This window comes from Nocardiopsis sp. NPDC055551 (assembly GCF_053619415.1).
In genome coordinates this window covers 115,343-230,014 of sequence record NZ_JBSHJJ010000002.1, presented here as the reverse complement: position 1 = coordinate 230,014, position 114,672 = coordinate 115,343, and the positions used below count along the sequence as shown (strand labels likewise).

Below are 114,672 nucleotides of genomic sequence, written 5' to 3'. Positions count from 1 at the left end.
CGGGGTCAGGCCTCGTGCCAGGACCAGGGCACCGGCGCCCACCGGGCCACCGAGCTTGTGGCCGCTCAGGGTCAGCGCGCTCACCCCGCTGCCGGCGAAGTCCACGTCCTCCACGCCCACGGCCTGGACCGCGTCGGTGTGGAAGGGGACACCGAACTCGGCGGCGACCGCGGCCAGTTCCCGAACCGGCTGCAGGGTGCCGATCTCGTTGTTGGCCCACATCACCGACACCACGGCCACCGATCCGGGGTCGCGTTCGATGGCGGCGCGCAGCGTGCTCGGGCTCACCCGGCCGACCGCGTCCACCGGAAGTTCCTCGTACACGGCGCCCTGGTGGTCGGCCATCCACCGGGCCGGATCGAGGGCGGCGTGGTGTTCCACGGCGCTGACCAGGAGCCGGGTGCGTGCGGGGTCCTCGGCGTTACGGGCCCAATACAGGCCCTTGATGGCGATGTTGTTCGACTCGGTACCGCCGGCGGTGAAGACGACCTCGTGCGGGGTCGCGCCGACCGCCGCCGCGATCGACTCGCGCGCCTCCTCCACCGTTCGGCGGGCGGCACGGCCGTGTCCGTGCAGGGAGGACGGGTTACCGAGGGCACCGAGCTGCGCCGAGATCTCGGCGATCACCTCGGGGCGGACGTCGGTCGTGGCTGCGTGATCCAGATACACCATGGCGCGATCAAGGATACGTGGGACGTTCCGGCCTCCCGTCCGTGGTCGGCCCGCCGCCCCGGTCGTCCACAGGCCGGACGAGTGATCCTCCAGGTCGGGCCCCGGACCGATAACCTTGGACCATGCCTGATTCCGCGTCCACGCCGTCCCACCGGAACGACACCCCCACCGGGGAGCACTGGCCCGCGCCCACCGCGGGCGCCCCGCTGCACGCCCGGATCCGCCTGCCCGGATCCAAGTCCATCACCAACCGGGCCCTGGTCATCGCGGCCCTGTCGGAGGAGCCGTGCCTGGTGCGCGCCCCCCTGGTGAGCCGGGACAGCGAACTCATGGTGGGCGCGCTGCGGGCGCTGGGCGTCACCGTGACCGAGGTGCCCTCGAACGATCCGGCCGCACCGGACCTGTCCATCACCCCCGCCCCGCTGCGCGGCCCGGCCACGGTGGACGTGGGCAACGCGGGCACGGTCATGCGCTTCGTGCCACCCCTGGCGGCCCTGGCCTCGGGGGACGTGCGTTTCGACGGCGATCCACGGGCCCGTGAACGGCCGGTGGGCGAACTCCTCGGCGCCCTGCGCGCGCTGGGGGCCGACATCGACGACGAGGGGCGCGGCGCGTTCCCGCTGACCATCCACGGCACCGGTTCCGTGCGTGGTGGCGAGGTCGTGCTGGACGCCTCGGGTTCCTCCCAGTTCGTGTCCGCGCTGCTGCTCGGCGGCGCCCGCTTCACCGAGGGGATCCACCTGCGCCATCAGGGCCCGCCGATGCCCTCCCAGCCACACGTGGACATGACGATCGAGATGCTGCGCGCCGCCGGGGCCGAGATCACCACCGGGAAGAACTCCTGGAAGGTGGCCCCCGGCCCGCTGCGCGCCACCGAGATCACCGTCGACCCGGACCTGTCCAACGCCGCTCCCTTCCTCGCCGCGGCCCTGGTCTCCAAGGGCGAGGTGACCGTCGACGGGTGGCCGGAGCACACCACCCAGGCCGGTGACGCCCTGCGCGGGTTGCTCACCAGGATGGGCGGCGAGGTCTCCCGTACCGCCGATGGCGGCTTGACCGTGCGCGGAACCGGGGCGATCCACGGCATCACCGCCGACCTGCACGACGTCGGTGAACTCAGCCCCACCATCGCCGTGCTGGCCGCCCTGGCCGACTCCCCGTCCCGACTGACCGGTATCGCCCACCTGCGCCGGCACGAGACCGACCGCATCGCGGCCCTGGCCACCGAGATCAACCGGCTCGGTGGGGACGCCGAGGAGCTGCCCGACGGGCTGGTGATCCGCCCACGTCCGTTGCACGGCGGGGTGTTCCACTCCTACGACGACCACCGGATGGCCACGTCCGGAGCGGTGATCGGGCTGGCGGTGCCCGGGGTGGAGGTGGAGAACATCGCCACCACCCGCAAGACCATCCCCGATTTCCCGGGACTGTGGTCCGAGGTCCTGTCTTGAGTCGCACACGAGGCGGAGGACGTCACCTCGACGAGGACGACATCCGGGTGCGCGCCCGGGGTGGGTCCATACCCCGCACCAGCAAGCGGCCCAAGCACGAGAACGCCCGGGAGGGACTGGTCACCGCCGTGGACCGGGGCCGGTACCGCTGTCTGGTGGACCGGGTGCCCGTGGTGGCGATGAAGGCCCGCGAGTTGGGCCGGGGCTCCATCGTGGTCGGCGACAGGGTGGACCTGGTCGGCGACCTGTCCGGCAGGCCCGACACCCTGGCCCGGGTGGTCCGGGTTCGCGAACGTGAGTCCGTGCTCAGGCGCACCGCCGACGACACCGATCCGGTGGAGCGGGTGATCGTGGCCAACGCCGACCAGCTCGCCATCGTGTGCGCGCTGGCCGACCCCGCGCCGCAACCGCGCTTCGTGGACCGGTGCCTGGTGGCCGCCTACGACGCCGGGCTGGAACCCCTGCTGTGCCTGACCAAGGCCGACCTGGCCTCCCCCGACGAGATGCTCGGCGTCTACGAACCCCTCGGGCTGCCCTACGAGGTACTGGGCCCGGACCAGGATCCGAGCGGGCTCCGCGCACGCCTGGCCGGGCGGACCACCGTGTTCGTGGGTTCGTCCGGGGTGGGCAAGTCCACCCTGGTCAACCGGCTGGTCCCGAGCGCCGAACGGGCCGTCGGGCACGTCAACGCGGTCACCGGACGCGGTCGTCACACGTCCACTTCGGCCTCGGCCCTGGAGTTCGAGGGCGGCTGGCTGATCGACACCCCGGGGGTGCGCAGCTTCGGGTTGGCGCACATCGACCCGGACGACATCGTCGCGGGCTTCCACGACCTCGACGAGTTCGCCGTGGACTGCCCACCGGAGTGCACCCACCAAGAGGACGCGCCCGGCTGCGCCATCTCCGCGGCCCTGGAGCGGGGCGAGATCGACACGGACCGGGTGGCCTCGTTGCGTCGGCTGTTGAGCAGCCGCGAGGGCGAGGACGACACCGAACCCGCCGCCCCGGCCGATCCGCGCTCCTGATCGTCCGGCCCGGCCACACCGGTCGGCGCGAAGCGGGTCCGGGTGCCCTGGCCACCCCTCCTCAGCGTTCCACCGAGAGCATGCCGTGGACGACCATCTCGACACGGCGCGCGGCGCGGTCGGGGTCGATGGGCTGCAGCGAGTAGGAGACGATCAGCCTCAGGGTGACGTCGGCCACCGCCTCGGTGACCGACGGCTCGGCGGTCGGGCAGCGCTCCCGCAGCGTCCGGAAGATCCGTTCCCCGAGGAGGTCCATGAGGGGCTCGGCCCGGGTGGTCAGCACGGGGAGCAGTTCGTCGTCGCCGGTGACCACGGACCGCAACAGCGGGTTGTCCCTGGCTGCCAGCAGGACCATGCGGGTGGTACGGCTGACGGCGTGCGCGGGGTCGTGCCCCTCGGCTTCCAGCACCCGGACGACCTCGTCCAGGAGTGTGTTCACCTCGCGCACCACCACCGTCTGGAGCAGTCCCTCCTTGCTGCCGAACACGTTGTAGAGGGTCTGTCTGGACACACCGGCGGCCGTGGCGATGTCGACCATCCGACGCTCACCCCAGTGGCCGGCGAGCACCTCGGCGTAGGCCGCGTCCAGCAGCCGTTCGCGCGCGCCGGTGCTCACCCCACCGCGTCTGTCTCCGCTCACGGTTTCCATGCCCCCATCCTCGCAGCCGCCCGGATACCGCTTCCGCGATAAGGGTGCTCTCTCCTCGACCCACGTCCCCTAACACTCTGATCACGTGCGGGTGCCGCTTTGGCCATGTTCGTGCCCGGGACGGTAGCGTTACCGGCCATGGTGTCCTTTGACGATGATCTGCGGCTGGCCCACGTGCTCGCCGACTCCGCCGACGACATCGCGATGAAGCATTTCCGCGCGCTGGATCTGGTCGTCGAGACCAAACCGGACCTCACTCCGGTCACCGAGGCCGACCGCACCGTCGAAGAGACCCTGCGCAGTGTGCTCTCTCGTGCGCGCCCCCGGGACGCGGTGGTCGGCGAGGAGTACGGCAAGAGCGGGAACAGCAACCGGGTGTGGGTCATCGACCCCATCGACGGCACCAAGAACTACGTTCGGGGCGTCCCGGTGTGGGCGACCCTCATCGCCCTGTTGGAGGGCGACCGGCCGGTGGTCGGCCTGATCTCCGCACCGGCCCTGCACCGCCGTTGGTGGGCCTCCAAGGGAGGTGGCACCTGGTCCGGCCGCAGTCTGTCCAAGGCCTCGCGCTGTCAGGTCTCCAAGGTGAGCGAGCTGTCGGACGCCTCGTTCAGCTACTCGTCGCTGACCGGCTGGGAGGAACAGGGCCGTCTGGAGTCGTTCCTCGGTCTGACCCGTTCGGTCTGGCGGACCCGCGCCTACGGTGACTTCTGGTCGCACGTGATGGTCGCGGAGGGCACCGTGGACATCGCCGCCGAACCCGAACTGTCGCTGTGGGACGCCGCTCCGCTGCCGATCATCCTGGAGGAGGCCGGTGGGCGCGCCACCGACCTGCGCGGTGAGGGCTTCGTCGACGGCGGCCCCCTGGTGTGCAGCAACGGTGTGCTCCACGACCAGGCGCTGACCTGGCTCAACGGCGGACCCACCCCACTGCGCCACCACTGAGGACACGTTCCGCACACAAATGAACACGTTACGTAGTAGCGTGCGCTGTGTGCTGACCACGACAACCCATCCACGGCGCGCGATCGTGCTCTGCGGGGCGGTCCTCCTCCTGGCCACCGCCTGCGGCACCGACGGCCACGGTCACAGCCCCCGGCAGCTCAGCGAGATGATCGCCGAGAGCGTGCGCGACTCCGCCGACACCGGCCTGCCGGGGCTCGGTACGTCCGGTTCCCTCTACGACCCGGACGACTTCGCGTGCGCCCCCGCGGTGGACCCCCGGGTCGCCGGGGACTGGCGCAGCCAGGCCCCTCGCGTCGCCCTCGAAGCCGGAGAGCCCGCCGAGATCGGCCTGTCCGACGCCGCCGGCGGCCCCGCCCGGAGCGTCGTCGCGACCGTGACCACCCCCGACGGCGAGACCGCCTCCGCCGAGATCGACCTCGGTCGGGACGAGTGGGCCTCCCTGGTCTTCCCCGACGACTTCGACGCCGGCCCCACCACGAGCGGTGCGCACACCGTGCTGTGGACCGACGACGCCGGCGACCCCATTACATGCGACGGTTTCGAGGTCGACTGAGACCCGCCCTCACTCTCGGTGGCCGGATCCGGCCGGCCGAAAAAGCTCTCGATGTGAACCGAGAACCCCCTTCCCCGCGATGAGTCTGTTGACGGCCCGCCCTCTCGGGCCGCCCCGGCGCCACCGATACCACCGCGCCGGGTCCTACATACACACGGGAAGGGGCTCCATGCTGCGTTCCCTCACCGCCGGGATCGTGCTGGCCTTCGCCGGTTCTCGGGCCAACGTCGCCCGAACCATCCTTTCCTGCGCGGGGATCGTCGTCGGTGTCGGCGCGTTGATCATGGTCGTCACCGCCGGCGACCTCGGTCAGCGTTACGCCACCGCCTTCAGCGAGGCCAACGCCGGACGCGCGGCCACCCTCGAAGCCATGGCCTACAACCCCATCAGCGACATGGCCGCCTACGAGGAGGACCTGGCCCGCGCCGGCGCCCAGGACGTCTCGCTGTACCAGGCTCCCCAGAACGAGACCCTCTTTCGTTCGGGCGACGGGGTCATCGAATCCGTGAGCGTCACCGGGGTGGACGCCACCCTCTCCGACATCAGACGGATCAACATCGCCCAGGGCCGCTGGTTCACCGAGGCCGACCAGGAGTCACGCGCCCCGGTCCTGGTGGTCAACCAGTCCCTCGCCGACACCCTCGGCGACGGGACCGAACTCCAGATGGGCACCGATCACTGGATCGACGTGCGGGTGGTCGGCGTCTCCGAGGGTTCCGCCCTGGACGGCGACTGGTACTCCGCTTACCTGTTGCGCTCCCCCGTTTCCGAGGAGATCATCTTCGGCCCCGCCTGGGACCCCGATATCGGGGGTTTCCAGGAGGGAGGTGAGGACCTGGGGATCACACACCTGGCCCGGCTGGATCCCTCCGACAGCGCGGCCGACCAGATGACCGGCGGTACCGAGTTCACCGAACGCATGGAGTCGGCGCGGTGGCGGTGGAGTACCGACGAACATTTCGAGTACTTCGCCTATCGCAGCGACTTCGCCGCGGAGACGGACATCGTCATCACCGCCATGTCGGTGGGGCTGCTCGTCGTCGCCGGCATCACCCTCACCACGGGGCTGCTCGGAGTGCTCAACGTCGGACTGGTCACCGTCCGAGAACGCCGCCGTGAACTGGCCACCTACCGTGCCCTGGGCGCGAGCCGGTTCACGTTGTTCGTGGCGGTGGTCATGGAGTCCGTCGTGGTCTCGGTGGTCGCCGGGATCATCGCCCTGCTGCTGTCGTTCGCCCTGGTCGCGGCGGCGGGGGCGATCATCGGGAACTTCGTCGCGCTGCCGCCGGACATCACCATGGCCGTACCCCCATCGGCTGTGCTGGTCGGTCTGACCAGCGCCGCCTTCGTCGGTCTCTTGGCCGGGATCATCCCCGCGATGCGGGCGCTGCGCGCGTCCGTCGTCGCCGGGCTGCGGGAATAGGAGAAACAGTGAAGAAGTGGATCATCGTCGGCGCGGTCGCGGCCCTGCTGCTGGGACTGGTCGGCTCGGGTTACCTCCTGCTGTCGCGCATGGGCTCGGCGCCCACGGACGAGGACGTCGTCGGCGCCGCCGCGGACGTGAGCGGGGAACCGGTGGAGGTCGCGCTGGGCACGGTCAGTTCGCAGCTGGTCCTGGACGCCACCGTCCAGCAGGAACCGGGTGAACCCGTCGAGGCGCGCCAGGGCGGTACCGTCACCCGCCTGTGGCTGGACGACGGAGCCACCGTGGAGGAGGGCGCCCCGGTCGTCAACGTCTCGCTGCCCGCCGAACCCGCCCCCGACGCCGAGGAAGGCGATTCTTCCTCCGGAACCCGCGAGGTCACCCTGTACGCGCCCGTGAGCGGCACCGTGTCGGGCCTGGAGGACGTCCGGGTGGACGACGTACTGGAGCCCGGCGCCAAGATCGCCTCGGTCACCACCGGGGAGTTCCACGCGGTCGCCCAGGTGCCCGCCAACGACCTGTACCGGTTCTACGAGGACCCCGGCGAGATCATGCTCCAGGTCGACAAGGGACCGCCCGCCGCCGAATGCGAGTTCATCGGGCTGGGAACCGCCGAACAGGAGGACTCCGGTGAGGAAGGCCCCGAGGGCGACGGGGGTGGCGGCGGCTCACAGCTGACCTGCCGGGTCCCCTCCGACCTGACGGTCTTCGACGGGGTCCAGGGCAAGCTCTCGGTGAGCACCGGGGAGGTCGAGAACGTGGTGGTCGTCCCGGTGACCGCGGTGCGCGGCAACGTCGAATCGGGCGAGGTCGTCGTGGTCGACGACGGTGGCTCCGAGGAGGTCCGCGAGGTCTCCCTGGGCATGTCCGATGGACGGTCGATCGAGGTCACCGAGGGGTTGAGCGTGGGCGAGCAGGTCCTCGACCCGGTTCCGCTGGATTCGCGGTTCGACGTGCCCGAGGCCCCGTTGGACGAAGAGCTCGACGACGAGTTCTACGACGAGGGCCTTGAGGAGGAGGGCTAGATGTCGCTCGACACTCCCCTGCCCGTGGCGGTCCGCGCCCCTGGGGCCACGACCCCGCTCCTGCGGATCGAGGGGCTGACCCGACACTTCGTGGTGTCGGGCACTCGCATCGACGTGCTGCGCGACTGCGCCTTCGATGTGGCCCGCGGCGAGGTCGTGGCGATCATCGGTCAGTCGGGCTCGGGCAAGTCCACGTTGCTGAACGTACTGGGGTTGCTCGACACGCCCAGTTCGGGTTCCTACACCTTCGACGGGATCGACACCACGTCCCTGCGCGAGGGTCGCAGATCACGGCTGCGCGGCGACGGGATCGGCTTCGTCTTCCAGCAGTTCCACCTGTTGGAGCGGAGATCGGCCCTGGCCAACGTGGGCGTGCCGTTGGTGCTGGCGGGTGTGCCGGCGCTGCGCCGTCGCGCCCGGGCCAAGGAGTTGTTGGAGTCGGTGGGACTGGGCCACCGACTGAACTCCCAGCCGCACCAGCTGTCCGGCGGTGAGCAGCAGCGTGTGGCCCTGGCTCGCGCGCTCAGCCGCGAACCCGCGTTGCTCCTCGCCGACGAGCCCACGGGCGCCCTGGACGCCGCCAGCAGCACCATGATCATGGACCAGCTCATCGAACAGGCCCGGGGACACGATTCCGCCGTGGTGGTCGTCACGCACGACCCGAAGGTCGCCGAACGGGCCGACCGCGTGGTGGAACTGGTGGAGGGCCGGACCCGCTGAGCCGGTCGACGGTCTCGGGCCCAAGGCCCGTCCCGTTCCGATCGCCCGCCTTCTCACCCGGGCGGTCGGAACGGCGTCGCTTCGCCGTCGAATAAGCCGTATACGAAAAAACACCGGGTGGATTTCTCCACCCGGTGTTTCCTTGGTAGCGGGGACAGGATTTGAACCTGCGACCTCTGGGTTATGAGCCCAGCGAGCTACCGAACTGCTCCACCCCGCGTTGTTGTGTCTCCTACTTTAGGGCCTTGACCCCCGGGTGGCAAATCCGTTCCGACTTCCGCCGAACCGGTGGAGAACCCACCCGACCAGGCCTACCAGCGACCCGGTTCTCATTCACTCTAGCAGGGCGCTGAAGTGGATGAACCCGATTATCAATCCATGGGATCGAAAATCGAGAAAAGTACCGGGCCCGGAATTTCTTCCGGGCCCGAACCTGGTAGCGGGGACAGGATTTGAACCTGCGACCTCTGGGTTATGAGCCCAGCGAGCTACCGAACTGCTCCACCCCGCGTTGTTGTGTCTTCAGATTAGCGTGCTTGTGGGGACAACACCAAATCGGCGCACGGAGACCCGGGACACCCTCCCCCGGAGAAGCCGACGGGGCGGGCCCCGAAGGTACCCGCCCCGCTCGTCAACGCCTCGTCGAGGCCTTACCGCCCTCGACTTCGCGGCTAATCACCCGCGGCGTCCTCAAGGGCCTCAAGGGCCTCACGCAGACGCTCGTTGGCCTCGTCGTTGTTCTCCTGGGCCTCTTCCCACGCGTCGACGGCCTCGTTGAGGGCCTCGGTGAGATCGGAGTCGCCCTCGGAACCGGTGTCGGAGTCGCCCTCGGCCGGATCCTCGTCCTCGGCGCCCTCCTCGTCCGGGTCCGGCAGCGGCCCCTCGCCGCCCTCGAACAGGTTGTTCAGGGCGTCCTGGAGGTTGCTGCCGATCGCGACCTCTTCACCGAAGCCGACCATGACCTGCTGGAGCAACGGGAAGGACGCCGCACCGCCACCACCGGCCTGCACGTAGAGGGGCTCCACGTAGAGCAGACCGCCGGCGAACGGCAGGGTCAACAGGTTGCCTCGCGTCACCTCGGCGTTGGACTGCTCCAGCGGAAGCAGGACCTCACGCACGTCGGCGTCGGAGTCGAACGCGTTCTGCACCTGACCGGGGCCGAAGATCACGGTGCTGCGGGGCAGCTCCAACAGCTTCAGTTGGCCGTAGTCATCGGACTCGGGGTTGCTGTCCACCGCCATGAACGCGGCCAGGTTCTCACGACCACGCGGCACGAACGTGCTGGTCAGCGAGAAGCTCGCCTCTTCCGAGCCGGGGAAGTTGATGGTCTGGCGGTAGGGCGGCTCGGAGACCTCCCCCTCCTGGGTCGGGTCGTTGGGGACCGACCAGAAGTCCTGACCACCGTAGTAGGACGCGGCGTCGGTGACGTGGTACTCGCGCATGATCTCGCGCTGCACCTTGAACAGGTCGTCCGGGTAGCGCAGGTGCTGGACGAGCTCGTCGCTCATCTCGTCCTTGTCGACGATCGTGCCCGGGAAGGCGCCCTCCCAGGTCTTCAGGACGGGGTCCTCCTCGTCCCAGCCGTACAGGGTGACGGTGCCGTCGTAGGCGTCGACGGTGGCCTTCACCGAGTTGCGGATGTAGTTGACCTCGTTACCGGGGAGCGCGCCGACCTGCTGCGCGGAACCATCGGTGAAGGTGTCGGTCACCGCCTGGGTGAAGTCGATCCGATTGGCGTAGGGGTAACCGTCGGAGGTGGTGTACCCGTCGACGATCCACTGGACCCTGCCGTCGACCACGGCCGGGTAGGGGCGGCTGTCCACGGTCAGGAACGGCGCGACCTTCTCGACTCGGTCCAGCGGGTCACGCTCGAACAGGATCCGAGAGTCGCCGGTGATCGCGCTGTTGAGCAGGATGCTCGTTTCCTGGTACTTGATCGCGAACAGGATGCGGTCGAAGAAGTTGTTCAGCGGCACGCCGCCGTCACCTTCGTAGCGGTTGTACTGCTGCGAATCGCCCTCCGACCCCTCCCCGGAGCCTTCCTCGGCGCCTTCCGCGTCCTCGGCCGGGGCCTCTTCCTCGCCACCCTCGTTCTCGGCGGGCGCACGCGCCTCGTCGGCACTCGGGCTCGGGCTGGACTCCACGGCGTCTTCGAGGGTGGGAACGTCCGGTTCCTCGTTCTCGGCATCGAGGGGGTGGTCGTACTCCTCCTCCGCCTGGACGATGACGTATTCGGCGCCCTCGCGTCCGTAGTAGATCCGCGGCTCGTACTCGCCCGTGACCTCGCTCAACTCACCGCGCGGCGGGATGTTGTACTCGGTGAAGACCGGGCGGCCCTCGTCGTCGATCAGGTTGCCGGCGGCGGCGACCATACCGAAGCCGTGCGTGTAGATCAGGTGCCGGTTCAGCCAGTTGTCCTGGTCGTCGGGCGGACCGTCCAGTTCACGGACGGCGACGATCGTGTCGATCAGGTTGCCCTCGGAGTCCGGGTAGCGGTCGACCTCCAACACGTCCGGGAACTGGTAGAAGCCACGGACCTGCTGCATCTGCTGGAAGGTCTGCGAGACCACGGCCGGGTCGGCCAGACGAACGCTGGGGATGGTGTCGGCCTCGGCCGCCAGCTCCTGCGGGGTGAGCTCCGTGGTGGCGTCGTAGTCGATCACCTCGGTGTCGGCGACACCGTACGCCTCACGCGTGCTCTCGATGTTGCGTTCGATGTAGGGGCTCTCCAGGCGCTGCTCGTTGGGGTCGACCTGGAAGCGCTGGACGATCTCCGGGTAGGCCGTGCCGACGACCACCGCCGAGAGGACCAGCAGGCCGAGGGAGGCCACCGGGATCATCGTGTTCTTGAAGGCGATGTTGGCGAAGAACAGGACCGCGCAGATCACCGAGATGACGGTGAGGATGGTGAGGGCCGTCTTGACGGCGTTGACGTCGGTGTAGGAGGCACCGAACGTGTAGCCGCGGTCGGAGAAGACCAGTCCGTAACGGTCCAGCCAGTAGGAACCGGCGCGCAGCAGCACGAAGATGCCGAGCAGCACCGAAAGGTGCACCCGGGCCGCGGGGGTGGCGCGCTGACCGGAGTCGTTCTGCAGACGGACGCCGCCGTACAGGTAGTGCACGATCACCGCGGCGATGAACGCCAGGATGACCGCCGCGTACATGTAGCCCAGCAGGATCCGCAGGAACGGGTAGGTGAACGCGAAGAACGCGATGTCGATGCCGAACTCGGGGTCGGCGACACCGAAGTCCACGCCGTTCACGAACTGCAGGTAGGAACGCCAGTCACCGCTCGCGGCGGCGCCGGACAACAGCGCCAGGGCGCCGATGGCGATCCAGAAGAAGAGCTTGCGGTGCGGGTCGATGGACTGCCGGTAGCGGTCCAGCCCCTGCTGTTCCAGGCTCATCGGCCGGATGCCCGGCCGGGCCCTGTAGGCGAAGAAGATGCTGAGGCCGACGATGACGGCCATCACGAGTGCCGCCACCGCGAACAGTAGGACCCGGGTCCACAGCTCGGTCAGGAAGACATTGGTGTAGCCGACTGAGCTGAACCACTTGAAGTCGGTCCAGAAGTTCGCGGCGAGCATCAGCCCCGCGATGATAACGACCACGGTCGCCGCGACTGGCGCGAGCAACCTTGATCGGCGAGGCATACGCGCAGGTGGTGCGCCGGGCGATCGGAAGCTCACGCCTCCCCCTCGTTCTGGCTTGGTAGGTGCGGTCGGTGCGCGTGTGGCGCTCTATGTTGAGAACTTATTCGGTGGCCGCCAGGTTCCCGAAATCGCCCCTCGGCGGGTGACAAGCCTGCATCGTTGGTGTATCGGAGTCGCAAACGGACGGCACCCCTGCGACCCTACTGGCCGTGAACGGGCGCGGCGAGGCTCCCACATCGGCCACCATGGAAACGTGTCGAACATTCGCGAAGCCGTCATGGACCTGGAACGCCACGCAGCCGAACAGGGTTGGGATCGCCCTCTGGGGCTGTACGCCCTGGTCCCGACCAGTGAGCTGCTGGCAGCGGAACCCGCTCTGGCGAGTCTGTTGGGGATCGACTCCCCCACCGACCCGAACGAGCTGACCCCGGTCGAGCAGGAGGAACTGCCTCCTGACGTCCCATTGGAGGAGGCTCTGGGCAGCATCCTGTGGCCCGAAGGAGTGGCCGGCTGTGCCCTGGTCATGGAACGGCTGGTGGTGAAGGGGTCGGACGAGACCCTGGCCGCCGATGAGGACCCCACCACCTCCGACAAGGAGACCGAGGAGATCCGCATGGTGGCGGGGGTGCTGCGCGACGGTTCCCGGCACTGCGCCATGCGCATGCGCGGGCACGACAGCGAGGACGAGGTGCTCAACGGCCCCGACCTGATCCCGGCGCTGACCTCGGCCCTCGCCCTCACCCTGGACCTCGACGAGAACTGAGGCCCGCGCCCTTTCCGGTCCTTCCCCTCGGTCCTCCTTCGGGACCGGCCGGGCGAATACGCGGGCCCCCGACACCATCCGGTGCCGGGGGCCCTTTCGCATCGTGCGGCCTCGCGCTAGTCGCAGCGGGGGAAATCGTCACCGCCCTCGCGGATGGTCTCCAGGGCGTCCATGGCGTCGGTGAGCGTCTCGACGCGCACCACGTCCAGTTCGCCGTAGGCCGCGGACTGGGCCACCTGGGAACAACTATCGGCGGCCACGAAGAAGTACTCGGCGCCGTCGCGCTGGGCGCTGACCATCTTCTGCGGGATACCGCTGATCCCACCGACCTGGCCGTCGGAGGTGATGGTGCCGGAGCCGGCCACCTGGGCGCCGCCGGTGATGCTCTCCTCGCTGAGGCGGTCGATGATCCCGAGCGAGAACATCATGCCCGCGCTGGGTCCGCCGATCTCTCCGACGCTGATGTCGATGTCGACGGGGAAGTCCATGTCGTCGGCGATGAGGATGCCGACGGCGGCGGAACCGCTCTCGCCCTCGACGGTCTCCAGCTCGACCTCGGTCTCCTCGCCGTCGCGCTCCAGGAGCAGTTCGACCGGCTCGCCCGGCTCACGGTCACCGACGTGTTCGACCACGAAGGCGCTGCCGACGAGCTGTTCCTTGTCGTCACCGGAGGTACTGGTGGGGACGGGCTCGCCGTCCACCGCCAGGACGCGGTCACCGGACTCCACGACGCCCTCCGCCGGCATGTCCTCGACGGCCTCGGCCACCAGCGGGATCGCCTCGTAGTCGATGTTGAGCTGGTTGAGGGCGGCGGCGGTCGCGTCGGTCTGGGAGTCGTTCATCTGAACGGTCTGCCGCTCGGTGACCTCCTCCTGGGAGCGTCCCGCGGGGAACAGCAGTTCCTCGGGCAGGACCGCCTGGCTGGGCGAGAGCCACGCCGTCACGAGGGTGAAGAGGTTGAGCCGGTGGTCGGGCCCGCCGGCGTACTGCACGGTCACCATGGACAGCGAGCCGTCGTGCTCGTAGTCGTCGGCGCCCTCGATGCCGATGATCGGCTCCCCGCCCTCCTGTTCCCCGAGCGTGTTCAGGGTGACGCCCGGCGCCGCGACCAGATAGGGCATGGGCAGCAGGAGACTCCCGTACCCGAGCCCGGCAAGCAGGACGAGTGCGGCGACAAGGGTCATGGCACGACGAAGCATGTGCATACCTTAGAGCCCCTCGGATACCTCCGGTGTTGGTGCCCTGGCGATTCGAGGGCGCCCGGGCACGAGCGTCCCGGAGACCCGAAAAGGGGCTCCGGAGGGGGTCAGGGGCCAGGGTTCAGGGTGAGCCGACCCATTCGGTCTCGCCGTCTTCGAAGGCCTGGTTCTTCCAGATGGGCACCTGTGCCTTGAGGTCGTCGATGAGTCGCCGGCAGGCCGCGAAGGCCTCTTCCCGGTGCTCGGCGGCGGCCGCGACGACGACGGCGAGGTCGCCGATCTCCAGGTCTCCGACCCGGTGGGTGGCGGCCATCCGTACGACGGGACGCCCGGGGACGCTGGTGTCGCTCAGCACCTTCTCCATCACCTCGCGCAGGCGGGCCTCGACGGTGGGGTGCGCGGAGTAGGAGAGGGCGGACACGTCACGACCGTGGTCGTGGTCGCGCACGGTCCCGATGAAGACGGCGGTGCCGCCCGCCCGGGGATGGGTCACCGCCGCGAGGACCTCGTCGACGGACAGGGGTGTTTCGCGAACTGCCGCGAGAGTGATCTCTTCCACAGGTGAACCGTATCAATCGGTGGGGCGCACGCGAGGTTCGCGCGTGCCGTGATCGGTGGAACCGTGGGTCAGCCCTTCCCGCGCTTGCGCAGGTGACGGATGGCGGCGACGGTTCCGATGGTCGCGGCGGCCGCGCCCGCCGCACCGGCGGCGGCGGTGATGGTGGCCTCCTTGCGACCGAGGGTGCGACCGGCGATGGCGTGCTTGCCGCTGTTGGACTCCAGTAGTACCCGCAGGGTCGACTCGCTGTCATGCGTCGGCTTCCAGCCGGCCTCGCGCAACGAGGCGCAGTCCACCACGCACGGGTAGACGAGGAACTTGATCTCACCGGCGGCGGCCGGGGTGATGCGGGCCTGGTGCAGGCGACGCACCGCACCGAAGGCGAGGTTGGCGGCGACCTCGAAGTGCTTCATCTCGGCGATCGCCTCGACCTCCCCCTGTGTCAGGGATCCCTCGGAGGCCACGGCGACCACGCCGTCGCGTCCCGTCACGCCGTTCAGGGCGCAAAAGGCCAGCGCGGAGACCAGGTCGTCCTCGTGGCAGAACTGCCAGTGCTGTTCGTGGCCCTTGACGGTGAGCAGCCGGGGCGCGGCGAAGTGTCTGCTCAGGAGCGTGTCGAGTTCCGGACCGACCAGTGGCGCGGGGCGCACGACGGTCACCGTCAGGCCCGGGTGCGCGCGGCGGGCGCGTTCGGCCAGTTCCTCGACCGCGGCGAAGTCGCCCATCAGGCCCTCGCTGTTGTCCGACACGCGACCGGAGTCCTCGGGCAGGGGGACGGGGTTGTCCGGCGCGGCTCCATAGACCATGCTGCTGGTGACGAGGACGACCCTGGGGACGCCTGAGGCGGCCGCGGCGGTCAATACGGTCTGAGCCGCCAGGATGTTGTGTTCGCGCCGGCGCGCCGGTCTGGTGTCCAGGGAACGGTCGTCGGCGGTGTGCACGAGGACGTCGATGCCCTCCAACCGGGACACCAACCCCGGATCGCAGACATCGGCGATCCGCCAGGTGACATCGCGCAGGTCGGCGAACTCCTGGTCGATCGCGATGATCTCGCGGGCCCGGATGGAACCTTCTGGCGCGGCCAGGCGTTGCACGAGAAGCCGGCCGACCCCGGTGGCGGCACCGGTGACGGCGACTACCGTCCCCGACCGTCCTGGGGAGCTGTGCTCTGGGCGAACCTGGCTGCTTTCGGTATTCACTCCGGGCGACTCCCAGCTAACGTGACAGTGGAGACCAAACCTAATCCTGCCTGAGGTCTGATTGTGAGCGACCTGCCTTTCGGTTTCAGCATGCCGAACGATCCCGATGACGAGTCCGGACGCCGTTCAGGCGACTCCGGCTCGGGTGCCGGCAGCGGCCGCCCGGGCGGGGGGGACTCCGGAACACCGGACGGGTTCCCGTTCGGGAATCCGCAACAGATGGCCGACATGCTCCGCCAATTCGCGGACATGATGTCGTCCCAGCCCTCCCCCGGCCCCGCCGGGGAGTCCGCGACGTCCTCGACGTCCGGAATCAACTGGGACATGGCCAAGAACATCGCGCGGCACAGCGTGTCCCAGATCGGGGACCCGAGTGTGCCGCCCGCCGACTACGCACGGATCGAGGAGGCCCTGCGCCTCGCCGACCTGTGGCTCGACCAGGCTACCGACCTCCCCTCGGGGATCCAGACCGCTCAGGCCTGGAGTCGGTCGGAGTGGATCGAGAAGACGATGGCCACGTGGGCGCAGCTGTGCGACCCGCTGACCGCCAAGACGGTTCAGGCCATGGGCCAGAACCTGCCCGAGGAGATGGCCTCCATGGCCGGTCCTCTGCTCGGCATGATCCAGCAGATGGGCGGCATGATGGTCGGCCAACAGGCCGGTCAGGCCATCGGTGGGCTGGCCCAGGAGGTGATCGGAACCTCCGACATCGGCCTGCCGCTCGCCGGTGAGGGCAACGCCGCACTGCTGCCCTCCGGGGTGGAGAAGTTCAGCGAGGGTCTGGAGATCCCCGCCGACGAGGTCCGCCTGTACCTGGCCGCCCGCGAGGCCGCCGTGCACCGCTTGTACTCGCACGTGCCGTGGCTGCGCTCGCACCTGTCGCGCCTGGTCGAGGAGTACGCCGCGGGGATGTCGTACGACGTCAGCGGCCTGGAGGACAAGCTCGGGGAGATCGATCTCACCAACCCCGAGGCGATCCAGGAGATGATGTCCGGCGGGATGGGCGCCGAGGGGCTGCTCCAGCCCGAGGACACCCCGCAGCAGAAGGCCGCCTTGGGTCGACTGGAGACCACCCTGGCGCTGATCGAGGGCTGGGTGGCGACCGTGGTCGCCAAGGCCGTGGACGAGCGCCTTCCACAGGCCGGTGCGCTCGCCGAGACCACCCGGCGCCGTCGTGCCACCGGTGGCCCCGCCGAGCACACGTTCGCGGCACTGGTCGGCTTGGAACTGCGACCACGTCGGCTGCGCGAGGCCGGGGCGCTCTGGAACGCCTTGGAGGAGGCCCGAGGGATCGAGGGGCGCGACGCCGTGTGGCAGCACCCCGACCTCATGCCTTCCGGCGACGACCTGGACGACCCGAACGGTTTCGTGAACGGTCGCTCCGACGAGGGCGTCGACTTCGACATCTCGTCGCTGACCGACCCGGACGGGGCCGAACGGCCCAAGCCGGGCGACGAGGACCAGGGCGAGAAGGGCGGCGAGTGAGCCTTCACGAGGACGCCCGGGCGGTACTGACCGCCTGGGCCGCCCCCGACGCCGGGCAGGAGGAGCTGCGCACCTCCTACCTGGCGCACCTGGAGTCCCACGACGACGCCATGTGGCGCACGTGCCTGCCCGGGCACCTGACGGCGAGCGCGGCGATCCTCTCCGCCGACGGCTCCCGGGTCGCGTTGGTCCTGCACCGGATCCACCGGATGTGGTTGCAGACCGGCGGTCACTGTGAGGACGCCGACGCCACCCTGGTCGGGGCCGCGCTGCGGGAGGCAACGGAGGAGTCCGGCATCACCGGGATCACCATGTTGCCCGAACCGGTCCGCCTGGACCGGCACTCGGTCCCCTGCGGTGGCGGAAGCCTCCACCTCGACGTGCAGTTCGCCGCGGTGGCCCCCGACGACGCCGTGCTGGTGCGCGACCCCGACGAGTCCGCGGACCTGGGCTGGTTCCCGGTCACGGACCCACCCGAACCCACCGACGACTCGGTGCGCGACCTGGTCGCCGCCGCGGTCGCCGCCGTGACGACACACGGCCCCGTCCACCCCTGAGGCCGGCCTGACCCCCGAGGTCGTGACATGTCCCTGTTCACCATCATCGCCCTGGTCGGCGGGCTCGTGGCCCACCTGTTCTACCGGCGGCTGCGCAAGGCGGCCCGGGAACTGCTCTTCGACGAGCGGAGCGGCCGGGTCGACTCCCGTGAGGCGGCCCGGATCAGGTACGGGCACACGCGTCGTTCGTTCCGTGCCGCGCAGCTCGTCTGCGCGTTCTTGTCACTGCTCCTGTTCGCGGTGGCCGGCCGTGCGACGGTCTCCGGTTCCTGGGGCGGCACGACGGCCTACGTCGTCCTGGTGTTCGGCGCGTTGCTGCTGGCCGGCGGGTACCTACTGGCGCGGGCGTACCGCGAGATGCGGGTGGCCGGCAAGGCTCTCGAAGGCTGAGGACTCGGTGGCGCTAGTCCTCGAAGGCGACCTCGTCGTCTTCGAGGTCGTCGTCCTCGGCGGCGTGGGCGCACCCCTCGGAACGGCTGCCGGCACTGTAGCCCTCCAGGTAACCCCGGGCCCGTTCGGCCTTGGGGTAGCGGCGGACCAGTTCCCAGAAGTCCCGGCCGTGGTGCGGGATGTGCAGGTGGGCGAGTTCGTGCACGAGCACGTAGTCGACCACCCATGAGGGCATACCGGCGACACGGCGGGAGATGCGGATGGCACGGGTGTCCGGGGTGCACGAGCCCCAGCGGGTGTTCTGGTTGTCGACCCAGCGAACGGTGTCGGGGAGCCGGCTCCCGCCGAGGTAGCGTTCGGCGAGTTCGACGGCGCGTTCGTGGAGTTCGCGGTCGCCGCGGCGGCGCCGCCCCTCCTTCGCGTCGAGTTTCCGCAGCATCTGGTCCACCCAGCGCTTTTCCTCTGCGCGGGAGAACGTCGCGGGCACGAGGACGACAGTGGTGTCCCCGTCCCGGTAGGCCGACACGGTACGTCGGCGACGAGGACTGCGTCGTACCTCGACTTTGGTGTTCGAGGGCACGAAGTTTACGGTAGCCCAGAGGAGCGTTTCCGAACAGGTGTGCCGTGGTCCGATATGTCATTGGGTCGACCTGATGTCCGGGTCGCCGATCCGGATCGAAATGCACCACGGTGTAGCGCGTTCTGCCCTGACCAGGCCCCTTCCGAGGTGGTGAGACAGGCCACACGACCCCGCCACGAGTCGCACCGATCGGCATTTTGGTTATCGAAACGAGACCGGGCGGCCTCCCTGGTTCAGGAGACCGCCCGATCGTGTTCACCGATTCACCGCGTGCGCCGGCGTCAACATAGCCGCGACCACGCGATTTCCATGATCGCTTCCTCCACCCGGCGCTCCTCCCGCTGGCGGGCGCGCAGCTGTCGGGCGCCGATCCTTCTGAGCTGGTGCTCGTGCGGCTCCTGCTCGGTCCGCTCCACCATTCGCATGAGTTCCTGCATCATCGCTCTTCGAGTCCTTCTCGGTCGTACGTTCTTCGTGGGACGAGGTCGTCGTGGCCTCAGGCCGCGACGGGGGCCGGGTTCTTGCGGGGGCGACCACGCGGGCGCTTGCGCGCCACGACCTGGCCGGAGACGAGCAGCTGCCCACCCCAGACGCCCCACGGCTCACCCCGTTCCAGGGCGTCCGTCAGGCACTGCTCCTTGATGGGACAGTCCCCACAGATGGTCTTCGCCGCCTCTACATCGGCGGGAGCCTCCGCGAAGAACAGGTCCGGCTCTCGACGGCAAGGAATGTCGACCTCACCCAGCTGGGGCGTTACCAGGACCGACGCAAGCATCGGTGCCCTCCAAGATCTTTGATCGTTCGTACAACGCGGTCGGTGTTCGGTCACCGGAACCGGTCCGGTGAGGGACCTGGACTCTGCGATGTCGCCGTCTACTCCCCGCCCCTTGGGGACGGAGGGCCTGACGGAGATACAAAGAAAGCCGCGGGCCCCTTTACTGGGGTCCGCGGCCACGGAGTGGAAGGCCGGCTAGGCCGGTGTCCTCCGTGGACACTCCCCCAGTGCGCCATAACGGCGCCGGGTTTCATTCAGGGCGTGGATGCCACCGGTGAACTTGCCGCGATCAAGGGCAAGTCCGGACTCGTCGCGCAGGGCGCCGATGACACCGGGTTCGGACACACTGGTCCCCTCGGACACGGGAATGCCCGCGATGAGCAGGCCCGTGCCAGAGACGGCCACGCCGCCCGGGGTGTTCATACGGTCGCCACCGAAGGTGCGCTCGAAGGCGTCACCGCTCAGGTCGGCACCCAAGCGGAAGGACGGCATGAACGGCTGCCATGTGGCTGCGAGACCGGTGGTCTCCTGGTTCTTCGTCATCATCAGATCGGGCACCTCCTTCAAAGTCGGGTACAGGGTCTTGCACCTGCACCGAGAGCGGTCATTGCGACGTTGTACACACTACGGTCGCCGAGTAGAAGACGGCAACCCATTTTTGACCTGCGAAAACGTCCGGATCCGGCCAGAACTTCCACGGAATACCGAAGGGCCGGAGGTTGCCGACTTGCCCCGCCGACCCTTCACCATGTCGTTCTGCCTGATCAGGTCAGGTTCCGTCTGTGGAGATCAGCTCCAACCCTCCGCGTCGACGACGCGGATCATCCCCTCCTGTACGACCGAGCAGACGAGCTGTCCATCGCGGGTGTACACCAGGCCTCGGGCCAGACCCCTCGCACCCTGGGCGGTCGGGGACTCCTGCGCGTACAAGAGCCACTCGTCGGCGCGGAAGGGGCGGTGGAACCACATGGCGTGGTCCAGGCTGGCCATGGCGATGCCCGCGAACGAACGCCCGTGCCGGAGCAGGACGGTGTCCAGCAGCGTCATGTCGGAGGCGTAGGTCATCAGGCACACCTGGGTGAGCCGGTCGTCGGGCAACCTCCCGTCGACCTTGAACCACACCGGGTTGGTGGCGGTCCGCAGCTCCGGGTCGCGTTCGGCCTCGAAGGACATCGCGCCCACCGGCCGCATCTCGATGGGATGCCACTGGACGAAGTTCGGCACCTTGCCGAAGGCCTCGCGCAGTCGTTCCCGGGTGCTCGACAGCTCCTCGGGCGGCGGCACGTCCGGCATCGGGATCTGGTGGTCCAGCCCGGGTTCCTCCTTGTGGAAGGAGGCCGACAGAGTGAATATCGCCTTGCCGTGCTGGATGGCCACCACCCTGCGAGTGGTGAAGGAACGACCGTCGCGGACCCGATCGACCTCGTAGACGATGGGCACCGACGGATCACCCGGTCGGATGAAGTAGGCGTGCAGGGAGTGCACGTACCGCTCGGCGGGTACCGTCCGGCCCGCCGCCACCAAGGCCTGACCCGCGACCAGACCACCGAAGACCCGTTGGGGCCCCTCCTCCGGGCTGATCCCCCGGAAGATGTTGTCCTCGATCCGCTCCAGGTCCAGGACCCTCAGCAGCTGGGCCAGGGACTGCCCGCCGTCGCCGACGTCGAAGCCTTCACTCATCCTCTTCCTCCCCGTCACCGGAACCCGGCCCCTCCGGTTCGTCACCCGCCACGAGCGCGAGCACCGCCTCACCGTAGCGATCCAGCTTCACCGCGCCGACCCCGGAGACCGAGGAGAGTTGGGACACGCTGCCCGGTTCCTGTTCCGCGATGGCCTGCAAGGTGGCGTCGGTGAAGATCACGTAGGCGGGAACCTTCTGCTCCTGCGCGGTTCGGCGCCGCCAGTCGCGCATCCGTTCCAGCAACGCCTCGTCGTAGGTGGAGGGACAGTCCACACAACGTCCGAGTTTGCGCTCGGTGACGTCGGTGAGCGTGTTGGAACACACCCGGCAGCGCGTCACCCCGCCCTTGCGCCGGTCCCGGCGCCCGCTCGTGGAGGGCGAGGCGGGTCGCAACCCGTCGAGGAACCGCGAGGGCTTACGGGTCTTGCGGCCTCCGGGCGAGCGCGCCAGGGACCAGGACATCGCCAGGTGTTCACGGGCACGGGTGACGCCCACGTAGAACAGCCGGCGTTCCTCCTCGACCTCGTCGTCACTCTCGGCGTAGATGATGGGCATCATGCCCTCGGTCAGTCCGGCCAGGAACACCGCGTCCCACTCCAGGCCCTTCGCGGCGTGCAGGGAGGCGATGGTGACCCCCTCGAAGCCGGGCGCGTGCTCGGTGGCCATGCGCGTCTCAAGCTCGTCGACGAAGTCGGCCATGGTCGCGGACCGCCCACCGGGTCCGGACTTGGCCGCCATGTCCTCGGCCAGCTGGACCAGTGCCGAGAGCGACTCCCAGCGTTCCCGGGCCTGACGGCCCTCGGGCGCGGTGTCGGTGAGCCCCATCTGGGACAGCAGGTGGCGCACCGTTCGCACCAAGGGTTCGTCCTGCTCGTCGGCCACGCCCTGCCTGGCCCCGCGCAGGGTGTGGACGGCCTGCCGGATCTCGGGACGCTCGAAGAAGCGGGTGCTGCCGCGCACCGTGAAGGGCACGTTCTGGTCGCTCAGCGCCTGTTCGTAGGCGGCGGACTGGGAGTTGATGCGCACCAGGACCGCGATCTCACTCGCGGGCGTCCCCTCCTCCAGCAGGACGCTGATCTTGCGGGCGACGCCGGTGGCCTCGGCGAGCTCGTCGTCGTACTCCTGATAGATCGGGTCCGGCCCGTCGGGACGCTGTGCCCGCAGGGTGAGGTGCTCGGCCGCGGCCGAGCCCTTGGCCTGGCCGATCACGTGGTTGGCCACGCGGACGACCTGGGGGGTGGACCGGTAGTCGCGGACCAGTCGCACCACGGTGGCGTGCGGGAAGCGGTCACCGAACCCGGTGAGATAGCCGGGGGTGGCGCCGGCGAAGGAGTAGATGGTCTGGCTGGGGTCGCCGACCACGCACAGGTCGTCGCGGTCACCGAGCCAGGCGTCCAGGAGGAGTTTCTGCAGCGGGTTGACGTCCTGGAACTCGTCGACGACGAAGTACCGATACTGGTCACGGACCCGTTGGGCGATGGCGGGGTACTCGTTGATCATCCCCGCGGTGAGTTCGAGCATGGACTCGAAGTCGAGCAGGTTGCGCTCGCGGCACAGCTCCTCGTACGCCTCGAAGACCCGCGCGACCTCGACCGCCGGCATGGGCGCCTGACGACCGGCCTTGACGATGGCCTTGTCGTAGTCGCCGGGGCGCACCTGCGTGACCTTGGCCCACTCGATCTCACTGGCGAGGTCGCGCAGCCCGGTCCGGTCCGGTTGCAGTCCCACGGCGTTGGCGGCGCGCGCCACGACCTTGATCTTGCTGTCGATCAGGGTGGGCTTCTCGCCACCGACCACCTGTGGCCAGAAAAAGGAGAGCTGGCGCAGGGCGGCCGCGTGGAAGGTACGGGCCTGGACCTTGGGCGCGCCCAGGGCACGGAGCCGGCCGCGCATCTCACCGGCGGCGCGCGCGGTGAAGGTGACCGCGAGGACCTGCTGTTCGGCGACGACCCCACCGGCCACCGCGTACGCGATCCGGTGCGTGATGGCCCGGGTCTTGCCCGTGCCGGCACCCGCCAGGATGCACACGGGGCCGCGCAGCGCGCGTGCCGCCTCGGTCTGTTCCGGGTCCAGTCCCTCCAGGACGCGGTCGGGGTCCATGGTGCTCCTGAATCTGGTCGGACGGGTGGGTCTGGGCGGACAGTCTCTCAAGTATCGGCGCCCGCCGGAGCCGATCGTCCACGGCCCCGACCTGAACAGGCCGAACGAACCGAGTGACACATTCCAGAACCAGTCGCGCCTGTGAGGCGTCCCACGTTGTGTCGAACCACCATGGGAAGCGGCTCGGGTCGCCCGGTGTTGGAACCATCGGGATCCTCCCGAACCATGGCAGTCGACGCGGAAAAGACGTGAGCGAGATGACGAGTACCGGTACCGAGCGATTCACGATGTACACCACCCCCTGGTGCGGCTACTGCAAGCGGCTCAAGAGCCAGCTCTCCCGAGAGGGCATCACCGGCCGAGAGGTGAACATCGAGGAGCACCCGGAGGCCGCGGAACTCGTCTCGAAGGTCAACGGTGGGAACCAGACAGTCCCCACCCTGGTCTTCAGTGACGACTCGGCGATGACCAACCCGTCGCTCGCTCAGGTGAAGAAGAAGTTGGCCGAGCTGTCCTAGGACCGACGGCGCGGGCCGCCCCACGCGGCCCGCGCGACGGGAAGCCCTCCCTCAGGGCGAACGCACCCCGGTCCAGGGTGGCCCGGTCGACACCGGCAAACCTGTACATGACGGGGAGTGTGGAGTTGGGGGACGACGTGAGGCCTCATGACATCGCGACCACCGACACGGTGGACGCCGAAGTGGTGCGACGCACCCCGCACGGGTGGCGCGTGGGCGGTGGGCATAACCGCCATGACGCCCCGGACCTGATCAGCGCGATGGTGCTGGCGGACCTGATCACCTCCGAGGCCGGGGGGCCACGCCCCCGCGCCCAGGCGCCGGGTCGGGCGCCGGAGGGGGCCTCGGAGGTGGACCGCCTGAAGCACACCATCGCGCAGTTGGAGCACGCGCTGCACTCTCGTGTGGTGGTGGAGCAGGCGATCGGCGTCCTGGCGGAGCGGCACACGATGCCGCCGCGCGAGGCGTTCGAGCGGCTGCGTTCCTCGGCGCGTTCGCGTGGACGCAAGGTGGCGGACCTGGCCCGAGACGTGGTGGAGAGCAGCACCAGCCCACTGACCGTCCTTCCGGACGAGCTCGGCCAGATCTGATCGGGCGCCGGTCCGATCGGACCGGCCCACCGGGGTGGCGTGCCGCGGACCGTCCGATGCGGGGGATGGACGGTCCGCGGCGCTCTATCCCTGAGCGCCTCCGCCGGCGCTTCGTCCCACCCGTCGCCCACCACCACCCTCAACGGACGCCTACGGCGCAGCCTCATCGGGTGTTCGGGGCTACCAGCCGCCGGACAGACGTCCCCCGTACCAGTGCTCGATGAGGGTGCGGGCTATGGAGACGTGTCCGGGCAGGATCACCTCGCCGGCCTCCGCGGCCGCGGCGAGTTCGGGGCGGGTGAACCAGCGGACCTCGGAGATCTCGTCGTCGGTGGCCGTGGCCTCCCCCACCGCGCGCGCGGTGTAGCCCACCATGAGACTGCGCGGGAACGGCCAGGGCTGTGAGGACAGGTAGCGCGGGTCCCGCACGATCACGCCGGTCTCCTCGGCGACCTCGCGGACGACCGCCTGTTCCAGGGACTCCCCGGCGTCGACGAACCCGGCCAGGACCGAGAAGCGCCGGGCGTCCCAGTTCGGGTTGTGGCCCAGCAGCGCCTCCTCCCGGCCGTCGCGTTCACGGTGCACCAGCATGATCACCGCCGGGTCCATCCGGGGGAACTGCTCGGTGCCCTCCTCCTCGCAGACCCGGACGTGCCCGGCCTTCTCGATCCGGGTGCGGGATCCGCAACGGGGGCAGAAGCCGTGGGTGGCGTTCCAGTTGGCCAGGGCGATGGCCCGGGTGAAGAGGCCGGTGTCGTGGTCGTCGAGGGCCGCGCCGACCTCGCGCAACGAGGCGGGTTCGGCGACGGGGTTCACCGCCAACTCCTGTTCGGAGCGCACCGCGAAGTACGCGCGTTCGCCGTCGCTGCCCAGGAGGTAGCGCTCGCCCTTGGGCGCCTGCTCGGGCGTGATGAGGACGAGTTCGCGGGTCCGGCCGGTGGTGACCAGGGCGCGGGACTGCTTGACCATCAGCGCTTGCCAACCGTGGCTTCCGGGCTCGCCGCCCTCCAGGACCAGCACTCGGGTGTTCGTGTCGGCCCAGGCCTTGGCCAGCCACTCGTCGTCACCTCGACGGTGTCCGGCGGAGTCGACCGAGGCGCGGGAGAGTGCGGGTACGGCGTCGAAGTCCATGGGACCTTCCTGTAATCGTGCGCGACACACCAGGTGTAACGCGTTCGGGGGCGCCGTGCACTCCCGACGGATGAACCCGCGCACTTCCGGGTGAGAAGTGCGCGGGTGCGACCGTTGAGCGGGTCAGGCTCCCTTGCCCAGTTCCTCCCACAGATGGGCGGCGCTCTCGGCGCCCTTGAGCAACAGCGGCATCTCGACCTTCTCGTTGGGGGCGTGGATGCGGTCCTCGTTGAGGCCCACGGCCACGAACACCAGAGGGGTCTGGAGGATGTCGGCGATGTCGGCCTCGGGCCCGCTGCCGCCCTCGCGGGTGAACAGGACCTCCTTGCCGAAGGCGCGGCTCATGGCGGCGCGGGCGGCCTTCAGGGCGGTGGAGTCCAGGTCGGAGGCGCAGGCGCGCACACCGGGGCCACCGAACTCCAGTTCGGCGTGGACGCCGTCGGGGGTGTTGGCCTCCACGTACTCGCGGACGCGGTCCTGGATCGTCAGGGGCTCCTGCCCGGGGACCAGCCGGAAGCTGATCTTGGCGTGCGCGGAGCGCGGGACGATCGTCTTGCCGCCGGCGCCGGTGTGGCCGCCCCACATGCCGTTGATCTCGGCGGTGGGCCGCAACCAGACACGTTCCAGGGTGCTGTAGCCCTTCTCGCCACGGGCCGCGGTGGACGCGGCGGTGGCCAGCCACTCCTTCTCGTCGAAGGGGAGCCGGGCGATGAGCTCGCGTTCCTGCTCACTGGCCTCGACGACACCGTCGTAGAAGCCGGGGATCGCGACGCGGTCGTCGCCGTCGTGCAGCCCGGAGAGCAGGTCGCTCATGATCTTGAGCGGGTTGGGGACGGCACCACCGAAGGAGCCGCTGTGCAGGTCGCGTTCGGGCCCGTACAGGTTGATGTCGACATCGGTGACGCCGCGCATGCCCACGCACATGGAGGGGGTGTCGGGCGCCCACATGGTGGTGTCGGAGATGACGGCGACGTCGCAGGCCAAACGTTCGCGGTTGGTCCTCATCAGCTCGGCGAAGTGCACCGAGCCGGACTCCTCCTCACCTTCGACCAGCAGCTTGACCGTGACCGGTGGGGCGTCCGCGCCGGAGACGGCCAGGGCCGCGCGCACGCCCAGGGCGTGGAAGAGCACCTGGCCCTTGTCGTCGGAGGAGCCGCGCGCGTACAGGGAGGTGCCACGCTCGGTGGGGACGAACGGTTCGGTCTCCCACTCTTGGAGCGGGTCGACCGGCTGGACGTCGTGGTGACCGTAGACCAGCACGGTGGGCGCGTCGGGGTCGGCGGCGGGCCATTCGGCGAACACGGCGGGCAGGCCGGGGGTCTCCCAGACCTCGACCGTGGGGAAGCCGGTCTCGGTGAGGTGGTCGGCGAGCCATCGGGCCGAACGTCGCACGTCGTCGTGGTGCGCGGGGTCGGCGGAGATCGAGGGGATCGCCAGCCACTCCTTGAGCGCTCTGAAGAACTCGTCCTTGTGGTCGTCGATGTAGGCGCGTGCGTCCATATCCCGTCCTTGTCCTGGACATCCTTGTCGAATTCGACCTTAGGACCTGGACGTACACGACATGACACACTAACCTACAACCAAATGGTTGTATTTGTTGTGACCGGTGAGAACGAACACGTGGACCGGCTGTTCCACGCGCTGTCCGACGCCACCCGCCGTGACATCCTTCACCGTTCCGTGGAGGGTCGCCTGTCGGTGTCCAGGTTGGCCGAGGACTACCCGATGAGCTTCGCCGCGGTACAGAAACACGTCGCGGTGCTGGAGCGGGCAGGCCTGGTCGTCAAGGAACGTCGCGGCCGGGAACAGCTCGTTCGCACCGAACCCGAGGCCCTGCACCACGCCCGCGCCGCCCTCGACCGGATCGAGGACCTTTGGCGCGGACGCGTGGATCGCATGGCCCTGCTGATCACCGAGGATCCCCGGGACCCCGACGAGAACGAAGATGGGGACGAGACCGAGGCATCCGGCACCTGAACGCGACCGCGAGAGGAACCGAGCCGATGAGCGTCACCAGCGTCGACAAGGACTTCGAGAACCGTACGATCACCCTGGTCTGCGACTTCCCCGTCGGTGTGGAACGGGTGTGGGAGTTGTGGGCGGACCCGCGCCGGTTGGAGAGGTGGTGGGGACCGCCGACCTACCCCGCGACCATGGAAAGGCACGAGCTCACCCCCGGGGGTGACGTCACCTATTACATGACGGGCCCGACCGGTGATCGGCACTCCGGCTGGTGGCGCGTTCGGTCGGTGGAACCACCGACCACGTTGGAGTTCCTGGACGGGTTCGGCGAGGTGCCGGGCGACGCCGGGGGCATGCCGACGATCACCATGCGCCTGGAGATCGCCGAACACGGCGACGGTACCCGCATGGTCCTGCGCTCGACCTTCGAGTCCATCGAGGCCATGGAACGGATGGTCGAGATGGGCATGGACGAGGGCATGAGCGCGGCGATGGGGCAGATCGACGACCTGCTCGTCACCTGAGTACGGGGAACCACTCGGAGCCCGTGGCACTCTGACGACAGGGGGCGGGAAGGCCCGCCCTCGATCTCGAAGGAGGACCACGTGAGCACCAACCCCCGTATCGCCGCCAGGTTCAGCGACCTGTTCGACGTTCTGGACACCGACGACGACAAGGCCGTGACCTGGGACGACTATCAACGACTCGTGGACCGTTACGTTACCGGTTACGGGTTGGCGGCCGACGAGGAGCGGGCCCGGGCGATCCAGGTCACCTACGAGTCCCTGTGGCGCAAGTTGGTCGATCTCTCCGGGGATCAGACCGGTGGACTGGACCGGGACTCGTTCGTGGGCGCCATGCACGCCGCTTCGGAGGACCGCAGCCGCTCCAACGCGGCCGAGGCCGTGGCGGAAGCCGTCTTCGACCTGCTGGACGCCGACGGGGACGGCCGGATCAGTGAGGCCGAGTTCCTGGTCTACGCGAAGACCCTGGGCGCCGAGGAGGCGGGCGCCCGCACCCGGTTCGCGCACGTGGACACCGACGGGGACGGCGACATCAGCCGCGAGGAGTTCGTGCTCTCCGCCCGTCTGTACCTGTTCGGCGACGACATCGACTCACCCGGCGGATTCGTCTTCGGCGTGGTCTGAACAGACGACGAGAGCGGCGGTGGCCTCTTCCCGGCACCGCCGCTCCGCGTGCTCGCGCACCGCTCGCGCGGCCGACCTTCCACGGGCAGGAGTGATCGGTCGGACACGGAACGCAAGAACACGAACTCGCATCGAAACGCCCAGGTCAGGAACCAGGGCCCTGGTTCTCGGGTCGATTCACATGGCCCATCTCGAAAGAACCAAGGAGGACACGATGCGGCAGTTCAGCAGTGATCGGATCATCGCCGGAGCGGCTCTGGGCGCCTTGCCCCTGCTCTTGGCCGGGTGCTCGTTCAGCTTCGGTGGACCGGGCGCCGTTCCCGCCGACGACGTCGCCGAACAGTCGGCCCGGATGCTCGCCGAGGAGGTCGGCCAGATCCCCGACGAGGTCACGTGCGCCGACGACCTTCCCGCGGAGGTGGGCTCCGAGATCCGCTGTGAGCTCGTGGACGACGGCGTCACCTACGGCGTGACCGTCACCGTCACCTCCGTCGAGGGCAACGACGTCGAGTGGGACATCGTGGTCGACGACGAAACCACCGACGGGTCCGCCCCCGACCCCGGGAACACCGCGGACGAGACGACGGGGGAAGAGGGCGGCACCACCGGGGGCGAGGGCGGTCAGGCGAGCGGTGAAACCGTCCCCGCCGCCGAGGTCGCCGAGCAGTCCTCCGCCGAGCTGGCGGAGGTCGTCGGCCAGACCCCCGACTCCTTCACCTGCTCCGAGGACCTTCCCGCGCAGGTCGGCGCCGAGATCCGCTGTGAACTCGTGGACGGCACCGACACCTACGGCGTGACCATCACGACCTCCTCGGTCGACGGCTCCAACGTCGACTGGGACATCCAGGTCGACCAGGCGCCTCAGTAGGACGGCGACGTCTCGGGCGGACGGCGGTCGCCGCCCGAACCCGACTGACGGGCCGCGCGCGGCCCGTCAGTCGGGTTCGGGCAGGCGGGTGAACAACGCGGCCAGGCCCTCGGCGTCGAGCAGGTCCACGGGGCGCACGGTCTCGTTCGCGCGCACGTAGTGGAAGGCGGCCCGCACCTGGTCGGATCCGGCCCCGACCAGGTCGGCCCAGGCCAGCCGGTAGGCGGCCAACTGCACCCCCGCGGCCCGTCGTTCCTCCGAGTTGCCGGGTGGGCGGCCGGTCTTCCAGTCGACCACGTCGTAGGTACCGGTCTCGGAGTCGTGGAAGACCGCGTCCATACGGCCTCGAATGAGCCGGTCGCCGATGACCGTCTCGAACGGCACCTCCACCTCCAGCGGAACCCGCCGGCCCCACTCGCTCTCCTCGAACATCCGCTGGAGTTCGGCGAGGTCCTCGTCCTCCCCCGCGGTCTCGTCGGCGGCCCCGGGCAGTTCGTCGAGCAGGGTGGCGTTCTGCCCGAAGCGCTGTTCCAGCCAGGAGTGGAAGGCGGTACCGCGCCGGGTGTGCGGGGCCGGCGGCCGGGGCAGCGGCCGGCGGATCTGCCGGGCCAGCGCGGAGGGGTCCCTGGCCAGCCACACCATGGAGGACACCGACAGGTGATCGGGCAGTTCCACCTCGACCGGCCCCTCCCCCGACCCGATGACGGCGCGCTCCCGGTGGGCGAGCAGCAGTTCGGTGTCGCGTTCCCAACCGTGGAGCCGTTTGCGCAGCGCGTCGGGGGTCTTCTTCGGTAGCGCGGACTCCCCGACCCGCAGCCTGGCCCTGGCCTGTTCCACCAGGTCGGCTCCGGCCAGGATCTGTTCACGGCGGCCGTCCGCCCGAGGCTCGGACACGGGTTCGGGCACGGGCGCGGAACCCGGGTCGTGGTCGGCCACGAAAGCGTCGTCGTATTCGGGGTCGTACTCCGGCTCGTACTCGAACTCCGGTTCGGGACCGACGAGGTCGGGTGCGATCCCCTGCGCCACGGTGGGCACCGGGAAGGGTTCGGACTCGATGACCGGCTCCGTCACGGACGGTTCCCGCGGCGGCCACACCGCCGAGGACTCCTCCTCGTCGTGCGGGTTGGTGTCCTCCGGGTCGGGTGGCGGCGCCCAGGCCACCACGGACCCGGCGCCCCCCTCGCAGGCCTCGCGGATCTCCTCCAGGAACATCGACGGCCCGCGCGGGGTGCTTCCGGTCCGCCCCCACCAGTGGCCGGTGCAGACCAACGCGTAGGAGGCACGAGTGACCGCGACGTAGGCCAGCCGCCGTTCCTCCATCAGGTGGCGGGCCTCCTCCGCCGCCTTGAACTCGGCGATGTCCTCCTTCTCCACCCCACGCAGGGCGGGCAGGCTCGCCCTGTCGCCGCGCAGCGGATACGGCAGCAAGTGGTCGGCCTTGACCCAGGCCAGGGAGTCGCGGGCCTTGGCGGGGAACAACGGCGCGCGCTTGCCGGCGCTGACCCCGGGCACGAACACCACCGGCCACTCCAGACCCTTGGCGCCGTGCATGGTCATCAGCTTGACGCTGTCGGAACCACCCACCCGCTCTCCGGGGCTGAGCGCGCTCTCGTTCTCCTCGGCGGCGTTGAGGTAGCCGAGGAAGCCGCCCAGGGTGGGGTCCTCGGTGTTGCCGACGAAGCGCACGGCGTGGTCGACGAAGGCGTCGAGGTCGGCGCGGGCCGACAGGGGGTCGCGGTGGATGCGCGCCCCCACCTCGATGTCCAGCCCGAGCATGCGTTCGATCTCGGTGATGAGGTCGGGCAGGGGCTGGCCGAGGAGCTTGCGCAGTCCGCGCAGTTCCTCGGCCAGTCGGCCCAGGCGTTCGTAGGCGGTCTCGGAGTAGTTCTCGGCCGGTCCGGGATCGTCGACGGCGTCCACGAGGCTGCCGCTCTCGGCGGTCAGGTCCAGGACGGTGCGGCGCAGTAGGTCCTCGTCGGGCTCGTCCTCTTGGTCGGGGCCGGAGGTGGTCAGGTCACGCCTGGTGTGCCGGGCGAGTTCGGCGGCGCGGGAACCCAGGGCGGCCAGGTCACGCGGGCCCAACCGCCAGCGGGGACCGGTGAGCAGGCGTGCGAGTTCGTTACCGGCGGAGGCGTCGTGGACGACCCTCAGGGTGGCGATGATGTCGCGGACCTCGGGCACCATCATGAGTCCGCCCAGGCCGACGACCTCCACCGGGATGTCGTGGGCCTCCAGCGCCTCCCGCAGCGGCGGGAACTGCGAACGTTTGCGGCACAGGATCGCGATGTCACCGGGGCCGACGGCGCCATCGGAGGCCCCACCGGACTCCCCCTCCGGCCAAGCCCGACCGTCCGGGGCGAACACCGGGCCCCCCGAGTCGTCGGCGGTGGCGTGGACCAGGCGGCGCACCTGGTCGGCGATCCACGCCGCCTCCTCGGTCTCCGTGGCGAACAGCGCGGCCATGGCGGTGCCGCGGCCACGTCGGGCGGGTCCCGGATACAGGACGGGCACGTCGGCGGCCTCGGCGCGCAGTTCGTCGGAGACGCGCTCGGCCACGTCCAGTACGCGTTGGCCGTTGCGGAAGCTCACCGACAGGCGTCGCACCGGGGCCGGTCGCCCCGGAGCGACGGGGAAGTCGGTGGGAAAGCCGGTGAGGTTGGCGGCGATCGCGCCCCGCCATCCGTAGATGGACTGGCAGGGGTCGCCGACCGCGGTCACCGGATGGCCCTCGCCGAACAGGGCGCGCAGCAACGCCAACTGGGCGTGGCTGGTGTCCTGGTACTCGTCGAGCAGCACCACGCGGTAGCGGCCGCGTTCGATCAGCCCCACCTCGGGGTGGTTGAGGGCGATGCGCGCGGCCAGGGCCATCTGGTCGCCGAAGTCCATCGCCTCCCGACCACGTTTGGCGTCGTTGTAGCGGTCGATCAGCGGAAGCAGCTCCTCGCGGCGCCGCTGGGCGTCCACCAGGTCCTTGGTGGGTTGGGTGGGCTTGCGCCGCATGGCGTCCACGCCCGCCTGGATCCACCGGCCCACCCCGCGCACCTGGTCGGTGCTGGTGAGGTGGTCGGCGATCTGCCCGGACAGGTCCAGGACCCGGCGGGTGACGGTGTCCGCTCCGACGTTGATGTGCCCCATGGGACCGTCGTACTCGCCCACGATCCGGGCCGCCAGTTGCCAGGACTGACCTTCGCTGAGCAGTCGGGAGGTGGGCTCGACCGCCTCGCGCAGGGCGTGGTCGGCCACGATCCGGCCCGCGTAGGAGTTGTAGGTGGAGACCGTGGGTTCGCCGTCCAACGGTTCCTCGGGGAAGAGTTCGGTGGCGCGCAACTGTTCCAGACGCTTGCGCACGCGTTCGGCGAGCTCGGCGGTGGCCTTGCGGGTGAAGGTCAGACCGAGCACCTGTTCGGGTCGCACGTGTCCGTTGGCGACCAGCCAGACCACCCGGGCCGCCATGGTCTCGCTCTTGCCGGATCCGGCGCCGGCGATCACCACCCCCGGTTCCAGGGGCGCGGAGATGACCCGTGCCTGTTCGACGGTGGGTTCGGGACGCTTGAGGAGCCGGGCGAGTTCGGCGGGGTCGAATCTCGGGGTCGGGGGCGGGGTATCGGGGGCGGGGGTCTCGGGGGCGGGTGTGGGTTCAGACATGTCTGCCCTCGTCCTGGACCGGGCAACAGGCGCGCACGGCGCACGAGTTGCATCCGGTGTTTCGGGTGGCGGTGAACCGGGACCCGCCCATGCCGGTGGCGACCTCGCGCACGAGGGTCTGCGCCCACCCGGGGTCGGGGTCCTCGCCCAGGGGAGACTGGGCCTGTTCGCGCGCCTTCTTGCTGAGCGCGGCCTTGCCGACCTGCACGAGCGTGGCGCCCCCCGGCTCGGCCAGGCCGAGCTTGGCGAAGGCTCCCTTGAGCACGGCCATCTGGTACACGCCCAACTGGGGGTGGCGGGCCAGGTCATCGGCCTTGGTACCGCCGGTCTTGATGTCGACGACCACGGCGCGGCCCTGGTCGTCGCGTTCGAGTCGGTCGACACGACCGGTGATCTCGATGCCGCCCACGTCCACCTTGAAGCCCTCCTCGGTGACGACCAGTTCGCGATCGTTGCCGGTGTCCCAGTCGATGAGCTTGCGGACCATCTCGTCGGCGCGCTCACGCTGTTTGTCGGACTGCCATGGTCCGCCGAAGTCCAGGTCGGACCAGATCTCGTCCATGCGTTCGCCGACCTCCTCCGCGCTGCCGCCCTGGGCGACCAGGACGGCCACGGCGTGCACGACGGTGCCGAGCGCGGAGGCGGAATCGCCGGAGGAGGCGCCGGCGGCGCGTTCCAGCAGCCAGCGCAGTTGACAGTTGGTGAAGCTCTCCACCTGAGAGGGCGACACCCGGATGGTGTCCTCCGGCTCGGAGAGGGGTCGGTCGTCGCTGAAGGGGGTGAGGGCGTACCACTCGGCGGGGTCGGCGCCGCGCACACCCTCCTCGGCCAGGCGGGCCAGGTGGGCGGCGGAGGCCTGCCGAAGCGGCCCCGGAGCCTCGGGGTCGGTGACCACCGAACGCAGGTCCGCGACCAGGGCGGGCAGGGACAGCCATCGCCGCCCGGTGCTGATCGGTTCGGGGTCGCCCAGTCCGATCTCGGTCAGGAAGCGCGAGGGACGTTCCTCGGCGTCGTCACCGCCCACACAGGTGACGTAGAGGGTGCGGCGGGCGCGGGTGAGCGCCACGTAGAAGAGTCGGCGTTCCTCGTCCAGGAGTTTGGAGGCCAGGGCGGCCCCGTAGGAGTCCGCCGAGTGGCTCTGGGCGTCGACCAGCTCCTCCACACCGAGGAGGGAACCGCGAAGCCGCAGGTCGGGCCACTCCCCCTCCTGGGCTCCGGCCACCACGACCAGACCCCATTCCAGCCCCTTGGACCGGTGCGCGGTGAGGATGCGCACCGCCTCGCCCTCGGGGGCACGCTCGGCGAGGCTGTCGCCGGGGATCTCCTGGGCGGCCAGGTCCTCCAGGAACCCGTCGGGGGTTCCCGGCGGGAGGCGGTCACAGTAGCGGGCCACGCTCTCGAACAGGGCGACCACGGCGTCCAGGTCGCGGTCGGCGGCGGCGCCGCGGCGGCCTCCGGCCTGGCTGGCTCGCAGCAGTCGGTCGGCGAGCCCGCTGTCGCGCCACAGTTCCCACAGGACCTGTTCGGCGTCGGCGCCCTTGGCGTTCAGGTCACGCACGGTGCGCAGCGCCTTGGCGACCCGGGTGGCGGGCGCGGCGATCTCGGGGTCGACCAGGGTGAGTTCCCGTGGATCGCGCAGGGCTTCGACCAGCAGCCGGGCGGAGGAGCGGTACCCGATGTCCTGGTCGTCCCTCCCCTCGCCCTCACCGGCGGCGTCCTCGGTGACGCCGTCTGTGGTCGCGTTCTCCCGGGCGGACCGGACCCGGTCCAGGTCGAGTCGGCGCAGGGCCCGCACCAGCCGGCGCAACCGGACGGAGTCGGCCTCACCGAAGGCGCTCATCAGGAGTTCGCGGGCGGCCTCGTCATCCAGTTCCTCCGGGCGCAGCCCGTACCGGATGAGGCCGAGCAGGGGACGGACCAGGGGTTCGGCCGCCACCGGAAGTTCGTCCGAGCCCACCACGACCGGCACCGAGGCGGCGGTGAGGGCACGGCGGAGCACCGGCAGTTGTCGACTGGAGGAGCGCACCAGCACCGCCATGTCCGACCACGGGACCCCGTCGATCAGGTGGGCCCGGCGCAGGGTGTCGGCGATGACCGCGGCCTCCTGGGTGGCGCTGTCCGCCATCAGCAGGTGCACCTCGCCGTCGGGGATCCCCTCCGCGGGGGTGAGGTCGCGGTGGGCGTTGACCTGCCCGCGCGCGGAGGCCACGGCGGGCAGCCTCCGGGTCAACCCGCGGGAGGCCGCCAGCAGGGCGGCCCCGCTGCGGCGACAGGTCCGCAGCGCCACGACCGGGGCGTCCTCACGTTGCAACGTGGGGAAGCGGCTCGGGAACTCCAGGATGTTGTGCACCTCGGCGCCGCGGAACCCGTAGATGGACTGGTCGGGGTCGCCGACCGCGATCAGGTCTCGCCCGTCCCCGGCCAGGGCGCGCAACAGCTCCTCCTGGGCCGGGTCGGTGTCCTGGTACTCGTCGACGAAGACCACCTCGTGAGCGGAACGTTCCCGCTCCTGCACCTCGGGGTCGGAGAGCATGTTCGCGGCGACGCGCACCAGCTCGGCGTAGTTGAGCGTGGGCACGGGGGCGATGTCGAAGCGGCCGTTCATACGGGACAGGAACCCTGCGGCCGAGGCCCAGTCGTCGCGGTCGCGGTCGGTGGCCATCGCCGTCAGCGACTCGGGGCCCAGCCCACGTTCCTGCGCGCGCATCAGGAAGTCGCGCAGCTCCTCGGCGAAACCGCGCGTCTCCAGGGCGGGCCGGAGCCGTTCCGGCCAGGCCTCCCCACCGTCGGCGAGTTCCCACCGCAGGAGTTCACGGACCTCCATGAGCTGTTCGGGCCCGGACAGGAGCCGGGGCGCGAGGTCGCCCATGCGCTGGAACTCGCGGCGGATCAGCGAGTAGGCGTAGCTGTGGAAGGTGAGTGCCAGGGGCTCGCGAGTGGTGCGGCGCAGCCGACCGGTGATGCGTTCGCGTAGTTCCTGGGCGGCCTTACGGCTGAAGGTGAGCACCAAGATCCGGGAGGGATCCACGCCACGGTGGTCGATGCGGTCGACGACGGCCTCGACGATGGTGGTGGTCTTTCCGGTCCCCGGGCCCGCGAGCACGAGGAGGGGACCACCGGGGTGGTCGACCACGCTCTGCTGGTTCTCGTCCAGCACCGGCGGCGGCGTCGCCTGATGGGCGCGCCGCACGAGACGGTACGGGGATGTGTTCACCTCACCAGTTCACCAGAGGGAAACGACCATCCCGGACGCCCCGGGAAGAGTCGGGTACGTCCTCAGCCCCTGGTCCGCCCGTCCCAACGGGCTTGAACCATGTCCACCCGGTCGCTTCCGGGGCGCATCGGGGTGCCCTCCCCGGCGTAGTGGGACAGGGCACGCACCTCGTGCCCCGAGGCGGGCCGTCCGTCCGAGCGCACCACCCGCCACCAGGGCACTCCCCCTCCCCATCGGGACATGACCGCCCCCACCTGCCGGGGTCCGCCCCGGCCCACGTACTCGGCGATGTCGCCGTAGCTCATCACCTGTCCCGTGGGAATCCGTTCCACCACCGACAGGACGTCCTCGGTGTACTCGTCGGGTCCATCCTCTTCGGGCAACGCTTCGGTCATGGACGTGAGCCTAACCACCCCCACCGACAGGCTCACCGGTACCCGCACCCCTCCACTTCGGCGTGCGCCGAAACGTCGTCGGGGCATCCTGAAGACATGCTCGAAACCGACGGCCCCCATCTGGCGGCGCTGGCCGCCCTGCTCGCCGATCCCACCCGGGCGACGATGTGCCTGGCGCTCCTGGACGATCGGGCGTGGACATCCGGCGAACTCGCCCGGCACGCCGGGGTGTCCGCCTCCACCGCGAGCGAACACCTGAACCGGCTGGTCGAGGGCGGCCTGCTCACGGAGGTCCGGCAGGGTCGGCACAGGTACGTACGGCTGTCCGGTCCGGAGACCGCCCACCTGGTGGAGACCATGGCGGGCCACATCGCCCCGGAACGTCGGCCGGTGCGTTCGTTGGCGCAGAGCGCCCGACGACGGGCGCTGTCCCGTGCCCGCACCTGTTACGACCACCTCGCCGGGGCCCTCGGTGTGGACGTCACCCGAGCGATGTCCGAGCGCGGCCTCCTCGACCAGGAGACCGGGTTCGCGCTCACCGACGCCGGATCGGCCTGGTTCTCCGACCTCGGAATCGACCTGCGAAACGGGGGACGCCGCCCCTTGGCCCGTCCCTGCCTGGACTGGACGGAACGCCGACCACACCTGGCCGGGGTGGCGGGCGCGGCCCTGCTCTCACACGTCTTGGCCGCCGGTTGGTGCGTGCGGATCGGGGGCGGCCGAGCGTTGCGGGTGACCGACCAGGGCGTACGCGACCTGGCCGACCTGTTGGGGTTGGATGTTTCAGCCGGCGCCGAAGCGTCCGCGTCCTAGGGTTCGGCGCATGACCGTTGACTTCCTCCCCACACCTAAAGCCGGGGGATTCCAACCAGCGATAACGCCGGTCGGTGCGCCTGCCCTCGCGGGGGCGCTGGTTCCTGCTTCACGGACCGGGTAACCCCGAGGTCTCCGCAGGCTGACACCGCATGCCCTGCGGCGCTGAGGATGTTCTTGGCCGCGTTCACATCGGCGTGATCGGTGTGGCCACAAGAGGTGCACACGAACTCGGCTTGGCTCTTGCGCGAGTGGGCGTCCACCACCTTGCACCGATAACACGTCTGCGAGGTGTAAGCGGGGTCGACCAGCACGATCCGCGTGCCGGTCTTGCGGGCGGCGTTGCGCAGCGCGAGTTCGAGCCGGTGCCACCCCTTGTCCAGGATGGCCCGGTTCAGTCCGGACTTTTGACGCACCTGCTTTCCGGGTACCTCGACGGTTCCCTTGGCGGAGGCGGTCATGTCGGTGGTGCGCAACCCCTCCAACACCACCACGTTGTGCCGGATGGTCAGTGTGCGGGCGAGCTGTGCGCAGAAGTCGGTGCGCCGGTCCACCGCACGGGTGGTGATCCGCCCCATGGCCTTCAACATCTTGGCCCGGTTGATCGACCCCTTCTTCTTCCGAGCGAGCTTGCGCTGAAGACGTAGGTACCGGGTCTTCTCCCCAGGTGTGACGTAGGGGCGGTCATGGAACGCGCCGGTGGACAACGTGGCCGCCACGGCCACACCGCGGTCCACCCCCACCGGGGTGCCCGGATGGTGCTCGGGGGTGAACAGCCCGTCTTCGACGAGGAACGATATGAACCAGTGCCCGCCCTTGCGAGATACGGTCGCCGAGCGGATCGTGCCGCCGAGGGGGCGGGAGGAGCGCAGCCGCACCCACCCGAGTTTGGGCAACTTGGCCCGCGACCACTTGCGGTTCAGCTTCTCCACCACGATGAGGTTCCCGGCGGGGAAACGGAACGAGGGCCTCCACTGGTGCTTGGCCCGCCACCGCACGTTGAAGGTGCCCTTCTCACGGCAGGCCCGGTCCAGGTCCTTCAAGGTCTGCTGGAGCACATGCGAGGGGGCCGCCTTGAGCCAGGTCTCTTCGGCCTTGGCCTCGGCCAACTGGGCGGCCTGAAGGTGGTACCCACAGAACGGCCCTTGTCGGCCCCGGGTGTAGCGGTCGACGTACTGGCGGCGCTGGTCCAGGGCGGTGTTCCACACCGCCCGGCAGATGTCACCGAACTCGGTGCACATCGCCTCCTGCGCATCGGTCAGAGCAAGCCGGTAACGACGACCCGACAACACCGTGGAACACCCCCTCTCAGCGGCTCTTCTGGTTGTGCACGTACCGCTCGATCGATTCCAGCGGGGCGCCTCCGACGGTGGCCACGAAGTAGCCGTTGGTCCACAGGGCCGGCAGGCGGGACTTGCAGGTGCCGAAATTCCTCGCGCGAGATCTCCTTCAGCCGTTCCTCGGCACAGCCCCCAGGACGCGGCCACGGTGCGTGGGGTGCCAGAGCGCGTGCCGGGCTCGTTGGAAGGTGATGCCGCAGATCGAGCGCGGAGTGACGGTCGCGTAACCCATCGTATGGCAAAGGGCTGTTCAATGATCCCGTTCGCGGAAAGACAGCTATCCCCAGGGCTGAAGCCCGGGGTCTGCCCCACCCGAAAAACTCTGATCAGTCCCGTTCCCGGGCCGCGCTCGTCGCGGCCGGCACCACCGTCGTCCTGTGGGCCTCGGCGTTCGTCGCCATCCGCGCGGCGGGCGAACACTTCTCCCCCGGTTCCCTCGCCCTGGGCCGGTTGGCCGTCGCCTGCCTCGCCCTGCTGCCGATCGTGCTCCTCACCCGCCGGGGGCGGCCACCGCGCGCGGCCTGGCCGGGCATCCTGTGGTCGGGCGTGCTCTGGTTCGGGGTGTACATGGTGGCCCTCAACCAGGGCGAACAGGAGGTGGACGCGGGCACGGCGGCGTTGGTGGTCAACCTCGGACCGGTGTTGATCGCCCTGCTCAGCGCCCGACTGCTCGGGGAGGGGCTGCCGCGGCCCCTGGTGGCGGGCACCCTCGTGGCGTTCTGTGGCGCGGCCGTGATCGGCCTGTCCACCGCCGAACACGAGGGTTCCTCCGCACTGGGCGTACTGCTGTGCCTGGTGGCCGCGGTCGGCTACGCGATCGGCGTGGTCGCGCAGAAACCGGCCCTTCGACACACCGACGCCCTTCAGGTGACCGCCTACGCCTGCCTGGTCGGCACCCTGTGCTGCCTGCCGTTCATCGGGACCCTGGCGTCCGAAGTCGCGGTCGCGCCTTGGCGGGCCACGGCGACCGTCGTCTACCTCGGGTTGTTCCCGACCGCGCTGGCGTTCACCACCTGGGCCTTCGCCCTGTCACGCATGCCCGCGGGCCGGTTGGGCGCCACCACGTACCTGGTGCCCACCCTCGTCGTGGCCATGTCCTGGGCGCTGCTGGGCGAGACACCCGTCCCCGGCGCGCTGGTCGGCGGGGCGCTCTGCCTGGTCGGTGTGGCCGTCTCGCGCCGTGGGCAGGGCACGGTCGCCGCCCCTGGGACGGCGCGGAGCCGCCCCCGCTGAGGGGAGCGGCTCCCGGACCCGGAGGGTCGGCCTATTCGGCTACTCCGGAACCACGTTGTCGTGGGTGCCCCAAGCCAGTTCGGGGTCGCGTCTGCGCGCGGCCCTGGCCTTGGTCAGACCGTAGACACCCAGGATCAGGATGGCTCCGCCACCGATCCACGCGGTCAGCGCGGCCCCGAGGATGTGGGTGAACCCGAGCAACCACGGCAGTGAGAACAGCACCGCCCCGCCTGCGATCACGCCGATCTCGGTGGTCAACGCGCCGGGGCGGGTCAACGACATCGTCGCGGCGAGGATGACACCCAGCCCCAGGATGAAGAACAGTCCTCCGGAGAACCCGTACATCCCGTGGGCGACCCAGCTCAGCCCCACCATCAAACCGAGGGCGATCGCCGCCCAGTCGGCCCAACGTCCCTTCACACGCATAACGCCACCTCCAGGCAACGGGGTGCGCGCCGGTGGTCGACGCGCGACCCGTGTGGGACCTGTACCCGTTCCGCGGCCGTCACTCCCCGGGGAACGAGTACGGGCGGTGCGGGGGAAGTCCCCCGCACCGCCCGTGAGCGAACCCTCGAACCCCGACCTAGTAGGCGGGCAGGCTCGGGTCGACCTGGTTGATCCAGGCCAGGACCCCGCCGCCGACGTGCACGGCGTCACCGAAGCCGGCGGCCTTGACCGCGGCCAGCGCCTCGGCCGAACGCACACCGGACTTGCAGTGCAGCACGACGCGCTTGTCCTGGGGCAGTTGCTCGAAGGCCTTGCCGTTGAGGAACTCGCCCTTGGGGATGAGTGTCGCGCCCGGGATGCTGACGATCTCGTACTCGTTCTTCTCGCGCACGTCCACGAGGAAGATCTCGTCGGGCTTGTTGTCGAGGAGCTCCTTGAGCTCCGGCGCGGTGATGGTGGAGTCCACGGCGGCCTCGGTGGCCTCCTCGGACACCGCGCCGCAGAACGCCTCGTAGTCGATGAGCTCGGTGACCGGCTCGGTCTCGGGGTCCTTGCGGACCTTGACCTCGCGCCAGGACATCTCCAGGGCGTCGAAGATGAGCAGACGGCCCACGAGCGGCTCACCGATGCCGGTGATCAGCTTGATGGCCTCGTTGACCATGACCGAGCCGATGGAGGCGCACAGCACACCCAGGACGCCGCCCTCCGCGCAGGAGGGGACCATTCCGGGCGGCGGCGGCTCGGGGTAGAGGTCGCGGTAGTGCGGCCCGTACTCGTTCCAGAAGACGCTGACCTGACCGTCGAAGCGGTAGATCGAACCCCACACGTAGGGCTTGTTCAGGATGACGGCGGCGTCGTTGACCAGGTACCGGGTGGCGAAGTTGTCGGTGCCGTCCAGGATCAGGTCGTAACCGGCGAGGATGTCCAGCGCGTTGTCCGACTCCAGACGCTCCTGGTGCAGGATGACCTCGACCCCGGGGTTCACCTCCTTGACGCTGTCCCGGGCGGACTCGGCCTTGGGTCGGCCGATGTCACTCTGCCCATGGATGACCTGGCGCTGGAGGTTGGACTCGTCGACGACGTCGAAGTCGATGATGCCGAGCGTTCCCACCCCCGCGGCGGCGAGGTACAGCAGGGCGGGGGAGCCCAGGCCGCCCGCGCCGACGACGAGGACCTTGGCGTTCTTCAGGCGCTTCTGACCGTCCATCCCCACGTCCGGGATGATCAGGTGACGCGAGTAACGGCGCACCTCGTCCACGGTCAGCTCGGCAGCCGGTTCGACCAGCGGCGGCAGCGACACGGTGACTCCTCATGTCTGTTCGGGTTGCCTCGCACCCATACCCGCACCGAGGGGTCCACGGCGGGAGGGGTGGTGCGCGAAGCGGCTTTCACTTATACCCAACCTAACGGGTGGGGTTTTCCATTCCCACCCCGGGGACGAGTGGCGCTCATCGCCCCACGGGACGTCCTGACCACCCCCAACCAACCGGACCCATCGGTTCATTCCGCGCGGTACCCCCGTGATCACGGTGGCGGCGGGTAGTGTCGCCGGTACCGTCGACGACGTTGGGGAGGACCCTGTGGCATCTTCCGAGCAGCGAGACACCGGACGGACGCCCGAGGCCGAGGACCCGAGTGTGGGCGTTCCCGAGGCCGACGCGGCCGAGCAGCGCACCTCCGCGGGTCCGGACGAGGAGGGCCGTCCTTTCGAGGACACCTCCCAGGACGCCTTCATCGAGGCGAACGAGGCGGATGTGATCGACCAGTCGATCGACGCCGGGGAGGACGAGGACGAGCGCCGTTGAGGTCTCTTTCGGTGATCGCGGTGGCCACCACCGCATGAACTCCAGGCCCTTCGTCTCACGTATTGGGGACTCGCTCGACGCCCTTCTCACCTGCGATGTCGGTTTTCCGGGTCGCCGGGCATCGGTGAAAGTTCGCCGCACGCCGCCCACACTCAACTTACGCGGGAGTAAGATGAGCGAAAAGCCGCGGGGCGCGACACGGGGCCGAGGCCGCGCCCGTAGGTATCAGCCACGCAGATGCCGAGTGAATGGCGCGCATCTGCCATGCCGAGTTCGGAGGGTGTGGGTGTGACAGCTCCTTCAGACGCACGCGCCCGGGGCACCCGCTTGCCCCGGGTCAGGCGCCGACGTCAACTCCTGTCCGCAGCGCAGGAGATCTTCGTCGCCCGTGGATACCACGCGGCGGCGATGGACGAGATCGCGGACCGCGCGGGTGTCAGCAAACCCGTCCTGTACCAGCACTTCCCGGGGAAGCTGGAACTCTACCTGGCCCTTTTGGAGGAACACTCCGAGGTACTGGTCGAGAAACAGCGTGAGGCGCTGGAGAGCACCCACGACAACCGGCAACGGGTCACGGCCAGCTTCCAGGCCTACTTCGACTTCGTCGCGGGGGACGGCGAGGCCTTCCGACTGGTCTTCGAGTCCGACCTGCGCAACCTCCCCGCGGTACGGGAGAAGAGCGAGCACACGTTCCAGCGCTGCGCCGAGCTGATCGGTGAGGTGATCCGGCAGGACACGAGCATCTCCGACGAGGAGGCGCACCTGTTGAGCATCGCCCTGGTCGGCATGGCCGAGACCAGCGCCAGGTACTGGCTGAACAACCACGGTTCGGTACCGAAGGACGCCGCCGAGCAGCTGGTGGCCAGGTTGGCCTGGCGCGGGATCAGCGGCTGGGACCTGAACCGTTCCGATGAGGACGACTGACGGCGACGGCCCGACCGCGGCCCACGACCACGAGGTCGGCCCCCGGACACTTCGAGTGTCCGGGGGCTTTTTCCGTCCGCACCTTCGCGGACCATCCCTTCCATCCCTCTCTCATTCTTCGGATTCACCTCGAAATCCCGCCAGAATGGTGTGCGGTCGGCACCGCAAACGGGTGTCGTCTCGTCTCACGAAACCGATTTCTTCAGGGTTTTACAAATTCCTTGCAAAGCCCGGGCAATCACCACGGGGAATCTTCGACAAAAGATTCGATCTCCCGTCGCCGGGTATCGCGGAACTGAGAAGTACCGCGCTTCTCTTCGCCGTATCCGCTCGGCCCCGGCCACCGGTCGATCGAGCGGTACCAGCGATTCGGGGGTGAAGACGTATGGACATCGGTCAGGGTCTGATGGACGCCTTGGCGGCCGTAGTGAGTTTCGTACCGCTGCTGCTGGGATTCCTGGTGATCCTCGTTCTGGGCTGGATCATCGCCTGGTTCGTGGGCAGGGGGGTCGCCAAGGGCCTCCACAGCGTCGGGCTGGACCGGGCCTTGCACCGTGGCGGTGTGGGTCAGTACTTCGAGCGCAGCCGTTGGACCGGAAGCGAGCTGTGCGGAAAGATCATCTACTACGTCGGACTGCTGTTCGTGCTGACGCTCGCGTTCAACGTCTTCGGTTCGAACCCGGTCAGCACGCTCCTCAACGATGTGATCGCGTGGATTCCGCACGGCATCGTCGCGCTGGTCATCGTCGTGGTGGCCGGCATGATCGCCAAGGCCGTCAAGGATGTCATCAGTAACGCCCTGAGCGGCCTGTCCTACGGCCGCGTACTCGCCAACATCGCCGCCGTGGCCATCCTGGCCCTCGGTGTGATCGCCGCGCTGAACCAGATGGGCGTGGCCGTGGCCGTCACCATGCCGGTACTGATCGCGGTGCTGGCGACCGTCGGCGGCATCCTCATCGTCGGTGTCGGTGGTGGCCTCATCCAGCCGATGCAGGCGCGCTGGGCGCGCTGGCTGGACGTCGCCGAGCGCGAGACCGGCAGGCTGAACGAGGAGAGCAGCTACAAGGCCGGCAGGGACGCGGCGATGAGCCGTCCCGGTTCCACCACGGCGACCGAGACCAAGGAGGAGACCACGAGCCTGTCCGGGCGGCGCGGCAAGAGCGGCGAGTCCACCCCGTAACCGCGAGGCCGCGCACGATCCGTCGGACGTGGGCCCGAGGAGGGCTCGGGAGGACATGAAAGAGGGCGGGGCCGGGTGGCCTCGCCCTCGTCGTGTGTCGCGGTGCTGCTCCCCGCGGGGGGTGATCGTCGCCGTCCAGATCATTCGACGGCTCGGCTCACATGAATTCGGAGTCGTCCAGCTCCATCCGGGAGAGGTGCTCGATGCGTCGAAAACCCAGAACGACGGTGGCGATCATCGGGAGGAAAGCCAGCCAGAAGACGATGCTCCCCGGCCCCGTGAATACCATCGACACGAGCGAGACGACGAAGATCAGTACGAAAAGCGCGAAGTCGACGCGATCCTGCTGGATCAGGACGCCGACGGGTGGGCGCGCCGCCCCATGTCGACCGCTCCTCATTCGCATTCCTTTCTCGCGACCGCTCAGGCCGCTCCGCCAGTTACGGTGTTCGGGCCCGCGACCGGGCCCTTGACACCACAGATCCCACGTTGCGTTCCGCAGGGCTCTGGTTCCTGTTGGACGCGCCGTCCATGAACGGTCTCTTGGGGCCACCGTCACATTTCAGCCTACGCCCGGTCTCGGCATTTCGCCGGGAAACCGGCAAGGGTGCCTGCCGCGAGAAGCCCGCGTCGAAGATCACACCGCCTGCGATAGGACCAACCTAGCGGACGAAACCACGCTCCTTGGCCAAGCGGCAGATCGCGAGAATTCGGAGAGTCTCCCAGTCATAGCCGGCGTCGTCGGAGTCCCAGCCGCGTTCGAGGCAACCATCGAGGAAGCCGTGCAGGTACGTTCCGAGTGTGCCGGCGTTGAGTTCGGCACCTCCGGAGACAATGCCTTCGCACACCTGTGCGGCATGCTGATCCAGCTCAGCGCACATCCAGGGTTCGAGTGGGCCCTGGAGCGGGCCGAGGCGGTGAAAGTCAAGGGTGAGTCCGGCCAGCGGGTGGCGCACGGAGGTCCCACGGGGCATGGAAGTACCTACTCGCGGTGGTCAGGAGACGGGAAACCTCCTCGACTATATGTGCTTCCCGCCAATGGATCGTAATGAATGTGTTGGAAATTACCCGCCCTTGACCAAGTGGGCCCAAGTACCACCAAGGCAGGGTCAAGTCCCGATTGAACGACAAAACCGGCATCCATCGACGCGGTCGGTCGACGGATGCCGGTTCTGCGAGGGATTACCGGCCCAGCCCCATCGCGGACAAGCGCTTGGAGTGCCCTTCGGTGAGCGTGGCGAACATCCGACTCACCGCGGCGAGGTCGCTCAGCCCGGAACCGTCCTCCGCGACCTCGACGTCGCGGGTCACCAGGGCGGCGAGATCGGGCCGCTCCACCGCCACGGTCTGCGCCTGGCTCAGTGCCTCCCCCACGAGCCTGCGGGCCCACAGGGACAACCGACCGGCCAACTTGGGGTCCAGCTCCAGCGCCGCGCGGACCTGCTCGGCGATGAACTCGGCCCGACCGGTCTCGGCGAGCACGTCCTCGACCAGCTCCCGCGTCGCGGGGTCGGCGAGCTCGGCGACCTTGAGATAGAAGTCGCCGGCGATCCCGTCGCCGACGTACGCCTTGACCAGGCTCTCCAACCAGCTCTGCGGTTCGGTTCGCTCGTGCCAGGCGTCCAGCGGCTTCACGAACGGGGCCATGGCCTCCTCGGGGTCGACCCCGAGCTCCTCCAGGCGGTCTCGCAGCAACCGGTAGTGCCGCTGTTCATCGGCGGCCAGACCGGCGAGGTCCCCCTTGGTCCGCAGCGACGGGGCCAGGCCCGCGTCTGCCGCGAGACGAAAGAAGGAGCCGAGCTCGGCGTAGGCGAGAAGTCCGAGGAGATCGATCACGCCGGGGTCGGCGGAAGGGCCTTTGGTCATGGTCGTCAGGGTATCGGCACACGCTCGGGGTGCCGACCGGGGACTAAACGCCGCCGGAACACGGTTGCACTCGCCAGGAGCGGGTACGGTCTCGGCCGTCCACGGCCACGGTGAACTGCTATGTCCACCGGGCGAGCCAACAGCTAGACTCTGTGTGATGACCAGCGCGCGTGATCTTCGCGCCGCCTGCCGCGCCCCCGACCGCGGGCCTTCCCGCGGGTACCTCTCCGGCGCCGCGGAGGCGAGCGCCCCGAGCGCGGGCGCCGGACACACACGACGTGTCCTCACGACCAGTGCGGCGTGAGGGAGCGATGGCCAAGCGCCCAGCGACGCACCGCACACGACAAACCAGCGGATGGATATCGCGGCCGGGGCACGTCCCGGGCCGCGCGGGTCCAGTCGGCAGCGCCACCGCGGCTCCCCCAGAGATGCGGGAACCCGATGAGCCGCGCCCTCCGCGGCGGTAGAAAGCCGTCCGCGACCGCACCCCGCCGCGGCCACGAACGACGCTGCGGCCCGCCTAGATGGAGGCCAGAGCCCTGAGCAGCACAGACGAGACAACGACACCCGCTACACCCGCGACGACATTCCGCGATCTCGGTGTGAGTACCGAGCTCGCCGACGCCCTCGAAGCCGAGGGCATCGTCGAACCCTTTCCGATCCAGGAACTGGCCCTGCCCATCGCGCTGAACGGCAGCGACATCATCGGGCAGGCGCGTACCGGTACCGGCAAGACGCTGGCCTTCGGCCTTCCCCTTCTGCAGAGGGCCCAGGAGAACCCGGGCACCAGCAAGCGGCCACGCGCCCTGGTGGTGGTCCCCACCCGCGAGCTGGCCATCCAGGTCGCCGCGGACCTGACCACCGCGAGCAAGCGCAGTGGCGGCCGCATCCTCACCGTCTACGGTGGCCGTTCCTACGAGCCGCAGATCAACGGCCTCAAGGAGGGCGTCGACGTGGTCGTCGGCACCCCCGGTCGACTGCTGGACCTGGAGAACCAGAAGCACCTGCGGCTGGACGCCGTCGCCGCGGTGGTCCTGGACGAGGCCGACAAGATGCTCGACCTGGGCTTCCTCCCCGACATCGAGCGCATCCTCACCAAGATCCCGGACGAGCGTCAGATCATGCTCTTCTCGGCCACCATGCCGAGCGAGATCGTCACCCTCTCCCGCAACTACCTGCGGCAGCCCACGCACGTGCGTGCCGGGGACGACAACGAGATCGACGGTTCCGCCATCACCAAGCGGATCGCCCAGCACGCGTTCCGCACCCACCAGATGGACAAGCCGGAGATGCTCGCGCGTCTTCTGCAGGCCGAGGACCACGGGCAGAGCATGGTCTTCTGCCAGACCAAGAGGGCCTGTGACCGGGTCGCGAGCGACCTCAAGTCGCGCGGTTTCGCGGCCGCGGCCGTCCACGGTGACCTCGGTCAGAGTCAGCGCGAACGCGCCCTGCGCGCCTTCCGCAACGGCAAGATCAACATCCTGGTCGCCACCGACGTGGCCGCCCGTGGTCTGGACGTCGACGACGTGACCCACGTGGTCAACTACGAGACGCCCGACGACGAGAAGACCTACACGCACCGCATCGGCCGCACCGGCCGCGCCGGGCGCACGGGTACCGCCGTCACGTTCGTGGACTGGCAGGAGATGCCGCGTTGGAAGCTCATCAACGGCGCGCTCGACCTGGACTTCCACGAGCCGGAGGAGACCTACTCCACCTCCGCCCACTTCTTCGAGGCCATGAGGATCCCCAAGGGGACCAAGGGCAAGCTGGCCGTCGACAAGCGCGGTGAACACGCCGGGCTGGAGGCCGAAGAGGTCGAGGACATCGGCGACACCGGTCAGCCGCGCGGTGGCGACCGCGGTGGTCGCCAGGCTCGTGGCCGTGGCCGTGGTCGTAGCGACGCCGGTCGTACCGAGACCGGTGGCGGTGAGCAGGGCGGACGCCGTGGCGGACGCAACCGCGGCCGCAAGCGCACCCGCAACGGGGAGACCGTCGCCGGTGCGGCTCCGGAGCAGAAGCCGACCGTCTCGGCGGCCGCCGAACGCCCCTCCGGCGCCTCCGAGCGTTCCGGTGAGGGAGACGGTGCCCGTCGGATCCGTCGCCGTCGCCGTACCCGCGGTGGAGCCGCCGCTCGGGACCCCGAGAACACCTGATGTGTGTCGGGGCCGCCCGTGACGCCGTCGGCATCGTCTAGGGTGACCCGACGTGAGTACACCTGAGTTCCTTGATCTGCCGCCGGGTGTGCGGCGCACGGACCTACGACTGACGTATGGTCCGCTGTCCGCGCTCCGGGCTCTGCCCACCTCCGGCGGCACAGAACTGGCCCCCGCTGTCCTGGTGCACGGTTTCACCGGCAGCAAGGAGGATTTCATCGCCCTCCTCCAAAGCCTGGCGCAGGCCGGGCGGGAGGTGGTCGCGATCGATCTGCCCGGCACCTACCGGTCGCCGGGCCCCGAGACCCTCACCCCTCCGCCCGGGGTGAGGCTTCCCGACTACCGTCTCTCCTCTCTGGGAGAGGTGGTCGCCGAGGTCATGGACCAGGTCGGCGATGGCGGCCCCGTACATCTGGTGGGGCACTCCTTCGGCGGCCTGGTGTCCCGTGAGACGGCTTTGTTCGAGGGTTCCCCCTTGGCCTCCCTCACCCTGTTGTGCTCCGGTCCCGGCGCCCTGAGCGGCGCCGCCGCCGTCCGAGCCCGCAACCTCATCGCCGCGGTGTCGATGGACCCCACCAGCGCTCGCCTGCGCGAACTGTGGGACGAGGTGTTCGAGGCCGAGGCACGTGCGCGTTCCCCCAAGCCCGAAGTGGTCGACTTCCTCCGTGATCGCCTGCTGTACAGCAGCGCCCTGGGGCTCATACGCATGGCCGAGGACCTGTTGAGCGCCCCCGACCGCGTGGCCGAGCTCGCCGAGGTGGACGTGCCCAAACTCGTCGTCTACGGCGAGAACGACGACGCCTGGCCCACCTCCGAGCAGAACGACATGGCCGAACGACTCCACGCCCGACGCATCGTGGTCCCTGGTGCGGGCCACTCCCCCAACGTGGAGGCCCCAGAGACCACGGCGAGCGCGCTGACCGCCTTCTGGAACGAGACCGAGTCGGTCGGCCGACGCTGACCCCCGTCCGCCCGGGTGCCCCTCCTGTCGGGGACCGGGCCCACGAACACGACGTGCCGTCGCCCGAGCGGGCGACGGCACGTGTCGTTTCGACGGTCGGGATCAGACCCAGGAGTCGAAGTTCTTGTTCTCCCGCTCCACGGTGGTGGCGGGACCGCGGTCCGGGAGGATCCGGGTTTCCGGCGGCAGCGTCAGCAGGTTCTCACCGATGGTGGCGAGCTGTGTGGTGTAGTCCAGGTGGGTGTCGCCGACCATGCCGGGACCGCCCTCACGAAGCGTGTCACCACCGAACACGACGCCGAGCCCGCTGATGTAGAAGCCGATGGAACCGGGTGAGGTCCCGGGCAGGGGCAGGACGTCGATGTGCAGGTCCGCGACGTCCAGGGCGCCGCCGCCCTCCACCTCGATCTCCGGGCGGTGCTCCGCGCCGTGGACGCGGCGCCAGGCACGCATCTCGCGGGGGTGCAGGGCGATGTCCGCCTCGGTCTCCTCGGCGATGGCCAGGGCCGCGCCGATGTGCGGGCTGTAGCCGTTGGTGCAGGCCACGAGGTAGACCTCGCGGTCACCGATGGCCTTCAGGATCGCCTCCGCGTCGTGGGCGGGGTCGATGACGATGACGCCGTCCTTGTCGGCCTCGACGATCCAGGTGTTGCTGACGACGTCGAACTTCTCGTCGCCGAACTCGAAGACGCCGGCCGTGCGCACGCGGGTGATGCCCTCACCGTCGGGGCCGGTGACCCCGACCTGCTGTTCCTCGTCATCCGGGCCCGCGAAGACGTCGCTCTCCTCGGCCTCGTCGGCCGTGTCGGAGTCCTTGTCGGAGTCCTTGGCAGAATCGGACTCATCCGTCTCGGAGTCGTCCTTCTCCGCATCGTCCACGTCGGACTCGGTGTCGGACTCGGTCTCCTCCGCACCCTCCTCCTCGGCCGCCTCGGTCTCCTCCGTCTTCTCGGAGGCGGACTCCTCGGCCGCGGTCTCGCTCTCCGCGCCCTTGCCCTCGGACTCGACCGCGTCGTCGGTCTCCTCCTTGGTGTCCTCCGCGACCTCCGCAGCGGAATCGGTGGCCTCCTGGCCTTCCTGCTTCTTCGACTTCCGCTTCCAGAACACGGTGTCAGACCCTTCGTCCAGATATGTGCTGATTCAACGCTGTGACCATTGTCGCGCTCTCACGCAGTGGTCCGTACCGTACCGAACTCGACGCGCGCGGTGACCGTTCCGCCCGGTGGTTCCTCAGCCCTTCAGGAGCCGCGCCCCGGTCGCCGGCGCGATGAGCTCCTCGAACGCCTCCGGCGCCGTGGTCCTGGCGCCGAGCCGATGTCCGGTCAGAGCGCCGTGGTCGTCGCTGGACCCGGTCACCACGATGCCCAGATCCGCGGCGATCCCCCGCCACTCCTTGGTCTGCGGTCGGTTGTGCGCGGGGTGATCGGCCTCGACTCCACCGAGTCCGACGGCCACCATGCGTTCGGCCAACTCGACCGGGACCGACCCGTTCATGGCGCCCTCCGCCCGGGCCGGGTGGGCCAGGGAACACACCCCGCCCGCCTCACGGACCAGTCGCACCGCGCGGACCGGATCGATCGCGTACCGGGAGACGTAGGCGGGACCGCCGGAGCCGATCCACCGATCGAAGGCGTCCTGCACGTTCTTGGCCGCGCCCGCCTCCACCACCGCGCGGGCCAGGTGCGGGCGGCCGATCGTGTTGGCGTCGGCGTGTTCGGGGTGCCCGGCGCCGGCGATCTCCAACACCCGCTCCCAGGTCACGTCCACGCCGTTCCGCTGAAGTTTCTCCACCATCTCCTCGGCCCGGGTGGCCCGGTCGTGGCGTACCCGGCGGAGTTCCTCCGCCAGCCCCGGGGATCGCGGGTCGAAGAGGTAGCAGACCAAGTGGACGCTGGACCCCTGGTAGGCGCAGGACAGTTCCATCCCGGGGACCAGGGTGAACCCGGGGGGCAGATGCCGTGCGGCTTCCTCAAGGCCACCGACCGTGTCGTGGTCGGTCAGGGCGAGGACGTCCAGGCCGGCGTCGACCGCGTACGCGATGACCTCGGCGGGGGTATCGGTGCCGTCGGACACCGAGCTGTGTGAATGCAGGTCGATACGTGTCACCGGGCGATTGTACGTAAATCGCGCGGTCACCGCGCCGGTCGCGCGCTCGGGCCGGGTCGATGTGCCTTCCCGGTCAGGCCGACGCGTCCCGGTGGGCGAGCATGTGCTCCAGGAACGGGCTCGGCGCCCCGAACGGGGGTTCGAAGGCGATGCCACCGTCCCACAGGTCCCGGAGGTCGCGCAGGGCGCTGATCTCCCCCATGAGCATCCCGGTGTCGGCGGAGGCGAACACCACCCACAGCCAGTGGGCGAGCGCCTCACCGGCGTAGGCCGCGCGATCGCGCCCCACGTCCAGGTTCCACAGCGCCATCTCGTGGCCGTCGTAACGCACCTTGGCGTCGGGCGGACCCTTGTCGAAGCCGACGCCCGGGTCGGCGCCCTCCAGCCCGGCCAGGCGGGCGCCCAGGCCGATACCCGGATCCTCCGCGACGACGACGAGTTCGCCGATCCCGCCGAGCGGGTTCGGTCCGGACATGGCCACGGCGGTGGCGAGCGCACCGGTGCGTTCGTCGCCGACGTCGGCGAAACCGGTGACCACCCAGCCTCCGGGCAACGGCCATGGGATCCACACGGGAACCTGGGCCTGCGGGAGGACGGCCTCAAGCGTGGCGGGGCCCGGGGGGCGTACCGCTTGGAGCGGCGCCACCGGACCGTGGGCGTCACATTGCCAGGCGCTGGTCCACAACCCCGGGGGTTGCACACCGCGCCCGCATCGTGGACACGAGGGCTCGGGTTTCATGTTCTGGTCATCTACCCGGGTGGGACTCGTGGAAAACGCGAGGCGGGCGGGGCACAGGAGCCCCGCCCGCCCGATAAAGCCTCCAGGTCACGGAACCATGTCCGGGACCGGGGTCCTCAGCCGTCGCGACGCTTCTTGTTGGCGGTGATGCGACCGCGCTCCTTCTGGTCCAGGATCACCTTGCGGATGCGCACGTGCTCGGGGGTCACCTCGACGCACTCGTCCTCGCGGCAGAACTCCAGCGCCTGCTCCAGGGAGAGCTTGCGCGGCGGCACCAGCTTGACCAGCTCGTCACCGGTGGCCGAGCGCATGTTGGTGAGCTTCTTCTCCTTGGTGATGTTGACGTCCATGTCGTCGGCGCGTGAGTTCTCGCCGACGATCATGCCCTCGTACACCTCGGTGGTCGGCTCGACGAACAGGACACCGCGCTCCTGCAGGTTGAACATCGCGAAGGCGACGGCCGCGCCGGCCCGGTCGGCGACCAGGGAACCGTTGGGGCGGGTGCGCAGGTCGCCGAACCACGGCTCGAACTTGTCGAACACGTGGTGGGCGATACCGGTGCCGCGGGTCTCGGTGAGGAACTCGGTGCGGAAGCCGATGAGGCCGCGGGAGGGCACCAGCCAGTCCATGCGCACCCAGCCGGTGCCGTGGTTGACCATGTTCTCCATACGGCCCTTACGGACGCTGAGCAGCTGGGTGATCGCGCCCATGTAGTCCTCGGGCGCGTCCACGGTCAGACGCTCGACGGGCTCGTGCAGCTTGCCGTCGATGCTCTTGGTGACCACCTGCGGCTTGCCGACGGTGAGCTCGTAGCCCTCACGACGCATCTGCTCGACCAGGATGGCCAGCGCGAGCTCACCACGACCCTGCACCTCCCAGGCGTCGGGACGCTCGGTGGGCAGGACCCGAAGGGAGACGTTGCCGACGAGCTCCTTGTCCAGACGGTCCTTGACCAGGCGGGCGGTGACCTTGGCGCCCTTGACCCTGCCGACCAGCGGCGAGGTGTTGGTGCCGATGGTCATGGAGATGGCGGGCTCGTCCACCTGGATCAGCGGCAGCGCGACCGGGTTCTCCGGGTCGGCGAGGGTCTCACCGATCATGATCTCGTCGATACCGGCGATGGCGGCGATGTCACCGGGGCCCGCCATCTCCGCGGGCTTGCGCTCCAGCCCCTCGGTCATGAGCAGCTCGGTGATCTTCACCTGCTTGACGCTGCCGTCGGTGCGGATCCACGCGACCTGCTGGCCCTTGCGGAGTTCTCCCTGCTGGACACGGACCAGGGCGAGACGGCCCAGGAACGGGGAGGCGTCGAGGTTGGTGACGTGGGCCTGCAGCGGTGCGCCCGGGACGTACTCGGGGGCCGGGATGGTCTCCAGGATGGTGCTGAACAGCGGCACCATGCTGTCGTTGTCGGGCATCCCGCCGTTGGCCGGGCGCTCCAGGGAGGCCTTGCCATCACGCGCGCAGGTGTAGACGATCGGGAACTCGATCTGCGACTCGTCGGCGTCCAGGTCCATGAACAGCTCGTAGGTGTCGTCCACGACCTCGGCGATCCGGCTGTCGGGCCGGTCCACCTTGTTGATCACGAGGATGACGGGGAGCTTGGCCTGGAGGGCCTTGCGGAGCACGAAGCGGGTCTGCGGGAGGGGGCCCTCGCTGGCGTCGACGAGCAGGACGACACCGTCGACCATCGACAGACCACGCTCGACCTCGCCGCCGAAGTCGGCGTGACCGGGGGTGTCGATGATGTTGATGACCACGTCCTCGCCCTCGGGCGTGGTGTAGTGCACCGCGGTGTTCTTCGCGAGAATGGTGATGCCCTTCTCGCGCTCCAGGTCGTCGGAGTCCATGACCCGCGCGTCGACGTCCTGGTTCTCACGGAAGACTCCCGCTTGCCAGAGCATCGAGTCGACGAGGGTCGTCTTCCCGTGGTCGACGTGGGCCACGATGGCCACGTTGCGCAGGTCGGTACGGCGGGCGGAGCCCTCCAAGGGCGTGGCACTGGACATGCTTGAGACTCTTTTTCCTGTACTGGGTAGAGACCGCAGGGTGCCACGGCCCGTCGCCAGTTTATGCGGTCATAGTGGGCTGAGCGGGAAACGTACAGGTCGCACCGGTTACCTTCGTCACCGGGGAAGGCCCCTTCAAGGGGGTCGAAAAGTCCCTTTCGGGCGACGTTCCGGGCCTTGTCGGGGACGATTCGCATGCGCCGTGCACGGAGGTCAGGCGGGTTGTGAGTCCGCTTCCAGGATCCTCCCGAGGGGATCCAGGAAGGGGCGGTCGGCGGGCAACCAGTCGAGTTCGTGTAGCCGCGACGGATCGACCCATTTCAGTGCGAGGTGCTCCAGGGGACGGGGTTCGCCCACCAGGAGTTCGGCCCTGAACAGCCGCAGTGTCGTGGGACGGCCCAGGCGTTCGGAGATCGCTTGGAGGGGGACGTCGGGGCCGATCCGGTCGCCGGCCCGGATCGTGACGTCGAGTTCCTCCCGGCACTCGCGAACGACCGCCTCGGCGGGGTCCTCCCCCGGTTCGGTCTTGCCACCGGGGAACTCCCAACGGCCACGGGTGGCGGCGGGTGCGGCCCGCTGGGCCGCCAGGACCCGTCCGTCACGGATGACGGCGGCGCCCACCACGATCAGTTCGTCTCGCACATCGACCCAGCCTAGGGGACGGTGATGCGACCGGAGACCGTCCATCGCGGGCGCCACCGGCCGTCGGGCCGGGTGCCGGCCCACCCAAGGGCCGGCACCCGGTTCGGCGACGCTCTCCGGGGGGAGTGAACAGAGCGTCCGCCTGGGCGATGGTCCGGCGGCCCACCTACGGGAACGGGTTCCCTTCGACGGGGTCGGCCGTGCGAGAGCCTATGCAGCCGAAGCACCCCGTGGGGCGATTTCGGCGAATGTTCTGGTCCTTTTCACGTCCCGAACCGGACTTTCGACACGGAATGGGTTGTTCAGAACACCGATTCGGTGCCGTTACCGCTACGCAGTCGATGGGCCAGCCCGGTGTGCCGACGGCCGGAGGAGGCGTTGCGGACCGCTTGGGCCAGGGCCCGGCGGGAGCCCACCAGCACCACCAGCCTCTTGGCGCGGGTGATGCCGGTGTAGAGCAGGTTGCGCTGCAACATCATCCACGCGCTGGTGGTGACGGGGACGACCACCGCCGGGTACTCGCTGCCCTGGGAGCGGTGCACGGTGATGGCGTAGGCGTGCGCGAGCTCATCGAGTTCGGCGAAGTCGTAGGTGATCTCCTCGTCCTCGTCGGTGCGCACCGTCATCTCCTGGGCGACGGAGTCCAGGCCGGCGACCACTCCGAGGGTTCCGTTGAAGACGCCGTTGCGCCCCTTCTCATAGTTGTTGCGGATCTGGGTGACCTTGTCGCCGACCCGGAAGATCCGGCCGCCGAAGCGACGTTCCGGCACACGGTCCCCGGAAGGGGTCAGCGCCTGTTGCAGGGCGGTGTTGAGGTTGGTGGCGCCGGCCGGTCCGCCCTTCATGGGGGCCAGGACCTGCACGTCGCGGAGCGGGTCGAGCCCGAACCGGCGCGGGATGCGGCGCGCCACCACGTCGACGGTCATCTCGGCGGCGGAGTCGGCGTCCTCACAGGGGAAGAGGAAGAAGTCGTCCATCCCCTGGAAGTGCGGTGGTTCGCCCTGGTTGACGCGGTGCGCATTGGTGACCACGCCGGACTGCTGTGCCTGGCGGAACACGTGGGTCAGGCGCACGTTGGGGATCGGCGACCCCTCATCCAACAGGTCCCGCAGGACCTGGCCGGCACCGACCGAGGGCAGCTGATCGACGTCGCCGACGAACAACAGGTGTGCCCCGGGCGGGACCGCTTTGACCAGCTTGTTCGCCAGGATGAGGTCCAGCATCGAGGCCTCGTCCACCACGAGCATGTCGCAGTCGAGGGGGTTGTCGCGGTCGTGCGCCGCCTCTCCACCGGGGCGCAATTCCAACAGACGGTGCACGGTGGCGGCCTCGTGTCCGGTGAGTTCGGTGAGGCGCTTGGCCGCGCGCCCGGTGGGTGCGGCCAGGATGATCTTGGCGTTCTTGGCCATCGCCATGGTGACGATGGAGGAGACGGTGAAGGACTTGCCGCAGCCGGGGCCACCGGTGAGCACGCACACCTTCCGCGAAAGCGCCTCCTTGACCGCTTCGCGCTGGGCCTCCGCGAGGGAGGCGCCGGTACGCCGATCGAGCCAGTCCAACGCCACCGGCCAGTCCACGTCGGTGAAGGCCGGCATGCGCTCCTCGGGGCCCGCCAACAGCGTGCGCAGCCCGGCGGCCAGACCCATCTCGGCGCGGTGGAAGGGCAGCAGGTAGACGGCGCGGACGGGTTCGCCCTCGGGGCCGGGCACGGTCTCGCGGGCCACCCCCTCATCGGCCACCAACCGGGCCACGCACTCGATGACCAGTCCGGTCTCCACCTGGAGGATCTTCACCGCGGCGGAGATGAGTCGTTCCTCCGGCAGGAAGCAGTGCCCGTCGTTGCTCGATTCCGACAGGGTGAACTGGATGCCGGCCATGACCCGTTCCGGGCTGTCGTGCGGGATGCCCACGGCCTGGGCGATGGTGTCGGCGGTCTTGAAGCCGATCCCCCACACGTCGGAGGCCAATCGGTAGGGCTCCTTCTGCACCACCTCGATGGAGGCGTCCCCGTACTTCTTGTAGATGCGCACCGCGAGCGAGGTGGTGACGTTCACGCCCTGCAGGAAGACCATGACCTCCTTGATGGCCTTCTGTTCCTCCCAAGCGTCGGCGATGAGCCTGGTGCGCTTGGGGCCCAGGCCCGGCACCTCGATGAGCCGTTTCGGTTCCTCCTCGATGACGTCGAGGGCGTCGGTACCGAAGTGCTCGACGATGCGTTCGGCCATCTTCGGGCCGATGCCCTTGATCAACCCCGAACCCAGGTAGCGGCGGATGCCCTGAACGGTGGCGGGCAGCACGGTGGTGTAGTCGTCGACGTGGAACTGGCGGCCGTACTGGGGATGGGAACCCCAACGGCCGCGCAGCCGCAGCGCCTCACCCGGCTGGACCCCGAGCAGGGAACCGACCACGGTGAGCAGATCGTTACCGCCCCGACCGGTGTCGATCTTGGCGACGGTGTAGCCGTTCTCCTCGTTGGCGTAGGTGACGCGTTCCAGGACCCCCTGGACCACCGCCTGTCCGCCGGAGGTGGACCGGGATGGTTCGGACACCGGGCGCTCCTCCTTCCTCAGTTGCGGGTGTCGATGGTCGGCGACTCATCGCCCAGGACGGCGAGCACCCGATCACGGTCGGGCCGGCGCAGACCGCGGGCGACCAGCCGGTAGGAGTGTTCGAGCATCTCCAGGAACTCGTCGTCGGGAACACCGCCGTCCAGCCGCACCGAGTTCCAGTGTCGCTTGCTCATGTGCCAACCGGGGGTGACCGCCGAGAACTCGGCACGCAACTCCAGGGCGAGTTCCGGATCGCACTTGAGGTTGACCACCGCCGGCTCCGATGGGTTGAGCAGAGCGAACATCTTCTGCCCGGAGATCTTGTAGACGAGGGGGCCGGGGCCGAAGGGTTCACTCTCGTCGGTCTCCGGGAACCACAGGGCCGCGTCGATGAATTGTTCCGGTGTCATACGCGCCTTCCCTCTCGCCGTCGCATCCTCTTAGAGCCTGCCAGAAGCCGATGACAGCCGGGAGCGCCGTTCCGGGATCTGTGGATGGCCGATGCCACTCCGAAGTCCGTGGGCCCCCGGGTTCAGTCGCGGTCGAGGTCGGGGAGCTCGGCCACGCGCATGGCCATCTCCTGGGCACGCACCAGGGCTTCGAGTTCGGGATCGCCCGCCTGCGCGCCGACCGCCTCCACCGCGATGCCGTCCAGTTCCCTGGCCGCGCGAAGGTCGCGTTCCTCGGCCTCGGCCGCGCGGATCAGGTCGGCGTAGCGTTCCAGCAGCCGGATCCGCTCCTCGACCCGGGCGACGTCCCGGGTGAGCGCGTCCGCGGCGCGTTCGGCGGCCTCCTGTCCTCGTCCACCGGCTGTGGGGGCCACGTCCATGCGTCCTCGCAGCTCGGACTGGCGGCGCAGGGCGGTGGCCAGGGCCCACTCGGTCTCACCGAGCACCACCCGGTCCCGGATCGGGTCGCGCAACACCTCGTCGCTCAGGCGGGAACCGAGCACGGTGTCCACCGCCCGTTGGGCACGCGCCAAGAGCGCGACCGCCGGTTCGTCGAGCATCCCGGGGACCACGTAACCGCCTTGGGCCGCGGCGACGATCCGTCGCGGATCCTCCGCCGACGTCTCCTGGTTCCGTCGTTGCGTGTACAGGGCGGAGCCGCCCACGGAGAGGACCGCGAAGACACAGACCAGGACGGAGAGCAGAGTGGACATGCCGGGCAGCGCGATCCGCAGGAGCACGCACCAGCCCAGCGCGTACAGCACCAGCAGCAGCGGGCGGTAGGGGCTCTGGTTCGAGGGATCGGAGCCCGCGTCACCATCGGGAGGCACACCGTTCAGGGCCGATGCCAGACGGCGCACACCCTCCACGCCCAGTTCGGGGTCGATCGAGGCCCGGCCCCCACCGGAACCCTCCGTTCCGGGCGACCCGTCCACCACCCGCTCCCGAACGTCCATGGCGCGCGCGGTGAGGACGGGCGTGCCCCGGGAGTCGTTGACGAGGAGACCCCATCGGATGAGGTCGGCCTCGGTGCTGGGGGCGGCCGGTCCGGGGAGCCAGGAGTCCGCGGTGCCCGGGACGAGCGTGGCCTCACGTAGCGAACGGACCATCGCGGGGGTCACTTCGATGGTGGAGTGATCGGAGAGCACGAGCTTCAAGGTGGGGGATCCTCACGGCCTGGTAGTCAACGTATTCCTACCACCAGGCCGCACGAGCCTCCGTGCGGTGGCCGACCTCAGAGCAGACCGAAGTAGGCGCGCCCCTCCTTGGAGAGCATGTTGCTCAGCATCCAGACGGTGAAGCCCAGCGGAACCAGCATGAGGAACTCCCCGTGGAACAGGCCCCAGCCCAGGGTGAGCCCGGCCAGCCCCTGGAAGAGCACGGTGCCCCAGTAGACCCCGACGGTGCGGCGGCGCATACGCGCGCCCAACAGCACCGAGAGCGCGCCGTAGAGTCCGGTGATCAGCGCCATCACGACCATCATCGAACGCATCATGGCCGCGTCGATGTTCATCTCGACGCCCTCGGCCGCGAAGTACGCGGACTGCTGGTCGAGGGCCTCGTTCATCGCCTCCTCCGGCGCTCCCAGACCCATGAGGAAGAGCAGGGCCAGCAGCAGGCCGGACACACCACCGATGAACATCAAAGTTCGGGTGGTGGTCACCTTCCTCGGCATGGGGGCGTCGGGACTCAGCGCCGCGAAGTGGGCGTTGAAGTCCGGCATCCCGTGCTGCGGCGGGACCCCGCCCTGCCTCGGGTCGTACGGGTCCTGGCCAGAGGAAAACACGGACGCCCTCCGAGGGAAGTGATCGGGATCGACTTTCCCCTCCATGGTAGAGGGGCCTCACCCCGAGGGCCACGAGCAAGGTCGCGGTAGCCGACCAACGAAATCGGAACGCGTCACCCAGGGCGGCCGAAGGCCGCCCATGGTGACCCAGGGCGATCCCTCGATGTCGAGAACCTCCGGAAACTCAGGAGGTTCTGCAAATCGTAACCCCGGCGTCCATGCCCGCACACCCTCGTCCCCTTTATGGTGAACGAACTCCGCCCCCGCCGATTCCCCCTAAGGAGTCACACAAGCCATGTCCAGACTCGTGCGCGCATCCGGCGCACTGCTCCTGACCGGCGCGCTGGTGGCACCCTTCGCGCCCGCCGCCAGTGCCTCCGCGCCCATGGACACCACCGATGACGCGGCCTTCACCCTCACCCTCCTGCACGGCAACGACCCCGAGTCGGCTCTGCTGAACGCCCCCGCCGACCCCGATTACGGCGGGGCCGCGCGCTTCACCACGCTCCTGCGAGAACTACGGACGAGCGAGGGCGCCGGCGAGGAGGCCGAGGACGGCGAGGCCGACAACCGCGGCGTGGTCACCGTCAACTCCGGTGACATGTACCTTCCCGGCCCGGAGTTCGCGGCCTCCCAGGAAGACGGTGCTCCCTTCTACGACGCGATCGCCGCCTCCCACGCCGAGTACGACGCGGTCTCCATGGGCAACCACGAGTTCGACTTCGGCCCGGACCTGTACGCGGACTTCATCGATGGGCTGCCCGAGTCGACCCCCGTGGTGGCCGCGAACGTGGACGTGTCCGCCGAGCCCGCGCTCGCCGCGCACGAGGCCGCCGGCCGGATCACGCCGAGCACCGTGGTCGACGTCGAGGGCGAGCGGGTGGGCATCGTCGGGGCGCTCTACCCGGACCTGGCCACCATCACCAGTTCGCGCGACGTGGTGGTCGACGAGGTCGTCGACCCGGTCCAGAGCGAGGTCGACCGGCTCTCCGGCGAGGGCGTCGACAAGATCATCATGATCTCCCACCTGCAGAACATCACCTTCGAGGAGCGGGTCGCGCAGGAGCTGACCGGCGTCGACGCCATCGTCGCCGGTGGCGGTCACGAGGTGATGGCCAACGAGGGCGACGCGCTGGTCCCGGACGACGAGGTCACCGTCCACCCCGGTACCGGTGAGCCCCTCTCCTACCCGCTGGTCGCGCGGAACCCCGAGGGCGCCGAGGTCCCGATCGTCACCGCGGGTTCCAACCACAAGTACGTGGGCCGCTTGGTCATCAACTTCGACGCCGACGGCGACATCGTCTCCCTCGGCGACCGTTCCGGTCCGGTCGTGGTCGACGGTTCCGTGGAGCCGGACGCCGAGGTCGACGCCCAGGTCACCAAGCCCGTCTCCGAGTACGTCGACGAGCTCGCCGAGACCGACGTCGCCCAGAGCGAGGTCGCTCTCGAAGGCCGCCAGGACCCGGGTGTTCGCACCCGGGAGACCAACCTCGGCAACCTGCTGGCGGACTCCCTCATGGACACCGGAGCCCGTAACGCCGAGGAGTACGGGGTCCCCGAACCGCAGATCGGTATCCAGAACGGCGGCGGAATTCGCAACGCGTCGCTGATCCCGGCCGGGACGATCAGCGCGTTGGACACCTACTCCATCGCCCCGTTCGCCAACCAGGTCGCGGTGGTGCCGGACGTGCCTCGCGCCCAGGTCAAGGAGTTGCTGGAGCACGGGGTGTCCGCGGCCCCGGCTTCCAACGGCGGATTCATGCAGGTCGGCGGGGTCAACTTCGCCTACGACCCCGAGCAGCCCGCGCAGGAGGTGAACGAGGACGGTGAGGTGCTGGGCGAGGGCGAACGGGTGCGCGACGCGGTCCTGCACGACGGAACCGTGCTCGTCGAGGACGGCGAGGTCGTCGACGGCGACCCCATCACCATCGCCACCAACGACTTCTCCGCCCGCGGTGGCGACATGTACCCGTTCCGCGGCGCCGACTTCACCGTGGTGGGCTCCACCTACCAGGGCGCCCTGGAGCTGTTCGTGTCCGACACCCTGGCCGGTGAGATCACCGAGGCGGACTACCCCGAGGGCGGCTCCGGCCGGATCGTGGTCGGCGACGAGGCCACCACCCCGCCCGGAAACGGCGGTGGTGACGACGGCGATGACGAGGACGGTGACGACGCCGGACCGTCCCCCTCCCCCAGCCCGTCCGACGACCCGAGCGAGGGTCCTGACGGCGGCGGTGGCGGTGGCGGTGCCGACGGCGACCGTAAGGACGACAAGGGATCCCTGCCGCTCACCGGCGGCGCCCTGACCGGTCTGATCATCGCCGCGTTGGTGGCGGTGGGCGCCGGCGGCGGTGCGCTCTACCTCAGCCGTAAGCGCGCCACGACCCCCGACGCCGGGGAGATCGACGCCTGACCCTCCCCGCCATGACGAGGTGCGGCCCCGCTCGGAACGCGTTCCGGGCGGGGCCGCACCTCGTCATCAGCAGCGGGGCAGGCCCTCGATGGGCCGCCACGGCTCGGCGACCCGGAACGCGGTGGCGCTGACGTAGACGTCCCGGTTGCCGGTCTGGTCGTCGGTCAGCGCCCACCAGGTCGAGTAGCCGCCCTCGCCGTCGGAGTGGGCCTGTCCCTCGGTCTGGCAGAAGAAGGCGTGTCGGCCGGTCCACAGCAGCCCGCCCGACGGGTAGCGGTTCTCCGGTGACCGATAGCTGTGCGCGTCCCGCCAGGTGGAGTAGTGGTGGCGGTGCGAGTGGTCGTTCACGAGCTCCGAGGGCCCGGGGGCCGCGGAGACGGGGGCCGCCGCCAGGGTGAGCGCCGTGGTCAGCCCCAACGCCACCGCTCCGGACCGCCCCGGCCACCAGGTGGTTCGCCGTGCCATCGATCGCTCCTCGTGTCCCGGCCCCGGAACCGCCGGGGCCGCGCGGATATACCCGATGGGGCCCGATCCGCGGGGACCCGAGACCACCACCTCCGGCTCATTATCACCGAAAGTGACGAGTGCGTGACACATGGACACGAATGCGGCGTCGTCAGCAGCCGACGATGCCCTCGACGTCATCGGTCATCGCACCACGATCGGATTCCTCCATGCCACCGCGCTCGAACCAGATGAGCACGATGTGGCAGGCGCTTCGGAAGTCCACCGCCATGTCGGCGCCCTCCGCGTCCTCTACCTCCTCCTGGTTCCGCAGGCCCAGGACGACGGTCGTGGCGACGAGGGAGTTCTCGTAGGAGATGACCCGGACGAGGTTGGTCTCCACCGCCATGGTGCAGACGAAGAGGTCGTCCTCCTCCTCGGAGACGCATAGCTCGTCACTGACGTCCAGCCCGTCGGTGAGGTCGTCGTGCCGTTCCCGTAGTTCCGTCACCACCTCCTCGGCCGTCATGTCCCAGAGCGCGGCGTCCGCGCCCTCGGAAGGCTCTTCCGTCGACGCCTCGGTGGGTTCGGGGGTGGGGCTCGGTTCGTGGGTGGGTGCGACCGAGGGCTCCGGGTCGCTCTCCACCGCGGTCGGGGTGGGGTCGGGCGCACCGGCGGCGGCGACCCGGTCGGTGAACGCGCCCGCGATCGCGAGCGTGCCGCCCAGGGTCGAGGCCCCGGCCAGGATCGCGATGACGGTGAGCACCGCGAGCAGCCCGCCTCCGTAGCGCCCCTGCGGAGACGGCGCCCCCTGCCACGACCCTTGGGGGCGGAATTGCCCCGGGTAGGGAAAATCCTCCCCTCCTTGGGGGGAATCGGGGTGGGGGTTCACTACCGGACTCCTCTGCGTTCGCGAAAACAAGAAGGTGACACTTCGTACCCTCCGGGACAACCTTCCCAGTTCCATCAAGAACGTGCAAAGAAAAGGCCAGTGGTGGCCACTTGCCCCCATTTGACCGTTATGTGATTAGCGTATTTTCAACCAACCTTGGGGCATCCGGCGCGCATAATAGGGAAATGCGCCACCCGGGTCCTACCATCGGCACCATGACCTGCGTTTTGCTGGCCGAAGACGATGTCTCGATCTCCGAGCCTCTCGCCCGCGCACTTCGTCGCGAGGGCTATACGGTGGACGTGACCGTCAACGGCGTCGAGACACTCGACCGCGCCCGTGCCGGAGACATCGACCTCATGGTCCTGGATCTCGGTCTGCCCGAAATGGACGGCCTAGAGGTGGCACGTCGGCTCCGCGCCGAAGGCCACGGAACGCCCATCCTGATCCTGACCGCCCGAGCCGACGAGGTCGACACCGTCGTCGGTCTCGACGCCGGGGCCGACGACTACGTCACCAAACCCTTCCGACTCGCCGAACTCCTCGCACGCGTGCGTGCCCTACTGCGCCGTGGTGGCGCCGAGGTGCCCGTCGTACACGGAGTCCGCATCGACAACGACTCCCGCCGCGCCTGGCTCGGCGACCGCGAGCTCCAACTCACCACCAAGGAATTCGACCTGCTTCGCGTCCTGGTCCGTGATGCCGGCAAGGTGGTGACCAGGGAACAGATAATGCGTGAGGTGTGGGACACGAACTGGTGGGGGTCGACCAAGACCCTCGACATGCACATATCGTGGCTGCGCCGCAAACTCGGCGACGACGCCAACCAACCGTCCTACATCACGACCGTCAGGGGCGTCGGCTTCCGATTCGAACGAGACTAACGGGGTCTTGGCTTCGACACGCTCCTCGGTCGCCCTCTCCAGGGTCGGACGGACGTGAGGTGACATGCGCAGACGGATGGTCTTCTCCACCCTGGTGGTGACCGTCATCGCGGTCATGCTGCTCGGACTGCCCCTGGGCGCTCTCACCTTCAAACTGGTGCACGACGAGAGCGCCCGACAGCTCGAAGGCGAGGCGGAGCTGATCGGTTTCGAGAGCGACGCCATGATCGAACGCGACGGCGAGATCGATCTCGCCGAGTTCGACCAGGAGCATCCGGGCCGCTTCATCCGGATCACCGACGACAGCGGTGAGACCGTCCTGACCGCGGGCAACCCGGAACTCGACCCGACGTCCGTCGACTCGCCGGGGCTGATCCGAGCGGCGGCGACCACCGAACTCGGCACCACCGTCGAGGTGTGGTCCGGTTCGGAGGCCCTACAGGAGAGCGTGATCCGGGCCTGGCTCGGGATCGCCTCACTATCCCTGCTGGCCATCGGGGTCGCGGTCGGGCTCTCCATGTTCCAGGCGCGCAGACTCACGCTGCCGCTGGTCGACCTGGCGGCCACCGCCGAACGACTCGGCTCGGGGGTCACCACCCCGTGGGGGCACCGCTATGGCATCCCCGAGGCGGACCGTGTCGCCGAGGTGTTGGACCGCAGCGCCGAACGCATCGCGGGTCTGATCGCCACCGAACGCCACTTCGCGACCGACGCCTCCCACCAGCTGCGCACGCCGTTGACGGCGCTCACCATGCGGTTGGAGGAGATCATCGCCGAGGCGAACGACCCGGGCGTGGTCCGGGAGGAGGGCGAGGCGGCCCTGGCCCAGGCCGAACGGCTCACCGAGACCGTCGAGAGCCTGCTCGGCCGGGCTCGAAAGAGCCAGAACTCGGAGGTCGAGGCGGTCGCGCTCGACCCGGTCCTCAATCGCCTCCAAGCCGAGTGGTCACCGGTGTTCCAACAGGAGAATCGCAAGCTCCTGGTGACCGGTGTCTCCGGACTGACGGGCATGACCGTCCCCACCGACTTCGCACAGATCCTCGCGACCCTGGTGGAGAACGCCTACAAACACGGCGCGGGAACGGTGACCATCCGCCGCCTCGACACCGGGCAGTCCGTCCGGGTGGAGGTCAGCGACGAGGGCGAGGGCGTCCCCGAGCACCTGTCCGGACGCATCTTCGAACGCGAGATCAGCGGAGGCGGCGGCACCGGGCTGGGGCTGGCCCTGGCCCGGCACATAGCCGAGTCCGAGGGCGCCCGCATCGAACTGGTGCAGACCAAGCCGACCACCTTCGCGCTGTTCCTGCCCTCCGGCGCCGGGGGCCTGTCGAAGATGACCGGCCCCGTCTAGGTGGTTCGGTGGTTCACCGACCCGCCACGGCGACGTCGGAGGGTGTGGGTTCGGGGACCCGGCCGCTGACGACCAGATCGCTCCACAGGGAACGCACGCGCTCCAGGCCGTACACCGAGGTGATCTCGGACCGGGCCCGTTCGCTCTCCTCGGTGAACCCGCCTCGGGAGACGGTGGCGTGGATGGCCTCGGCCATCGTGACCGCGTCGTCGTGGATCCAGTGCGGATCGTAGATGGTGTCCGAGCCCGGCCACGGCAGCAGGGCGGGGATCCCCCCGGAGGCCGCGCACTCGGCGGGCGCGAGGTGGAACGACTCATCGTCGCTGGTGGAGAGCACGAACCCGATCCGGCGCAGCCAGGTGGCCACGTCCGGGCCGAACCCGTCGAAGATCACGCCACCGGCGAGCCGTTCGTCACGCTGGATCCGCCGATACACCTTCTCGAAGTAGGCGCGTTCCTCCGGCCGGTTCCAGATCCACCAGTAGTCCCACGGCTGCTTGGTCTTGACCGACAACGTGTAGCGGGGGTCCATGCGGCGCAGCTCCGACAGCACGTCCAGGCCACGGTCCAGGCGCTTACGGGAGGGCGCGATGCCGATCATCCCCAGCGAGTACTCGGCGCCGGCCAGCTTGGGTCGGTCGAGCTGCCGATCATCCACCCAGTTGGGCAGGACCACCACCTTGTCGTGGGGCCAGCCGGTGATCTCCCGGGTCAGGTCGGCGTAGTGGGGGCTGACGCACACCACCGCGTCGACCTTGGACACGTCCAGGCGGCGCGGCCACTCCGCGTACAGCTCGAAGCGGTGCAGGCGGACGATGAGACGCTGGTCGGGGCGCTTCCACTTGGCGTAGAACAGGGCGTTGGGTCCGCACCACTCGCAGATGACCACGTCCGCCCAGGACGCGAGCTCCCGGGACCGGTACTGGTCGTGGGTGCTCAGCCCCTCCCACTCGTCGATGCGCACGTCCAGACCCGGGAGGGAGTCCAGGTACTCGGCGAGGCGGGTGAAGAACTTGAGGTCGTGCCCGGCGATGACCACCTTGAGCGGTCGTTCGGGGTCGGTGCCCTCCGGGGCCGCCGGCAGTGCCTCGGCCAGGTAGCCGCGCAGACGCTCGGAGGCCCGTTCCAGGGCATGGTCGGCCGCCGCCGCACGGCAGCGCTCGGCGGCCAGGGCGTACACGGCCCGGTCGTGGTAGGCGCGGGCGATGACCGTGGCCACCGACCCGGAGTCCTCACCGGCGAAGAGGGGGTAGTCGACACCGAGCAACGCCTCGTGCATGGGCGTGCGGTTGAGGACCACCGGCAGGCCCAGCGCCCCCAGCTCCAGGACCTTGGTGGACAGCTCCAGGCTGGCGTCCATGTCGGGGTCGCGCCAGGACAGGCCGAAGTCGCACTCGGCCGACTGGCGCAGCGCGTCGGCGCGGGCCATACCGCCGCGCCAGTCGACGTTCGGGGTGCTCTCCAGGGCCTTGCGCATGCGTTTGGCCCAGTCGGCGGGTTCGGCGTGGATCTTGTCGCCGATCATCACCAGTTCGGCGTCCACCCCCATCCGGTTGAGCTCCTCGGGCAGGCCGGTCATCTCCAGGGTGTTCCAGCGCGGGGCGAACTTGCCGGTGTAGGCGAGTCGGGCGCGGGCGTGCACCTGGCCCTCCGCGGCGACGTCCTGTGGCACGACGACGACGGGGGGAAAGAGCACCGAGCGTCCGCACGCGGCGGGCACCGTCGATTCCAGGAACGCGCGCAGTTCCTCGGTCTGGCAGAGCACGAACCGGGAGGCCAGCGCGATCTCGGTGAGCTCGGCGGTGGCGGTGGCGGTGAGCTCGTCGACACTGTGCGGGAAGTCGGTGAGGTAGGTCCACAGTCGTCCGCTCAGGGACTCCTCCTGGGCGGCCAGCCCCGCCAGGCGACGCCCGCGTACGACCACCAGGTCGAAGGCCCTGCGCCCGTGCATACGCCCCATGAGCTCCACGGCCTGCTCCGGGGTGAGCCCCCGGGGACCCAGGTCGGAGAGCATGCGGTCCTCGTAGGGGCGGACCAGCTTGATCCCGTCGGTCTCCTGCAGGGGCGCGGTGAGCCGATCGGTGCGCACCGGCGCCTTCAACAGCACGGTGACCTCACAGCCTGCGGCGGCCAGGGCCTGGGCCATCGACTGCGCCCAGATCGCCGAACCGTCGATGATGTTCAGGTCCACGTCGCCGTACAAGAGTGCGCGCGGAGGAGCTGTGCTCACGTTCTTCCCTTCGGATGCTGATGTGGCCGGCGTTGCGCGGGTTTCACCCGAGGGCGCCGGTGGAGGCGTCGGCGTGGGTCGGGTCCTCGCCACCGCTGTCGGTCCCGGTGCCGTGGTCGGGTCCCAGGGCCAGGAGTCGGCTGCCACGCCGGTTCCACTCCCGAGGCCCCCAGGCCCGCCTCAGCAGCTCGGTACGGGCCAGTTCGGGGTCGATGTCGGTGACGTACACGTATTGTCCGGCCCCGGCGGCACGGTCGAAGAACCCGCGTTCACCGGTTCCGATGACCATGGGGTCGGTCTCCTCCGCGGTCTCGCGCGGGGTCCCGACCGCGTCGGCGCCGGAGCATTCGGCGGCGCAGGCGAGGTCGACCAGACGGTTGCGTCCGGTCGGCCCGGTCCACATGAGGGCCCAGGGCACGGTGGCCCGTTCGGCCAGGTCCGCCCACTGTCGGGGCGTGAGCCCGCCGGGGGCGGCGTCGTTGTCGTCCCGGGTGAGCTCGGCCGGGGTGTCGGGGGCGCCGAGGCGCACCGTGCGCACGGTGACGCCCTCCGAGCGCAGGCGGCGCAGGCCGGGCAGTCGGGCGGAGGTGTCGGGGACGACGACCTCGGCCGGACGCAGGCGGGAGGAGAGCAGGTCCTCGGCGAGCCGATCGGCCTGCTCCTCGCCGTCCGGGTCGGCGAGGACGGCCACGCCGCGCCCGCTGAGCGGAAGCTCGACGCCCGGAACGGTGGTCGTCGGTTCCAGGCCCTCCAGGAGGGTGGACAGACGGACCGGGGTGGCGTCGTCGAGGAACACCTGGCGGAGCATGGTGCGGATTTCGCGCTGGGTGGGGGCCAACGCGCGCAGTCGTGGCACGCTGACGGTGAGATCCTCGCCGCCCGGTACGGGCACGGCCGGGTGTGCGACCACCCGGGTGCCGCAGGCCCAGGCCCGGCGGCGCAGGCCGGCCTCGCCCGGGGTGTTCTCCGGGATGACGGCGACGGTGGCCGCGCGGAGGGCGTCCGCCAGGTCGGGCGAGTCGACGTCGACCACTCCCACCCCGAGTTCGAGCAGTACGTCGGGGACCGGGGTGTCGACCCCGGTTCGGACGTAGACGGCCTCCGGGCCGAGGGCGAGTTCGGCGGCGACCGGATTGAACACGTGCAGGGGTACCCCGGCGTCGCCCTTGTGGACGCGGTCGAACCCGAGTCGGCGCAGGGCCGGCGGCGCGGGCGCGTCGTCGAGCAGGACCGTGGGGATCCCTCGGGAGGCCGCGGACTCCATGACCCAGTGCAGGGCACGGGTGCGGTCCACCACGGCGGGGTCGCCCACGTGCGCCCAGGGCGACCCGGGGGCGGCGGCCGAGGCCGACACCAGGAGCAGGTCCACGTCCACGGCGTCCATGACGATCTGGGCGTCGTGCGGGCGCAGGGCGACCGAACGCAGGTAGGGGTCGATCGCGGTCTGCACGGCGGGGCCCACGACGGTGGCGGCGACCAGTTGGTCGGCGGTGCCACCGCTCAGGCCGGTGAGGAGCCGGGCCTCTTGGCGGTCGGCGTCGAAGGAGCGGACGGGTTCGGTCCGACGGCGTTGGATGTGGTTGGTGTTACCGCTGTGCCGCCAGAGCCGGTAGAGGTCCCGGGGCAGCCGTACCAGGGAACGTCCCGGACGCTTGGCCGCGGCGGTGAGCGCACGACCCACTTGCAGCGAGGTCGATCCCTCCAGGGCGGCGAGGCGGACCTGCGCCTCCTGGAGCTGGGCCTCACGCTCGGCCAGGGCTTGCCGAAGTTGTTCGGTCTGGCTCTGTTCACGCCGTTTCACGGTCTGCCACCTTGTACTCGGGTCTGGCGGTTCCACGGTCCCCCGTGCCTGTGGCGTCCGGGGTCGGCGGGTGTGCGGTCCGACGTGTGCCGGGACGGGTGCGAGTGGGGCGCCGGGCGGCGCCTCCGCATGGCGGGCTCATCGGTGTCGTCACCTCGACCACCTGGTGAGGACGGAGGCGATGCGTTCACCGGAACGACCATCCCACAACGGCGGAGTGTCACCGAGACGTTCGTCGACTCGTCCGTCGAGGACCTTGTCGAGGCTGGTGACCAGGTCGGACTCGGTGACGAGCTGGTTGGTCCCGTGCGTGATGGTGACCGGACGTTCGGTGTTGGGGCGCAGGGTCAGGCAGGGAACACCGAGGATCGTGGTCTCCTCCTGGACCCCGCCGGAGTCGGTGACGACGGCGGCGGCGCCGCGGGTGAGCGCGACGAAGTCGAGGTAGCCGAGCGGTTCGAGCAGGCGCACGCGCGGGTGGTCGCCCAGACCCGCCCGGTCGAAGGCCGCCTTGCCGCGCGGGTGCACGGGCATGACGACGTCGGCGAGCTCGGCGACCTCGTGCAGTCGCGCGGTGAGACGGGCGACGTTGTCGGGGTCGTCGACGTTGGCGGGCCGGTGCAGGGTGGCCGCCACGTAGCGCTCGGGAAGGTCGAGGCGGGTGCGCAGGGCCTGGGCGTCGAACCGGTCGAGGTTGCCCAAGAGGGTGTCGATCATCGGGTTGCCGACGAGGTGGACCCGGTCCGGGGACACGCCCTCGGCGGCGAGGTGGCCGATGGCCTCGGGGCTGGTCGCGAAGCACAGGTCGCTGATCTGGTCGGTGACCCGGCGGTTGATCTCCTCGGGCATCGTGTTGTCGAAGGAGCGCAGGCCCGCTTCGACGTGCGCGACCGGGACACCGAGCTTGGCCGCGACCAACGCGGCGGCGACGGTGGAGTTGACGTCGCCGTAGACCACCACCATGCCGGGGGTGTTCTCGGTGAACTCACGTTCCAGGCCGACCATGAGGGCGGCGGTCTGGGCGGCGTGGGACCCCGAGCCGACGCCGAGGTCGACGTCGGGGGTGGGCAGTCCGAGGTCACGGAAGAAGACCGCGGACATGCGGTCGTCGTAGTGCTGTCCGGTGTGCACGACCCGCTGGTGGGCGCCCCGGTCACGTAGGGCGGAGACCACGGGCGCGGCCTTGACGAAGTTGGGGCGGGCGCCGACCACGTGTGCGATCGCGGTGTCCGGACTACCTGGGGGGGCGCTCGTTGCCACTGGTGTTTCCTTCGGTTCTCGCGTTGATGGGATGGGAGGTTCGGCCCCCGACATCCGGGGGGTGCGGGGTGTTCGATCGGATCGACGGGCTTCCTTGTCCGGCCCGTCCCGAACGCGACGCCGTGGTGTCACCACTTGGTCACGTCCACGTGGTTGTGTGACTGACCGTGCAAGACATCCGGACTCCCGAACCCCGACCGCCGCGTCCACGTACCTTGTGGCCGCGTGCGGTGACCTTCACCGCCACCTTGGCCTGGCGTCACCTGCGGGACGAACCCGCCCGGCTGCCGTTGTTGGCCGCCAGACTGATGCCCGGTCCGCTGCGCGGATCGGCGCGTGCCTTGGCCAGGCGTTCCGGTGCCCTTCCGCGCGCCTACGCCCTGTGGGACCAGGGTCGGCGCGAGGAGGCACGTGAGGTGTTGCTGACCGCGTCCCGGCGCACATCCCCTGCCGGGGTGGGCCGCCTGGTGTCGGCGGCCCTGGCCGCCGGGGACGCGGATACCGCTCGTGAACTGGTCGAACAGATCCCGCCGGGTCGGCATCGCAGCGCCGCCGAGTACCGGACGGCCCTGGCCACGGGACGCGCTGTTCCCGAGTCGTTGTCCGTTTCCCCTGACCGTCACGGCTTCACGTTAACCCGCGGTGCGCCAACGCGGCCTGACGACACGGTGAACGCTCGGCGACCGACGGCGACGGACTCGGTACCGCGAGTTCTACACCTGGTCACCAACGCGCTTCCGCACACCAACGCCGGCTACACCCAGCGCACGCACCGCATCGCGGTCGCCCAGCGTGAGGCGGGCATGGACGTGCACGTGGTCTCCCGTGCCGGGTACCCGCTCACCAAGGGGGTGCCGGACCCGCGCACGCTCGTGGAGGTCGACGGCATCTTCTACCACCGGCTCCTGCCGTGGAAGGCCCCCGCCGACCACGACCAGGAATTCCAGGTCGGGTTGCGAATGGGGTCCGAATTGGTGGAGACGCTGCGGCCGGACGTGCTGCACGCGGCGAGCAACCACCACAACGCCCGACTGGCCCTGGAACTCGGGCGTAGATACGACCTGCCCGTGGTCTACGAGGTGCGGGGCTTCCTGGAGGAGTCCTGGCTGTCACGGGACCCCTCCCGAAGCGTGGACGACGCCTTCTACCGGGCGGAACGCGCCGCGGAGACCGAGTGCATGCTCGCCGCCGACCTGGTCGTGACGCTCGGGGAGGCGATGCGCGCCGACATCGAGGCCCGCGGGGTGCCCCCTGAACGCCTGTTGGTCGTGCCCAACGCCGTGGACGTCTCGTTCCTGGAACCACTGCCCTCGGGCGAGGAGGTCCGCAAGGACCTGGGCATCGGACAGGAGGAGTTCGTGGTGGGCACCACCACCAGTTGCTTCGGCTACGAGGGACTGGACGTGCTGTTGGACGCGGTCTCGCTGCTGCGTGAACGCGGGGAACCGGTCCACGCCCTGATCGTCGGCGACGGGCCGGAACTGCCCGCCTTGCGGGCACGGGCCGAACGGTCCGGGCTGGACGGAGCGGTGCACTTCACCGGACGCGTCCCCGCCGACCGGGTACGTCACCATCACGCGGCACTGGACGTGTTCGTAGTGCCCCGTCGTGATGAACGGGTGTGCCGTCTGGTGACGCCGTTGAAACCCGTGGAGGCCATGGCCGGCGGACTTCCGGTCGTTGCCAGTGATCTTCCTGCTCTTAGGGAGATTGTGGAACCAGGGGTGACAGGAGAGTTAATTCCGGCGGGCGATTCGGCACGTCTAGCTGATGTGGTCGCCAATCTCGCTTACAGTCGGCGAAAGCGGACCTCCTACGGTCGAGCAGGTCAGGAGCGTGTCGGAGTCGACCGCACATGGGCCCAGGCCGTACACCGCTACAACCAGGCGTATCGGGTTCTCATTGGGAAAATGTCCGAACCAGGCCAGAACCCGTAATCATGGACAACGCGTGCCTACACTCAGACGTCCTGCACTCTGAAATGGCAGTCCTCGAACATTTGCGCCCGTTCACGAAATGAATGCGAGTGTGACCACGAAGTGGATGCCGCAGCCTCTAACCCGGCCAATGTCCCCGAGCAGAGCACCGGATCGGTCGATCTCGTCGTCCTCGGTCTCGGCTACGTCGGTCTGCCCCTGGCAGCCGCAGCCGCGTCCGCCGGAGTGAAGGTCACCGGACTCGACGTCAACACCCAGGTCGTCGACGCCCTCAACCAGGGCGACTCACACATCGACGACCTGACGCCGGACGACGTCCGCGCCATGCTGGACCAGGGGTTCAGCGCGACCACCGACCCGGCGTGCCTGGCGACGGCGCGCACCATCGTCATCTGTGTCCCCACTCCGCTGTCCCCCGAGGGCGGCCCCGACCTGGGTGCGGTCACCGCCGCGTCCAAGGCCATCGCGGACCGGCTCTCACCGGGGACCGTGGTGATCCTGGAGTCCACCACCTACCCGGGCACGACCGACGAGGTCGTCCGTCCGCTCCTGGAGGAGTCCGGCCTGGTGGCCGGGGCCGACTTCCACCTGGCCTTCTCCCCCGAGCGCATCGACCCGGGCAACCCGACCTTCGGCGTGACCAACACGCCCAAGGTCGTCGGCGGACTCACCGAGGAGTGCGGGGAGGCGGCCGCGGAGTTCTACGGCCGGTTCGTGCACCAGGTGGTCCGGGCCCGCGGCACCCGTGAGGCCGAGATGGCCAAGCTGCTGGAGAACACCTACCGACACGTCAACATCGCCCTGGTCAACGAGATGGCCATCTTCTGCCAGGAGCTGGGCGTGGACCTGTGGGACTCCATCGCCGCCGCGTCGACCAAGCCGTTCGGCTTCCAGGCGTTCTACCCCGGTCCGGGTGTGGGCGGTCACTGCATCCCCATCGACCCGAACTACCTCTCCTACAAGGTCAAGACCCTCGGCTACCCGTTCCGGTTCGTCGAGTTGGCCCAGGAGATCAACAGCCGCATGCCGGCCTACGTCATGCAGCGCGCCCAGGAGTTGCTGAACGACTCCGGGCTGGCGCTGTCCCGTTCCAAGGTTCTGCTCCTCGGAGTGACGTACAAGGCCGACATCGCGGACCAGCGCGAATCGCCGGCCCGTCCGGCGGCGCGCAAGCTCGCCGCCAAGGGCGCCACGTTGACCTACCACGACCCGTACGTGGAGTCCTGGCAGGTGGACGGGGTGGACATCCCCCGTTCCACCGACCTGGAACAGGCCATGGCCGACGCGGATCTGACCATCCTGCTCACCGACCACAGCGACTACCGCCCCAAGCTCTTGGAAGAGTACGCGCGCCTGCTGCTCGACACCCGCGGAGTGTTGCGCCGGTCGGAGACCGACGAGCCCACGACCACCGGATCCGAGGTTCCGGCACAGGCTCGCCGCAAAGTACAGCGGGAGGGCCTCCAGGTCCTGTGATCGGCCCTGCCACCTAGGCACGCCGGACGGACGCCCCACGGCGTTCGACGGCGTGCCTTCGTGCGTTCACCGACGACCGACCGAAGGTTCACCCGGCGCACGCCGGGTGTCCATCCGACCGTCCTCGGCGTGTTTCTCCAGGTGAATACCGTGTCGTGCAGCGGTTCCCGCCTGGTAACGGCGGATCATCGCTGTAGTCGGAGCCAACCGGTGACACACGTAGGTGATCTTCATGCACGCACTCGTGGCGACGATTGTGCACCACCCCGAGGACGCCAGGATCCTGCACCGCCAGATCCGGGCGCTCGTCGAGGCAGGGCACACCGTCACCTACGTCGCCCCCTTTCGAGAGTGCGGGGTGACGCCGTGGGACCAGGTCCGTTCGGTGGACGTGCCGCGCGCCCAAGGGCGCGACCGCCTGCCCTCCCTGCGGGCCGCCCGGGCCGCCCTGACCAGGTTGGCGCCCGAGGCCGACCTTCTGCTCTTCCACGATCCCGAACTCCTGCTCGCGCTGCCCTCGAAATCGAAGCGGCCGCCGGTCACGGTGTGGGACGTGCACGAGGACACCCCGGCGGCGCTGCTCACCAAGCCGTGGGTGCCGGGGCCGCTGCGCCGTCCGCTCGGTCGGGTCGTGCGCGGCTTCGAACGTGGCGCCGAACGTCGACTGCGGCTGCTCCTGGCCGAGGAGGGCTACCGTTCCCGGTTCCGCGGTGACCACCCGGTCGTTCCGAACACCACGGACGTGCCGGACGCCCCGCTCAGACCCGCCGGTGACGACCGCGTCGTCTACCTGGGGCACGTCTCCATGGCGCGAGGCGCCCGCGAGATGGTTCGCATGGGTCGGCGGTTGCGCGACCACGGGGTGCGCCTGGAGGTGATCGGCAACGCCGACGCCGAGGTGCGTCCCCTGCTGCGCGAGGCCCACCAGGAGGACGCCCTGCACTGGTACGGGTTCGTGCCCAATGACCGGGCCCTGCGAATGGCGGCCGGCGCCCTGGCCGGGATCAGCCTGCTGCACGACACCGACAACTACCGGCATTCACTGCCGACCAAGGTCGTGGAGTACATGGCCCACGGCCTGCCGGTGGTGACCAGCCCGAACCCGATGGCCGAGGCCCTGGTCAGTCGGCGTCCGGAGGGGCGCTCCGGGCTCGTCGTCCCGTTCAACGACGGCGACGCCGCCGCCCGGGCCGTACTGGAGCTGCGCGACAACGAGGAACTGCGCCGGGATCTGGCGAGCACCGGTCACCGGATCGCGCGGACCTCCTACCACTGGCCGGTCCAGGCGCGAGTGTTCGTCAAGCAGCTGGAGGAATGGGTCGCCCAGGCCGGCGGTACGGTACGCCCTAGGCAGAGCCCGGAGACTCCGCCGGCGCCACTCCCCGATCTGCCCTCCCCGCCAAGGGTCCCGGTCGTCCCGGGCAAGGTGCCACCGCCGCGGGACAGACCGCGCAGTGCGCTCAGTGAATGAACTCACAAATCATATAATCTAGAAATATCTTCCCAGTCAACAAGGTTGTGCCTCGTGTCCGCCACAGGCGGGCTTCTCTGACCCCGAAGAAGCACAACCGAGGTTTCGACTATGACTGACACGCTGGTCCTCGACAAGAAGGCACAGGACCTCCTGTTCCACAGCGCTCGCACCGCCAACTCCTTCACCGACGAACCGGTGACCGACGAACAGCTGCGAGTGATCTACGACCTGGTCAAGTTCGGTCCCACGGCGATGAACAACCAGCCGCTGCGGGTCACCGCGGTGCGTTCCCCCGAGGCCCGCGAACGCCTCGTCCAGCACATGGCCGGCAACAACGCCCCCAAGACCTCCACGGCCCCGCTGGCGCTGATCCTGTCCGCCGACAGCGACTTCCACGAGCACTTCCCCACCACCTTCCCCGTCGCCCCGGACGCCCGTGAAAACTTCGCCGGCATGCCGGTCGAGGCCCGCGAGTCCATGGCCTCGCAGAACGCCCTCCTGCAGGTCGCCTACCTGATCATCGGCGTTCGCGCCGCGGGTCTGGCCGCCGGCCCGATGACCGGTTTCGACGCCGATGGCATCCGCAAGGAGTTCTTCGGCGAGGACTCCAGCCGGCAGCCGATCGTCGTGATGAACATCGGTAAGCCCGGTCCGGACGCCTGGTTCGACCGCCTGCCGCGCCTGGAGTACGAGCAGGCCGTCACCGAGGTCTGATCCCGGAGACCACGAAGGGGGCGGGCGCCGAACGGCGCCCGCCCCCTTCACCGTTTCAGGCGGAGAAACCCGCGAACCTCCCCCGTGCCGCTTCCTGGCGCCGTACGCTCTGACCTACCCTTGGTTCCGAACCAAGCGTCGCACTCGTACATACCGAACAGCTGGGACACCGCATGGTTCGACCACGCCACCCCGACAAGGATCTGGAACCGGTGCTCAAGGGCGCAGAGGACAGAGGATGGCGTGTCGAACGCAGGAAGAAGTACTACAAGATGTACTGCCCCTGCGAGAAGAAGCACTTCAAGACCGTTAAGCTCTCGCCTTCGGGGGCGAACTACCTCAAAGATCTCCTCGGGCAATTGCGACGGGCCACGTGCTGGGAGGAACAGGAACGGTGATCACGCACCACTTGGCGGTCGACCTGGCGTTCGAGAGCAGGAACGGCGTCACCACCGACGACGACTTCGACACCTTCACCGACCGTTTCATCGACGAGCTCGACAACCTACAGGAATGCGACCCGGGCATCATCGATCCCGACGTGGTCGGCAGCCTGACCCAACGAAGCCTCTGCGTGACGATGGGGGTTGGTGCGGACAGTCTGGAGGACGCCATCCGGTTGTTCTCCGTGAACGTCCGTGCGGCGCTCCACGCGGCCGAGTGTGGAACTCCGACCTGGCCGCACTTCGTACCGACGACTCAGAGCCCTGAGGTCCGCCCGGTAGACGCCGCTACCGGCTAACGGACCGAGTGTTCGGGGCGGGGAGGGGCGGGGGGCGGGGGGGGGCGCCGCCCCCCCCCCCCCCCCCCCCGGGGGGGCCCCCCCCGCCCCCCCCGTCGGGGGGGGGGGGGGGGGGGGGGCCCCCCCGCCCCCCCCCGCCCCTCCCCCATCATCCGGGTCTAGGGCCCGCCGGGGCCCTGCGGACCGGGGCCGGGGGCTCCGGGGTGCCGGCCGGGCCACTGCCGGTGCGGCGGCGGGCCGTAGCCGTACGGCCCCGGCGGCCTCTGGGAACCCTTGCCACGGCTCACGACGACCACCACCACGACGACCACCGCGACGATGACGACGAGCACGAAGAACAACGCGATCAGCAGGAGTGAGCTCACGGCCATCATCGAGGTTCCCAGGGGGTCGAGGCGGATTCAGATGATCGGTGGGCGACCCGCGCGGGTCATCCGCCAGGCGGTCGCCCAGCTGATCGGGGTTCGGGGGCCGGCGTCCTCACGCCAACCCTCGCGGAAACCACCGAACCACGCGCCGAGCGCGCTCCTGTCACGCTCCCGGAGCACCGTCAGGCCCATCCAGGTGCCGAGGTAGGCGAACGCCAACGGCCAGGGAAGGTTGCGTCGGGCCAGCCACACCCGATTGCGGGCGTTGAGCCGGTAGAAGTTCTCGTGCCGGGTCGGCGTCACCGCGGGGTGGTACATCACTGCGTCGGCGTCGTACTCGATGCCGTACCCGGCGTCCATGATCCGCCAGGCCAGGTCGGTCTCCTCGTGGGCGTAGAAGAAGTCGCCCGGCAGACCGCCGCCCTTGTCGAAGGCGGTGCGACGGATGGCGCACGCGCCACCCAGGAACGTGGTGACCACACTGGATTTGCGGGAGTCACCGACCCGCAGTCGCGGCACGTGCCTGCGCTGGTCGGGGCCGCCGTCGGGGTCGGCGATCCGAAACGACAGGGCGCCCAGGGAAGGCTCGGAGCCGAACCGGTCGCGCACGTGCTCGGCCAGGTCCATGGACCGGTACCAGCCATCGTCGTCCAGGAACAGGATCACGTCGCCCGTGGTGGCCTTGACACCGTGGTTACGCCCCTCGGGGATGCCCACGTTCTCCGGTAGGTTCACCGTGACCACGCCCTCGGGCAGGTCGGGCAGGTCGGCGCCGTTGCTCACGACGACGACCTCGACGTCGGCACCCTCCTGCTCGAACACGCTGGTGATGGCCCGGCGCAGTTCGGCGGGTCGTGTGCCCATGGTCAGCAGGACACAGGAAAGGGTGGGTCGACCGGGCACCTGGGAACCGCTCCGTTCCTGCGCTCGGGCTTTCCGCGCCCCGGGCAGAACCGGGCCGACGGGTTCGGCAGGACCGCCGGGGTCCTGTGCTGGTGGGATCACGGGTGTGGCCATGGATGCGAACCGTTCAGTGGATGACGTGCGGCTGACAGGTGGACACATGCCAACGTTCGCAGAAACAGACTAACGATAGAATAAAGACGAAGTGTACGGAGCCGTGGACCGGGTAGCGTCCACGGCTCCGTGCTTACGTCAGGACATCATCGACGCGTCACTCCAGGCGTCGGGAGGCGAGCACGCTCACGAAGTGCGCGAAGCTCATCAGCACCGCCACCGCGGCACAGGCCACGACCAGGACCCTGGTCGCCGTCAGGTCACCGAGGAAGAGGTCGACCACGGCCACCACCACCACGATCAAGGACAACTCCACGGCCTGGATCAGGCGATGGACCTTGAGCGCGGAGGCCAGGCGTCGCGCCAGGCTCAGCCCGGACGACTTGGGCCGCATGGCCTCTTCGGTGATCTTCTCCGGAAGACCGGCCTTGGCACGGGCCACGACCACGTTGTCGGTCTCGGCCTTGATGAGTACGACACCGAGCGCGGCGGTCATCCCAAGGATGACCCAGCCCCCGGACTCGAACCCGCCCTGGGCACGGATGCCCAGGCCGACGAGCAACGCGACCTCGGACACGTAGTGACCGATGCGGTCCAGGTAGATCCCGGCCACACTGGTCCGACCCGTGTAGCGGGCCACCTCACCGTCGGAGCAGTCCAACAACAGGTAGATCTGCACCATCACGGCGGCGAGGATCGCCGACCACAGGCCACCGAACGCGACGACCACGCCCGCGAGCACCCCGAACACCATCATCAGGTAGGTGATGGGGTTCGGCGGTACGCGTAGGCGCACGAAGAACGTGGTCAGGTACGGGGAGATGTCCCTCATGTAGAGACGCCCCGCCCAGTGCTCCTCGTTCACGCGCTCCTTGATCCCCGCGGGCTGGCCGCCCGCGCGGACCTCAGCGACCGACGGCTTCGACATAGGCCGCGACACTCCGCCCGATCTCGTCCTCGGAGAGGTTCAGGTGTTCCAGGATCGTGAACCTGCCCGGGCGGGTGCCCGGAGCGTGTGCCACGGCCCGCGAGAACTCGGCCTCGGTGAGACCGACGTCGGCGGGCACGATGGGCAGCTGGTGGCGGAGCAGGCAGGAGCGGATCTCGTCCAGTCGCGCGGCCGGCCAGCCCAGATGCTGGACCCGCAGGTAGGAGGCGAAGAGCGTCCCCAGGCCGGCGAGTTCCCCGTGGTTGCCCTTGCCCGGGTAGAGCTGGGTGACCGCGTGCAGGATCTCGTGGCAGGCGCCACTGGCCGGACGGCTGGAACCGGCGACCGACATGGCCATACCGGACAGCACCAGACCTTCGGCCAGGACCTTGAGGAACCCGTCCGAGTCGATGGAGTCGGGCCGGTGCAGGATCGCCTCCGCCGCCACACGGGCGAAGGTGACCGCCATGCCGTCGACCGGCTCGTCGTTCTCCCTGCCCGCGAGTTCCCAGTCCTCGATCGCGGAGATGTTGCTGATCACGTCACCGACACCGGAACGGACCAGGTGCCCGGGGGCGGCCTGGACGTAGTCCACGTCGATGACGACCGCGATGGGCATGGTCACGCCGATGGACGGCTTGCCGCCCTCGTGCTCCAGGGAGCTGACCGGGGAGGCGATGCCGTCATGCGCCAGGTTGGTGGCCACGGCCACCATCGGGATGCCCGCCATGGTCGCGGCGAACTTGGTGACGTCGATGGTCTTGCCGCCGCCGATGCCGGCCACGGCCTCGTAGGCGCCTGAGCGCAGCTTCTGGCCGAGCTCGGTCGCCGCGTCGACGGTTCCCTCCTCGACTTGGAAGACCTCGCACTGGGGCAGGTCCAGGTCGGCGGCGATCTGTGCGCCCTGACCCGGTCCCACCGCCACGGCGATGCGTCCCTCGGTCGCGATGCGGCGGTCGGCCAACACCGTCCCGAGCGAGGAGACGGCTCCCCGGCGCACGTCGATCGCCAGAGGGGAGGGGAGCATTCGTGCTAGTAGCGGCACGCGATCTCCCTCGCCTTGGCCAGGTCGTCGTGGTCGTCGACCTCGACCCAGTCCACCTTGCCGATGGGGGCGACGGCGATCTTCTCGCCTCGGCGGACCAGCTCCTGGTAGCCGTCCTCGTAGTAGAGCTGCGGGTCGCGCTCCCAGGTGGCCTTCAGGGCGTCGGCCAGACGGGAGTCGAGCGAGCCCTCGATGAGGGTGGCGCCGATGTACTCGCCCGCGGCGGTGGCGGGGTCCATCAGCTTGGTGATGTTCTGGAGGTGGCCGTCGTCGTCGAGGGTCACCTTCATCTCTTCTTCAGCGAGGCTTTTCACGTTGTCCACCGCGAGGAGGAGTTCCGGTCCCCGGGCGGCGAGTAGCGTTTCCTCGACACTCACCGGGTGCACGGTGTCGCCGTTGACCAGGAGGACGCCCTCGGAGAAGAACTCACGTGCGGTCCACAGGGAGTAGGCGTTGTTCCACTCCTCGGCCTTGTCGTTGTAGCTGAGGGTGAGCTTGACGCCGTGGCGCTCTTCCAGAGCGGCCTTACGCTCCTCGACGGCCTCGGCCCGGTACCCGACGACGATGACGACGTCGGTGAGACCGGCGGCCGCCAGGTTGCGCAGCGAGATGTCCATGATGGTCGTCTCGCCATCGACGGGCACCAAGGCCTTGGGCAGGGTGTCGGTGTAAGGACGCAGGCGACGCCCCGCGCCTGCGGCGAGAACCATTCCGAGCATGAGGGCGAGTTCCTCCTTAGGTCGAGGAGGCGTTCACGCCTCCCCGTTCGTTCCGGTGGCCGTTCGGCCCCCGTCTCCGTTGGGGGAGATCGGGTGATCTCCCCACTGCCCCTCTCCGCCGAGGGAGTCGGCGGAACCGGTACACACTTCGGCCACCGGAGTGGCGCTCCAGGTGCGCACGGCCTCCCGAACCTGTAGGACCACCAGGTATCCGGCGAGTATGCCGTAGGCGGGTGTGAGGGCGGACAGCGCTCCCCCGGCCGCGATGACCAGCATCCTGCCGTCCCACCCGAGCGCGGCGGCGCGCGTCCCGGACGGTCGGTTCACTCCGACCGCGGGTCGTGCGACATCGTCGCGGTGGTGACAGGCGACCGTCACCAAGACTACGAACACCAGGGGACCGGGCACGCCGGACGCGAGCCCCAGCGTTGCCAGGTATCCGTATTCGGTGGCCCGCAGGATGGGTGGTACGAACCGGTCGAACCGCCCATTATGGGGGTGGCCGGCGGCCAAACCGGACAGTAGCAGGGCCGCGACCGGTGCGCACAGGGTAATACCTGTCAGCCGCCCTTGGTCCGCCAGGAGTAGGACCACCACGATGATGGCACCGGCGACGGCCGTGAACAGCGGTGGTGCGATCCCTGGCGCCAACCTGCCCAGAAGCCTGCCCATGTGACCGTCATCACGAAGAAAACGCAGGTCGAGAACGATCGGTCCCAAAAGGTCACATCCCCGGGCATCCCGTTCGACCACCGGGAGACCGTCCGTCGGTCTCTCCCCCATCGGTCTCTCCCCGTTCACCGGCGCACCTCGGAGCTCGGGTCGACGAGTTCACCGGTGATCGCGACGACACAGCCGACGATGAGGCTGATGAAGGCGATCCGGGCGTCCCAGGCCGTGGCGGCGACGGCGATGACCAGGAAGCGCGTGGGCTGCTCGAAGGCCATGATCCGGCGGGTCAGCAGGGCGAGGGAGGGCGACGCGGGAACGGCGCTCCCACCCTCTTCGGTGTCCGGTATCCCGGCGGCCCGGGCGATCTCGGCCGCGTGGCCCGCGCCCGCGGGCCGCCCACCGTCCCGAGGCCTGGGGACCGAGGCCCCCTGGAGGCCCTCAGGACGGCGCTGGCCGGGAAGAACGAGCGGATGTGGCGCCCACCTCGCGGGCGGCGCCGCGCGGGCCACCAGAAGCGCGTCACGCAGGGCGAGGGCGATGAGCGCACCGGCCGCCCACCCCCAGGCGCCGGAGTGACCGGCGGCGGCCGCCCCGAAGGCGAGCCCGACGTAGATCACGTACTCCCGGAACCGAACGGTCATGGAGATGGTCCACAGGGTGAGGACGTCCCGACGGTGGGAGCGCATGCGCGAGCGGACCGTGTCACAGAACAGGACCAGCCCGAGGAACAGCGACCCGACGATCGCCCCCGTGACGTCGGCCCGACTGAACCAGACCGCCGCGATGGCCGCGACCACGACGCCGACGCGGGTCACCCCCGAACGGGTGACGTACCCGCGTTCGAGCATCCGCGCGGTCGCCCGCACCACGATTCCCTCGGCCATGTCCGCGCTCCCCTGGTTTCAGCTGAGAGTCACGGTCGCCTACGCTCTGTGCACAATCCATCACCGACACGCTCAAGGACGCCGATACGCCCCTTTGAGTCGCAGAGCGGCGTTTCGGACAGGCCCCACAGGAAAGAGCGCACCTCCGGAACGATCCGTGGTGCGCTCTTTCCTGTGGGGGATTCGCGTTCGGGTCCAGGTCAGGCGGCCTGCCCGCCGTCCTTACCGTCCTTGCCGTCGCCACCCTCACCCGGGTCGGCCTTGTCCGCCTCGGGCTTGGGTTCGTCGGCCGCGGTGGCACCGGCGTCGATCGGGCCGGCTTCGGCCTCGGCCTTCTTGGCCGCCGCCTCGGCGCGCTTCTTCTTCGCCGCGTCCTTCTTCTTGCGCTCCTCGATCTCGGCCTTGGTGTCCTCGTTGTAGGCGGCCAAGGCGGAGTCGATGTCGGAGTCCAGGGCCAGGGCCCCGTTCTTGATGTACAGACCGCGGTTGCAGAAGCGGCGCAGGTCCCTCTCGTTGTGCGAGACCAGGACCATGGTGCGCTCGTTGGCGAGCATGCGGTCGATGGCCTCGTAACTCTTGCGTTTGAAGGCCTTGTCGCCCACCGCGAGCACCTCGTCGACCAGCATGATCGGGTGCTCCAGCTGTGAGATGAGCGCGAAGCCCAGCCGCACCTTCATTCCGCTGGAGTAGTGCCGGATCGGGGTGTCGATGAACTTCGGCTTGATCTCCGCGAAGTCGACGATCTCGTCGAAGCGTTCGTCGATCTGCTTCTCGGTCATGCCGTGCAGCGAACCGACCAGGTACACGTTCTCCCGGCCGGTCAGGTTGTCGTTGAAGCCGGCTCGCAACTCCAGCAGGGGCGCCACCTTGCCGTGCACGCTCACCTTGCCCTCGTCGGGGAGGAGGACCCCGGCGATCATCTTGAGCAGGGTGGACTTGCCGGTGCCGTTCTTGCCGACGATCCCCACGCAGTCGCCCTTGGCGACCTCGAAGGAGACGTCCCGCAAAGGCCAGAAATCGTCGCCCTCGGCGTTGGGGTCGCGCTTGTTGCCGTGGATGAACATCTCACGCAGACTGCGCTTACGCCGGCGGTTCACCGCGAACTTCACACCGAGACCCTTGGCCTCGATGACCGGACCGTCGGCGACCGCGGCCTCGTAAGTGGACGCCATCACAACTCCTTCAGAACGGACATCTCCAGACGGCGGAACGTCCAGTATCCGATGATCAGCATCAGAATCGAACCGACCACCGCAGAGGTCAACGCGAGGGTACTCGGCGTTAGTTCCTCGAATCCGGAAAACCACACCGTTCGGTGCATCTGGAAGATACCCATCAACGGGTTGAGCTCGTAGAGAGTCTTCGCCCAGCCGGGGACCTTGTCCGCGTGGAGCACCATGCTCGCCGGGAACAGGATCGCCGATCCGTAGAACAGAATCCGGGTCAGGATACGAGTCAGGCGTTCCACGTCACGGAGCAACACGTTCACCGAGGACAGGAACAGGGTCACACCCAACCCGAACATGAAGGTCAGCACGATGGCCAGGGGCAACCAGAAGAGCATGCCCTCCCAGCTGAAGCGTCCGCCGAGCGCGAACACGAAGACCAGCAGGACCGGCCAGGTGAGCACGTACTCGATGAACTTGGTCCCCACCGTGGCCATCGGGAAGATCTCCCGGGGCACCTTCATGGTGGTGATCAGCTTCGAGTGCGTGATCATCGCTCGCGGCGCCTCGCTGAGGATGGCGCCGAAGGTGGTCCAGGGAAGGATGCCCGCGACCAGGAAGAGGATGTAACCGCCCGGAACACCCTCCGGCATACCTCGTTCCGCCTGGAGCACGATGCCGAAGACGAAGAAGTACACCAACGTCAGAGCGAGGGGTTCCAACATCGTCCAGGCGTATCCCAGCACGGATTGCTGGTACTTGACCTTCAGGTCGCGCCGGACCAGGAGGCCGACGACCTTCCGGTGCTCCCAGACGGCCAGCGTCCTTGACGCCACCGCCACCTCCAAGGTTCGAGATCGTCCGGTTCAGATGTGCCGGACTGTCGCGTCTATGAACTCGCCTGTGCGCACCGGCCTTCGACACGGCCCCACCCGTACCCGGACCGGAACGGGGGCTGTCCGGAAGGTCGGGGGATACCGCGGACCACGCCCGGCTCCACGTCCGAATCGATGGGAGGGAGGGACCGATCACGCTCGACAGGCGTCCATAGGTTACCGCTGCATCGGACAGACCGTGTCAACCACGTGCCGTTCACCCCGGAACAGACCTCTCGTCTTCGACGTCGGTTAGGGTCTGGCATCGACATCCCACCTCGGGTTCCCTCGTTCGATCTCCGGCGAGCACCCGAGTAGGCACGGAGGAAGCATGTCCGCAGGTCCGCGGGTGATCGCGGCGGTTCTGGCAGGTGGGGTCGGTGCGCGTATGGGCGCGACCTCCCCCAAGCAGCTCCTGCCGCTGGAGGGGCGTCCCATCATCGAACATTCGATCGCGGCCTTCGAGGCCAGCCCCGACGTGGACGAGATCGTCGTGTTGATGGTGGACGAGTACGTGGGCCGGATCGAGGACCTGGTCGCCGAGGCCGGGTTCGCGAAGGTGTCCAAGGTGCTCCCGGGTGGAGCGACTCGAACGGACACCTCCTACGCGGCGTTGACCGCGATGTCGGCCGCCTCCGCCGACGACCTGGCGTTGCTGCACGACGCGGCCCGTCCCTTGGTCCGACCGGCGACCATCGCGGCGTGCGTGTCCGCTCTGGGCGAGGCGGGTGCCGTCGGGGTGGCGGTGCCCAGCGCCGACACCGTGGTGCGGGTGGCCCCGGGGCGGTCCGGCGGCGAGGTGATCGAACAGACCCCGGACCGTTCCACCCTGCGTCGGATGCAGACGCCTCAGGGGTTCCGTTTGGGCGTGGCACGCCGCGCCTACGAACTGGCGATGGCGGACCCGAACCTGGTGGCCACCGACGACTGCGGGGTGGTGCTGCGGTACCTGCCCGAGGAAGAGGTGCGGATCGTGCCGGGGGAGGAGAGCAACATCAAGGTGACGAACCCGGGTGACGTGGAGATCGCAGAGACGCTGTTGCGCCGGATGCGCGCGCACGCCGCGCCGATGGGGCGTCCGATTCCGGAGGTGGCGCCGTGAGCCGGGTCTTCGAGGCCACCGATGTGATCGGGCACCGGGGCGCGGGCCGAGGAGTGGTGGACGGGACCCGGGAGAACACCGTGGCCTCGTTCGAACTGGCCGCCCGCACCGGCGCGGACTGGATCGAGATCGACGTGCGCCGTACGCGTGACGACGCCCTGGTGCTCTACCACAACGCCGCTCTGGACGACGGTCGCGCCATCGTCGACCTCACCCTCGGGGAGTGCGGAGAGGCCGGGCTGGTGGGTCTTGAGGAAGGACTCTCCGCGATCCCGGGCCACATCGGTCTGGACGTGGACGTCAAGACGGTGATGGAGGACGCGGTGGACGCGCCGGCACGGCGAACCGTGTCGTTGCTCCTGCCCCATCTGCGCCGCGAGGCCGAGCGTCGCCGAGTGTTCGTCTGTTCGTTCGACCCGGGTCTGCTCTTGGCCGTGCGGGAAGGGGCCCCCGGGGTTCCGACTGCCTGGATGCCGTACGTGCGCAACCCCGCGGACTCGGCGATCCCCGGTGCCGTGGGGCTGGGGTGCCCGATCGTGGCGGTGGACGCCCGTGCCCTGGGATTGAGCGACGAGGAGCCCAAGCCGGGGCGACGTCCACTGGAGTACACGGTCGAGACCGCGCACCGCGCCGGGCTGGAGATCATGTCCTGGTGCCCGGACCCGGTCGACGCGGCGCGCTTCGCCGCGGCCGGCATGGACGCGGTCGTGGTGGACGACGTGTCCGGTGCGGTGACCGCCCTCAAGGAATCGCGCGATTGAAGCTCAGATCCGGTCGAGGAGTTCGGCCTTCTTGGTGCCGAACTCCTCGTCGGTGAGCAGGCCCTTGGCGTGCAGGTCGCCGAGGCGTTCGATCTGCTCGAAGATCCACGCGGTGTCGGCCCGTGGTGCGGGCTCGCCGAGGCCCACCGGGGCGTCCTGGCCGGCCTCGGCGATCTCGACGGAGGAGTCGCCGTCCGACGTCTCCGCTCCCCTTCCGCCGGGGAGGTTCAGGGTGATCTGTGGCCCGCGCAGGGCGTCCACGGCGCTCCGGGCGGTCCGCTTCCACCATTCGGGGTCGTCGAAACCCACCGGCGGGGTCTGCTCGTCTTCGCCGGCACCGATGGCCGCCCGGGCCGTGCCCTCGTGCGCCCACCGGTGGGCGGTGACCGTGGCGGCCAACAGGAAGGCCTGGTGGATCTCGTTGCCCTCGTCCCCGGCACGCAACACGTTGAGGTCGGTCTTGGGTTTGGCGTCGGCGGACTTTCCCCGACCCAGCACGCGGACGAAGCCCCAGCCCCAGTCGTCGACCGGTGCCCACTCCATGCCGTCGATCTCGGCCAGGTCGAACTCGCGGCGCTGTTTCTTCTTCTTGTAGCCACCGGCGTAGCCACCCGACCACACCAGGGAGAGTCGGTCGTCCTCGAAGCGGGCGGTCCCCTCGGAGGTGAGCACGTGCAGGGGCTGGGGTGGGACCAGGGACAGCACCGCGCGGGGCTCGGGTTCACGGGCCTGCCCGGCGGCGAAGCGGAGCTGGTCGGCCAGGTACTCGGCGACCAGCTCGGTCTTGGCCGGGCCGGTCAGCCGGAAGGGCTGGAACTTCTCGTCGAGCATCGCGCCGACGGTGGAGTAGGGGTCCATGCGGTCACGCATCCGCAGGTTGAGGACCCAGCCCTTCTTCCGCCCCGCACCCGGGCGGAAGTCGACGTCGCGGACGAGCCCGACCGGAAGGTCGAGGGTACCCAGGAGTTTGAACAGCGGGCTCTTGAACCAGCCCTTGGTCTCGAAGCGGATGCGGACAGTCTCGCTGTCGAACACCCACACGGCCTGGTCTCCGCGCAACTCGTCCATGGCTCCCTCTCCGGTTCTCCTACCTTTCTTGCTAGCAGAACCGGAGCTCCGATGGGAGACCGCTTCTCGGATCCCGAGTTCAGGAGTGGGAGGTCTGAGCGGTCCGCGAGTCGGCGCCCAGCTTCGACGGGCTCGTGATGAACCCGACGCCCCACGACATGTGCATGGTGGCGAGCGCCAGCGGGATGAGCGGCCACGACGAGGCCGGCCGCCCCCGGGTGAGCGGCACCGACGCGGCGGTGATCAAGGCCAGGTAGGCGGCGGGGACCAGCCACAGCGGCCAGAACAGGAAACCGCCGAGAAATCCGACGCCGATCCCGGCCACGGCCACCGGCGGCGCGAGGTAACGGAGGTTGATGGTGCCCTTGTGCTGGCGGGCGACCACACGCCGCCACCGGCCGTAGTGGAAGTACTGCTTGGCGAGCAGCTTGACGTTGCGGCGCGGACGGTAGGAGACCTGCATCCGAGGCTGGAACCAGACGGTGCCGCCGGTCGTGCGGATGCGGTGGTTCATCTCCCAGTCCTGCGCCCGCAGGAACGCCTCGTCGTACCCGCCGACACGCTCCAGCGCGGATCGGCGGAACACACCGAGGTAGACGGTATCGGCGGGGCCGCCCTCACCACCGGTGTGGAAGCGGGCGTTGCCGACCCCGACCTTGGAGGTCATGGCGGCGGCCACGGCCTTCTCCCAGGGGGTGGTGCCCTCGGCGGCCATGATGCCGCCGACGTTGTCGGCGCCGGTCTCATCGAGGGTCTCCACGGCCACCCGGAGATAGTCCGAGGGCATCATCGCGTGGCCGTCGATGCGCGCGACGACGTCGTGCGAGGAGGCGCCGATGGCGGCGTTGAGGGCGGCCGGGGTCTTACCGGTGGGATTGTCCACCACCTTGACGCGGGGATCCGCCGCGGCGAGGTCGTCGGCGACCTCACGCGTGCGGTCCTTGGAGGGACCGACCCCCAGGACGACCTCGAGCTCGCCCGGGTACTCCTGGGCGAGGACGTGTTCCACCGCGGCGGCGAGGTGGCGTTCTTCGTTCAGAACAGGCATGACGACGGAGACAGGCGGCCAGGACACGGGCACTTCCCTGGATCAAGACGTGTCGGAAACGCGCACGAAGAGAGGGTGTACGCGCCGTCAACGGTACTGCACCGGGGCCACCGGCCGGACGACCCGTCTCCACCGTCACGGCTTGACGCCCGAGATGATTCACACGAAACGACAGAACCGATCGGCCTCTTCCGGTCTCGAAACATAGGGGGGCAACACGCCGGGGGCCGACATCCGGCCCCCTTCGGCCGATCGGGTGACAACCTAGGTGTGTCGAGGACACCGTTGAACGGGTGGGACGGGGATGCCGATGAGCGACGACGCCGGACGGCACGGATCAACGGGCGAGTTCCGACGTGAGCGTTCCTCCCCTGTGCCACCCGACCGTTCAAAGCGTTCCGGGCGGATCACCGTGCCCAGCGCGACGGTCCGGCGGCGCCGCAACGGTCTGCTCGTGATGAGTGTCCTCTCGGTGCTGGTCCTGCTGGCCTCCGGCACCTCGTGGGCGATCACCGGGTGGATGTCGGGTTCGCTGAACCGCTTCGACGTGTTCAGCGGGATGGCCGACGACGACCGCCCCGAGGAGACCGGTGGTCTGACCTTCCTCGTCATCGGTTCCGACAGTCGCGACGAGATGAACTCAGAGGATCAGAACGCGCTCAGCGTCGGTTCCACCCCCGGACAGCGATCCGACACGATCATGCTGGTGCGCCTCAACCACGAGCGCGACCACCTCACCGTGGTCGGTATCCCCCGCGACCTGTGGGTGGACATCCCCGGCGAGGGCGAGGACAAGATCAACGCCGCCTACGCCTTCGGCGGCCCTCAACTCGCGGTCCAGACCGTGGAGTCGACGACGGGGGTGCGCATCGACCACTACGTCGAGGTGGACTTCAACGGATTCGTGGACGTGGTGGACGCCCTGGACGGCATCGAGGTGTGCCTGCCCGAGGCCATCGACGACCCCAAGGCGCACCTGAACATGGAGGCGGGCACCCACCAGGTGGGCGGGGCCGACGCCCTGGCGTTCGCCCGGACCCGAGCCACCGCCCGAGGCGACCTGGACCGGATCGACCGCCAACAGCAGGTGCTGTCGGCCATGTTCGACAAGGCGCTGAGCAGCCAGACCCTCTCGGACCCGGGCAAGCTCACCGCGTTCCTGGACAGCTCCCTGTCCTCGGTGACCGTGGACGAGGGGATGGACACCAGCGCCATCAACGACCTGGCGTACCAGATGCGCGAAATGGACCTGAGCAACGTGACCTTCGCGCAGGTGCCGATCTCGGACATGGACCACTGGACACCGCGCGGTGACGTCGCCCTGCTGTGGGACGAGCCCGCGGCACGGGAGATGTTCGCCGACATCAACGCCGACCGCCCGTTGAACGAACCCGAGGCCGAGGAGTCGGCCCAGGAGAACGCCGAGCCCGTCCCCGGCGACGTCCGGGTCCGCGTGTTCAACGGCACCGCCACCCCGGGCCTGGGCGCCCGAATGGACAACCAGTTCGCCGAGGCCGGGTTCGACGTCACCGACGAGGCCGAGAACTGGAGCGACCGGAGCGTGCCGACGACAGAGGTCCGGTACGGACCGAAGGACGAGGAGCTCGCCGCGTACATGGCGGAGATGCTGCCGGGTTCGGAGACGGTCGAGGACCAGACCCTGGAGGGCGACCTGCAGGTCGTGATCGGTTTCAACCACACGACGTTCGAACCGCCCGCTCCGGTGGAAGGCGCGGTGGCGGAAGAGGAACCGCAGGAACCGACCACGGAGGACGGGACCGCCATCACCACCGCCAAAGAGAACATCTGCACGTAGCCTTGTGAGGAGAGGGACCGCGAAAGTCCCTCGGGGAAGGGGAAGCTCTTGCTCCGCCACCTGGTCGGACTACTCGCCGGAATCGCCTTGACCCCCGTCATCTGGGTGGGGATCGCGTGGGCGGCCGACCTGTTCCCCCGTATCACCCAGGGTGAGGTGGACGTCGCTTCGGTGTTGTCCGTGGTGGTCCTGTGTCTGGTGGGTGCCGTGGGCGCCTACCTGGTCGCCTCACGCCGCTCTCCCCTGGTGGCCGGTACTTCCGGGGCGCTCCTGACCGCCCTGTGTCTGTGGCCGATCGTCTCCCCCGAGACGCTGACCTCCGCGCTCTCCTGGCTCAACGAGGAGACGTTCCTTTACCCGAGCGGGGCCGGACTCGGCATCGCCCTGCCCCTGGGCGTGCTGCTCCTGGGTTCGGCGACCCTGCCCACCCGCTGGCGCGCGGCCGAGGACCTGGGCCCCGTTCCCGGCGATCGAGTGGTGGCGAGCGCGAGCCGCGACCGGTATCGCTCGGCGCCGGTCGACGAGGTCGGGCCCGAGCCGGGCGAGACCGTGGAAGAGCGGTGGAACGACGGAGGTCCGGTCGGCGACACCGTGCCCGACGTTCCTCCACCCGCCTCCCCCGTACGCCGGTACGACGATTCCGGCAAGACCACGACGCCGTTCCGTCGCGGTGAGAGCGGCGCGGTGTGGACCCCACTGGACGACGACCGGGGCCGTTGATCCGAACGTCCCACTTCACGGGGGCGGGACGTCCCCTCATCGATCCCCTCGTACCGACATCTCACCACCCACCGGTAATCTGTCCGCCTGACTGTTCACGTGCAGTTGGGTCGGACGCCACGGCCCTGCGCGTAGGGTGATGCCGCCCCGGCACCATCGTCGGCCGAACCATGTCCGTTATCCGCCCCCGTGAGGGATGTCGACCGCCGAGAGCGGGAACAACCAATACCAGGCGCGCGCGGAAGCAAGGAAGGAACACCCAGTGGTCGAAGCGGAACGTATGCGGGTCTGCGTCATCGGGACCGGCTACCTCGGCGCCACGACGGCCGCCTGCCTGGCCGAGATGGGCTTCGAGGTCCTGGGCCTGGACGTCGACGAAGCCAAGGTCGACATGCTCCGTTCCGGCAAGGTCCCCTTCTACGAGCCCGGTCTCGACGAGCTACTGAAGGCCAACCTGAAGACCGGTCGGCTGCGTTTCACCACGAGCTTCGCCGAGGCCGCCGAGTTCGCGGACCTGCACCTGATCTGTGTGGGCACCCCCCAGCGTGACGAGTCCGGCGCCGCCGACCTGCGCTACGTGAACTCGGCGGTGGACAACCTCGCCCCGTACCTGACCCGACCGACCGTGGTCGTGGGTCGCTCCACCGTCCCGGTGGGCACCGCCGCCACCCTGGCCGCCCGCCTCGCCGCGCTCGCCCCGGTGGGCGAGGAGGCCGAGCTCGGTTGGAGCCCGGAGTTCCTCCGCGAGGGCTTCGGGGTGGAGGACACCCTGCACCCCAACCGCATCGTGATCGGCACCGAGTCCCCCCGAGTCGAGAAGGCCGTCCGCGCCCTGTGGCAGCAACAGGTGGACGACGGCACCCCGTTCCTGGTCACCGACCTGCAGACCGCCGAGCTGGTCAAGGTCTCGGCCAACGCCTTCCTCGCCACGAAGATCTCCTTCATCAACGCGATGGCCGAGGTGTCCGAGGTCGCGGGCGCCGACGTCATCCAGCTCGCCGAGGCGCTGTCCTACGACGACCGCATCGGCGGCAAGTTCCTCGGCCCCGGCCTGGGCTTCGGTGGTGGCTGTCTGCCCAAGGACATTCGCGCCTTCATGGCCCGCGCCGACGAGCTGGGCGTCGAGCCCGCGCTGTCGTTCCTGCGCGAGGTGGACGCGATCAACCAGCGTCGCCGGGCCCGCACCATCGACATCGCCCGCCAGCTGATCGGCGGAAACTTCGCCGGGCGCACCGTGGCGGTGCTGGGCGCGGCCTTCAAGCCGAACTCCGACGACATCCGCGACTCGCCCGCGCTGGACGTGGCCTCGACCATCGCCTCCCTGGGCGCGCACGTGACGGTGTACGACCCCCAGGCCCTGGAGCGCGCCCGTGAGGCGTTCCCGGAGCTGAACTACGCCGACTCCATGCTGGACGCCACACGCGACGCGGACGTGGTCCTGCTGCTCACCGAGTGGGCGGAGTTCAAGGATGCCAACCCCGACGAGATGGGCGAGGTCGTGTCCCAGAAGCGGATCGTGGACGGGCGCAACGCGCTGGACCCCACGTACTGGCGCGCTTCCGGCTGGACCTACCGGGCGCTAGGTCGCCAGTAGGAACCATCCATACGCTGAACGGCCGTCCCGAGTCACGGGACGGCCGTTCGCATGTTCGGACCACCCGAAGCCCGCTCATCCGCAGCCAGATCGCAGACGGTCTGTAGCCCGATCTCCGCTGGATCGCATCAGAGGTTTCGAGGAGTTCGGTGACCGCGCCGGGCTGCGAGGCTGCGAGGCTGCGAGGCTGCGAGGCTGCGAGGCTGCGAGGCTGCGAGGCTGCGAGCACGGTGCGCGGTGCGCGCCCTGGTCCGTGTCTCCAGCGCCGGCGGCTGACCAGGCGGTTGGTGGTCGTCCTTTTGGTGTGTGGGTGGGACGCCTGAGGTAGAGAATCTGCCGGTTTACGGGGCGGGTGTGGGGTGGTTGGTGGGGCGCCTCAGGTTTCTGGCTCTGGGGGTTGTTGGGCGTTGCTCGGGTGGGTTCTCCCTCCTTCCCCGCCGCGTGATTGTTGCCGCCCGCACCGCACGCGTCAAGGCGATGGTGAGTGCTCTGGCAGCGGTGTTGGTGGCCTTGACCCGTACGGCACGGGCGGCGGTTTGGCGGCTATCGGGGAAGGGGGGAGAGTGGTTGAGGTCCCAACAGCCCTGCGGGCCTGCGGCCCACTCCGGCCGCAGGCGGCCGGATCCCTTCCCCTCCCTCTGGTGTCCTCGTTGAGCGCGTCGCCACTACGTGACCGGTCCGGTCACGAAGGGCCCGCTACAGGTAGGGCCGGTGGCGAGCCGCGTCCCCGCGGTAGCCACCTCTGGTGAAGCTCTCTCCCTGATGATCTTGCTCCTAGCGCCATGTTGGGCGCCCAACATGGCGCTACGGACAAGATCATCATGATGAAGAGACAGCACAGGGTTGCACGGGGTTGATGGTGCCGGTGGGCCGGTACCAGGGGTGGGAGCCGTGCCAACACCCCCAACGGGAACCACTCCAACCCCGGGATATGGCTCTGGGCGGGGGGTTCGCGGAGTTTCTGCCCTGGGCATGCCGATATCCCCACAGGACACAAGGCCCTTGGGGTCTGACACCCAACCGGGGGTGATCTCGCGGGGGTTGGGGTTCCACCTGGCGGAAACACATGATCGTGGAAGCGGGTGGTGGTTAGAGGGCGGTGGCTGGGGCTGGCTCCCCCTCACCATCCCCGGACCCGGCTTCCTTTCCCGCTTCCTGGCGGTTCTGGGCGTGGTGGTGTTCCCAGATCTGCCGGTTCACCTTGGCCTGCAACCGGTGCTTGAGCCTGTTGTGGGTCGAGCACAGGATCTGCATGTTGTCGGCGCTGGTGGCCCCGCCGTGGGAGAAGGGGACGATGTGGTCGTACTGCGACCAACTACGCGGCACATCACAACCCTCGTGCCATTGGCAGGTGAACTCTTTGAACCCCGCCGCCTGGCGCACCGGATCGGGAGCGCACCGCTGCTTTCGCCCCACGTCCAGCAGGGTGCGGCCTTGTTCGTCGGTCACGAACCGGCGCAGCCAACTCTCGGGGGTCAGGCGGGCCACCATCTGGTCCGGGATGACCACACCATCCTCGGTGTTGGCGGGCTCAGCCGACCCGTCGCCCAGGAAGCGCTTGAGGGGGACGGTGATGTTGAGGGTGGCCAACGGTTGGCGGCTCAGGCTGGAGCAATCCCGATGCGTCAGAGCGGTCTCGAAGATCCGCATCATCGCGTCATAAGTGCGCTGATGCTTCGGCATCGCCGCGTCATCGGGCCCGTACGGCTCGGTATAAGCCTGCAGGGCGGCCTGGATCAGCTCGTTATCGGCCCCCGGTCCCCACATTCGCAACAGAAACCCGGACTCGAACGTGGGGGAGAATTGGGCGCCCCGGTTCTCGAACGTTTCGTCATAGTCCCGGTCGGCTTTGTCGGGGTCCAGGCGAGCGACGAACCATTTCGTCGCGTCCCGCAGTTGGCGCACTGAAGCCTGCGGGCATTCGTCCTTGAAACCGATCAACCCGTATTCCAACCGGGCCCGAAACCCCTCCACCGAAGGACACTCCGCACGGAATTCCTCATCCGCCGTTTCCAGGACCTTCGCCCACTCAGCAGTCGCCTTTTCGGTGGAGGTCGCGATGGCGCACGCCTCACCCAACGACAAGACCTTGTTCTGGAAGGCTTCTTCCACCAGGGGCAGCTGCTGCCGGTGTAGGGCTCGGGCGAGGGTGGCAAGGCTCTTGGCCTCGGCCGGGGAGGTGCCCCACTGGTGGGTGATCCACGCCTGGATGCTGCGCTGGCCGCCCTCTTCCAGCAGGGCGCCGGTGGTCTCCATGCGGGCCAGGGCGGGCAGCATCCCGTAGCGGATGCGGTCTGTTTCCTGGTTGAGCCGGCCGAACTGTGCGAGCACATCGGCTTCACATCCGAACGGGATATCCCGGCCGGAGAATTCCACCGCCATCTCCCGCGCACCCGCCATCGCCTTATCGACCGGGGTGTTCCCGGTCGGGCGCGGTGCATGGGGAGGAAAGATCATACTCTGATTATATGCGAACACCCCAGAAAATGGCAGGCTTACCGGTGGGTATATTAACCGAACTCTTGGACCGGCATGCCTACCATACGAGGACCCCTGTTTCGGGTTATCCGCAACCCCTTTTCGCTATGGTCGGATCCGCCCATAGCGGAGATACTCCTGGCGAATTCAAGGGAAGGGGCTCTGAATGGAAACGATCTTGTCCGTAGCGCCATGTTGGGCGCCCAACATGGCGCTACGAGCAAGATCATCGCCAAAGGGGCGCCGGTGCCGGCTACCGCGGGGACGCGGCCCGCCCCGTGCCCCACCTGTAGCGGGCTCTTCGTGACCGGACCCGTCACGTAGTGGCGACGCGGCCCACGAGAAAGCCAGAGGGAGGGGAAGGGATCCGGCCGACTGCGGCCGGAGTGGGCCGAAGGCCCGCAGGGCCGTTGGAACCCCAACCACTCTCCCCCCTTCCCCGATAGCCGCCAAACCGCCGCCCGTGCCGTACGGGTCAAGGCCACCCACCACAGCGCCACAGCACACACCATCGCCTTGACGCGTGCGGTGCGGGCGGCAACAATCACGCGGCGGGGAAGGAGGGAGAACCCACCCCCACCCCGCCCAACCACCAGAAGAGCCCCTACCTAAGGCGCCCCACCAACCACCCGAGCGACGCCCCGTGAACCAGCGGCCCCCGACCCCAGGCGCCCCACCGCCCACCTCCCACTCCGACCAGCACGAACAGCCCCGGGCAGCACGAAACCGGCGAAACCAGCGGCTCCCCTAAGATCAATGGGATCACGCCCACGCGCTCCACCAACACCCCGAATCTCCTGCTTGTGGATAACTCACCACCCTTCCAATCAACCGGCCACCGGCCGATGAGGAGAACTTCCACCGGGCAAGGACGCCACCATGATTCACTACACAGAGTCTTTGACTGGAAACTCTAAGTAGTAATCAACCGGACGGAGTCCGATGTCCCTCTTCCGCGCAGTGTCCGCCTTCCGGGTAGTGCCAGCCACGGGCCTCCCCCTGCCCTCGCCCACGCATCTGCCCCTTCCCCTTGCCCTCGCTCCTGCCCTTGCCCTTGCCCTGACACTCGGCGCTTCCTCCCCCGTCCTGGCCGACGAATCCCTTCCCTCACCGCCCCTGGTATCGACCGGCGAGTGCCCCGTGCTGGATCCACCGCCCAGCGAAGAGGAGCTGGAGCAGTACCTGTGCGGGGACCCGAGGTTGGGACCGGCCGAGCTACCCACCAGCGGACCCGTCGGCGAACTGGTGGAGGGCTACGACCGGTTCGGCGACCTCTCCCCCGCGGAGTTCCTGGACCGGTGGGCCACCGAGGACGGCTGGGACTACCCCGAGCACAACGGCTTCGTCGTGGAGAACGGCAGCCCGCTGAAGGAACTCCAGGAACTGCCCGAGGGATGGATGCTGGACCGCTTCGGCTCCCCCTGGGGCTCATTCCTCGCCCCGGCCGGTGCCCCGTTCTCCGAGCGGGCCCTGCCGCCGGACTCCCTGAACACCTGGCCGGGCGGGGCCGAGCACAACTACAACTGCTACGAGGTCGTCCTGCCGGTCGACGCCTGGGTGGGCCCGATCGCCCCGCACTTCGAACAGCCCGGCGGCGGTGAACAACTGCTGATCCCGACCGAGAGCGTCCCCGAAGCCGGTGGCGGTGGCGATTACGGGGCCGATGACGGAGGCTACGTCTCCGTCAACGACCTCCTGGAATGGGACTACCTCGACCAGCGGCCCGCCGAGGAGTGTGTCTTCCCCGAGGAGTTCGCCGCTTAGAAACCGGCCCGGGTGGATTCGGGTCCCGGCTCTCTGTCCTCGCGGTCCTCGCGGTGCTCCTCGTGCTCGCGATGTTCCTGCTCCTCGGGGCCCGCGACTCCCGCCGGGATCCGGCGCAGCGCCCCCAGAACCGCCACGGCCAACACCGCCAGCACGACCGCGCCGGTGAGCGCGGCGGCGTTGAGACCCTTGGTGTAGGCATCGAACGCCTCCGCCAACAGCGCGCCCGCCTCGGCCTCTGGCAGGTGGGACGCGCCGGCGATCGCTCCGGTCACGGTCTCTCCCGCCGGCCCCTGGGTCCCGCTCATCTCCGACCGGTAGATGCCCGTCGCCACCGTGCCCAGAGCCGCGATGCTCAAAGCGGCTCCGAACTCGGCACTGGTCTCCGACACCCCCGCCGCCGCACCGGCGCGCTCGGGAGGCGCGGTGGCCAGCACCAGCGTGGTGGCCAGTGTTCCCACCACCCCGGCGCCCATGCTGATCAGCCCGTAGGCACCGATGAACAGCGGCAGCGGCGTTTCCGGGTCCACCAGGGCGATCATGGCGAACCCGAGGGCACCCACCGCCAAACCGGTCGCCATGAGCGGAGCGGGGCGCACACGCGGCGCCACCACACTCCCGAGGACCGCGCCCAAGGCGGTGGTGGCGAAGGTGGGCAGGGCCCACAAGGCGGCACTCAGCGGGCTGAGCCCGTGCACACTCTGCAGGAAGGTGAAGGTCAGCAACCCCATCCCGGCCGCGGCGAAGGATACCGCCGCGTTGCCACCGACCGCCGCGCTGAAGGCGGGGCGGGCGAACAACGTCACGTCGATGAGCGGGTGCGCGGCACGGCGTTGCCGCATCACGAACAGGACGAGGAAGGCCGATCCGAGCACGAGGGCCGCTCCGCCCTGGACCTCGACCCCGTGTTCGACGAAGCGCTTGGCCGCGTAGACCAGGCCCAGCACCGCCACCAGGGATAGCACCGCTCCGGGCAGGTCGAACCGGGCGCCTCGGGGGTCACGTGTCTCCGGCACCAGGAAGGGCGCGCTCACCAGGAGCAACGCCATGAACGGCAGGTTGATGAGGAACACCGAGCCCCAGGAGAAGAACTCCAACAGCACCCCACCGAAGATGGGCCCGGCAACGGCACCACCGGTGAAGGCGATGGTCCACGCGCCCACGGCGGTGGCCCGCTGCTTGGAGTCGGTGAACATGCTCCGGATCAGGGAGAGCGTGGAGGGCGCCAGGGTGGCACCGGCCAGCCCGAGCAGGGCGCGACCGGCGATGAAGAGTTCGCTGTTCGGAGCGAAGGCGAGCAGGGCAGAGGCGGCTCCGAAGAGTAGGGCCCCGGCGAGGAGCAGTTTCCTACGCCCCACGCGGTCTCCGAGCGATCCCATGGTGACCAGGAGTCCGGCCAGGACGAAGCCGTAGACGTCCATCATCCACAACCACTGGGTGGCGGTGGGCTGGAGATCCTGGGCGATGGCGGGCGCGGCGACGAAGAGCACCGAGAGGTCCATGGCGACCAGCAGCGCGGGGACGAGCAGGACGGCCAGCCCCGCCCAGGTCCGGGCGGTGGCGCGTGGTGGTGTGCGGTTCTTGTCCATGGCAAGGATCGTACGTACGTCAAAATCACCCGTCAATATGTACGTACGTCAAAAATGCTACGGTGTGCGCATGAGCCAACGTGAGGACCTGCTGGCCGGCGCCAAGAAGTGCCTGGTCGAAAAGGGTTACAGCAAGACCACGGCCCGCGACATCGCCGCCGCCTCGGGCGCCCACCTGGCCTCCATCGGCTACCACTTCGGGTCCAAGGACAGCCTGATGAACGCCGCACTGCTGGAGGCCAGCAGCGAGTGGGGCGACGCCTTCGAGAAGGCCATCCGCGACGCGGGTCCCACCACCGCGGAGAACCGGACCCGTCTGCTGCTCACCTCCCTGTTCGGCACCCTCCCCGAACACCGTGACCTCATGGTGGCGAGCGTCCAGGCCTTCGCGCACTCCCAGTTCGACGAAGGACTGCGCACCACCCTGTCCGAGGGAATCCTCGAAGGCCGCCGCGAACTCAGCGCCCTCATCCTCGGAATCCCGCTGGAGGAGGTCGACGACGCCACCTCGGCGGGGCTGGGCTCCATGGTCTACAACCTCGTCACCGGCTACGTGCTCCAGTACCTGGTCGCCCCCGATTCCCTGCCCACCGTCGAGCAGGCCATGGACGGGATCCGCGCCCTCCTCCCCCAAGAGGATCGGCTCCCCTCAAAGGACCGACCACACGAAAGGCCCACCCCCTGAGAGCCGGTCCCGCACAACCGGCTCCGGACACACGACGGCCCCGGCGTCCTCGCGGAACGCCGGGGCCGAACAAGCACCCACTTACCCACCGGCACCACTACATGCTGAAACCCATGGGTTTGCCACCCTCGGCGACCTCGCGACGCAACCGCTCGCCCTTGGCGTGCGCCTGCGCCTTCAGGTCCTCCTGGAAACCGGCCATGCGCTCGGCCAACGCCGGCTCGTGCGCCGCCAACTGCCGCACCGCCAGCAGCCCGGCGTTGCGGGCCGCGCCCACCGCGACGGTCGCCACCGGCACCCCCGCGGGCATCTGCACGATGGACAGCAGCGAATCCATCCCGTCCAGGTACTTCAACGGAACCGGCACACCGATCACCGGCAGTGTGGTCACCGAGGCCAGCATGCCCGGCAGATGCGCCGCGCCGCCCGCCCCGGCGATGATCGCCTTCAGGCCACGCCCGGCCGCCTCGCTCCCGTAGGAGATCATCTCGTGCGGCATGCGGTGCGCCGAGACCACGTCGGCCTCGAAGGGCACGTCGAACTCGCGCAGTGCCTCGGCCGCCTCGCGCATCACCGGCCAGTCGGAGTCCGAGCCCATCACGATGCCCACCAGGGGCTTGCCTTCGGTCACTTCTGGTCTCCTCGCAGGTAGTCGGCGGCGTCGCGGGCGCGCTCCAGCAGGTCCTCGTGGTCGTCGCCCATCACGGTGACGTGCCCGATCTTGCGGCCCGGACGCACGTCCTTGCCGTAGAAGTGCACCTTCACCTCGGGGTCCTTGGCCATGACGTGCAGGTAGCGGCGGTAGATCTCGGGGTCCTCGCCGCCCAGCACGTTGGCCATGACGGTGAAGGGGGCGTTGGTGCGCGGCGACCCCAGGGGCAGGTCGAGGACGGCGCGCAGGTGTTGTTCGAACTGGGAGGTGCGGGCGCCCTCGATGCTCCAATGGCCGGAGTTGTGCGGACGCATCGCCAACTCGTTGACGACCACGCCGTCGGCGGTCTCGAAGAGCTCCACGGCGAGCACGCCGGTGACACCCAGGGCGTGTGCGATCTCGATGCCCAGCTCCTGGGCTCGGGTGGCCTTCTCCTCGTCCAATCCCGGGGCCGGCGCGATCACCTCGTGGCAGATCCCGCCGCGCTGCACGGTCTCCACCACCGGGTAGACCGCGACCTGACCGTGCGGGGAGCGGGCCACCTGCACGGCGAGTTCGCGGGAGAAGTCCACCTTCTCCTCCACCAGCAGCGGCACGTCCTCGGCGGCGGCGCGCTCCACGACCTCGTGGGCCTCGTCGGGATCGGCGGCGATCCACACGCCCTTGCCGTCGTAGCCTCCACGCGCGGCCTTGAGCACGACCGGCCAACCGGCCTCCTCGGCGAAGGCGGTGACGTGCTCCAGGGTGGTCACCGACCGCCATCGAGGCGAGGGCGCGCCCAGTTCGGCCATGCGGGTGCGCATGCGCAGCTTGTCCTGGGCGAAGCGCAGGGCGTCACGGCTCGGGCGGAGCAGGCCACCGGCCTCCTCCACGGCGCGCAGGACCGGTTCGGGCACGTGTTCGTGGTCGAAGGTGACGACGTCGTGCGCCTTGGCGAACGCCAGGACGTCGTCGAGCCCACGGTCGTCACCCAGGGTGACGTCACCGCAGACCAGGGCCGCGCTGTCGGTGGGGCTCGCCGCCAGGACCGAGAAGTCCACGCCGAGGCCGATACCGGCCTGGTGCGTCATCCGGGAGAGTTGGCCTCCGCCCACCATTCCCACGCGAGGGATGATGCGGTTACGCTCGCTCACAGTTCCTCAACTCAATGCTCGTCGACCGCGGATGCGGGACGGTCCCACACGTGGTGGAACCTGGCCGTTCGGCTCGGAACCCGCGGCCGGGGTCTTCATCACGGCCCCGGCTAGAGTCTAGGGCGTGCGGGTGGGCCGCCCGAGGGCCGCTCCCCGCGCGGCGAGACACCCCCAAGGACTGGAGGCGCGGCCCGTGCGCGAGTTCCTCGCCCGGCACCCTCGCATCGCCGGGTTGGCGGCCGAGGTGGGCAAGTTCGGCTCGGTGGGCGCCCTGGCCTACGTGGTGCAGTTGGCCGTCACCAACCTGGTGTGGGGCCTGTCCGACCTGCCCCTATTGGTCGGACAGGTGGTCGGCACCTCCTGCGCGATCGCGGTCGCGTTCGTCGGCAACCGGTTCTGGACCTTCCGTGACCGTGCCCGCACCGGCTACGGCCGGGAGACCTTCCTGTTCCTGGTGATGAACGGGGTCGGCATGCTCATCCAGGTCGGCTGTCTGGGCTTCGCCGTGTACGTACTGGGCTGGGAGGGACAGCTGGCGAGCAACATCGCCGGCAACGTCGTGGGGGTGGGTCTGGGCACGCTCTTCCGGTTCTTCTCCTACCGAACGTGGGTGTTCCCGCCGGATCCCGACCCCGCCCCCGACCCCGATTCCGATTCCGCCCCGGATCCCACGCCCGATCAACGGTTCGGCTAGGAACGGACGGCACTGCGGGCACCGGCCCCGAAGCGGGGCGCGCAGCGCACCGCGAGGAACGAGTACAGCCCCACCTGGACGACCGTGACGGCGAGGGTCAACGGCGTGTCCGCCCCCATCGGCAGTCCCGCGCCGATGACGACGCCGGTGCCCACCTCCGAGAGTCGCCCCTCCAGGGCGCAACGGGTGAACTGGAACAGGCTGTTGACCATGTGCAGCCCGATCGCGGCCTCCAGGCCGCCGGTGCGCCAGGTCAGCCAGGACATCCCCAGCCCGAACACCATCAGGGACGCCGTGGTCCAAAGATGGCCCGGATGGGTGGCGGCGTACAGGGCGGCGAACAGGGTTCCACCGGCGAGGATGGCCGGCCACGGCGAACGCATCACCTTGGAGAACGAGCTCTCGCCGGTGGAAGAGCCCAGCGAACCGACGAGCTGCATGACGAGCCCGCGCAGCGTGAACTCCTCGGCCGCGGACTGCAACGGCACCAGTAGGACGATCACCGTCATGAGCGCGAGCAGGACCTGGATCCCCTCGCCGGTGCCGGCGGGTTCGGCCTCCACCGCGGCGGCGTCCGCCGCGGTGGAGGGCAGCAGCGGCACCAGGAACACGCACACCAGCGCCAAGGCCAAGGCGATCAGGGCGCAGATGCCGAGCCAGCGCCAACGCATGCGACCGGTCACCGAGATGAGCGACCCGGTCCGGCGCCACTGCACCACGCGGGTCACGAAGAACGCCAGCGGCATCAACAGCGCTATCGACGCCAGCCCGAAGGCGAGACCGGCGATCTCGCCCAGGTTGGCCGATTCCAGCGCCAGACCGCTGCCACCGAGGATGGCGACGATGGTCATCACGACCATGACACCGACCCACAGGAAGAACGACAGGACCGCGAAGACCGCGATCGCCACGAGCGGCACCCACCACCGGAAGAATCGGTTGCGGGCCAACCTGTGGTAGGACTCACCCTCGGGGATCTCCGAGCGCGCGAACTCGTTCGTCCGCACCGGACGCGGAGGTGGCCAAGCCCACACCGAGGGGTCCGGGGTCAGCGCCGGGTGCCCCCCTGGCGGCGTCTGCCTCGCGCCCCCGGGAGGGCTGGCCCAGGTCTGCTCCCTGGACTGTTCGAGACCACCGGAAGCCGACCCCTCCGGCCCCTCGGGCGCGGCGGGCCAGGACGAACCAGGTGGTGGCGGCACATTTCCCATCGTGCGCAGAGACTACTATCCGGCCGTGTATCGCCCGCGTTAAGTCCACGCCGTTATCTCCTGGTCACCGTATGGATCGGTGGGAACCACACCCTGACCCGCGCCGGAATAGCGCGGTGCCATGCGTCTGTTGGAACAAGTGGACCTGCGAGTCACGCCACAGGCCGACCATCCCATCCCGCTGACCTACGATTGAGCACATGTCCTCCACACCATCCACCGAGCAGGTAAACGCAGCCCTGGCCACGGTGCAAGACCCGGAGATCCACCGTCCCATCACCGACCTCGGCATGGTCAAGAGCGTCGACATCGACGACGACGGTGCCGTGCACGTCGGTATCTACCTCACGGTGGCCGGCTGCCCGATGAAGGGGCGCATCGAGAAGGACGTGACGGCAGCGGTGACCAAGGTCGCCGGCGTCACGTCCGTCAAGGTCGAACTCGACGTGATGAGCGACGAGCAGCGCAAGGAGCTCCAGACCAAGCTCCGCGGCGGTCAGGCGGAGAAGGAGATCCCCTTCGCCAAGCCCAGCTCGCTCACCAAGGTCTACGCCGTCGCCTCCGGTAAGGGCGGCGTCGGCAAGTCGTCCGTCACGGTCAACCTGGCCGCGGCCCTCGCCGCCCAGGGTCACAAGGTCGGTGTGGTCGACGCCGACATCTACGGTCACTCCGTGCCGCGCATGCTGGGCGCGTCGGACTTCCCGACCAAGGTCGAGGACATGATCCTCCCGCCCACGGCGCACGACATCAAGGTCATCTCGGTGGGCATGTTCACCGAGGGGAACACGCCGGTCGTGTGGCGCGGACCCATGCTGCACCGCGCCCTACAGCAGTTCCTCTCCGACGTCTTCTGGGGCGACCTGGACGTCCTGTTGATGGACCTGCCCCCGGGCACCGGTGACATCGCCATCTCCGTCGCCCAGATGCTGCCCTCCGCCGAGCTGCTCGTGGTCACCACACCGCAGCAGGCCGCGGCCGAGGTCGCCGAGCGCGCCGGTGCCATCACCGCGCAGACTCACCAGCGCATCGCCGGCGTGATCGAGAACATGTCGTACTACCAGCCCACCCCGGACGCCGAGCCGGTGTACCTGTTCGGTCAGGGCGGTGGTCAGCAGGTGGCCGACACCCTCACCAAGACCCTCGGCGCGGAGATCCCGCTGCTGGGGCAGGTACCGCTGGACACCCGACTGCGCGAGGGAAGCGACGAGGGCAAGCCCCTCGTCCTGACCACTCCCGAGGCCGAGGCCAGCAAGGTGCTCTCGAAGGTCGCCGAGGGCCTGGTCGCCAAGCCGCGTGGGCTCGCGGGCATGCAGCTGGGCATCTCCCCCGCCGGTCGCTAGGGGTTCGATCCCCGAACGGCTGGAGGACTGACGTACGGCCCCCGGGTCACCCGACCCGGGGGCCGTCGTGTCGTGCGGGCCCGGAGACCGGACCCGTGGGCGCATCGTGCGCGGCTACTCGTCGGGGCCCAGGGTGACGGTCACGGTCTCCCGCTCCCGGTCGCGCTCGTACTCCAACTCGACCTCGTCACCCGGGGCCTTGTCGCGCACCATCGCCTGCAGTTCCCCACCGGAGTTGACTCGGCGACCGTCGAAGGACACGATCACGTCCCCCGGTTCCAGCCCGGCCTGGTCGGCCGCGCCGCCCGACTCGACGGCGTCCGGGTCGTCCGCGATCATCGCGCCCACGACCGTGCTCTCGTGGTCGTAGGTGACGCCGAGTTCGGCGTAGGTAGTGGACTCCTCGCCGTGGTCGACCATCCGCCCGATGACCGTCTCCGCCTCGGTGGAGGGGATCGCGAAGCCCAGGCCGATGCTGCCCACCGGCTGGTCGCCGAGCGGTCCACCGCCCATGCTGTAGATCATCGAGTTCACCCCGATGACCCGGCCCCGCATGTCGACCAGTGGTCCACCGGAGTTACCGGGGTTGATGGCCGCGTCCGTCTGGAGCGCGAAGAACTGGGTGTCGCCGCCGTCCGGGCTCACCGGCCGGTCGAGCGCGCTGATGATGCCCTGGGTGACGGTGCCCGCCAGCCCCAACGGAGCTCCGATCGCGATGACCTCGTCGCCGACGATGGCCTCCTCGGAGTCACCGAACTCCAACGGGTCGACCTCGCTGGGTTCCTCCAGCTCCAGGACCGCCAGGTCCGAGCTGGGATCGGAGCCCACCACGTCGGCGCCGCTGCTGCTGCCGTCGCTGTACTCGATGATGATCCCGTCGGCCTCCAGCTCCGAGGACACGTGGTCGTTGGTGACGACGTAGTCGCCCTCGATGACGAACCCCGAGCCACCACCGCCGATCCTCGGGTCCGCGCTGCGCAACGACACCACGCTGGGGCTGACCCGCTGGGCCACGCCCGCCACCGAGTCCGGGGCGCGCTCCGGTGCTTCGGGCGGGGGTTCGTTGATGTTCGGCCCCTGCTGTTCGGGGTGCTCGGAGGAGGGATCACCGGAGGGACCGACGAACGTGCCGATCACACCGCCCGCGCCACCCGCGACCAGGGCGACCACCAGCATGCCGCTCAAGGCCATCCAGGCGGGGATGCCGCGCTTGGGTCTGTGTGGCGCGGCGGCGGGCTGGTACGCCTGCTGCGACGCGCCCGGTGGGACGGCGAAGTGACCGGCTCCCGAGAGGCTCTGATGGTGTGTGGTGCCCTGTGCGGGCGCCTGGAAGCGCTCCTGGTACGGACCGGGGTTCGGGAAGGAACCGCCGTGACCGATGGGGCCTCCCTGGGGTGGGTGACCACCGGGGTTACCCGGCCCTGGGGGCGGTGGGTTGCCCGGAGGCGGTGGGCCGACCGGGCCCGAGGGTCGTCCCCTGTCGCCGACCGGGGGCGGGCCCTGGGGAGCGCCCTGCCCCGGGGCGGACGCCGGTGGCTCCGACGCGCCCGGCTCGGGCGGCGCGCCGTTCGGGCGGGAGATGGACTGATCCCACCCCCGGGCGGGTTCCGAACGGTCGTTCTCCTGGCTCAAGACCTGCTCCGTATGTCGCTTGGCTTTCCGCTCGGCACACAGCGCGCCGACCGGGGCGGGACCCTACACCAGCCCCAGCCGAGACAGACCTCGCTGAACCCGCGACCAGAACCCGGAGGAACCCTCCGGCCCGGGCAGCGCCGTCACCGCCGAGGAGGCCAGGTCGGCGGGTGCGTCCGCCAGCAGCGTGTAGACGAAACCGTTCGCCTGCCACATGCTCTGGTACTGACCCACGTCTCCACCGAAAATCGTCTCGTGCCCTGTTGTGACGCCCGTTCCCCCCGAACCGGTTCCGACATATCCGTTCTGATCCGCGGAGAGACGTTCCTCCCCCAGTTTCCCACGTTGCGCGAACACGGAGATCTGGGAGAGCCCGTCGGAGTAGACGGTGTGCACCACGCGGTGTTCCTCGTGGTGGGTGGACCTGGCGTCGACCAGGCGAAGGTTCCAGGTCAGGTGTTCCGGAAGCGACCAACCCTCGGACCGCAGTTCCTCGCGTTCGGCGTGATCGAGCGCGTCACCCCAGGGTTCGTCGCCCAAGGTGTCCTCCGGCCAGTCCCGGTCACCGAGTCTCAGTTCGGTGAGCCTGCTGCTGAAGGACGGCTCGCCGGCGGGGTCGTAGACGTCGCGGCCCAGGAGCAGGTCGGTCGCCTCGTCCACCCAGAACCGTCCGGCGACGGTGTCGTCGGCCCGTCTGGCCTCCACCACCTTGGCGGAGCGCCCGTCGAGTTCCTCGGGTTCGGTCTCCACAACCCGGTAGGTGTGTTCGAGCATGGCCAGGAGACTTTCGTCGAGGGTCTCCAACGCCGAGGAGGAGCGCACCACGAATGGTTGCTCCTCCGCGCCCACGGGGGCCATGGCCAGGCCCTCCCCCGGTCTGCTGACCACCCGCACCGCGAGAGCCCCCTGAGGACCCCGCAGCCCGCGGACCGCCGTATAGGCCACTCTGCCGTCGGCCTCGGCGGCGTCGCGCAACACCGCCATGCCGTCGTCCCCACCTTCCGCGGGGATCTCGGACGCCTCGGGATGCGTCGCCGCGCTGCACAACAGGACGCACAACGTCACGACGAGGGAAAAAACGGCGGAGCGGGTACCTCCGCGCCTCACCGGGTCGTTTCGTTCGGGTCCGATGTTCGCTCCGACGTCCTCGGTATCCCGGCGGGCCACGCGACGACCGGGTCCGTGGTCGGGTCGACGACGGGGATCTGCCGGCTGGTCACGGCGTGTTCCACCGCGTAGTCGGACAGGCGGGGCTCGACCACCGGAGCGTTGTCCGGGTTCTCACCACCGGCGACGAACGCGCTGCCCAGCAGGGCGGTGGCCACCGCCAGGCCGGCCACGGCGTAGCGTCCACCGGAGAAGTACGGCGACCGGACCGAGCCCCCGTCCTCTGGCCGACGCACGGGGACGTACCGTTCGGGGCTGGTGCGCGGCTCGCGACGCTCCGGGGCCTTCCTGGTCGGTTCCTCGGAAAGATTCCGGGGCGGTTCCCCGGGAAAGCCTCCGAGTGGTCGGGACGAACCCAGGGGTGGGCTGGAGCCGAAAGGGCCGTCCCTCCCTGGTCCGGCCATGAGTCGGCCCATGAAGTCCAGGTCCGGTTCCGGTTCGCCGAGCCCGGTGAGGCGGCGCTTGAGCCGGCGCATCATGTCGGCCTCGAACCGGCACGGTTCGCACTTGGCCAGGTGGATGAGGGCACGTTCGTGTTCGGCGGCGCCCAGTTCCCCGTCGATGAGCGCCGAAAGACGCTCTCCGAGGTGGTCCATGCTCACTCCGCCTCCTTGCTCGCGTTCGCCTGTGCCGCCAGGGAACGTCGGTGTTCGAGGGCACGACGCAGCTGCGCCCGACCCCGGTGGATGCGGCTGCGGACGGTGCCGAGCTTGACGTCGAGCGTGGCGGCGATCTCCTCGTAGGAGAGCCCCTCGATGTCGCACAGGACGACAGGAGCACGGAACTCGGCGGGGAGTGCGTCCAACGCGCTCTGGATGTCGGCGTCGAAGTGCCGGTCGTCGTAGCGCTGGGCCGGGGAGGGCTCCCGGCCTTCGAGACGTTCGTCGGCGTTGTCGGCCAGACCCTCGAAACGGATCCGGGCCTTGCGCCGGGCCATGTCCAGGAAGAGGTTGGTGGTGATCCGGTGGAGCCACCCCTCGAAGGTTCCGGGGGTGTAGTTGGCGAGGGAGCGGAAGACCCGGATGAAGACCTCTTGGGTGAGGTCCTCGGCGTCGTGCTTGTTACCGCTGAGTCGGTACGCCAGGCGGTACACCCGGGGGGAGTGCACCCGAACGACCTCTTCCCAGCTCGGGGGTTCCCATGCCTCGAACTCGACGGCAGGGCCGGTCTCTGGCACCGCGGCTCCCTTCATCCCCGAGGCTTCATCGCGATCAACGTGTTCAACGTCGAAAGGCGCCGATTAAGTTCCCGCCGTCACGCGCGGAAGTTCGCACCCGTTCAGGCTAGTCTTTTGACCAGGAAGAGCACCTGACCGCGACCATCATTCCACGGTGAGTGACGATCCCACCGGTCAGAGCGCAGGACCGTAAGGGAAACGCAGACCGTAAGGGAAATGGGAGGCCGTCATCAGCGCTGAAGAGAGCGTCGCTCGGACCGCGTGGGTTCGGACCGAACAGGCACGGTTCGAGCAGAACGCCATGGGCGACGGCCCCCTGGCGGACGCCTACGACACGGGACTGCGCTCCGCCGCCCCGCCCGTGGACGCCGCGACCGGGGCCGCCCTGCGGTTCCTCACCGCGGCCATCGGCGCGCGCTCGGTCGTGGAGATCGGCACGGGCTGTGGAACCTCGGGCATCTGGCTGCTCCGCGGCATGGCACCGGACGGGATCCTCACCACGGTGGACGTCAACGCCGCCTACCAGGACTACGCTCGCGCCGCCTTCACGCGGGCAGGGTTCGGGGCCGGCCGCGCCCGGCTGATCCGCGGCGCGGCCCTGGAGGTGCTCCCCCGCCTCACCGACGGTGGCTACGACATGGTGTCGATCGACGCCGACCAGGCGTCCTACCCCACCTACCTCGACGAGGCCCTGCGTCTGCTCCGGCCGGGCGGCGTGGTGGTCTTCAACAACGTCATGGTCACCTCCAACGAACCCGACGGGCCGCTGCGCGTGCCCGACCAGGCGGAGGTCGCGGTGCGCGAGGTCATGCGCCGCATGCGCGAGGACGAGGAGTTCATCCCGCTCCTGATTCCGGTGGGCGAAGGCCTCCTGGCGGCCATCCGACCCTGACCTCGGCTCGATCGAAGGGTGGGCCGGGTGGTCGCGGGCGGCACGATGTCGGCGCCACCGCCGATCCCCCGACCCATGGAAAAACCCACCCGCGCACGCCTTCGCGTCGCGCAGGTGGGTTCGTGACGGCCGTGTGAGGCGAACGTCTACTTCTGGGCGAGCCAGCGCAGGAGGGTCCGGGTCGCGAAGGCGGTGCCGCCCTTGCTGAGCAGCCCGCTCTCCTGCGTCGAACGGCCCGGACCGGCGATGTCCAGGTGGGCCCAGGGCAGGCCCCCGGTGAACTCGCGCAGGAACAGCGCGGCGTCCGTGGCGCCCGCCGGGCCGAACTCCGTGCCACGCGTACCGATGTTGGCGAGGTCGGCCACCCGGGACGCGGTGGTGGGCACGTACTCCTCGGTCAGGGGCATCCGCCAGAGCGGCTCCCCCGACGCCTCGCCGGCCTCGATCAGCTCTCCGGCCACGGCGTCGTCCGTGCTGTACAGGGCGCCCATTCCGGTTCCCAACGCGACCTTGGCGGCACCCGTCAGAGTGGCCACGTCGACGATGAGGTCCGGCTCCAGTTCCGAGACGGCGTAACCCATGGCGTCGGCCAGGACCAGGCGGCCCTCGGCGTCGGAGTTGAGCACCTCGACGGTCTTGCCGGTGTAGGTGGTGAGCACGTCGCCGATGCGGGTGGCGTCGCCGGAGAAGGCGTTCTCGGCCAGCGCGAGCAGACCGGTGACCTTCACCCGGGAGCCGACCGACGCCAGGGCGGAGAGCACCGCCAGGACGATCGCCGACCCGCTCATGTCGGTCTTCATCAGCGACATGTTGGCGTTGGGCTTGAGGGACAGACCACCGGTGTCGAAGGTGATGCCCTTGCCGACCAGCACCACGTGCGCGGCGGGTCCCGCCGCGCCGGCCAGGTCCTCGGGGGTGTAGGACAGCTGCACCATGCGCGGCGGACGGGACGAACCCTGGCCGACGGCGAGGATCGCGCCGAAGCCCTCGTTCCGCAGGTCCTTCTCATCCCAGACCCGCAGGGTCAGACCCTTGGCCTCGGAGGTCTCCCGAGCCCGGGTCGCCATCCACTCGGGGTCCTTGGTCAGGGAAGGGGTGTTGATCAGGTCCCTGGCCAGGGCCGTGGCCCCGGCCAGGTGGGAGCCCAGGGCCAAGGCGTCGGTGAGGTCCTCGGTCTCGCCCACCACGTCGATCCTCGTGGGGGGACGCTGATCCTCGGGGGTTCGGGAGGTCTTCAGCGTGAACGTGTAGGAGGCGAGCAGAGCACCCTCGGCCAGCGCCGTGGCGGCCTCGGCCTGGCCGGTCGCGCCCGGCCAGGCCAGGGCGACGTGCTTCCTGCCCCGGGCGGCCCGGGCGAGGGCGGCGCCGGCCTTCCGGAGGTCGCCGGGGGTTCCCGAACCGACTCCGAGAAGGGCCAGGCGGACCAGGCCCCCGTCCCGGGTCACCGGGAACTGGGAGAACTCGCCGGATTTTCCGGTGAGTGTGTAGTGAGCGAACAGATCGGTGAGCGCGGCCGGAAGGACCGCCGCGAGTCCGCTGTCGGCGACCCCTTCTACCGGTTCCGGCCCTTCCTCACCCGCGAGAACGGGGAGGACCAACAGGTCCGCGGTGGATTCGGCGAGGGTTCCCGCCAGGGGGTGGATCTCCGTGGCGAATGGCACAGGCCGCTCACAATCGTTCGCTCATCGTGGGAGGTGTGGAACCTCGGGGGTCATCAGGGCGTTCCGGCCCAGGTGGGGGACGAATCAGGTGTCGGAACCAGCCGACGATGCCCTGTTATCCGACGACGCCTTGGAGCGCGTCCCGGAGTTCGGTCGCCTCATCGGGCGTCAACTCGACGACCAGACGGCCTCCGCCTTCGAGCGGAACCCGCATGATGATGCCGCGACCCTCCTTGGTGACCTCCATCGGCCCGTCACTGGTCCTCGGCTTCATCGCCGCCATGCCATTCCCCTTTCTAGGTGTTCCTCGCGGCCGGGGCCGACCCACAACATCGGCGCCGATCCACGTGTGTGTCTCGGCTCCGCAACCGTGGGCCGGTTCCGGGTGACTCGTGCCCGTGTGGCTTAAGGGACGTGAATCACTCTTCGCCCATTATCTCGGAGGTTGACCCCTGTGTGTGCGCCAGGCGACAGCCGGACCACCGCCGTGAGCATCAGATAACGAGGAAGCTTTAGTCACCAAGGTTATATCGGTCCTGGCCGAAACCGGATCGGACCAAGCCGGAGCGGGGGCGGAGCGAGCGCACCCCTTCCGACTTCCGTCCCGGGGCGACGACTTGGATCCGTCGCCGCGTGGGCGTCTGGAACACGGGTTCACCTGGGAACTTCACAGGTGGGTCCACACGGCTCGAACCGGCTCCATCCGCGTTCGACCGGGCCCACCCGCTGCGGGGGTTTCCCGAAACTCAGTCGAGGGTCCCGGTGGAGATCATCCGGGTCCCCTCCCTCGTGACCGAGGACCACTCGGCGTTGAGCCCCGAGTCCGCGGTCGGCCACAGGGTGAGTTCGGCCTCGTCGACGCACCTCGCGTCGGGGTCGGAGGTCTCGGTGTAGGTGTACACCAGTCGGTCACCGTCACGGGCCGACAGCTCCAGGGTCCCCGAGCAGGAGAAGGTGGTCCAGGCCGTGCTGCCGCGTTCGGCGCCTTCCTCGATCCGCACCTGGGCGTCCCATTCGGCGACCGGGTCGCCCTCGGTGTTCACCTGGCTCATCAGACCCGACCAGGATCCGACGAACTCGTCGGGGTCGGAGGTGGCCGTGACCGGTGCCTGCTCCGAGTCGTCCAGGTAGACCCAGGCGGCGGTGGCGCCACCGGCCACCAGCAGGAGCACGATGGCCGTGATCCCTACCCGGGTGAGTCGCCGTCGACGCTTACCGTTGTGCCGAGTCGAACGGGGTGGGGGCCACAGGGCCAGTTGGCGCACCGGGGTGGCGGAATCCTCGGGCTCTTCGTCCGCGCCCGCCTTGAGTTCGGCAGTTGTGTCCATCCTCGCCATCCTCACGACGATCCGTCCGCTCCGACGGAGCGGGGGGTACGCATGTACAGCGAACGAGAATAGAGCACCCGAACGCTCGGGAAAGGGCCATGAGGGACGGATCCGGTGTGATGCACGACATAGACACCCGAGGGATTCCGGCATGACCGGAAGGGGCGGTGGGAGCCTGGCCTTAGTCGATGGCGCCTACTCGCGATCCGTTCGACCCCGATCCTTCCCCTCACCGCCACCGACGGTGACGTCGTCTCCCTGAGGCGCGTACGCCTCCGGGTTCGGGGTCACCCCCACCTCCTCGGCACCGGTGTCCGCGCCGCCGTCCGTGGCGCCATCCATCTGGGCGCTCTCTCCGGACGGGGTGTCACCGGGCAGGTACGAGCCGAAGCTCGGGCCGGTGCCCCGGGGCACGTATGACGGGTCCAGGCGCGCCAGCCGCCACTCCAGGTCCTCGATCCGCTCCTCGCGCTCGCGCAGTGTCGCGGTCAGCCGCAACAGCAGCGCGTCGACCGCGCGCACGTGGTAGCCCCACAGCGCCAACGGCAGGAGCAACCCACCGAGGTCGCGGGAGCCCACGGGCCCGTCCTCGGGAAGGTCGAGCGGGGGGAAGTCGGCCTCGAACCGGGCGAGCTGCCCGCCCTTGCCGAGTACGACGAAGACCACGCCGACGAGAACGGCGAGCGCGGCGACGGCCACCAGGATCATGATGAAGTAGGGCACGGTTCCGATCGTGCCACATGGCCCGCCGCCCCGGGAGTGGTGCGCCGTGGGAGACTCGCCAGGTGCCCAACGAGCCTTTCCGAGTCCTGACTCCCGACGCCCTCACCACCCTGGATACCGACGACCGCGCCACGGACGACACGGTGGTCGACACCGGGCATCGGCCTCCGACCGCACTGGTCGCGGAACTGGTCGACGCCGGCCACACGGTCCGGGTGCGTTGTGACCCCGCGCCCGGGCACGAGCCGCCCACACCCGGGTCCGCGCCCGCGCACACGGGAACGGTGCCGGTGGACGTCGCGGAGGAGGTCGCCCTGGCCTCCTCCTACGCCTGGGCCGGGGCGCGGGTGTTCGTCACGCGGTACCCGGAACGGGTCCGGCGCGCGCTGGACATGATCGCCTCGATCCGGGGCGAGCGTCCGCCCGCCGCCGTGCGCCGTGGTCTGGCCTGAGTCGGCTCAGGCGCTGGGACCGGGTTCGGTCCTCTCGAACTTGTTCTCCAGGTGCACGTGGGCCTGGCGGATGGTCTCGACCACGTCGTCGGGATCATCGGTCACGTGCAGCAGGTCCATGTCCTGCGGGGAGATCAGGTTGTGCTTGAGCAGGCTCGACTCGACCCACTCGCGCAGACCGCCCCAGAACTCGGTGCCCACCAGGATCACGGGGAAACGGGTCACCTTCCTGGTCTGCACCAGGGTGATGGCCTCGAAGAGCTCGTCCAGGGTGCCGAACCCACCCGGCATCACCACGAAGGCCTGCGCGTACTTCACGAACATCAACTTGCGGACGAAGAAGTACCGGAAGGTGACACCCACGTCGACGTACTCGTTGAGGGACTGTTCGAAGGGCAGCTCGATACCGAGCCCCACGGACATCCCGCCCGCCTGCTGGGCGCCCTTGTTGGCCGCCTCCATCATGCCGGGCCCACCACCGGTGATGGTGGCGTAGCCCGCTTCGGCGAGCTTGGCCCCCATCTGGACACCCAGCTCGTAGTACTCGGTTCCCGGCTGGATCCGGGCGGACCCGAAGACGCTCACCGCGGAGGGCAACTCGGCCAGCAGCCCGAAACCCTCCACGAACTCCGACTGGATGCGCAGGACCCGCCAGGGGTCGGTGTGCACCCAGTCGGAGGGACCCCTGCGGTCGAGCAGGCGCTGGTCTGTGGTGGTGTCGGGGATGGCGCGGCCGCGGTAGGTGAGCGGACCGGCTCGCCTCACGTTCTCTTCTTCCGTCATGTTCGTAAAGCT

107 protein-coding genes, 2 tRNA genes and 1 pseudogene (1 of these 110 running past the window's edge) are annotated in these 114,672 nt (G+C 69.3%); 45 read left to right on the top strand and 65 right to left on the bottom strand.

All coding sequences use genetic code 11. The features are described from left to right. Window positions 1-672 carry the 5' portion of a cysteine desulfurase family protein gene (locus ACWGSK_RS04885; protein WP_452455246.1) on the bottom strand. The gene continues 501 nt to the left of window position 1, outside the view, so only the first 672 of its 1,173 coding nucleotides appear in the window; it begins with the start codon at window positions 670-672; its stop codon lies off the left edge, out of view. A 122-nt stretch (window positions 673-794) separates the two neighbouring features. Here ACWGSK_RS04885 and aroA point away from each other — a divergent pair, with 122 nt between their 5' ends. After that, complete coding sequence (aroA, locus tag ACWGSK_RS04880) at window positions 795-2,123, top strand: 3-phosphoshikimate 1-carboxyvinyltransferase (protein ID WP_452455245.1); 1,329 nt, start codon at window positions 795-797, stop codon at window positions 2,121-2,123. Next, window positions 2,120-3,148, top strand: a complete 1,029-nt coding sequence (gene rsgA / locus ACWGSK_RS04875; protein WP_452455244.1) for a ribosome small subunit-dependent GTPase A — start codon at window positions 2,120-2,122, stop codon at window positions 3,146-3,148. Before aroA ends, rsgA begins: the two co-directional genes overlap by 4 nt. Before the next feature lie 61 nt (window positions 3,149-3,209). On the opposite strand, the gene ACWGSK_RS04870 is transcribed toward rsgA, so the two are convergent. Beyond that, window positions 3,210-3,797, bottom strand: a complete 588-nt coding sequence (locus ACWGSK_RS04870) for a TetR family transcriptional regulator (RefSeq protein ID WP_358503424.1) — start codon at window positions 3,795-3,797, stop codon at window positions 3,210-3,212. 138 nt (window positions 3,798-3,935) lie between these two features. Here ACWGSK_RS04870 and hisN point away from each other — a divergent pair, with 138 nt between their 5' ends. The 5 genes from hisN (at window position 3,936) to ACWGSK_RS04845 (ending at window position 8,484) form a co-directional block, all read left to right on the top strand. Continuing rightward, the gene (gene hisN / locus ACWGSK_RS04865) at window positions 3,936-4,742 is read left to right on the top strand and encodes a histidinol-phosphatase (protein WP_358503427.1); all 807 of its coding nucleotides are present in this window, start codon (window positions 3,936-3,938) and stop codon (window positions 4,740-4,742) included. A 49-nt stretch (window positions 4,743-4,791) separates the two neighbouring features. Next, window positions 4,792-5,316 carry a hypothetical protein gene (locus ACWGSK_RS04860; RefSeq protein WP_452455243.1) on the top strand — a complete coding sequence of 175 codons (525 nt, stop codon included), beginning with the start codon at window positions 4,792-4,794 and terminating at the stop codon, window positions 5,314-5,316. 169 nt (window positions 5,317-5,485) lie between these two features. Continuing rightward, on the top strand, window positions 5,486-6,739 hold the full coding sequence (locus ACWGSK_RS04855) for an ABC transporter permease (protein ID WP_358503433.1): 1,254 nt from the start codon (window positions 5,486-5,488) through the stop codon (window positions 6,737-6,739). 8 nt (window positions 6,740-6,747) lie between these two features. Further along, complete coding sequence (locus ACWGSK_RS04850) at window positions 6,748-7,764, top strand: efflux RND transporter periplasmic adaptor subunit (RefSeq protein ID WP_358503436.1); 1,017 nt, start codon at window positions 6,748-6,750, stop codon at window positions 7,762-7,764. Further along, a complete protein-coding gene (locus ACWGSK_RS04845; RefSeq protein WP_358503439.1) occupies window positions 7,765-8,484 on the top strand; it encodes an ABC transporter ATP-binding protein in 720 nt (239 codons plus the stop codon). 143 nt (window positions 8,485-8,627) lie between these two features. Here ACWGSK_RS04845 and ACWGSK_RS04840 read toward each other — a convergent pair. The 3 genes from ACWGSK_RS04840 to ACWGSK_RS04830 all read right to left on the bottom strand — a co-directional run bounded on the left by ACWGSK_RS04840 (window position 8,628) and on the right by ACWGSK_RS04830 (window position 12,095). Further along, window positions 8,628-8,704 (bottom strand) — tRNA-Met (locus tag ACWGSK_RS04840). A gap of 214 nt (window positions 8,705-8,918) precedes the next feature. Continuing rightward, window positions 8,919-8,995: transfer RNA gene (locus ACWGSK_RS04835), tRNA-Met, on the bottom strand. 160 nt (window positions 8,996-9,155) lie between these two features. Further along, window positions 9,156-12,095 carry a UPF0182 family membrane protein gene (locus ACWGSK_RS04830; protein ID WP_452455242.1) on the bottom strand — a complete coding sequence of 980 codons (2,940 nt, stop codon included), beginning with the start codon at window positions 12,093-12,095 and terminating at the stop codon, window positions 9,156-9,158. A gap of 295 nt (window positions 12,096-12,390) precedes the next feature. Between ACWGSK_RS04830 and ACWGSK_RS04825 the strand changes: the two genes are divergently transcribed. Then, entirely contained in the window at window positions 12,391-12,900 is a 510-nt protein-coding gene (locus tag ACWGSK_RS04825; RefSeq protein WP_263363331.1) for a PPA1309 family protein, read from the top strand. 116 nt (window positions 12,901-13,016) lie between these two features. Here the strand turns inward: ACWGSK_RS04825 and ACWGSK_RS04820 are convergent, their stop codons facing one another. The 3 genes from ACWGSK_RS04820 to ACWGSK_RS04810 form a co-directional block, all read right to left on the bottom strand. Next, the gene (locus tag ACWGSK_RS04820; RefSeq protein WP_358503445.1) at window positions 13,017-14,084 is read right to left on the bottom strand and encodes a YlbL family protein; all 1,068 of its coding nucleotides are present in this window, start codon (window positions 14,082-14,084) and stop codon (window positions 13,017-13,019) included. 136 nt (window positions 14,085-14,220) lie between these two features. Continuing rightward, window positions 14,221-14,658: a molybdenum cofactor biosynthesis protein MoaE gene (locus ACWGSK_RS04815; RefSeq protein WP_358503448.1), complete on the bottom strand. Its 438-nt coding sequence runs from the start codon at window positions 14,656-14,658 to the stop codon at window positions 14,221-14,223. A gap of 68 nt (window positions 14,659-14,726) precedes the next feature. Beyond that, the gene (locus tag ACWGSK_RS04810; RefSeq protein ID WP_358503450.1) at window positions 14,727-15,857 is read right to left on the bottom strand and encodes an NAD-dependent epimerase/dehydratase family protein; all 1,131 of its coding nucleotides are present in this window, start codon (window positions 15,855-15,857) and stop codon (window positions 14,727-14,729) included. Between the two features lie 63 nt (window positions 15,858-15,920). Between ACWGSK_RS04810 and ACWGSK_RS04805 the strand changes: the two genes are divergently transcribed. The 3 genes from ACWGSK_RS04805 to ACWGSK_RS04795 are packed head-to-tail and all read left to right on the top strand — an operon-like array spanning window position 15,921 to window position 18,289. Further along, window positions 15,921-17,342 (top strand): zinc-dependent metalloprotease, encoded by a 1,422-nt coding sequence (locus ACWGSK_RS04805; RefSeq protein ID WP_358503453.1) that lies wholly within the window; start codon window positions 15,921-15,923, stop codon window positions 17,340-17,342. Next, the gene (locus tag ACWGSK_RS04800; RefSeq protein WP_358503455.1) at window positions 17,339-17,899 is read left to right on the top strand and encodes an NUDIX hydrolase; all 561 of its coding nucleotides are present in this window, start codon (window positions 17,339-17,341) and stop codon (window positions 17,897-17,899) included. The genes ACWGSK_RS04805 and ACWGSK_RS04800 overlap by 4 nt, the downstream gene beginning before the upstream one ends. Before the next feature lie 27 nt (window positions 17,900-17,926). Then, entirely contained in the window at window positions 17,927-18,289 is a 363-nt protein-coding gene (locus ACWGSK_RS04795; protein ID WP_358503458.1) for a hypothetical protein, read from the top strand. A 13-nt stretch (window positions 18,290-18,302) separates the two neighbouring features. On the opposite strand, the gene ACWGSK_RS04790 is transcribed toward ACWGSK_RS04795, so the two are convergent. The 6 genes from ACWGSK_RS04790 to ACWGSK_RS04765 form a co-directional block, all read right to left on the bottom strand. Then, a complete protein-coding gene (locus ACWGSK_RS04790; RefSeq protein WP_358503461.1) occupies window positions 18,303-18,869 on the bottom strand; it encodes a M48 metallopeptidase family protein in 567 nt (188 codons plus the stop codon). Between the two features lie 281 nt (window positions 18,870-19,150). Next, window positions 19,151-19,309: a hypothetical protein gene (locus ACWGSK_RS04785; protein ID WP_190318501.1), complete on the bottom strand. Its 159-nt coding sequence runs from the start codon at window positions 19,307-19,309 to the stop codon at window positions 19,151-19,153. Between the two features lie 56 nt (window positions 19,310-19,365). Further along, on the bottom strand, window positions 19,366-19,644 hold the full coding sequence (locus ACWGSK_RS04780) for a WhiB family transcriptional regulator (protein ID WP_358503464.1): 279 nt from the start codon (window positions 19,642-19,644) through the stop codon (window positions 19,366-19,368). Between the two features lie 195 nt (window positions 19,645-19,839). Next, a complete protein-coding gene (locus ACWGSK_RS04775) occupies window positions 19,840-20,190 on the bottom strand; it encodes a hypothetical protein (RefSeq protein ID WP_358503467.1) in 351 nt (116 codons plus the stop codon). A gap of 243 nt (window positions 20,191-20,433) precedes the next feature. After that, window positions 20,434-21,324, bottom strand: a complete 891-nt coding sequence (gene tesB, locus ACWGSK_RS04770; RefSeq protein ID WP_358503470.1) for an acyl-CoA thioesterase II — start codon at window positions 21,322-21,324, stop codon at window positions 20,434-20,436. Further along, a complete protein-coding gene (locus tag ACWGSK_RS04765; RefSeq protein ID WP_452455241.1) occupies window positions 21,317-23,425 on the bottom strand; it encodes an ATP-dependent DNA helicase UvrD2 in 2,109 nt (702 codons plus the stop codon). Before ACWGSK_RS04765 ends, tesB begins: the two co-directional genes overlap by 8 nt. A gap of 257 nt (window positions 23,426-23,682) precedes the next feature. Here ACWGSK_RS04765 and ACWGSK_RS04760 point away from each other — a divergent pair, with 257 nt between their 5' ends. Both ACWGSK_RS04760 and ACWGSK_RS04755 read left to right on the top strand, forming a co-directional pair. After that, window positions 23,683-23,943 carry a mycoredoxin gene (locus tag ACWGSK_RS04760; RefSeq protein ID WP_358503516.1) on the top strand — a complete coding sequence of 87 codons (261 nt, stop codon included), beginning with the start codon at window positions 23,683-23,685 and terminating at the stop codon, window positions 23,941-23,943. Window positions 23,944-24,113: 170 nt separating this feature from the next. After that, window positions 24,114-24,533 carry an ANTAR domain-containing protein gene (locus ACWGSK_RS04755; RefSeq protein ID WP_358503518.1) on the top strand — a complete coding sequence of 140 codons (420 nt, stop codon included), beginning with the start codon at window positions 24,114-24,116 and terminating at the stop codon, window positions 24,531-24,533. 180 nt (window positions 24,534-24,713) lie between these two features. On the opposite strand, the gene nudC is transcribed toward ACWGSK_RS04755, so the two are convergent. Continuing rightward, window positions 24,714-25,664 (bottom strand): NAD(+) diphosphatase, encoded by a 951-nt coding sequence (nudC, locus tag ACWGSK_RS04750; RefSeq protein WP_358503476.1) that lies wholly within the window; start codon window positions 25,662-25,664, stop codon window positions 24,714-24,716. Window positions 25,665-25,787: 123 nt separating this feature from the next. Beyond that, on the bottom strand, window positions 25,788-27,164 hold the full coding sequence (locus tag ACWGSK_RS04745; protein WP_358503479.1) for a dipeptidase: 1,377 nt from the start codon (window positions 27,162-27,164) through the stop codon (window positions 25,788-25,790). An 84-nt stretch (window positions 27,165-27,248) separates the two neighbouring features. On the opposite strand from ACWGSK_RS04745, the gene ACWGSK_RS04740 reads away from it, so the two are divergent. From ACWGSK_RS04740 to ACWGSK_RS04725, 4 genes are all read left to right on the top strand, one after another. Continuing rightward, window positions 27,249-27,641: an ArsR/SmtB family transcription factor gene (locus ACWGSK_RS04740; RefSeq protein WP_358503482.1), complete on the top strand. Its 393-nt coding sequence runs from the start codon at window positions 27,249-27,251 to the stop codon at window positions 27,639-27,641. A 26-nt stretch (window positions 27,642-27,667) separates the two neighbouring features. After that, the gene (locus ACWGSK_RS04735; protein WP_358503485.1) at window positions 27,668-28,150 is read left to right on the top strand and encodes an SRPBCC family protein; all 483 of its coding nucleotides are present in this window, start codon (window positions 27,668-27,670) and stop codon (window positions 28,148-28,150) included. A gap of 81 nt (window positions 28,151-28,231) precedes the next feature. Then, window positions 28,232-28,774, top strand: a complete 543-nt coding sequence (locus ACWGSK_RS04730) for an EF-hand domain-containing protein (protein ID WP_358503488.1) — start codon at window positions 28,232-28,234, stop codon at window positions 28,772-28,774. A 214-nt stretch (window positions 28,775-28,988) separates the two neighbouring features. Continuing rightward, on the top strand, window positions 28,989-29,642 hold the full coding sequence (locus ACWGSK_RS04725; protein WP_358503491.1) for a DUF4333 domain-containing protein: 654 nt from the start codon (window positions 28,989-28,991) through the stop codon (window positions 29,640-29,642). Between the two features lie 66 nt (window positions 29,643-29,708). Here the strand turns inward: ACWGSK_RS04725 and ACWGSK_RS04720 are convergent, their stop codons facing one another. From ACWGSK_RS04720 to ACWGSK_RS04710, 3 genes are all read right to left on the bottom strand, one after another. After that, window positions 29,709-33,287, bottom strand: coding sequence for an ATP-dependent helicase (locus ACWGSK_RS04720; RefSeq protein ID WP_358503494.1), 3,579 nt, complete (start codon window positions 33,285-33,287; stop codon window positions 29,709-29,711). Beyond that, complete coding sequence (locus tag ACWGSK_RS04715) at window positions 33,280-36,477, bottom strand: ATP-dependent helicase (RefSeq protein WP_358503521.1); 3,198 nt, start codon at window positions 36,475-36,477, stop codon at window positions 33,280-33,282. Before ACWGSK_RS04715 ends, ACWGSK_RS04720 begins: the two co-directional genes overlap by 8 nt. An 86-nt stretch (window positions 36,478-36,563) precedes the next feature. Then, window positions 36,564-36,896 (bottom strand): MGMT family protein, encoded by a 333-nt coding sequence (locus ACWGSK_RS04710; RefSeq protein ID WP_358503497.1) that lies wholly within the window; start codon window positions 36,894-36,896, stop codon window positions 36,564-36,566. Window positions 36,897-36,992: 96 nt separating this feature from the next. Here ACWGSK_RS04710 and ACWGSK_RS04705 point away from each other — a divergent pair, with 96 nt between their 5' ends. After that, complete coding sequence (locus ACWGSK_RS04705) at window positions 36,993-37,709, top strand: ArsR/SmtB family transcription factor (protein ID WP_358503501.1); 717 nt, start codon at window positions 36,993-36,995, stop codon at window positions 37,707-37,709. Between the two features lie 35 nt (window positions 37,710-37,744). On the opposite strand, the gene ACWGSK_RS04700 is transcribed toward ACWGSK_RS04705, so the two are convergent. Beyond that, a complete protein-coding gene (locus tag ACWGSK_RS04700; protein WP_452455240.1) occupies window positions 37,745-39,001 on the bottom strand; it encodes an RNA-guided endonuclease InsQ/TnpB family protein in 1,257 nt (418 codons plus the stop codon). 16 nt (window positions 39,002-39,017) lie between these two features. Then, window positions 39,018-39,128: pseudogene (locus tag ACWGSK_RS04695) on the bottom strand (transposase); the annotation flags it as partial. A 200-nt stretch (window positions 39,129-39,328) separates the two neighbouring features. Between ACWGSK_RS04695 and ACWGSK_RS04690 the strand changes: the two are divergent. Then, the gene (locus tag ACWGSK_RS04690; RefSeq protein ID WP_452455360.1) at window positions 39,329-40,282 is read left to right on the top strand and encodes a DMT family transporter; all 954 of its coding nucleotides are present in this window, start codon (window positions 39,329-39,331) and stop codon (window positions 40,280-40,282) included. 39 nt (window positions 40,283-40,321) lie between these two features. On the opposite strand, the gene ACWGSK_RS04685 is transcribed toward ACWGSK_RS04690, so the two are convergent. Both ACWGSK_RS04685 and moeZ read right to left on the bottom strand, forming a co-directional pair. After that, window positions 40,322-40,708 carry a hypothetical protein gene (locus tag ACWGSK_RS04685; protein ID WP_358513573.1) on the bottom strand — a complete coding sequence of 129 codons (387 nt, stop codon included), beginning with the start codon at window positions 40,706-40,708 and terminating at the stop codon, window positions 40,322-40,324. 157 nt (window positions 40,709-40,865) lie between these two features. Further along, on the bottom strand, window positions 40,866-42,029 hold the full coding sequence (gene moeZ, locus ACWGSK_RS04680) for an adenylyltransferase/sulfurtransferase MoeZ (protein ID WP_358513575.1): 1,164 nt from the start codon (window positions 42,027-42,029) through the stop codon (window positions 40,866-40,868). A gap of 280 nt (window positions 42,030-42,309) precedes the next feature. Here moeZ and ACWGSK_RS04675 point away from each other — a divergent pair, with 280 nt between their 5' ends. From ACWGSK_RS04675 to ACWGSK_RS04665, 3 genes are all read left to right on the top strand, one after another. Next, window positions 42,310-42,534: a hypothetical protein gene (locus ACWGSK_RS04675; RefSeq protein WP_452455239.1), complete on the top strand. Its 225-nt coding sequence runs from the start codon at window positions 42,310-42,312 to the stop codon at window positions 42,532-42,534. A 288-nt stretch (window positions 42,535-42,822) separates the two neighbouring features. Continuing rightward, window positions 42,823-43,458 carry a TetR/AcrR family transcriptional regulator gene (locus ACWGSK_RS04670; protein WP_358513579.1) on the top strand — a complete coding sequence of 212 codons (636 nt, stop codon included), beginning with the start codon at window positions 42,823-42,825 and terminating at the stop codon, window positions 43,456-43,458. Between the two features lie 385 nt (window positions 43,459-43,843). Then, on the top strand, window positions 43,844-44,638 hold the full coding sequence (locus tag ACWGSK_RS04665) for a membrane protein (RefSeq protein WP_452455238.1): 795 nt from the start codon (window positions 43,844-43,846) through the stop codon (window positions 44,636-44,638). Window positions 44,639-44,795: 157 nt separating this feature from the next. Here ACWGSK_RS04665 and ACWGSK_RS04660 read toward each other — a convergent pair whose 3' ends face one another. The 3 genes from ACWGSK_RS04660 to ACWGSK_RS04650 form a co-directional block, all read right to left on the bottom strand. Continuing rightward, the gene (locus ACWGSK_RS04660) at window positions 44,796-45,038 is read right to left on the bottom strand and encodes a hypothetical protein (protein WP_358513583.1); all 243 of its coding nucleotides are present in this window, start codon (window positions 45,036-45,038) and stop codon (window positions 44,796-44,798) included. Between the two features lie 262 nt (window positions 45,039-45,300). After that, the gene (locus tag ACWGSK_RS04655; protein ID WP_358513585.1) at window positions 45,301-45,612 is read right to left on the bottom strand and encodes a DUF6401 family natural product biosynthesis protein; all 312 of its coding nucleotides are present in this window, start codon (window positions 45,610-45,612) and stop codon (window positions 45,301-45,303) included. A 208-nt stretch (window positions 45,613-45,820) separates the two neighbouring features. Next, on the bottom strand, window positions 45,821-46,504 hold the full coding sequence (locus ACWGSK_RS04650) for a ferritin-like fold-containing protein (protein ID WP_452455237.1): 684 nt from the start codon (window positions 46,502-46,504) through the stop codon (window positions 45,821-45,823). Window positions 46,505-46,661: 157 nt separating this feature from the next. Here ACWGSK_RS04650 and ACWGSK_RS04645 point away from each other — a divergent pair, with 157 nt between their 5' ends. The 3 genes from ACWGSK_RS04645 (at window position 46,662) to ACWGSK_RS04635 (ending at window position 49,621) form a co-directional block, all read left to right on the top strand. Then, complete coding sequence (locus ACWGSK_RS04645) at window positions 46,662-46,808, top strand: hypothetical protein (protein WP_358513589.1); 147 nt, start codon at window positions 46,662-46,664, stop codon at window positions 46,806-46,808. Window positions 46,809-47,106: 298 nt separating this feature from the next. Further along, window positions 47,107-48,660, top strand: a complete 1,554-nt coding sequence (locus ACWGSK_RS04640; RefSeq protein WP_452455236.1) for a DEAD/DEAH box helicase — start codon at window positions 47,107-47,109, stop codon at window positions 48,658-48,660. A 52-nt stretch (window positions 48,661-48,712) separates the two neighbouring features. After that, window positions 48,713-49,621, top strand: a complete 909-nt coding sequence (locus tag ACWGSK_RS04635) for an alpha/beta fold hydrolase (RefSeq protein ID WP_358513593.1) — start codon at window positions 48,713-48,715, stop codon at window positions 49,619-49,621. A gap of 102 nt (window positions 49,622-49,723) precedes the next feature. Here the strand turns inward: ACWGSK_RS04635 and ACWGSK_RS04630 are convergent, their stop codons facing one another. The 9 genes from ACWGSK_RS04630 to ACWGSK_RS04590 form a co-directional block, all read right to left on the bottom strand. Further along, complete coding sequence (locus ACWGSK_RS04630) at window positions 49,724-50,728, bottom strand: MBL fold metallo-hydrolase (protein ID WP_358513595.1); 1,005 nt, start codon at window positions 50,726-50,728, stop codon at window positions 49,724-49,726. Window positions 50,729-50,851: 123 nt separating this feature from the next. Further along, complete coding sequence (locus ACWGSK_RS04625) at window positions 50,852-51,727, bottom strand: PHP domain-containing protein (protein ID WP_452455235.1); 876 nt, start codon at window positions 51,725-51,727, stop codon at window positions 50,852-50,854. Between the two features lie 73 nt (window positions 51,728-51,800). Beyond that, window positions 51,801-52,466, bottom strand: a complete 666-nt coding sequence (locus tag ACWGSK_RS04620; protein WP_358513599.1) for a DUF6758 family protein — start codon at window positions 52,464-52,466, stop codon at window positions 51,801-51,803. Between the two features lie 116 nt (window positions 52,467-52,582). Beyond that, entirely contained in the window at window positions 52,583-54,475 is a 1,893-nt protein-coding gene (gene typA / locus ACWGSK_RS04615) for a translational GTPase TypA (protein WP_358513601.1), read from the bottom strand. A 213-nt stretch (window positions 54,476-54,688) separates the two neighbouring features. Further along, window positions 54,689-55,117 carry a (deoxy)nucleoside triphosphate pyrophosphohydrolase gene (locus ACWGSK_RS04610; RefSeq protein ID WP_358513603.1) on the bottom strand — a complete coding sequence of 143 codons (429 nt, stop codon included), beginning with the start codon at window positions 55,115-55,117 and terminating at the stop codon, window positions 54,689-54,691. Window positions 55,118-55,419: 302 nt separating this feature from the next. Further along, window positions 55,420-57,627: an SF1B family DNA helicase RecD2 gene (recD2, locus tag ACWGSK_RS04605; protein ID WP_358513637.1), complete on the bottom strand. Its 2,208-nt coding sequence runs from the start codon at window positions 57,625-57,627 to the stop codon at window positions 55,420-55,422. Between the two features lie 56 nt (window positions 57,628-57,683). Then, window positions 57,684-58,076, bottom strand: coding sequence for an MmcQ/YjbR family DNA-binding protein (locus ACWGSK_RS04600; protein ID WP_358513605.1), 393 nt, complete (start codon window positions 58,074-58,076; stop codon window positions 57,684-57,686). 122 nt (window positions 58,077-58,198) lie between these two features. Next, a complete protein-coding gene (locus ACWGSK_RS04595; RefSeq protein ID WP_358513607.1) occupies window positions 58,199-59,272 on the bottom strand; it encodes a hypothetical protein in 1,074 nt (357 codons plus the stop codon). 77 nt (window positions 59,273-59,349) lie between these two features. Further along, window positions 59,350-59,901: a hypothetical protein gene (locus ACWGSK_RS04590; protein WP_452455234.1), complete on the bottom strand. Its 552-nt coding sequence runs from the start codon at window positions 59,899-59,901 to the stop codon at window positions 59,350-59,352. 295 nt (window positions 59,902-60,196) lie between these two features. Here ACWGSK_RS04590 and ACWGSK_RS04585 point away from each other — a divergent pair, with 295 nt between their 5' ends. Then, entirely contained in the window at window positions 60,197-62,314 is a 2,118-nt protein-coding gene (locus tag ACWGSK_RS04585) for a 5'-nucleotidase C-terminal domain-containing protein (RefSeq protein ID WP_358513611.1), read from the top strand. Between the two features lie 66 nt (window positions 62,315-62,380). Here the strand turns inward: ACWGSK_RS04585 and ACWGSK_RS04580 are convergent, their stop codons facing one another. Continuing rightward, complete coding sequence (locus ACWGSK_RS04580; protein ID WP_358513613.1) at window positions 62,381-62,779, bottom strand: hypothetical protein; 399 nt, start codon at window positions 62,777-62,779, stop codon at window positions 62,381-62,383. A gap of 151 nt (window positions 62,780-62,930) precedes the next feature. Next, window positions 62,931-63,650, bottom strand: a complete 720-nt coding sequence (locus tag ACWGSK_RS04575; RefSeq protein WP_358513615.1) for a hypothetical protein — start codon at window positions 63,648-63,650, stop codon at window positions 62,931-62,933. 215 nt (window positions 63,651-63,865) lie between these two features. Between ACWGSK_RS04575 and ACWGSK_RS04570 the strand changes: the two genes are divergently transcribed. Both ACWGSK_RS04570 and ACWGSK_RS04565 read left to right on the top strand, forming a co-directional pair. Then, the gene (locus tag ACWGSK_RS04570; protein ID WP_014911258.1) at window positions 63,866-64,534 is read left to right on the top strand and encodes a response regulator transcription factor; all 669 of its coding nucleotides are present in this window, start codon (window positions 63,866-63,868) and stop codon (window positions 64,532-64,534) included. Between the two features lie 64 nt (window positions 64,535-64,598). Beyond that, window positions 64,599-65,885: a sensor histidine kinase gene (locus ACWGSK_RS04565; protein ID WP_358513617.1), complete on the top strand. Its 1,287-nt coding sequence runs from the start codon at window positions 64,599-64,601 to the stop codon at window positions 65,883-65,885. Window positions 65,886-65,898: 13 nt separating this feature from the next. Here the strand turns inward: ACWGSK_RS04565 and ACWGSK_RS04560 are convergent, their stop codons facing one another. From ACWGSK_RS04560 to wecB, 3 genes are all read right to left on the bottom strand, one after another. Beyond that, entirely contained in the window at window positions 65,899-68,088 is a 2,190-nt protein-coding gene (locus ACWGSK_RS04560) for a glycosyltransferase (RefSeq protein ID WP_358513639.1), read from the bottom strand. A gap of 70 nt (window positions 68,089-68,158) precedes the next feature. Then, a complete protein-coding gene (locus ACWGSK_RS04555; protein ID WP_452455233.1) occupies window positions 68,159-69,916 on the bottom strand; it encodes a hypothetical protein in 1,758 nt (585 codons plus the stop codon). 150 nt (window positions 69,917-70,066) lie between these two features. Beyond that, entirely contained in the window at window positions 70,067-71,176 is a 1,110-nt protein-coding gene (gene wecB / locus ACWGSK_RS04550; protein WP_358513621.1) for a non-hydrolyzing UDP-N-acetylglucosamine 2-epimerase, read from the bottom strand. A 230-nt stretch (window positions 71,177-71,406) separates the two neighbouring features. Between wecB and ACWGSK_RS04545 the strand changes: the two genes are divergently transcribed. The 6 genes from ACWGSK_RS04545 to ACWGSK_RS04520 all read left to right on the top strand — a co-directional run bounded on the left by ACWGSK_RS04545 (window position 71,407) and on the right by ACWGSK_RS04520 (window position 77,519). Next, window positions 71,407-73,113 (top strand): glycosyltransferase family 4 protein, encoded by a 1,707-nt coding sequence (locus tag ACWGSK_RS04545; protein WP_452455232.1) that lies wholly within the window; start codon window positions 71,407-71,409, stop codon window positions 73,111-73,113. A 102-nt stretch (window positions 73,114-73,215) separates the two neighbouring features. Further along, entirely contained in the window at window positions 73,216-74,589 is a 1,374-nt protein-coding gene (locus tag ACWGSK_RS04540; protein WP_358513625.1) for a nucleotide sugar dehydrogenase, read from the top strand. Window positions 74,590-74,821: 232 nt separating this feature from the next. Further along, entirely contained in the window at window positions 74,822-76,060 is a 1,239-nt protein-coding gene (locus ACWGSK_RS04535) for a glycosyltransferase family 4 protein (RefSeq protein ID WP_358513627.1), read from the top strand. Window positions 76,061-76,171: 111 nt separating this feature from the next. Next, complete coding sequence (locus ACWGSK_RS04530; protein ID WP_358513629.1) at window positions 76,172-76,777, top strand: malonic semialdehyde reductase; 606 nt, start codon at window positions 76,172-76,174, stop codon at window positions 76,775-76,777. A 212-nt stretch (window positions 76,778-76,989) separates the two neighbouring features. Next, the gene (locus ACWGSK_RS04525; protein WP_358513631.1) at window positions 76,990-77,175 is read left to right on the top strand and encodes a hypothetical protein; all 186 of its coding nucleotides are present in this window, start codon (window positions 76,990-76,992) and stop codon (window positions 77,173-77,175) included. Continuing rightward, entirely contained in the window at window positions 77,172-77,519 is a 348-nt protein-coding gene (locus ACWGSK_RS04520) for a hypothetical protein (protein WP_358513633.1), read from the top strand. Before ACWGSK_RS04525 ends, ACWGSK_RS04520 begins: the two co-directional genes overlap by 4 nt. Window positions 77,520-77,677: 158 nt before the next feature. Here ACWGSK_RS04520 and ACWGSK_RS04515 read toward each other — a convergent pair whose 3' ends face one another. From ACWGSK_RS04515 to ACWGSK_RS04475, 9 genes are all read right to left on the bottom strand, one after another. After that, window positions 77,678-77,884: a hypothetical protein gene (locus ACWGSK_RS04515; protein WP_452455231.1), complete on the bottom strand. Its 207-nt coding sequence runs from the start codon at window positions 77,882-77,884 to the stop codon at window positions 77,678-77,680. A 36-nt stretch (window positions 77,885-77,920) separates the two neighbouring features. Next, window positions 77,921-78,751 (bottom strand): glycosyltransferase family 2 protein, encoded by an 831-nt coding sequence (locus ACWGSK_RS04510; protein WP_358515549.1) that lies wholly within the window; start codon window positions 78,749-78,751, stop codon window positions 77,921-77,923. 310 nt (window positions 78,752-79,061) lie between these two features. Then, window positions 79,062-79,832, bottom strand: coding sequence for a CDP-alcohol phosphatidyltransferase family protein (locus ACWGSK_RS04505; protein ID WP_452455230.1), 771 nt, complete (start codon window positions 79,830-79,832; stop codon window positions 79,062-79,064). Further along, entirely contained in the window at window positions 79,810-80,859 is a 1,050-nt protein-coding gene (locus tag ACWGSK_RS04500) for an iron-containing alcohol dehydrogenase family protein (protein WP_452455229.1), read from the bottom strand. Before ACWGSK_RS04500 ends, ACWGSK_RS04505 begins: the two co-directional genes overlap by 23 nt. A gap of 5 nt (window positions 80,860-80,864) precedes the next feature. Next, window positions 80,865-81,596, bottom strand: coding sequence for a phosphocholine cytidylyltransferase family protein (locus tag ACWGSK_RS04495; protein ID WP_358515556.1), 732 nt, complete (start codon window positions 81,594-81,596; stop codon window positions 80,865-80,867). A 33-nt stretch (window positions 81,597-81,629) separates the two neighbouring features. Beyond that, window positions 81,630-82,268 (bottom strand): DUF5941 domain-containing protein, encoded by a 639-nt coding sequence (locus tag ACWGSK_RS04490; RefSeq protein ID WP_452455228.1) that lies wholly within the window; start codon window positions 82,266-82,268, stop codon window positions 81,630-81,632. A gap of 125 nt (window positions 82,269-82,393) precedes the next feature. Then, the gene (locus ACWGSK_RS04485) at window positions 82,394-83,152 is read right to left on the bottom strand and encodes a hypothetical protein (RefSeq protein WP_358515560.1); all 759 of its coding nucleotides are present in this window, start codon (window positions 83,150-83,152) and stop codon (window positions 82,394-82,396) included. Between the two features lie 200 nt (window positions 83,153-83,352). After that, window positions 83,353-84,324: an ABC transporter ATP-binding protein gene (locus ACWGSK_RS04480; protein ID WP_358515563.1), complete on the bottom strand. Its 972-nt coding sequence runs from the start codon at window positions 84,322-84,324 to the stop codon at window positions 83,353-83,355. Then, on the bottom strand, window positions 84,324-85,166 hold the full coding sequence (locus ACWGSK_RS04475) for an ABC transporter permease (RefSeq protein WP_358515566.1): 843 nt from the start codon (window positions 85,164-85,166) through the stop codon (window positions 84,324-84,326). The genes ACWGSK_RS04480 and ACWGSK_RS04475 overlap by 1 nt, the downstream gene beginning before the upstream one ends. Window positions 85,167-85,524: 358 nt before the next feature. Here ACWGSK_RS04475 and ACWGSK_RS04470 point away from each other — a divergent pair, with 358 nt between their 5' ends. Both ACWGSK_RS04470 and ACWGSK_RS04465 read left to right on the top strand, forming a co-directional pair. Next, window positions 85,525-86,295: an IspD/TarI family cytidylyltransferase gene (locus ACWGSK_RS04470; RefSeq protein ID WP_358515568.1), complete on the top strand. Its 771-nt coding sequence runs from the start codon at window positions 85,525-85,527 to the stop codon at window positions 86,293-86,295. Then, window positions 86,292-87,056, top strand: a complete 765-nt coding sequence (locus ACWGSK_RS04465) for a glycerophosphodiester phosphodiesterase (protein ID WP_358515571.1) — start codon at window positions 86,292-86,294, stop codon at window positions 87,054-87,056. The genes ACWGSK_RS04470 and ACWGSK_RS04465 overlap by 4 nt, the downstream gene beginning before the upstream one ends. A gap of 3 nt (window positions 87,057-87,059) precedes the next feature. On the opposite strand, the gene ACWGSK_RS04460 is transcribed toward ACWGSK_RS04465, so the two are convergent. Further along, window positions 87,060-88,124: a DUF4429 domain-containing protein gene (locus tag ACWGSK_RS04460; RefSeq protein WP_358515574.1), complete on the bottom strand. Its 1,065-nt coding sequence runs from the start codon at window positions 88,122-88,124 to the stop codon at window positions 87,060-87,062. Window positions 88,125-88,203: 79 nt separating this feature from the next. Then, a complete protein-coding gene (locus tag ACWGSK_RS04455; protein WP_358515577.1) occupies window positions 88,204-89,199 on the bottom strand; it encodes a glycosyltransferase family 2 protein in 996 nt (331 codons plus the stop codon). A gap of 283 nt (window positions 89,200-89,482) precedes the next feature. On the opposite strand from ACWGSK_RS04455, the gene ACWGSK_RS04450 reads away from it, so the two are divergent. The 3 genes from ACWGSK_RS04450 (at window position 89,483) to ACWGSK_RS04440 (ending at window position 93,302) form a co-directional block, all read left to right on the top strand. Then, on the top strand, window positions 89,483-90,988 hold the full coding sequence (locus tag ACWGSK_RS04450) for an LCP family protein (RefSeq protein WP_358515580.1): 1,506 nt from the start codon (window positions 89,483-89,485) through the stop codon (window positions 90,986-90,988). 48 nt (window positions 90,989-91,036) lie between these two features. After that, window positions 91,037-91,708 (top strand): YIP1 family protein, encoded by a 672-nt coding sequence (locus tag ACWGSK_RS04445; RefSeq protein ID WP_452455227.1) that lies wholly within the window; start codon window positions 91,037-91,039, stop codon window positions 91,706-91,708. Between the two features lie 262 nt (window positions 91,709-91,970). Next, window positions 91,971-93,302, top strand: a complete 1,332-nt coding sequence (locus ACWGSK_RS04440) for a UDP-glucose dehydrogenase family protein (protein WP_358515585.1) — start codon at window positions 91,971-91,973, stop codon at window positions 93,300-93,302. Between the two features lie 1,089 nt (window positions 93,303-94,391). Here ACWGSK_RS04440 and ACWGSK_RS04435 read toward each other — a convergent pair. Further along, entirely contained in the window at window positions 94,392-95,759 is a 1,368-nt protein-coding gene (locus ACWGSK_RS04435; RefSeq protein ID WP_452455226.1) for a DUF222 domain-containing protein, read from the bottom strand. Between the two features lie 1,038 nt (window positions 95,760-96,797). Between ACWGSK_RS04435 and ACWGSK_RS04430 the strand changes: the two genes are divergently transcribed. After that, window positions 96,798-97,544: a TNT domain-containing protein gene (locus tag ACWGSK_RS04430; RefSeq protein WP_452455359.1), complete on the top strand. Its 747-nt coding sequence runs from the start codon at window positions 96,798-96,800 to the stop codon at window positions 97,542-97,544. Here ACWGSK_RS04430 and ACWGSK_RS04425 read toward each other — a convergent pair. Then, a complete protein-coding gene (locus ACWGSK_RS04425) occupies window positions 97,541-99,133 on the bottom strand; it encodes an MFS transporter (RefSeq protein WP_452455225.1) in 1,593 nt (530 codons plus the stop codon). The two genes, ACWGSK_RS04430 and ACWGSK_RS04425, sit on opposite strands and share 4 nt — an antisense overlap. Before the next feature lie 70 nt (window positions 99,134-99,203). Between ACWGSK_RS04425 and ACWGSK_RS04420 the strand changes: the two genes are divergently transcribed. Then, window positions 99,204-99,818 (top strand): TetR/AcrR family transcriptional regulator, encoded by a 615-nt coding sequence (locus tag ACWGSK_RS04420; RefSeq protein WP_358514638.1) that lies wholly within the window; start codon window positions 99,204-99,206, stop codon window positions 99,816-99,818. A 97-nt stretch (window positions 99,819-99,915) separates the two neighbouring features. On the opposite strand, the gene purE is transcribed toward ACWGSK_RS04420, so the two are convergent. Together purE and ACWGSK_RS04410 are read right to left on the bottom strand one after the other, a co-directional pair. Continuing rightward, entirely contained in the window at window positions 99,916-100,449 is a 534-nt protein-coding gene (gene purE / locus ACWGSK_RS04415; protein ID WP_358514640.1) for a 5-(carboxyamino)imidazole ribonucleotide mutase, read from the bottom strand. Continuing rightward, window positions 100,446-101,603, bottom strand: a complete 1,158-nt coding sequence (locus ACWGSK_RS04410) for a 5-(carboxyamino)imidazole ribonucleotide synthase (RefSeq protein ID WP_358514642.1) — start codon at window positions 101,601-101,603, stop codon at window positions 100,446-100,448. The genes purE and ACWGSK_RS04410 overlap by 4 nt, the downstream gene beginning before the upstream one ends. A gap of 193 nt (window positions 101,604-101,796) precedes the next feature. Here ACWGSK_RS04410 and ACWGSK_RS04405 point away from each other — a divergent pair, with 193 nt between their 5' ends. Further along, a complete protein-coding gene (locus ACWGSK_RS04405) occupies window positions 101,797-102,297 on the top strand; it encodes a GtrA family protein (protein ID WP_358514644.1) in 501 nt (166 codons plus the stop codon). Here ACWGSK_RS04405 and ACWGSK_RS04400 read toward each other — a convergent pair. Beyond that, window positions 102,294-103,304, bottom strand: a complete 1,011-nt coding sequence (locus ACWGSK_RS04400; protein WP_358514646.1) for a CPBP family intramembrane glutamic endopeptidase — start codon at window positions 103,302-103,304, stop codon at window positions 102,294-102,296. The genes ACWGSK_RS04405 and ACWGSK_RS04400 overlap by 4 nt on opposite strands. 401 nt (window positions 103,305-103,705) lie before the next feature. Here ACWGSK_RS04400 and ACWGSK_RS04395 point away from each other — a divergent pair, with 401 nt between their 5' ends. Continuing rightward, a complete protein-coding gene (locus tag ACWGSK_RS04395; RefSeq protein WP_358514648.1) occupies window positions 103,706-104,845 on the top strand; it encodes an Mrp/NBP35 family ATP-binding protein in 1,140 nt (379 codons plus the stop codon). Between the two features lie 114 nt (window positions 104,846-104,959). Here the strand turns inward: ACWGSK_RS04395 and ACWGSK_RS04390 are convergent, their stop codons facing one another. The 4 genes from ACWGSK_RS04390 to sigE form a co-directional block, all read right to left on the bottom strand. Next, the gene (locus ACWGSK_RS04390; RefSeq protein ID WP_452455358.1) at window positions 104,960-106,021 is read right to left on the bottom strand and encodes a S1C family serine protease; all 1,062 of its coding nucleotides are present in this window, start codon (window positions 106,019-106,021) and stop codon (window positions 104,960-104,962) included. Between the two features lie 519 nt (window positions 106,022-106,540). Then, window positions 106,541-107,536, bottom strand: coding sequence for a transcriptional regulator (locus ACWGSK_RS04385; protein WP_452455357.1), 996 nt, complete (start codon window positions 107,534-107,536; stop codon window positions 106,541-106,543). 44 nt (window positions 107,537-107,580) lie between these two features. After that, window positions 107,581-108,240, bottom strand: coding sequence for an anti-sigma factor family protein (locus tag ACWGSK_RS04380; RefSeq protein WP_358514654.1), 660 nt, complete (start codon window positions 108,238-108,240; stop codon window positions 107,581-107,583). Window positions 108,241-108,242: 2 nt separating this feature from the next. Continuing rightward, window positions 108,243-108,836, bottom strand: coding sequence for an RNA polymerase sigma factor SigE (gene sigE, locus ACWGSK_RS04375; protein WP_358514656.1), 594 nt, complete (start codon window positions 108,834-108,836; stop codon window positions 108,243-108,245). A gap of 286 nt (window positions 108,837-109,122) precedes the next feature. Here sigE and ACWGSK_RS04370 point away from each other — a divergent pair, with 286 nt between their 5' ends. Then, on the top strand, window positions 109,123-109,713 hold the full coding sequence (locus tag ACWGSK_RS04370; RefSeq protein WP_358514658.1) for an O-methyltransferase: 591 nt from the start codon (window positions 109,123-109,125) through the stop codon (window positions 109,711-109,713). Window positions 109,714-109,859: 146 nt separating this feature from the next. Here ACWGSK_RS04370 and ACWGSK_RS04365 read toward each other — a convergent pair whose 3' ends face one another. The 4 genes from ACWGSK_RS04365 to ACWGSK_RS04350 all read right to left on the bottom strand — a co-directional run bounded on the left by ACWGSK_RS04365 (window position 109,860) and on the right by ACWGSK_RS04350 (window position 113,425). Beyond that, window positions 109,860-111,374, bottom strand: a complete 1,515-nt coding sequence (locus ACWGSK_RS04365) for a leucyl aminopeptidase (protein WP_358514660.1) — start codon at window positions 111,372-111,374, stop codon at window positions 109,860-109,862. Between the two features lie 115 nt (window positions 111,375-111,489). After that, the gene (locus tag ACWGSK_RS04360) at window positions 111,490-111,657 is read right to left on the bottom strand and encodes a DUF3117 domain-containing protein (RefSeq protein ID WP_014909697.1); all 168 of its coding nucleotides are present in this window, start codon (window positions 111,655-111,657) and stop codon (window positions 111,490-111,492) included. 463 nt (window positions 111,658-112,120) lie between these two features. After that, window positions 112,121-112,702, bottom strand: coding sequence for a hypothetical protein (locus ACWGSK_RS04355; RefSeq protein WP_358514662.1), 582 nt, complete (start codon window positions 112,700-112,702; stop codon window positions 112,121-112,123). A gap of 195 nt (window positions 112,703-112,897) precedes the next feature. Then, window positions 112,898-113,425 (bottom strand): hypothetical protein, encoded by a 528-nt coding sequence (locus ACWGSK_RS04350; RefSeq protein WP_358514664.1) that lies wholly within the window; start codon window positions 113,423-113,425, stop codon window positions 112,898-112,900. Between the two features lie 62 nt (window positions 113,426-113,487). Here ACWGSK_RS04350 and ACWGSK_RS04345 point away from each other — a divergent pair, with 62 nt between their 5' ends. After that, window positions 113,488-113,877: a hypothetical protein gene (locus ACWGSK_RS04345; RefSeq protein ID WP_358514666.1), complete on the top strand. Its 390-nt coding sequence runs from the start codon at window positions 113,488-113,490 to the stop codon at window positions 113,875-113,877. A gap of 6 nt (window positions 113,878-113,883) precedes the next feature. Here the strand turns inward: ACWGSK_RS04345 and ACWGSK_RS04340 are convergent, their stop codons facing one another. After that, window positions 113,884-114,660, bottom strand: a complete 777-nt coding sequence (locus ACWGSK_RS04340) for an LOG family protein (RefSeq protein WP_358514668.1) — start codon at window positions 114,658-114,660, stop codon at window positions 113,884-113,886. Window positions 114,661-114,672 lie beyond the last annotated feature (12 nt).

Excerpts from the sequence above, each read along its gene's own strand:
- aroA (WP_452455245.1), top strand. The coding sequence starts at position 795 with ATGCCTGATTCCGCGTCCACGCCGTCCCACCGGAACGACACCCCCACC.
- ACWGSK_RS04870 (WP_358503424.1), bottom strand. The coding sequence starts at position 3,797 with ATGGAAACCGTGAGCGGAGACAGACGCGGTGGGGTGAGCACCGGCGCG.
- hisN (WP_358503427.1), top strand. The coding sequence starts at position 3,936 with ATGGTGTCCTTTGACGATGATCTGCGGCTGGCCCACGTGCTCGCCGAC.
- ACWGSK_RS04855 (WP_358503433.1), top strand. The coding sequence starts at position 5,486 with ATGCTGCGTTCCCTCACCGCCGGGATCGTGCTGGCCTTCGCCGGTTCT.
- ACWGSK_RS04845 (WP_358503439.1), top strand. The coding sequence starts at position 7,765 with ATGTCGCTCGACACTCCCCTGCCCGTGGCGGTCCGCGCCCCTGGGGCC.
- ACWGSK_RS04820 (WP_358503445.1), bottom strand. The coding sequence starts at position 14,084 with ATGACCCTTGTCGCCGCACTCGTCCTGCTTGCCGGGCTCGGGTACGGG.
- ACWGSK_RS04795 (WP_358503458.1), top strand. The coding sequence starts at position 17,927 with ATGTCCCTGTTCACCATCATCGCCCTGGTCGGCGGGCTCGTGGCCCAC.
- ACWGSK_RS04785 (WP_190318501.1), bottom strand. The coding sequence starts at position 19,309 with ATGATGCAGGAACTCATGCGAATGGTGGAGCGGACCGAGCAGGAGCCG.
- ACWGSK_RS04780 (WP_358503464.1), bottom strand. The coding sequence starts at position 19,644 with ATGCTTGCGTCGGTCCTGGTAACGCCCCAGCTGGGTGAGGTCGACATT.
- ACWGSK_RS04775 (WP_358503467.1), bottom strand. The coding sequence starts at position 20,190 with ATGATGACGAAGAACCAGGAGACCACCGGTCTCGCAGCCACATGGCAG.
- tesB (WP_358503470.1), bottom strand. The coding sequence starts at position 21,324 with ATGAGTGAAGGCTTCGACGTCGGCGACGGCGGGCAGTCCCTGGCCCAG.
- ACWGSK_RS04765 (WP_452455241.1), bottom strand. The coding sequence starts at position 23,425 with ATGGACCCCGACCGCGTCCTGGAGGGACTGGACCCGGAACAGACCGAG.
- ACWGSK_RS04760 (WP_358503516.1), top strand. The coding sequence starts at position 23,683 with ATGACGAGTACCGGTACCGAGCGATTCACGATGTACACCACCCCCTGG.
- nudC (WP_358503476.1), bottom strand. The coding sequence starts at position 25,664 with ATGGACTTCGACGCCGTACCCGCACTCTCCCGCGCCTCGGTCGACTCC.
- ACWGSK_RS04745 (WP_358503479.1), bottom strand. The coding sequence starts at position 27,164 with ATGGACGCACGCGCCTACATCGACGACCACAAGGACGAGTTCTTCAGA.
- ACWGSK_RS04740 (WP_358503482.1), top strand. The coding sequence starts at position 27,249 with ATGGTTGTATTTGTTGTGACCGGTGAGAACGAACACGTGGACCGGCTG.
- ACWGSK_RS04735 (WP_358503485.1), top strand. The coding sequence starts at position 27,668 with ATGAGCGTCACCAGCGTCGACAAGGACTTCGAGAACCGTACGATCACC.
- ACWGSK_RS04725 (WP_358503491.1), top strand. The coding sequence starts at position 28,989 with ATGCGGCAGTTCAGCAGTGATCGGATCATCGCCGGAGCGGCTCTGGGC.
- ACWGSK_RS04720 (WP_358503494.1), bottom strand. The coding sequence starts at position 33,287 with ATGTCTGAACCCACACCCGCCCCCGAGACCCCCGCCCCCGATACCCCG.
- ACWGSK_RS04710 (WP_358503497.1), bottom strand. The coding sequence starts at position 36,896 with ATGACCGAAGCGTTGCCCGAAGAGGATGGACCCGACGAGTACACCGAG.
- ACWGSK_RS04705 (WP_358503501.1), top strand. The coding sequence starts at position 36,993 with ATGCTCGAAACCGACGGCCCCCATCTGGCGGCGCTGGCCGCCCTGCTC.
- ACWGSK_RS04685 (WP_358513573.1), bottom strand. The coding sequence starts at position 40,708 with ATGCGTGTGAAGGGACGTTGGGCCGACTGGGCGGCGATCGCCCTCGGT.
- ACWGSK_RS04665 (WP_452455238.1), top strand. The coding sequence starts at position 43,844 with ATGGACATCGGTCAGGGTCTGATGGACGCCTTGGCGGCCGTAGTGAGT.
- ACWGSK_RS04660 (WP_358513583.1), bottom strand. The coding sequence starts at position 45,038 with ATGAGGAGCGGTCGACATGGGGCGGCGCGCCCACCCGTCGGCGTCCTG.
- ACWGSK_RS04655 (WP_358513585.1), bottom strand. The coding sequence starts at position 45,612 with ATGCCCCGTGGGACCTCCGTGCGCCACCCGCTGGCCGGACTCACCCTT.
- ACWGSK_RS04650 (WP_452455237.1), bottom strand. The coding sequence starts at position 46,504 with ATGACCAAAGGCCCTTCCGCCGACCCCGGCGTGATCGATCTCCTCGGA.
- ACWGSK_RS04645 (WP_358513589.1), top strand. The coding sequence starts at position 46,662 with ATGACCAGCGCGCGTGATCTTCGCGCCGCCTGCCGCGCCCCCGACCGC.
- ACWGSK_RS04620 (WP_358513599.1), bottom strand. The coding sequence starts at position 52,466 with ATGAAACCCGAGCCCTCGTGTCCACGATGCGGGCGCGGTGTGCAACCC.
- typA (WP_358513601.1), bottom strand. The coding sequence starts at position 54,475 with ATGTCCAGTGCCACGCCCTTGGAGGGCTCCGCCCGCCGTACCGACCTG.
- ACWGSK_RS04600 (WP_358513605.1), bottom strand. The coding sequence starts at position 58,076 with ATGACACCGGAACAATTCATCGACGCGGCCCTGTGGTTCCCGGAGACC.
- ACWGSK_RS04585 (WP_358513611.1), top strand. The coding sequence starts at position 60,197 with ATGTCCAGACTCGTGCGCGCATCCGGCGCACTGCTCCTGACCGGCGCG.
- ACWGSK_RS04580 (WP_358513613.1), bottom strand. The coding sequence starts at position 62,779 with ATGGCACGGCGAACCACCTGGTGGCCGGGGCGGTCCGGAGCGGTGGCG.
- ACWGSK_RS04570 (WP_014911258.1), top strand. The coding sequence starts at position 63,866 with ATGACCTGCGTTTTGCTGGCCGAAGACGATGTCTCGATCTCCGAGCCT.
- ACWGSK_RS04565 (WP_358513617.1), top strand. The coding sequence starts at position 64,599 with ATGCGCAGACGGATGGTCTTCTCCACCCTGGTGGTGACCGTCATCGCG.
- ACWGSK_RS04535 (WP_358513627.1), top strand. The coding sequence starts at position 74,822 with ATGCACGCACTCGTGGCGACGATTGTGCACCACCCCGAGGACGCCAGG.
- ACWGSK_RS04530 (WP_358513629.1), top strand. The coding sequence starts at position 76,172 with ATGACTGACACGCTGGTCCTCGACAAGAAGGCACAGGACCTCCTGTTC.
- ACWGSK_RS04510 (WP_358515549.1), bottom strand. The coding sequence starts at position 78,751 with ATGGGCACACGACCCGCCGAACTGCGCCGGGCCATCACCAGCGTGTTC.
- ACWGSK_RS04505 (WP_452455230.1), bottom strand. The coding sequence starts at position 79,832 with ATGTCGAAGCCGTCGGTCGCTGAGGTCCGCGCGGGCGGCCAGCCCGCG.
- ACWGSK_RS04500 (WP_452455229.1), bottom strand. The coding sequence starts at position 80,859 with ATGCTCCCCTCCCCTCTGGCGATCGACGTGCGCCGGGGAGCCGTCTCC.
- ACWGSK_RS04495 (WP_358515556.1), bottom strand. The coding sequence starts at position 81,596 with ATGCTCGGAATGGTTCTCGCCGCAGGCGCGGGGCGTCGCCTGCGTCCT.
- ACWGSK_RS04490 (WP_452455228.1), bottom strand. The coding sequence starts at position 82,268 with ATGGGCAGGCTTCTGGGCAGGTTGGCGCCAGGGATCGCACCACCGCTG.
- ACWGSK_RS04485 (WP_358515560.1), bottom strand. The coding sequence starts at position 83,152 with ATGGCCGAGGGAATCGTGGTGCGGGCGACCGCGCGGATGCTCGAACGC.
- ACWGSK_RS04480 (WP_358515563.1), bottom strand. The coding sequence starts at position 84,324 with ATGGCGTCCACTTACGAGGCCGCGGTCGCCGACGGTCCGGTCATCGAG.
- ACWGSK_RS04470 (WP_358515568.1), top strand. The coding sequence starts at position 85,525 with ATGTCCGCAGGTCCGCGGGTGATCGCGGCGGTTCTGGCAGGTGGGGTC.
- ACWGSK_RS04460 (WP_358515574.1), bottom strand. The coding sequence starts at position 88,124 with ATGGACGAGTTGCGCGGAGACCAGGCCGTGTGGGTGTTCGACAGCGAG.
- ACWGSK_RS04450 (WP_358515580.1), top strand. The coding sequence starts at position 89,483 with ATGAGCGACGACGCCGGACGGCACGGATCAACGGGCGAGTTCCGACGT.
- ACWGSK_RS04435 (WP_452455226.1), bottom strand. The coding sequence starts at position 95,759 with ATGATCTTTCCTCCCCATGCACCGCGCCCGACCGGGAACACCCCGGTC.
- ACWGSK_RS04425 (WP_452455225.1), bottom strand. The coding sequence starts at position 99,133 with ATGGACAAGAACCGCACACCACCACGCGCCACCGCCCGGACCTGGGCG.
- ACWGSK_RS04420 (WP_358514638.1), top strand. The coding sequence starts at position 99,204 with ATGAGCCAACGTGAGGACCTGCTGGCCGGCGCCAAGAAGTGCCTGGTC.
- ACWGSK_RS04395 (WP_358514648.1), top strand. The coding sequence starts at position 103,706 with ATGTCCTCCACACCATCCACCGAGCAGGTAAACGCAGCCCTGGCCACG.
- ACWGSK_RS04390 (WP_452455358.1), bottom strand. The coding sequence starts at position 106,021 with ATGCTGGTGGTCGCCCTGGTCGCGGGTGGCGCGGGCGGTGTGATCGGC.
- ACWGSK_RS04380 (WP_358514654.1), bottom strand. The coding sequence starts at position 108,240 with ATGGACCACCTCGGAGAGCGTCTTTCGGCGCTCATCGACGGGGAACTG.
- sigE (WP_358514656.1), bottom strand. The coding sequence starts at position 108,836 with ATGAAGGGAGCCGCGGTGCCAGAGACCGGCCCTGCCGTCGAGTTCGAG.
- ACWGSK_RS04370 (WP_358514658.1), top strand. The coding sequence starts at position 109,123 with ATGGGCGACGGCCCCCTGGCGGACGCCTACGACACGGGACTGCGCTCC.
- ACWGSK_RS04360 (WP_014909697.1), bottom strand. The coding sequence starts at position 111,657 with ATGGCGGCGATGAAGCCGAGGACCAGTGACGGGCCGATGGAGGTCACC.
- ACWGSK_RS04355 (WP_358514662.1), bottom strand. The coding sequence starts at position 112,702 with ATGGACACAACTGCCGAACTCAAGGCGGGCGCGGACGAAGAGCCCGAG.
- ACWGSK_RS04340 (WP_358514668.1), bottom strand. The coding sequence starts at position 114,660 with ATGACGGAAGAAGAGAACGTGAGGCGAGCCGGTCCGCTCACCTACCGC.